This is a genomic window from Streptomyces sp. NPDC007971 (assembly GCF_042958635.1).
GTDB lineage: Bacteria > Actinomycetota > Actinomycetes > Streptomycetales > Streptomycetaceae > Streptomyces.
In genome coordinates, this window is record NZ_JBIBJK010000015.1 from 1 (window position 1) to 113056 (window position 113056).

The 113056-nt window shown below is 71.0% G+C and carries 97 protein-coding genes and 12 pseudogenes (1 of these 109 cut by a window edge); 55 read left to right on the plus strand and 54 right to left on the minus strand.

All coding sequences use genetic code 11. From position 1 onward, the window contains the following. Positions 1-136 precede the first annotated feature (136 nt). A complete protein-coding gene (locus tag ACFZCP_RS28885; RefSeq protein WP_391432196.1) occupies positions 137-631 on the plus strand; it encodes a winged helix-turn-helix domain-containing protein in 495 nt (164 codons plus the stop codon). A 99-nt stretch (positions 632-730) separates the two neighbouring features. Here ACFZCP_RS28885 and ACFZCP_RS28890 read toward each other — a convergent pair whose 3' ends face one another. Continuing rightward, positions 731-1288 carry a transposase gene (locus tag ACFZCP_RS28890; protein ID WP_391432200.1) on the minus strand — a complete coding sequence of 186 codons (558 nt, stop codon included), beginning with the start codon at positions 1286-1288 and terminating at the stop codon, positions 731-733. A 106-nt stretch (positions 1289-1394) separates the two neighbouring features. Further along, positions 1395-1847, minus strand: a pseudogene (locus ACFZCP_RS28895) (transposase); the annotation flags it as partial. A gap of 113 nt (positions 1848-1960) precedes the next feature. On the opposite strand from ACFZCP_RS28895, the gene ACFZCP_RS28900 reads away from it, so the two are divergent. After that, positions 1961-2410 carry a hypothetical protein gene (locus ACFZCP_RS28900; RefSeq protein ID WP_362685783.1) on the plus strand — a complete coding sequence of 150 codons (450 nt, stop codon included), beginning with the start codon at positions 1961-1963 and terminating at the stop codon, positions 2408-2410. Here ACFZCP_RS28900 and ACFZCP_RS28905 read toward each other — a convergent pair. Next, on the minus strand, positions 2358-3812 hold the full coding sequence (locus ACFZCP_RS28905; protein ID WP_391432204.1) for an ISL3 family transposase: 1455 nt from the start codon (positions 3810-3812) through the stop codon (positions 2358-2360). The two genes, ACFZCP_RS28900 and ACFZCP_RS28905, sit on opposite strands and share 53 nt — an antisense overlap. A 370-nt stretch (positions 3813-4182) precedes the next feature. On the opposite strand from ACFZCP_RS28905, the gene ACFZCP_RS28910 reads away from it, so the two are divergent. Then, complete coding sequence (locus ACFZCP_RS28910) at positions 4183-4575, plus strand: rodlin (RefSeq protein WP_391432207.1); 393 nt, start codon at positions 4183-4185, stop codon at positions 4573-4575. Between the two features lie 74 nt (positions 4576-4649). Beyond that, a pseudogene (locus ACFZCP_RS28915) lies at positions 4650-5231 on the plus strand (Tn3 family transposase); the annotation flags it as partial. Positions 5232-5370: 139 nt separating this feature from the next. Here ACFZCP_RS28915 and ACFZCP_RS28920 read toward each other — a convergent pair. The 3 genes from ACFZCP_RS28920 to ACFZCP_RS28930 form a co-directional block, all read right to left on the minus strand. Beyond that, positions 5371-5745 (minus strand): SgcJ/EcaC family oxidoreductase, encoded by a 375-nt coding sequence (locus ACFZCP_RS28920; RefSeq protein WP_362685792.1) that lies wholly within the window; start codon positions 5743-5745, stop codon positions 5371-5373. Between the two features lie 41 nt (positions 5746-5786). After that, positions 5787-6503 carry an SDR family oxidoreductase gene (locus ACFZCP_RS28925; RefSeq protein WP_391432212.1) on the minus strand — a complete coding sequence of 239 codons (717 nt, stop codon included), beginning with the start codon at positions 6501-6503 and terminating at the stop codon, positions 5787-5789. Between the two features lie 185 nt (positions 6504-6688). Continuing rightward, entirely contained in the window at positions 6689-7630 is a 942-nt protein-coding gene (locus ACFZCP_RS28930) for a LysR family transcriptional regulator (RefSeq protein WP_391432844.1), read from the minus strand. Positions 7631-7779: 149 nt separating this feature from the next. Between ACFZCP_RS28930 and ACFZCP_RS28935 the strand changes: the two genes are divergently transcribed. Together ACFZCP_RS28935 and ACFZCP_RS28940 are read left to right on the plus strand one after the other, a co-directional pair. Continuing rightward, positions 7780-8073 carry a muconolactone Delta-isomerase family protein gene (locus ACFZCP_RS28935; RefSeq protein ID WP_391432215.1) on the plus strand — a complete coding sequence of 98 codons (294 nt, stop codon included), beginning with the start codon at positions 7780-7782 and terminating at the stop codon, positions 8071-8073. A gap of 12 nt (positions 8074-8085) precedes the next feature. Further along, positions 8086-8334, plus strand: a pseudogene (locus ACFZCP_RS28940) (recombinase family protein); the annotation flags it as partial. A 51-nt stretch (positions 8335-8385) separates the two neighbouring features. Here ACFZCP_RS28940 and ACFZCP_RS28945 read toward each other — a convergent pair. The 4 genes from ACFZCP_RS28945 to ACFZCP_RS28960 all read right to left on the minus strand — a co-directional run bounded on the left by ACFZCP_RS28945 (position 8386) and on the right by ACFZCP_RS28960 (position 11200). Further along, positions 8386-8823: a 4-oxalocrotonate tautomerase family protein gene (locus ACFZCP_RS28945; protein WP_391432218.1), complete on the minus strand. Its 438-nt coding sequence runs from the start codon at positions 8821-8823 to the stop codon at positions 8386-8388. 62 nt (positions 8824-8885) lie between these two features. After that, positions 8886-9752, minus strand: a complete 867-nt coding sequence (locus ACFZCP_RS28950; RefSeq protein ID WP_391432221.1) for an NmrA family NAD(P)-binding protein — start codon at positions 9750-9752, stop codon at positions 8886-8888. A 57-nt stretch (positions 9753-9809) separates the two neighbouring features. Further along, entirely contained in the window at positions 9810-10538 is a 729-nt protein-coding gene (locus tag ACFZCP_RS28955; protein ID WP_391432224.1) for a glucose 1-dehydrogenase, read from the minus strand. A 125-nt stretch (positions 10539-10663) separates the two neighbouring features. Beyond that, on the minus strand, positions 10664-11200 hold the full coding sequence (locus ACFZCP_RS28960) for a hypothetical protein (RefSeq protein WP_391432227.1): 537 nt from the start codon (positions 11198-11200) through the stop codon (positions 10664-10666). A gap of 159 nt (positions 11201-11359) precedes the next feature. On the opposite strand from ACFZCP_RS28960, the gene ACFZCP_RS28965 reads away from it, so the two are divergent. Continuing rightward, the gene (locus ACFZCP_RS28965) at positions 11360-11962 is read left to right on the plus strand and encodes a TetR family transcriptional regulator (protein WP_391432230.1); all 603 of its coding nucleotides are present in this window, start codon (positions 11360-11362) and stop codon (positions 11960-11962) included. Between the two features lie 168 nt (positions 11963-12130). On the opposite strand, the gene ACFZCP_RS28970 is transcribed toward ACFZCP_RS28965, so the two are convergent. From ACFZCP_RS28970 to ACFZCP_RS28985, 4 genes are all read right to left on the minus strand, one after another. Further along, complete coding sequence (locus tag ACFZCP_RS28970; RefSeq protein WP_362685811.1) at positions 12131-12736, minus strand: TetR/AcrR family transcriptional regulator; 606 nt, start codon at positions 12734-12736, stop codon at positions 12131-12133. Positions 12737-12915: 179 nt separating this feature from the next. Then, entirely contained in the window at positions 12916-13770 is an 855-nt protein-coding gene (locus tag ACFZCP_RS28975) for an alpha/beta hydrolase (protein WP_362685814.1), read from the minus strand. A gap of 115 nt (positions 13771-13885) precedes the next feature. Then, on the minus strand, positions 13886-14632 hold the full coding sequence (locus ACFZCP_RS28980) for a glucose 1-dehydrogenase (RefSeq protein ID WP_362685817.1): 747 nt from the start codon (positions 14630-14632) through the stop codon (positions 13886-13888). A gap of 30 nt (positions 14633-14662) precedes the next feature. Further along, a complete protein-coding gene (locus tag ACFZCP_RS28985; protein WP_391432236.1) occupies positions 14663-15382 on the minus strand; it encodes an SDR family NAD(P)-dependent oxidoreductase in 720 nt (239 codons plus the stop codon). Between the two features lie 199 nt (positions 15383-15581). Here ACFZCP_RS28985 and ACFZCP_RS28990 point away from each other — a divergent pair, with 199 nt between their 5' ends. From ACFZCP_RS28990 to ACFZCP_RS29000, 3 genes are all read left to right on the plus strand, one after another. Continuing rightward, positions 15582-15935: a VOC family protein gene (locus ACFZCP_RS28990; RefSeq protein WP_391432239.1), complete on the plus strand. Its 354-nt coding sequence runs from the start codon at positions 15582-15584 to the stop codon at positions 15933-15935. Between the two features lie 250 nt (positions 15936-16185). Beyond that, positions 16186-16665, plus strand: a complete 480-nt coding sequence (locus ACFZCP_RS28995; RefSeq protein WP_391432242.1) for a hypothetical protein — start codon at positions 16186-16188, stop codon at positions 16663-16665. A 6-nt stretch (positions 16666-16671) separates the two neighbouring features. After that, positions 16672-17157, plus strand: a complete 486-nt coding sequence (locus ACFZCP_RS29000; RefSeq protein ID WP_391432245.1) for a hypothetical protein — start codon at positions 16672-16674, stop codon at positions 17155-17157. Between the two features lie 123 nt (positions 17158-17280). Here ACFZCP_RS29000 and ACFZCP_RS29005 read toward each other — a convergent pair whose 3' ends face one another. Beyond that, on the minus strand, positions 17281-17913 hold the full coding sequence (locus tag ACFZCP_RS29005) for a type III effector protein (RefSeq protein ID WP_391432248.1): 633 nt from the start codon (positions 17911-17913) through the stop codon (positions 17281-17283). A 128-nt stretch (positions 17914-18041) separates the two neighbouring features. Here ACFZCP_RS29005 and ACFZCP_RS29010 point away from each other — a divergent pair, with 128 nt between their 5' ends. From ACFZCP_RS29010 to ACFZCP_RS29020, 3 genes are all read left to right on the plus strand, one after another. After that, the gene (locus ACFZCP_RS29010) at positions 18042-18473 is read left to right on the plus strand and encodes an Hsp20 family protein (protein ID WP_391432251.1); all 432 of its coding nucleotides are present in this window, start codon (positions 18042-18044) and stop codon (positions 18471-18473) included. A 99-nt stretch (positions 18474-18572) separates the two neighbouring features. Continuing rightward, positions 18573-18968: a DUF2267 domain-containing protein gene (locus ACFZCP_RS29015; RefSeq protein ID WP_391432254.1), complete on the plus strand. Its 396-nt coding sequence runs from the start codon at positions 18573-18575 to the stop codon at positions 18966-18968. A gap of 55 nt (positions 18969-19023) precedes the next feature. Then, positions 19024-19461, plus strand: a complete 438-nt coding sequence (locus ACFZCP_RS29020; RefSeq protein ID WP_362685850.1) for a DUF2267 domain-containing protein — start codon at positions 19024-19026, stop codon at positions 19459-19461. Between the two features lie 243 nt (positions 19462-19704). Here ACFZCP_RS29020 and ACFZCP_RS29025 read toward each other — a convergent pair. Both ACFZCP_RS29025 and ACFZCP_RS29030 read right to left on the minus strand, forming a co-directional pair. Continuing rightward, a pseudogene (locus ACFZCP_RS29025) lies at positions 19705-20524 on the minus strand (IS5 family transposase). Between the two features lie 50 nt (positions 20525-20574). Continuing rightward, positions 20575-20755 (minus strand): annotated as a pseudogene (locus ACFZCP_RS29030) (transposase); the annotation flags it as partial. 2 nt (positions 20756-20757) lie between these two features. On the opposite strand from ACFZCP_RS29030, the pseudogene ACFZCP_RS29035 reads away from it, so the two are divergent. After that, positions 20758-21216 (plus strand): annotated as a pseudogene (locus ACFZCP_RS29035) (hypothetical protein); the annotation flags it as partial. 79 nt (positions 21217-21295) lie between these two features. On the opposite strand, the gene ACFZCP_RS29040 reads toward ACFZCP_RS29035, so the two are convergent. Together ACFZCP_RS29040 and ACFZCP_RS29045 are read right to left on the minus strand one after the other, a co-directional pair. Further along, positions 21296-21961: a hypothetical protein gene (locus ACFZCP_RS29040; RefSeq protein WP_391432257.1), complete on the minus strand. Its 666-nt coding sequence runs from the start codon at positions 21959-21961 to the stop codon at positions 21296-21298. A gap of 46 nt (positions 21962-22007) precedes the next feature. After that, a complete protein-coding gene (locus tag ACFZCP_RS29045) occupies positions 22008-22712 on the minus strand; it encodes a hypothetical protein (protein WP_362685856.1) in 705 nt (234 codons plus the stop codon). 305 nt (positions 22713-23017) lie between these two features. Between ACFZCP_RS29045 and ACFZCP_RS29050 the strand changes: the two genes are divergently transcribed. From ACFZCP_RS29050 to ACFZCP_RS29060, 3 genes are read left to right on the plus strand one after another with little or no spacing between them, the layout of a single operon-like run. Continuing rightward, positions 23018-25549 (plus strand): CHAT domain-containing protein, encoded by a 2532-nt coding sequence (locus ACFZCP_RS29050; protein WP_391432261.1) that lies wholly within the window; start codon positions 23018-23020, stop codon positions 25547-25549. A 23-nt stretch (positions 25550-25572) separates the two neighbouring features. Beyond that, positions 25573-25980: a hypothetical protein gene (locus ACFZCP_RS29055; RefSeq protein ID WP_362685862.1), complete on the plus strand. Its 408-nt coding sequence runs from the start codon at positions 25573-25575 to the stop codon at positions 25978-25980. Positions 25981-25992: 12 nt separating this feature from the next. Then, complete coding sequence (locus ACFZCP_RS29060) at positions 25993-26913, plus strand: hypothetical protein (protein WP_362685865.1); 921 nt, start codon at positions 25993-25995, stop codon at positions 26911-26913. A gap of 97 nt (positions 26914-27010) precedes the next feature. Here ACFZCP_RS29060 and ACFZCP_RS29065 read toward each other — a convergent pair whose 3' ends face one another. Continuing rightward, positions 27011-27457: a hypothetical protein gene (locus ACFZCP_RS29065; RefSeq protein ID WP_391432266.1), complete on the minus strand. Its 447-nt coding sequence runs from the start codon at positions 27455-27457 to the stop codon at positions 27011-27013. Continuing rightward, positions 27454-27753 (minus strand): hypothetical protein, encoded by a 300-nt coding sequence (locus ACFZCP_RS29070; RefSeq protein ID WP_391432269.1) that lies wholly within the window; start codon positions 27751-27753, stop codon positions 27454-27456. Before ACFZCP_RS29070 ends, ACFZCP_RS29065 begins: the two co-directional genes overlap by 4 nt. Positions 27754-27812: 59 nt before the next feature. Between ACFZCP_RS29070 and ACFZCP_RS29075 the strand changes: the two genes are divergently transcribed. Then, positions 27813-28520 carry a DUF4097 family beta strand repeat-containing protein gene (locus ACFZCP_RS29075; RefSeq protein WP_391432272.1) on the plus strand — a complete coding sequence of 236 codons (708 nt, stop codon included), beginning with the start codon at positions 27813-27815 and terminating at the stop codon, positions 28518-28520. A 249-nt stretch (positions 28521-28769) separates the two neighbouring features. Here ACFZCP_RS29075 and ACFZCP_RS29080 read toward each other — a convergent pair whose 3' ends face one another. After that, on the minus strand, positions 28770-30323 hold the full coding sequence (locus tag ACFZCP_RS29080; protein ID WP_391432276.1) for an alpha/beta fold hydrolase: 1554 nt from the start codon (positions 30321-30323) through the stop codon (positions 28770-28772). Positions 30324-30456: 133 nt separating this feature from the next. After that, on the minus strand, positions 30457-31041 hold the full coding sequence (locus tag ACFZCP_RS29085; protein ID WP_391432279.1) for a hypothetical protein: 585 nt from the start codon (positions 31039-31041) through the stop codon (positions 30457-30459). Positions 31042-31183: 142 nt separating this feature from the next. On the opposite strand from ACFZCP_RS29085, the gene ACFZCP_RS29090 reads away from it, so the two are divergent. The 3 genes from ACFZCP_RS29090 to ACFZCP_RS29100 are packed head-to-tail and all read left to right on the plus strand — an operon-like array spanning position 31184 to position 33325. After that, a complete protein-coding gene (locus ACFZCP_RS29090) occupies positions 31184-32257 on the plus strand; it encodes an IS630 family transposase (RefSeq protein ID WP_391432282.1) in 1074 nt (357 codons plus the stop codon). Then, positions 32247-32528 carry a plasmid pRiA4b ORF-3 family protein gene (locus ACFZCP_RS29095; protein ID WP_391432285.1) on the plus strand — a complete coding sequence of 94 codons (282 nt, stop codon included), beginning with the start codon at positions 32247-32249 and terminating at the stop codon, positions 32526-32528. Before ACFZCP_RS29090 ends, ACFZCP_RS29095 begins: the two co-directional genes overlap by 11 nt. Then, a complete protein-coding gene (locus ACFZCP_RS29100) occupies positions 32525-33325 on the plus strand; it encodes a class I SAM-dependent methyltransferase (protein WP_356273984.1) in 801 nt (266 codons plus the stop codon). Before ACFZCP_RS29095 ends, ACFZCP_RS29100 begins: the two co-directional genes overlap by 4 nt. A gap of 715 nt (positions 33326-34040) precedes the next feature. Here the strand turns inward: ACFZCP_RS29100 and ACFZCP_RS29105 are convergent. Next, positions 34041-34271 (minus strand): annotated as a pseudogene (locus ACFZCP_RS29105) (FUSC family protein); the annotation flags it as partial. 250 nt (positions 34272-34521) lie between these two features. Between ACFZCP_RS29105 and ACFZCP_RS29110 the strand changes: the two are divergent. The 3 genes from ACFZCP_RS29110 (at position 34522) to ACFZCP_RS29120 (ending at position 37437) form a co-directional block, all read left to right on the plus strand. Further along, positions 34522-34998: an Lrp/AsnC ligand binding domain-containing protein gene (locus ACFZCP_RS29110; protein WP_391432290.1), complete on the plus strand. Its 477-nt coding sequence runs from the start codon at positions 34522-34524 to the stop codon at positions 34996-34998. A gap of 20 nt (positions 34999-35018) precedes the next feature. Then, a complete protein-coding gene (locus ACFZCP_RS29115; protein ID WP_391432293.1) occupies positions 35019-35726 on the plus strand; it encodes an HAD-IA family hydrolase in 708 nt (235 codons plus the stop codon). Positions 35727-35934: 208 nt separating this feature from the next. Further along, complete coding sequence (locus tag ACFZCP_RS29120; protein ID WP_391432296.1) at positions 35935-37437, plus strand: MFS transporter; 1503 nt, start codon at positions 35935-35937, stop codon at positions 37435-37437. Between the two features lie 145 nt (positions 37438-37582). Here the strand turns inward: ACFZCP_RS29120 and ACFZCP_RS29125 are convergent, their stop codons facing one another. Next, positions 37583-38377 carry a LysR substrate-binding domain-containing protein gene (locus ACFZCP_RS29125; RefSeq protein WP_391432299.1) on the minus strand — a complete coding sequence of 265 codons (795 nt, stop codon included), beginning with the start codon at positions 38375-38377 and terminating at the stop codon, positions 37583-37585. 58 nt (positions 38378-38435) lie between these two features. Here ACFZCP_RS29125 and ACFZCP_RS29130 point away from each other — a divergent pair, with 58 nt between their 5' ends. Continuing rightward, positions 38436-38837 carry a DUF5997 family protein gene (locus tag ACFZCP_RS29130; RefSeq protein ID WP_391432302.1) on the plus strand — a complete coding sequence of 134 codons (402 nt, stop codon included), beginning with the start codon at positions 38436-38438 and terminating at the stop codon, positions 38835-38837. 134 nt (positions 38838-38971) lie between these two features. On the opposite strand, the pseudogene ACFZCP_RS29135 reads toward ACFZCP_RS29130, so the two are convergent. Both ACFZCP_RS29135 and ACFZCP_RS29140 read right to left on the minus strand, forming a co-directional pair. After that, positions 38972-39232, minus strand: a pseudogene (locus tag ACFZCP_RS29135) (peptidoglycan-binding protein); the annotation flags it as partial. Next, positions 39216-39696: pseudogene (locus ACFZCP_RS29140) on the minus strand (DUF6519 domain-containing protein); the annotation flags it as partial. The pseudogenes ACFZCP_RS29140 and ACFZCP_RS29135, both read right to left, overlap by 17 nt. 174 nt (positions 39697-39870) lie before the next feature. On the opposite strand from ACFZCP_RS29140, the gene ACFZCP_RS29145 reads away from it, so the two are divergent. The 6 genes from ACFZCP_RS29145 (at position 39871) to ACFZCP_RS29170 (ending at position 53498) form a co-directional block, all read left to right on the plus strand. Beyond that, a complete protein-coding gene (locus tag ACFZCP_RS29145; RefSeq protein ID WP_362685957.1) occupies positions 39871-40725 on the plus strand; it encodes a DUF4132 domain-containing protein in 855 nt (284 codons plus the stop codon). Then, positions 40722-45734, plus strand: coding sequence for a hypothetical protein (locus tag ACFZCP_RS29150; RefSeq protein WP_391432306.1), 5013 nt, complete (start codon positions 40722-40724; stop codon positions 45732-45734). The genes ACFZCP_RS29145 and ACFZCP_RS29150 overlap by 4 nt, the downstream gene beginning before the upstream one ends. 52 nt (positions 45735-45786) lie before the next feature. Then, positions 45787-46956, plus strand: a complete 1170-nt coding sequence (locus ACFZCP_RS29155) for an AAA family ATPase (protein ID WP_391432310.1) — start codon at positions 45787-45789, stop codon at positions 46954-46956. Between the two features lie 5 nt (positions 46957-46961). Continuing rightward, positions 46962-50867 (plus strand): DUF5682 family protein, encoded by a 3906-nt coding sequence (locus ACFZCP_RS29160; protein WP_391432313.1) that lies wholly within the window; start codon positions 46962-46964, stop codon positions 50865-50867. Beyond that, positions 50864-52732 (plus strand): hypothetical protein, encoded by a 1869-nt coding sequence (locus tag ACFZCP_RS29165; RefSeq protein WP_391432316.1) that lies wholly within the window; start codon positions 50864-50866, stop codon positions 52730-52732. Before ACFZCP_RS29160 ends, ACFZCP_RS29165 begins: the two co-directional genes overlap by 4 nt. A gap of 439 nt (positions 52733-53171) precedes the next feature. Then, entirely contained in the window at positions 53172-53498 is a 327-nt protein-coding gene (locus tag ACFZCP_RS29170; protein WP_391432319.1) for a hypothetical protein, read from the plus strand. Positions 53499-53543: 45 nt separating this feature from the next. On the opposite strand, the gene ACFZCP_RS29175 is transcribed toward ACFZCP_RS29170, so the two are convergent. From ACFZCP_RS29175 to ACFZCP_RS29195, 5 genes are all read right to left on the minus strand, one after another. Further along, positions 53544-54704, minus strand: a complete 1161-nt coding sequence (locus ACFZCP_RS29175; protein ID WP_391432847.1) for a substrate-binding domain-containing protein — start codon at positions 54702-54704, stop codon at positions 53544-53546. 124 nt (positions 54705-54828) lie between these two features. Then, positions 54829-55971, minus strand: a complete 1143-nt coding sequence (locus tag ACFZCP_RS29180; RefSeq protein WP_391432322.1) for an ABC transporter permease — start codon at positions 55969-55971, stop codon at positions 54829-54831. Continuing rightward, the gene (locus ACFZCP_RS29185; RefSeq protein ID WP_391432325.1) at positions 55968-57512 is read right to left on the minus strand and encodes an ATP-binding cassette domain-containing protein; all 1545 of its coding nucleotides are present in this window, start codon (positions 57510-57512) and stop codon (positions 55968-55970) included. The genes ACFZCP_RS29180 and ACFZCP_RS29185 overlap by 4 nt, the downstream gene beginning before the upstream one ends. 346 nt (positions 57513-57858) lie before the next feature. Continuing rightward, complete coding sequence (locus ACFZCP_RS29190) at positions 57859-60762, minus strand: SpoIIE family protein phosphatase (RefSeq protein WP_391432851.1); 2904 nt, start codon at positions 60760-60762, stop codon at positions 57859-57861. A 462-nt stretch (positions 60763-61224) separates the two neighbouring features. After that, positions 61225-62193: a cyclase family protein gene (locus ACFZCP_RS29195; RefSeq protein ID WP_391432328.1), complete on the minus strand. Its 969-nt coding sequence runs from the start codon at positions 62191-62193 to the stop codon at positions 61225-61227. 275 nt (positions 62194-62468) lie between these two features. Here ACFZCP_RS29195 and ACFZCP_RS29200 point away from each other — a divergent pair, with 275 nt between their 5' ends. Next, positions 62469-63686, plus strand: coding sequence for a cytochrome P450 (locus ACFZCP_RS29200; RefSeq protein WP_391432331.1), 1218 nt, complete (start codon positions 62469-62471; stop codon positions 63684-63686). 92 nt (positions 63687-63778) lie between these two features. Beyond that, complete coding sequence (locus ACFZCP_RS29205) at positions 63779-63994, plus strand: DUF4177 domain-containing protein (protein WP_116152660.1); 216 nt, start codon at positions 63779-63781, stop codon at positions 63992-63994. Positions 63995-64036: 42 nt separating this feature from the next. Here ACFZCP_RS29205 and ACFZCP_RS29210 read toward each other — a convergent pair whose 3' ends face one another. From ACFZCP_RS29210 to ACFZCP_RS29220, 3 genes are all read right to left on the minus strand, one after another. Then, the gene (locus ACFZCP_RS29210) at positions 64037-65533 is read right to left on the minus strand and encodes a DEAD/DEAH box helicase (protein ID WP_391432337.1); all 1497 of its coding nucleotides are present in this window, start codon (positions 65531-65533) and stop codon (positions 64037-64039) included. 172 nt (positions 65534-65705) lie between these two features. Next, positions 65706-65909 carry a cold-shock protein gene (locus ACFZCP_RS29215; protein ID WP_311699250.1) on the minus strand — a complete coding sequence of 68 codons (204 nt, stop codon included), beginning with the start codon at positions 65907-65909 and terminating at the stop codon, positions 65706-65708. Positions 65910-66396: 487 nt separating this feature from the next. After that, positions 66397-66735 (minus strand): hemerythrin domain-containing protein, encoded by a 339-nt coding sequence (locus ACFZCP_RS29220; RefSeq protein ID WP_391432341.1) that lies wholly within the window; start codon positions 66733-66735, stop codon positions 66397-66399. A 339-nt stretch (positions 66736-67074) separates the two neighbouring features. Here ACFZCP_RS29220 and ACFZCP_RS29225 point away from each other — a divergent pair, with 339 nt between their 5' ends. Together ACFZCP_RS29225 and ACFZCP_RS29230 are read left to right on the plus strand one after the other, a co-directional pair. Further along, positions 67075-67551: a hypothetical protein gene (locus ACFZCP_RS29225; RefSeq protein WP_391432344.1), complete on the plus strand. Its 477-nt coding sequence runs from the start codon at positions 67075-67077 to the stop codon at positions 67549-67551. A 659-nt stretch (positions 67552-68210) separates the two neighbouring features. Further along, complete coding sequence (locus ACFZCP_RS29230; RefSeq protein WP_391432347.1) at positions 68211-69395, plus strand: type III polyketide synthase; 1185 nt, start codon at positions 68211-68213, stop codon at positions 69393-69395. Between the two features lie 202 nt (positions 69396-69597). On the opposite strand, the gene ACFZCP_RS29235 is transcribed toward ACFZCP_RS29230, so the two are convergent. Beyond that, positions 69598-71775, minus strand: a complete 2178-nt coding sequence (locus ACFZCP_RS29235) for a SpoIIE family protein phosphatase (protein ID WP_391432351.1) — start codon at positions 71773-71775, stop codon at positions 69598-69600. Between the two features lie 821 nt (positions 71776-72596). Here ACFZCP_RS29235 and ACFZCP_RS29240 point away from each other — a divergent pair. From ACFZCP_RS29240 to ACFZCP_RS29260, 5 genes are all read left to right on the plus strand, one after another. Then, positions 72597-73745 (plus strand): hypothetical protein, encoded by a 1149-nt coding sequence (locus tag ACFZCP_RS29240; protein ID WP_391432353.1) that lies wholly within the window; start codon positions 72597-72599, stop codon positions 73743-73745. Between the two features lie 87 nt (positions 73746-73832). Continuing rightward, positions 73833-74393 (plus strand): nucleoside-triphosphatase, encoded by a 561-nt coding sequence (locus tag ACFZCP_RS29245; RefSeq protein ID WP_391432357.1) that lies wholly within the window; start codon positions 73833-73835, stop codon positions 74391-74393. A 572-nt stretch (positions 74394-74965) separates the two neighbouring features. Next, the gene (locus tag ACFZCP_RS29250; protein ID WP_391432360.1) at positions 74966-75835 is read left to right on the plus strand and encodes an arpA protein; all 870 of its coding nucleotides are present in this window, start codon (positions 74966-74968) and stop codon (positions 75833-75835) included. Between the two features lie 69 nt (positions 75836-75904). Next, the gene (locus ACFZCP_RS29255; protein ID WP_391432364.1) at positions 75905-76750 is read left to right on the plus strand and encodes a class I SAM-dependent methyltransferase; all 846 of its coding nucleotides are present in this window, start codon (positions 75905-75907) and stop codon (positions 76748-76750) included. Between the two features lie 59 nt (positions 76751-76809). Next, complete coding sequence (locus ACFZCP_RS29260; protein ID WP_391432367.1) at positions 76810-78576, plus strand: choline/carnitine O-acyltransferase; 1767 nt, start codon at positions 76810-76812, stop codon at positions 78574-78576. Between the two features lie 139 nt (positions 78577-78715). On the opposite strand, the gene ACFZCP_RS29265 is transcribed toward ACFZCP_RS29260, so the two are convergent. Further along, a complete protein-coding gene (locus ACFZCP_RS29265) occupies positions 78716-79288 on the minus strand; it encodes a TetR family transcriptional regulator (protein WP_391432370.1) in 573 nt (190 codons plus the stop codon). Between the two features lie 122 nt (positions 79289-79410). Between ACFZCP_RS29265 and ACFZCP_RS29270 the strand changes: the two genes are divergently transcribed. The 4 genes from ACFZCP_RS29270 (at position 79411) to ACFZCP_RS29285 (ending at position 84567) form a co-directional block, all read left to right on the plus strand. Continuing rightward, positions 79411-79851, plus strand: a complete 441-nt coding sequence (locus tag ACFZCP_RS29270; protein WP_391432373.1) for a nuclear transport factor 2 family protein — start codon at positions 79411-79413, stop codon at positions 79849-79851. Positions 79852-80403: 552 nt separating this feature from the next. Then, a complete protein-coding gene (locus tag ACFZCP_RS29275; RefSeq protein WP_391432376.1) occupies positions 80404-80784 on the plus strand; it encodes a hypothetical protein in 381 nt (126 codons plus the stop codon). Positions 80785-81001: 217 nt separating this feature from the next. After that, on the plus strand, positions 81002-82915 hold the full coding sequence (locus ACFZCP_RS29280) for a hypothetical protein (protein ID WP_391432379.1): 1914 nt from the start codon (positions 81002-81004) through the stop codon (positions 82913-82915). Between the two features lie 41 nt (positions 82916-82956). Beyond that, a complete protein-coding gene (locus tag ACFZCP_RS29285) occupies positions 82957-84567 on the plus strand; it encodes a tetratricopeptide repeat protein (protein ID WP_391432382.1) in 1611 nt (536 codons plus the stop codon). A gap of 80 nt (positions 84568-84647) precedes the next feature. On the opposite strand, the gene ACFZCP_RS29290 is transcribed toward ACFZCP_RS29285, so the two are convergent. Continuing rightward, positions 84648-85076, minus strand: a complete 429-nt coding sequence (locus ACFZCP_RS29290; protein WP_391432385.1) for a secondary thiamine-phosphate synthase enzyme YjbQ — start codon at positions 85074-85076, stop codon at positions 84648-84650. Positions 85077-85482: 406 nt separating this feature from the next. Between ACFZCP_RS29290 and ACFZCP_RS29295 the strand changes: the two genes are divergently transcribed. Further along, a complete protein-coding gene (locus tag ACFZCP_RS29295; protein ID WP_391432388.1) occupies positions 85483-86568 on the plus strand; it encodes an NAD(P)-binding domain-containing protein in 1086 nt (361 codons plus the stop codon). A gap of 195 nt (positions 86569-86763) precedes the next feature. On the opposite strand, the pseudogene mltG reads toward ACFZCP_RS29295, so the two are convergent. Both mltG and ACFZCP_RS29305 read right to left on the minus strand, forming a co-directional pair. Further along, a pseudogene (gene mltG / locus ACFZCP_RS29300) lies at positions 86764-87615 on the minus strand (endolytic transglycosylase MltG); the annotation flags it as partial. A gap of 69 nt (positions 87616-87684) precedes the next feature. Continuing rightward, the gene (locus ACFZCP_RS29305; protein WP_391432391.1) at positions 87685-89487 is read right to left on the minus strand and encodes an ABC transporter transmembrane domain-containing protein; all 1803 of its coding nucleotides are present in this window, start codon (positions 89485-89487) and stop codon (positions 87685-87687) included. A gap of 115 nt (positions 89488-89602) precedes the next feature. Here ACFZCP_RS29305 and ACFZCP_RS29310 point away from each other — a divergent pair, with 115 nt between their 5' ends. Continuing rightward, positions 89603-90052: a MarR family transcriptional regulator gene (locus tag ACFZCP_RS29310; RefSeq protein WP_362686055.1), complete on the plus strand. Its 450-nt coding sequence runs from the start codon at positions 89603-89605 to the stop codon at positions 90050-90052. A gap of 192 nt (positions 90053-90244) precedes the next feature. Here the strand turns inward: ACFZCP_RS29310 and ACFZCP_RS29315 are convergent, their stop codons facing one another. From ACFZCP_RS29315 to ACFZCP_RS29325, 3 genes are all read right to left on the minus strand, one after another. Further along, the gene (locus tag ACFZCP_RS29315; RefSeq protein WP_391432395.1) at positions 90245-91867 is read right to left on the minus strand and encodes a peptide-N4-asparagine amidase; all 1623 of its coding nucleotides are present in this window, start codon (positions 91865-91867) and stop codon (positions 90245-90247) included. A 58-nt stretch (positions 91868-91925) separates the two neighbouring features. Beyond that, a complete protein-coding gene (locus ACFZCP_RS29320) occupies positions 91926-92627 on the minus strand; it encodes a L,D-transpeptidase family protein (protein WP_391432854.1) in 702 nt (233 codons plus the stop codon). A gap of 266 nt (positions 92628-92893) precedes the next feature. After that, complete coding sequence (locus tag ACFZCP_RS29325) at positions 92894-93109, minus strand: hypothetical protein (protein WP_391432399.1); 216 nt, start codon at positions 93107-93109, stop codon at positions 92894-92896. On the opposite strand from ACFZCP_RS29325, the gene ACFZCP_RS29330 reads away from it, so the two are divergent. The 4 genes from ACFZCP_RS29330 (at position 93108) to ACFZCP_RS29345 (ending at position 98243) form a co-directional block, all read left to right on the plus strand. Beyond that, positions 93108-95099 carry an ABC transporter transmembrane domain-containing protein gene (locus ACFZCP_RS29330; RefSeq protein ID WP_391432401.1) on the plus strand — a complete coding sequence of 664 codons (1992 nt, stop codon included), beginning with the start codon at positions 93108-93110 and terminating at the stop codon, positions 95097-95099. The two genes, ACFZCP_RS29325 and ACFZCP_RS29330, sit on opposite strands and share 2 nt — an antisense overlap. Then, positions 95096-96877, plus strand: a complete 1782-nt coding sequence (locus ACFZCP_RS29335) for an ABC transporter transmembrane domain-containing protein (RefSeq protein ID WP_391432405.1) — start codon at positions 95096-95098, stop codon at positions 96875-96877. Before ACFZCP_RS29330 ends, ACFZCP_RS29335 begins: the two co-directional genes overlap by 4 nt. Positions 96878-97466: 589 nt before the next feature. Further along, positions 97467-97937 carry a DUF5709 domain-containing protein gene (locus ACFZCP_RS29340; protein ID WP_362686067.1) on the plus strand — a complete coding sequence of 157 codons (471 nt, stop codon included), beginning with the start codon at positions 97467-97469 and terminating at the stop codon, positions 97935-97937. Positions 97938-97979: 42 nt separating this feature from the next. Beyond that, the gene (locus ACFZCP_RS29345) at positions 97980-98243 is read left to right on the plus strand and encodes a type B 50S ribosomal protein L31 (protein WP_391432410.1); all 264 of its coding nucleotides are present in this window, start codon (positions 97980-97982) and stop codon (positions 98241-98243) included. Positions 98244-98257: 14 nt separating this feature from the next. Here the strand turns inward: ACFZCP_RS29345 and ACFZCP_RS29350 are convergent, their stop codons facing one another. Next, positions 98258-99052 carry a metal-dependent hydrolase gene (locus ACFZCP_RS29350; RefSeq protein WP_362686073.1) on the minus strand — a complete coding sequence of 265 codons (795 nt, stop codon included), beginning with the start codon at positions 99050-99052 and terminating at the stop codon, positions 98258-98260. Positions 99053-99197: 145 nt separating this feature from the next. On the opposite strand from ACFZCP_RS29350, the gene ACFZCP_RS29355 reads away from it, so the two are divergent. The 3 genes from ACFZCP_RS29355 to ACFZCP_RS29365 all read left to right on the plus strand — a co-directional run bounded on the left by ACFZCP_RS29355 (position 99198) and on the right by ACFZCP_RS29365 (position 104454). Next, on the plus strand, positions 99198-101711 hold the full coding sequence (locus ACFZCP_RS29355; RefSeq protein ID WP_391432414.1) for a DUF3516 domain-containing protein: 2514 nt from the start codon (positions 99198-99200) through the stop codon (positions 101709-101711). 19 nt (positions 101712-101730) lie between these two features. Continuing rightward, a complete protein-coding gene (locus ACFZCP_RS29360) occupies positions 101731-102600 on the plus strand; it encodes an acyl-CoA thioesterase domain-containing protein (RefSeq protein ID WP_391432417.1) in 870 nt (289 codons plus the stop codon). Between the two features lie 546 nt (positions 102601-103146). Next, positions 103147-104454, plus strand: coding sequence for an alpha/beta hydrolase family protein (locus tag ACFZCP_RS29365; RefSeq protein WP_391432420.1), 1308 nt, complete (start codon positions 103147-103149; stop codon positions 104452-104454). Positions 104455-104865: 411 nt separating this feature from the next. Here ACFZCP_RS29365 and ACFZCP_RS29370 read toward each other — a convergent pair whose 3' ends face one another. The 7 genes and pseudogenes from ACFZCP_RS29370 to ACFZCP_RS29400 all read right to left on the minus strand — a co-directional run. Beyond that, positions 104866-105615: a hypothetical protein gene (locus tag ACFZCP_RS29370; protein WP_391432423.1), complete on the minus strand. Its 750-nt coding sequence runs from the start codon at positions 105613-105615 to the stop codon at positions 104866-104868. A 100-nt stretch (positions 105616-105715) separates the two neighbouring features. Continuing rightward, positions 105716-106060, minus strand: a complete 345-nt coding sequence (locus tag ACFZCP_RS29375) for a hypothetical protein (RefSeq protein WP_391432426.1) — start codon at positions 106058-106060, stop codon at positions 105716-105718. Between the two features lie 339 nt (positions 106061-106399). After that, positions 106400-106801 carry a VOC family protein gene (locus tag ACFZCP_RS29380; protein ID WP_391432429.1) on the minus strand — a complete coding sequence of 134 codons (402 nt, stop codon included), beginning with the start codon at positions 106799-106801 and terminating at the stop codon, positions 106400-106402. Further along, the gene (locus ACFZCP_RS29385; RefSeq protein WP_391432432.1) at positions 106798-107319 is read right to left on the minus strand and encodes a cupin domain-containing protein; all 522 of its coding nucleotides are present in this window, start codon (positions 107317-107319) and stop codon (positions 106798-106800) included. Before ACFZCP_RS29385 ends, ACFZCP_RS29380 begins: the two co-directional genes overlap by 4 nt. A 48-nt stretch (positions 107320-107367) precedes the next feature. After that, a complete protein-coding gene (locus ACFZCP_RS29390; RefSeq protein WP_391432435.1) occupies positions 107368-108621 on the minus strand; it encodes an MFS transporter in 1254 nt (417 codons plus the stop codon). A 96-nt stretch (positions 108622-108717) separates the two neighbouring features. Then, positions 108718-109179, minus strand: a pseudogene (locus ACFZCP_RS29395) (malonic semialdehyde reductase); the annotation flags it as partial. 175 nt (positions 109180-109354) lie between these two features. Further along, positions 109355-109780, minus strand: a pseudogene (locus ACFZCP_RS29400) (FAD-dependent monooxygenase); the annotation flags it as partial. 153 nt (positions 109781-109933) lie between these two features. Here ACFZCP_RS29400 and ACFZCP_RS29405 point away from each other — a divergent pair. Continuing rightward, complete coding sequence (locus tag ACFZCP_RS29405) at positions 109934-110227, plus strand: TetR/AcrR family transcriptional regulator C-terminal domain-containing protein (protein WP_391432438.1); 294 nt, start codon at positions 109934-109936, stop codon at positions 110225-110227. Between the two features lie 191 nt (positions 110228-110418). Here the strand turns inward: ACFZCP_RS29405 and ACFZCP_RS29410 are convergent, their stop codons facing one another. After that, positions 110419-111411, minus strand: coding sequence for a DUF6397 family protein (locus ACFZCP_RS29410; RefSeq protein WP_391432441.1), 993 nt, complete (start codon positions 111409-111411; stop codon positions 110419-110421). 126 nt (positions 111412-111537) lie between these two features. Then, a complete protein-coding gene (locus ACFZCP_RS29415) occupies positions 111538-111951 on the minus strand; it encodes a roadblock/LC7 domain-containing protein (RefSeq protein ID WP_362686118.1) in 414 nt (137 codons plus the stop codon). 92 nt (positions 111952-112043) lie between these two features. Here ACFZCP_RS29415 and ACFZCP_RS29420 point away from each other — a divergent pair, with 92 nt between their 5' ends. Then, positions 112044-112472, plus strand: coding sequence for a TIGR03618 family F420-dependent PPOX class oxidoreductase (locus tag ACFZCP_RS29420; RefSeq protein ID WP_391432444.1), 429 nt, complete (start codon positions 112044-112046; stop codon positions 112470-112472). Positions 112473-112539: 67 nt separating this feature from the next. Here the strand turns inward: ACFZCP_RS29420 and ACFZCP_RS29425 are convergent, their stop codons facing one another. Continuing rightward, on the minus strand, positions 112540-113056 hold the 3' portion of the coding sequence (locus ACFZCP_RS29425) for an ATP/GTP-binding protein (RefSeq protein ID WP_391432447.1). Its footprint extends 86 nt past the window's final position; the window shows 517 of its 603 coding nt (coding positions 87-603); its start codon lies beyond the right edge, outside the window — the gene reads right to left on this strand; the stop codon is at positions 112540-112542.

The following is a 113056-nucleotide window of genomic DNA, read 5'->3' on the forward strand; positions in this document are numbered from 1 at the left end:
GCACAACCTCGCCCTCGCCGGATAGGCAAGCGGGCCGCACTGCGGCCAACCATGCCCGAGACGTCTCGGAGATCATTTACGGGACAACCCTTAGGGCGACGAACGGTGATCCAGCTGGTGGGTGTATCCCGGTGTGATGCGGTATCCCGATGGGGGCGGTCTGACCGCGAAGCAGCGGGCTCAGCGGGAACAAGTGCGGTTCTTGGCCGCCGAGTTATTCGTGCAGGGGGCGGCGCCGCCGCAAGTCGCCCGGCGGTTACAGGTCTCCCGCAAGTCCACGTATGCCTGGCACGCTCGCTGGCTGGAGGGCGGCATGGACGCCTTGCGGTCCAAGGGACCGTCGGGCAGGCCGTCACGGATGAAGCCCGACTGGCGGGTGTGGCTGGCCGCAGAGCTGGCGAAGGGGCCAGCCGCGCATGGCTGGGCGGAGGACCAGCGACGGACGCTTGCCCGCATCGCCAGGGTGATCGCGCGGCGTTTTCACGTGCGGTTCAGCCCGGCGCAGACCTGGCGCATCCTGCGCCAGATGGGCTGGACGGCGCAGGTCCCCGTGCGCCGGGCGGCCGAACGCGACGAGGACGCGGTGGCTACGTGGATCAAGGAGACGTGGCCGCGGGTGGAAAGACGGTGAGGAGCCAGGACGCATGGCTGTGCTTCGCGGACGAATCGGGACAGCAGCTGCGGCCGCCGAAGGCACCGACCTGGTCCCGACGCGGTCACACGACAGCCCCTATGAGCGGGGTCCTGACTGTAGCTGTCTGACCAGGTGGAAGACCTCCCGGGCCGCGTACCGTTTGAGGCAACGGACGATTTCGCGTCGGGTCTTGCCCTCCTTGATGCGTCGCTCGTAGTAGTCCTGGGCGCGCGGGTCGACCCGCAGGCGGGTGAACACGATGCGATGCAGCGCAGCATTGGCCTGCCGGTCGCCGCCGCGGTTGAGACGACGGTACTGCCGGCGTCCCGAGGAACGCTCGACCGGACTGACCCCGCACAAGGCAGCGAACGACGCCTCACTGCCCAGCCGTTCCGGGTTGTCCCCCACCGCGATCAGCAGAGCGACGGCCGTGTCAGGACCGATCCCCACCACCTCAAGCAGTTGCGGGGCATGACATTCCACGAGCCGGGCCAGACGAGCGTCCACATCCCGGATCTGCTCGGAGAGCTGGCCGATCCGGGATGCCAGCAGACCCAGCGTGATCCGAGTCGCCTGCAGCACTGACTCTTCGCTGACCTCCTCGCGACAGCTCACCCTCAGCGAACCGCGCACAGGTCCGGAAGAGTTCGGCATTGCCCAGTCCGGCCAGCTCTTCCCGCAAGGCGGGATCGGCAGTGATCAGGACGGGCTTGAGCTGATTGATGGCCTGCGTGCGGGCCTTGACGGCCGACACCTTCGTGAGTTTGTACATCCTGGCGATCTGCACCGGCCCGTGGCCCGCTTTGGCCCGGGCTCGGGCCCGCCCGCTCAATACGGCTCGCGCCGCGTTCTCGGCATCGAGCGGATCCGATTTGCCGCGCCGACGCCGATCTGCCCGGTCCATCCGATTCACGTCAAACACATCTATGCCCTGCGCCAGCAGATAGCGGGACAGGGACGCTCCGAAGGAGCCGGTGCCCTCCACCCCGGCCCGCTTCACGGCTCCCGACTTTCTGGCCCACTTCAGCAGATCGCAGTACCCGGCTGCGGTGGCCGGGAACGCGTCGGTGGCAAGCACAGTCCCCGTCACGGAGAGCACCGCAGCCACATGCGCATCCCGGTGCGTGTCCACTCCCAAAACCACCTCCCCCAAAGGACGGCGGCGACGGGCCCGCGGAGCAGGCGACGTACTCGGCACGGTCGAACTGGACATGCCCGGTCCGATGACGTTGATGAGGATCTGCGGAAACGGCTCTGTCCGCAGTTCCGTGAACAGGCGCAGTGGCCAGTGAGTGGTGTCCCTCACCGTGTCAGTAGGCTCGCGATGTGACGGATCACGGCATTGAGTTTCCGGTCTTCCGACTTCATGTCGTGCCAGCGGTCCTCGCCCTTGCGAGTCCCTCGTGGCAGCGCGATGTCTGGCTGCGGCAGGAGGAGTTCGAGGACCTGGACTACGTGGTCACCGTTCTGTTCGACGACTTCTGCAACGCAGACGATCCCGCGCCGTGGCTGGGCAAGAGCCTGCGGACGAAGGAGGAAGTCGCGCTCATGAAGGAGCTGGGCAAGGTCTACTCGACCGTGCAGGAAGAAGTAGGTCGTGGTGCCCCGGACGAGGTCTATCTAGACGCTCCAGCCTGGGGCACCGTGATCGCAGTCGCGGGCAGGTTGGCTCAGGTGATGGTCACCAATGACCTCCAGGCTGCGGCTCTCCTGCATGAACAGCTCAACCTTCCTCCCCACCGGAAGCCCGCTGAAGGGGCATCGACGGCTGAGTGAGGATGCGAGTGCGGAGGAGTCCGAACGAGGCTCGGCCATACATAGCCCTCTTGAGCGTTTTAACCCTATTTACGTGTCCCTCGACGACGCCGGAGCTCCAGGGCAGGGTGAGTCCGGCGGTGACGGGGTCGAGGTCCTGGCGGAGGAAGCCGGCGAAGCCCTTCATGGACTTCGGTGCGTCCTGGCCGGCCTGCCGGATCCACTCCAGCAGGAGGTATCCGTGCTGGTGGCGGACCAAGTCGGCGAACGCCCGAGCGAGGTCGCAGGCCCGGGTGATGTCCGGGCAGGCGAGACGGACCTGAAGGAGGCGCTCGTTTTGGCTGTCGGTGAGGGTCTCGCGGGGCCGCATGATCCAGGAGGTGATCTTGCGCGGGCTGGGGATGTCTGCCCGAACCGGTTCTGCGGTGCCCGCGCGAAGGGCGGCGAGGTGTTTGCGGACGACCTGGCGGCTGCCCCGGTAGCCGCGGGCCTGGATCTCCAGGAACAGCCGGGTGCCGCTGACCTGGCCTTGTGCCTCGGCGAAGCGGGCGTTGAGGTATGCCTTGAACGGCTCCAGGACACCGTTGGGGCGGCGTTCGCGAGCAGAGGCGAGCAGCTGGTCGAGGCTGGTGTCGCGGAAGCGACGGACGGTCTTGCGGTCGAGGTTCAGGCGTCGGGCGATCGCGCTGATCGTCCAGCGTTTCTCCAGCAGGCGGTGGATGTCCTCGTAGCGGTGGCGGGTGCGCTCGATGATCTGTGTGCGGGGCAGTTCCGTGGGCGGCAACAGCATCGGGGTCGCCTCGGGCACTTCGGCTACTTCGGCCGCCGACTCCTCCTCGGCTCGTTTGCGAAGGCAGTCGCGGTGCTGGTGGCAGGTCTTCTCCACCGCGGCGGACAGGTTCTGTAACAGGTGCCATCTATCGGCGACTTCGAGGGCGTTGGGGGCGGCTTCCCTGACCGCCTTGGTGTAGGCGGTCGCCCGGTCCCGGCAGATGATCTCCGCGCCGGGATGGTCCTTGAGCCAGGCCGCGAACGTCTCGGAGGTACGGTCGGGTAGTACGTCCACGACCCGGCCGGCCTCGACGTCGACCAGCACGGTGCCGTAGGTACAGCCTTTGCGGAAGGCGAACTCGTCCACCCCCAGCACTCGCGGGGCACCGTCCGGCACTGCCGGTGCCGTCAGCAGCCTGAACAGCCGCGTCCGGCCCGCGGTCAGCCGCAGGCGGCGGCACAGCCGTGCGGTGGGACGGCCGCCCAGCTCGATCGCGATCGACCGCAGCCAGCCCGCCAGCCCGGTGCTGGAACGGCGGTACCGCTCGGACAGACCCGGAACCTGCTCCACGAAGGTCGTGCGGGAACAGCTCCTGCGGTCGCAGAAGTACCGGCGCACCCGCAGCTGGACGACGACCCTGTGTGAGCCCAACGGCCGTTCATCCAAAACAATCGTCCGCCTCGGCCAAGCCGTAAGAGGGCTGTCGACGACGGCAATGTCGCCGTCGTCGACACACGCCTGCGTCCGCTGGCTTCGTTGATTTCCAGGAACAGCGTTTGTCGACGGTTTCCGGAGGCGGTTGGTGATCAACTGGCTCGTGAATGTCGAGGAGAAATGACGGCACTGACGTGGCCGGGTGTTGAGGAACATTGGCGCGAAGACCGGCGCCTGTGCGGCTCTGCTCGATGCGGCCCCGTCACCCACTCAGGCGAATCCCTCGCGAAGGCAGCACAACGCCTCACCTCCCGCGAAAAAATGATCAACGACATGCGGCGGTAGCCGTCCCTCAGAAGGAGCGATCATGATTCGCAAGGCCGCAGTATCCGCCTCCGTCGCCCTCGCCCTGCTTGCGGCCGCGCCGGCCGCTGCCTGGGCGGACCCGAGCGATGGCCCCCGCGGCAATGCCTCAAAGACCGGCTACGGCAACACCAAGACGGGCGGCCAGGAGAGCCCGCAGATGAGCTTCATCCAGGGCACGCTGAACAAGCCGTGTCTCGGGATCGGGAAGCTCGGCGTTCAGTCGGTCCTCGCCCTCATCAACGTCGGCGTGCAGGACGTCCCCATCCTCTCCTCGCAGCAACAGCAGCAGTGCACCGACAACAGCACCATCAACGACGGCGACGACCCTCTGTCACACATCCTGGACGAGATCCCGGTCCTCTCCGGCGACGGATCCGGGAACGGCGGCCTCTGAGGCTGGCCCGACCTTGGATCGGGGTGCCTCCCAAACCCACCGACAAGTGACGTCACTACTGCTCGATAAAGCCAAACACGGCGAAGCGGAAGACGGAGAAGGAGCGTTTGTCGACGCTGCCGCAGTTGGAGAAGGCTTCGCGCACGCTCGCGCGGGCGGCGAAGGTGCTGTTCGAGGAGCTGGAGCTGGTCGAGGAGCACGGTGCGGACCTGGACGTGGCCGCGTTGTGGGCGGCGGTGGAGGAAGTCACCCCGCGTGCCGCTGTGCTGACCGCTGCGGCCACGGTGGTGTCGCTGGTGCCCGAGGACGAGAACTCGGCCGAGATCGCCATGCGGGCAGCGCTCGCGAACCGGTACGCCACGGTCCGGCCGTTCCTGACGCTGCTGGGCGAGTCGAAGGCGCTGGACGCGGCGAGCGCCGGGAAGCGGGTGCTGGCCGGGGTGCGCGGTCTTCCGGCGCTGGCCCGGCGGAAGGTGGGCGTCAAGCTGCTGCTGCCGCGCGAGGTGGACGACAAGCTCGTGCCGCCGGCCTGGCGTAAGGCCGTCCACGCCAACCTCGACCTGCCGCAGGGCGTGGTGGACCGGGACGCGCACGTGGTGTGCGTGCTGGAGCAGCTGCACCGGGCCCTGAACAACCGCGACGTCTTCGCCTCGCCGGGCGGGGCCATGATGATCGCGGCGTGTTCGCTGGGCACGGACGTGGAGCGGGTACCGGCACTTGGGATGTCCATGGCGCCGTCGGGCACCTGTTCGGGTCCGACGGTCCAGGCGGAGCGCATGCGGCTGTGGGCGGTGGTCACGCCAGGTGGGACACCTGGTAGTGGGCGATGGCCCAGCCGCGGTCCGTCCGCTGGAGCAGGATGCCGAGGTTGACGGTGAGGGTGGGGCGGTCGGTGAAGGAGAAGTCGACGGTGAGGTAGCCGAGGATCAGGTTGTCGGCCGGGCGCCGGGCCTCCAGAACGCGGTAGTCGGCCCTCAGGCCGAGGGGCTGTGCGTCGTAGTAGGCGGCGATGCCGGGGCGGCCGACGGTGTAGGGGTGCAAGCCCTGGAAGACCGCGTCCTCGGTGAAGTGGGCGGCGACCTGGTCGGGCTGGTGCTGGTCGACGGCGTCCCTCCAGCCGTCGAGGACGCTGCGCAGGATCTTCTCGTCGTCCGTGGTGGTGTGGCGCATGGCGGTTCTCCCGGAGGTCGGGGGGGACGGGGTGGTCGTGTTCAGTGGCCGGCGCTCATGCCGCCGTCGACGTGGAGGATCTCGCCAGTGACGAAGGGCGCGTTCTCCAGGTAGAGGACGGCGTCGACGATGTCGGAGATCTCGCCCATGCGGCCGACGGGGTGCAGGCCGTCGAGGAACTGGTGGGTCTCGGGGGCGTGCATCGGGGTGCGGATGGTGCCGGGGGAGACGGCGTTGGCGCGGATGCGGCGGGTGGCGTACTCGATGGCGAGGGACTTGGTGGCGGACTGCAGGCCGCCCTTGGTCAGCGAGGCGAGTACGGAGGGGACGCGGGCGTCGGCGTTGTCGACGAGGCTCGTGGTGATGTTGACGATGTGCCCGCCACCCTGGGCTAGCATCTGGCCGACGGCGAGCTGGGTGAGGCGGAAGAACCCGGTCAGGTTCACGCCGAGCACGGCGGCGTAGTCCTCTTCGGTGTAGTCGGTGAACGGCTTGGCGACGAAGACGCCGGCGTTGTTGACCAGGGTGTCGATCCGGCCGAAGCGTTCGACGGCGGCAGAGACGAGGCGGTCGGCGGTGGCCGGGTCGGCGATGTCCCCGGGGACGGTCAGCAAGCCCGCGTCTTCGGCGGGGGCGATGGTGCGCGAGGTGGCGACGACGGCGTGGCCGAGCTTGCGGTAGGCGTCGACCAGAGCGGCGCCGATGCCCTGAGAGGCCCCGGTGATGACGGCAACCTTCTGCTGTGCGAGCATGTTCATGACACTTCTCCTGGGGTGCGGGCGAGCACGAGTACGTGCTCAGGGAGTGGATTCTTCGACCTCGGCTCCGGCCGCCGGTCGACTCCTCGACAGTAGGCAGCACGCCCGGCACCGGGCAATGCCGAACCGGCCCCGTCCCGGGACCGGGTTCCTCCCTGATGGAAGGCCCAGGCTTCCAGCGCTGGTCAGCCCCTCTGGCCGGGCTCCTGCTGGTATGGGTCGCCGGCCGGCAGCCAGACGTCGGGCCCGCGCAGTCCGAGATCGCCGACGCCGTCGCAGAGTGCGTCGACCACGGCGAGCACCCCGGGGCGCTCCTCGTCCGCGCGCCGAACCAGCGACCAGGTCCAGTACACCTGCGGTCCCGTCACCGGGCGGTGGACCAGGTCGGGAGGGACCACGGCGGTCTGGCCCTTCGGTGAGTTCAGGACCGGCCGGCCGAGGCGCCTGACGTGGTCGAAGAACGCGGGGCCGGTCACGCCGCCGTCCGAGATCCGCTCCGCCCGGGCACCTGTGTCCTGGGACAGCTCCTGCGCGTAGTCGTTCCACGACGACCAGGAAGTGGCGTCCCCGTCCAGCAACACGGCGGTGTCCTGGGCATGCACCGGACCTGTACCGGCCCCAGGCGATACGGCGTAGAGCCGGTCGGCACCGACCAGACGCGCCGTCAGCCCGAGTCGCTCCAGGTCCTCCTGGCGCACCCAGCACACCGCGAGGTCGAGGCTGCCGTCGGCGACCCGGGACGCCTGGGTGTGGGACGGCGCGACCCACGCGTCCACGTGGACCCTCGCCGCTCCCGCCGTACGGGCGGCGAGATCGGGTGGCAGCCAGTTGACGTAGCCCAGGCGCACCGGTTGCGAGCCGGCCAGCCGCCCCGCCCGGACCTTGAGGTCATCGGCCCGGTCCAGCAGGAACCGCACGTGCGGCAGCAGCGCCGTGCCCGCTGCGGTCAGCGCCACCGAACGCCGGTCGCGGTCGAACAGCACCACCCCCAGGTCCCGCTCCAGCGCCTTGATCTGCTGGGACAGCGACGGCCCGGCGATCAGCAGCCGGGCGGCCGCCCGGCCGAAGTTCAGTTCCTCGGCGACCGCGACGAAGTACCGCAACTGGCGAAGCTCCACGCCCCTGATGCTACGTCCGGTAGGAGGCTCCGCCTATCACCAAGGAGCGTACCGGTCGTAGCGCCGGCACCGGCACCGGCACACGATGAGGACATGGCGCAGCCCGCAGCCCGAACCCCTGTGGGGCCGCCGCAGACCTCCGATGAGAGCAGAAGCTCATGAACGAGTACCTGGTCGAGATCACCACCACCATTCCCGAGGGCACCACGCCCGAAGAAGTCGACCGCCGCCGCACCTCCGAGACCGCCCGCGCCCGCGAACTGGCCGCCGACGGCCACCTGGCACGCCTGTGGAGGCCAGTCGGCGAACTGCGCAGCATCGGCATCTGGCGTGCCACCGACGAGGACGAACTCCACGACAACGTTCTCGGAACCCTGCCGCTCCGCCCGTGGATGACCATCACGGTCACCGCACTCGAACCCCATCCCAACGACCCCGGCCCGATCTCCTGACCACCGGTCGGCACCGCCCGCCAGGACCTCGTCTTGGACGAGGCCGGGATCGAGGACCCGCTCGTCTTCGAGGAAGACCCCGGCACCTCCAGCCGCCTCCACCCGCTTCAGCGCCCGAAGTTCCGCGAACTGCTCACCTACGCGCGGCCCGGCGACACCATGCACATCTCCGAGATGTTCCGCCTCGTACGCGGCAACCAGCACATCCTCGACGTCCTCCACCGCGACCACCTGGCCCTGCGCATCCACGACGGCGCGTTTCCCCGCTGCCCGCAGCACGGGACCGGAACTGTTCCGTCCCAATGATCCGATTCAGCTGAGCTCTTCCAGAGCGCTGGTGTAGTCGCGTAGCCAGTCGGTGTGGCCGCCGATGCCCCAGTCGTCGCGGTCGAGTTCGTTGATCGTCACCCAGACTCGACGAAGGTTCTCGGGAGTGCGCTCGCTGTTCTCGATCCGCATGATGATCTCGGTGAAGTCGCGGATGATGCCCTGCTTGCCCAGGGCGTCGAGGCGTCCGCTCAGGATGCGCACCTCGATGAAGTAGAACGGCTTCTCGTGATCCGGGCTGCCGCCGATATAGTCGGCGTCGGCTGCGACCTCGTAGACCCAGCCCTTCATAATCTTGCGAGCCGCGGGCGCCTCGGGCACCTTTTCCCAGAACATGAGCGCGTCTGTCAGGCGGGCCATGGTCTCGTGGCGCTGCTCGGTGGTGAGTGCGCCTTCTCGCACGGTCATGTTGATGAAGGGCATGACAGCCTCCTCAGACGTCGTGCAGCGCCTTCAGCAGGCCCTGGTCGCGCCGGCGCCGGACGCTACTTTGTGAATTGGGTGGCGTTCTCGGTGAGGAACTCCTCGACGGTCCGCGGCTCGCGGCCGAGCAGTTCCTTCAAGGTGGTGGAGACCGCTTGGAGCGCGCCGGCTTCAGCGGCGGTGTCCAGGCTGACGAACAGCTCCGTGTACCACTTCGCGAGCCCGGCGCCGAGTAGTGCCGAGCGACGCTCGTCCGCCGACACCGGGACGTAGCGGATCTCGCGGCCGAGGATCTTGCTCAGTAGCGCCGCCGCCTCGGGGAAGGTGTACGCGTCGGGGCCCGACCAGTCGTGCGTCCTGCCGTGCAGCGTGGGGTCGCGGAGCACCAGGGCGGCCGCCTCGGAGACGTCGCGGATGTCGATGTAGGCCACCCGGCCGGTGGGTGCCGCGCCGACCCAGCCGTTGTGAGCCGCCACCGATTCGGCCGCGTAGAGAAGGTTGTCGGTGAAGCTGACTGGGCGCAGCAGCGTGTGGGAGAGTCCCGAGGCGGCGAGGTGGTCCTCGATCTCGGCGTGCTGCCGTCCCGGGAGCAAGGCCGAGTCGTGGCTGGCGGCGACGCTCGACAGCTTGACCACGTGCGGACGGTCCGCCTTGGCCGCGGCGTCAATGATTGCCTTCTCCAGACGCACCTGGTCAGGGTTGCCTCCGATGGTGAGGAAGGTGACGTCAACGCCGTTGAAAGCCTTGGCGAGAACGGCACCGTCGTCGAAGGCGCCGTCGACGATCTCAATGCCGTCGAGGTCCGAGAAGGCCGACTGGGCCTTCTCGCGGTTACGGACGAGAACGCGGACGTCTTCGCCAGCGGCCCGGAGGTGCCGCACGACGCCCGAACTGGTCCTGCCGGTCGCCGCGGTAACGAGGAAGGTCATGGGATCACCTGTCCGAGAGGAGAAGGGAACGGTCGGCACGGCGCCGCCGTTGCGGTATCAGATTTGCGCTCTGCCGCCATCGATGAACAGTTCGATTCCCGTGACGAAGCTGGAGTCATCTGACGCCAGGAAAAGCGCCGCCTTGGCAACTTCGTCGGGCTGTCCCATGCGGCCCATCGGAATAGTGGACGCAATCTTCGCGATGGCGTCCTGAGGTTGCATCGCAACAAGTGGCGTTTCGATCGGGCCAGGACTGAGGACGTTGGAGCGGATACGGCGATCCTTCAGTTCCACGGTCCATCCTCGAACGAAATTCCGGATGGCGGCCTTGCTTGCGCCGTAGACCGAGAATTCCGGGGTCCCCTTGACGCTCGCAACAGAGCCCGTGAGGATGACAGACGCGCCCTCGTTCAATAGCGGCAGAGCCTTTTGTACCGTGAAAAAGGCCCCCTTCACGTTGATGTTGAAAATCTTGTCGAAATGCGCTTCCGTGGCATCTTCCAGTGAAGCGAACTCACCTAGACCGGCATTGGCAAAGACGATATCGATTCGCCCCTTCGCCTTGACGGTCTCGTAGAGGCGATCCAGGTCGGCCAGTTCGGCGACGTCACCCTGAACGCCGGATACGGTGCCTCCGATCTCCTTCACAGCGTCATCGAGTTGTTTCTGGCGGCGGCCAGTGATGAAGACATAGGCACCCTCTTCGACGAAGAGCTTTGCTGTGGCCAGCCCGATCCCCTCGGTGCCGCCGGTGATGACCGCTACTTTTCCCTGCAACTTGCCCATGGTCACTACTCCCGATAGTGGTACATGCAGTTGATCGGAGGGCTCGGTTTATCCCGGACGCCGCACATCTCAGTTCCGGAGAGTTCAGCTGGAGCCGCTGCAGCCGCGCCCAATGGCGAATCGAATCACCAAGCCGAGATTCCGCGCCAAGTCCTGGAACCCGTAAGGTCCAGCCTGTCGGCGGCTATCTGGCGGCCAGGAACTCCCAGGGAAATGGCCGGATTGCCGGCTGCCGGGCTGCGTCCGTGCGGCGTTACTGGCCGGAGGTCGGGCGGGAACCGGTCGCCGGACATCAGCAGGCCGCTGAGGGACTCGGCGCCGGGCGCCTCGTCCTGCAGGACGTCCCGGTGCTCGGCGAGTTTGCCGTTCTCGATGCGCACAACGTAGGCCGCCACCGAAGCGGCGGGGCTGCCGGTGCCGGCGAAGCGGCCGCAGAGCACGACGTGGTCGCGATCGGCGAGTACGAGTTCATGCTCGTAGCGCAGCATGTCGGACAGGGATCGGATCAGGTCAAGCGGGCCCGCACGCCCTGGTGCGATGTGCGCGCCGTGCTGGGCGTAGCGCTCGGGCCAGAAGTCTCCGGCGGCGGCACGGTCGCGCTCGCTGAACAGCGTGTCGAATGCCTTCAGTGCCAGCGTCTTGTTCTGTTCGCATGCAGTCATGCCGGCCTCCACTGGGTAACCGATGCGCCCCCGCCACCATCACAATGTCGGTCAACATTGTTCTACGCCCGTCGTGGCGCCCTGTCAATGACGACCGACATTGAGATCTTCGGCCCGGCTCGCTAGAGTCCCCTCAAGAGCTGGACTTGGGGGAAGACAGTGGGTGTCTCGAAGCAGAAGGCAGCGGAGAACCGAGAAGCGATCATCGCCGCCGCGGACTCCCTGTTCCGTGAGCGCGGCGTCGACGCCGTCGGCCTCGTTGAGCTGATGGCCGCGGCCGGATTGACGCGCGGCGGCTTCTACAACCACTTCGCCTCGAAGGACGCGCTCGTCGCCGCGGTCGTCACCAAGGCCATGGCGGACGGTTTCGGTAACCTCGACGAAGCCATCACGGCATCCCAGGCTCGCGGCAGCGACCCGCTCGCAGAACAAATCGACTGGTACCTGTCACCCGAACACCGCGCCGACATCGAGCACGGCTGCCCGAACACGGGCTTCGCCGGCGACGTCCGCCGACTGGACCCGGCCGGCCGCGCTCGCTACGCGCAGGGCCTGGCGGCGAACCTCGACCGCTTCGCACAGATCGTCCAAGCACCCGGACTCGAGGAAGGCGAGCGGCGAGCGCGGGCCATCGCACTGTTCAGCGAGATGGCCGGGGCCCTGCTTCTGTCACGCGCCGTCGCCGACGCCGACCCCGCCCTTGCCGACGAAATCCTCGACAGCGCGCGCACCGACCTGCACAACCGCACCAGTACCGCGTAAGGCCGCGATAGGTGGTCTTCTCGCGGTGTTTCATCCGTGAATGGGCGATGGGTGCGGACGTCAGGATCCGTCGGTGCTTCCACCGCCCAGCGTTTCGAGGCCGGAGTGAATTCCCTCGGGCGCCTCGGTTGAGCTGGTCCTCTGCGGGGGCTTCGGCGTCTCACCGGATTACTGCCCGGCGTCGACCAGTTCCTTGTCCTTGACTGCAGCGTCGAACAGCGCTGCGGCTGCCGCGCGGGCGGTCGTCGCCGCGGACGGGTCGCGGTCCATCCGCGCCGAGACGCCCGCGCCGTCGTACAGAAGGTGCAGCTGCCGCGCCAGGCCCTCGGCGTCGGTGACGCCGGCCTCCCGCGCCAGATCCGTGAACATGGTCCGCACCCACAGCCGGTAGCGGTCCGCAGCGCACTCGACGGGGCTGCCGTGCCGCGCCTCCGCACTGGCCGTCATGTGCGCACAGCCGTTGAAGTCGGGTTCGGTGAACAGCTGGCCTTGTGCGTCGAAGACTCCGAGCAGGCGCTCACGTGGCGTCCGGAATCGGGTCAGGGCGCGTTCGACCTGGTCACGGGTGTTGGCGTGGCGGGCGTCGAGGTATGCCTGGACCAGTTCCTCTTTGCTGCCGAACAGGTTGTAGAGGGATGCCTTGGCCACGCCGGCCCTCTGTACGATGCGGTCGATGCCGACGCTCTGCACGCCCTCGCTGTAGAACAGCTCGTCGGCGGCGGCCAGCAGACGTTCACGCACGGACGGCTTCGAGGCGTTGGCCTTGGTGGGCATGGTGACTTCCTTCTTCCAGACTGGCGGTCCAGTCTACGGCTCGGCGCGGGGCTCATTCGGCTCCTACCCCGTGCAACAAGGCCAGACAGACCTGTCTTCCCTCGCTGACGAGCAGAGGCGGTCACCGTGCTCCGGCGACCGCCTCTGCTCTGCGGGGCCGTCTACCTGGCCGCCATGTCCTAGCGGTCGAGGAAGAGCTTGGTGTGGGTGACGAACCGCTCGGGGTACTGGAAGTGGGCGCCGTGGTTGGCATCCGGGTAGATGATCAGCTCGGCGTCCGGGAGGAACTGCTGGAGGATGTACGAGTTGATCGTCGGGATGATGATGTCGTCGGTGCCGTTGACCACCAGGACCGGGATCCTGATGTTCTTCAGGACCGAATACGCGGGGTCCTTCGTGGCGCCGTAGGTGTGGATGGCGGTGCCCTGGCCGGCGTAGACCTGCTCGCCGAACGGGGAGGCGTCGCGGTCCTTGCGGGCCACGATCCGCTCGACGTATGCGCGGCCCAGCTTCTGGCTGGTCTCGGTCGGCGCGAAGAGGACCGGGAGCCACATGTCTTCCTGCCGGGGCAGCTTGACGGTGAACAGTGCGGCGGTCTCCGCCGGCGTCTCACCAATGCCCACGCCGCCGCGCGGGCCGGTGCCGACCAGCACGAGCTTGCGGGCCAGGTCGGGGCGCTGGATGGCGACCTGCTGGGCGACCAGGCCGCCCATGGAGTGGCCGACCAGGTCCACGCTCGTCAGCCCGAGGGCGCCGATGAAGCTGCCCGCGTCGGTGGCCATCTGCTCGATGGTGTCCGGGACGACGCCGCTGGTGGAGGCCACTCCGGTGTTGTTGAACAGGATGACCTCGCGGTCGGCGGCGAATCCGTCGCTGATCGCCGGGTCGTGGTCGTCGAGGTTGCCGATGAAGTGCTGGAAGAACACGACCGGTGTCCGGCCGGCGGCTGTGTTGCCGAAGCGCCGGTAGGCGAAACGGATGCCGCCGGCCTCGACGAACTGGGTCGGGGCGGTGTCGTGGGTGTGATCGGGCACGGTGGCCCTTCTCCTAGGATCAGCGTGTGGGGGGAGGTGGGTGGGCCGGGCGGCGGTTTCGGCGGCCGCACGTCGGCCGTCCGGGTGCACAGGGAAGCTCTGCACCCGGAGCTGATCAGTTGGCGGTGTGGCCGCCGTCGACGTTGAGGATGTGGCCGGTGATGTACGACGCGTCGTCCGACGCGATGAACACGATCGCGGCGGCAAGCTCCTCAGGGAGCCCGAGGCGATCGAGCGGAACCTCGCTCACCAGGGCCGCCTTGTTCTGCGGTGTGCCGGTGAAGCGGGTCAGCATGCCGGTGTCCGTGGGGCCGGGGGCCACGCCGTTGACGCGGATTCCCGAGGCTGCGACCTCCAGGGCCACCGACTTGGTGATGCCTTCGACGGCGTGCTTGCTGCCGACGTAGACGGAGGCCCCGGCCGCGCCCTCGTGCCCGTAGGTCGAGGAGATGTTGACGATGCTGCCGCTGCCCTGTCCCTGCATGACGCGGACCTGGTGCTTCATGCTCAGGAGCACGCCCAGGACGTTCGTGTCGAACGTCGCGTTGTACGTTTCCGCGCTCTGGTCGGTGATCGGGCTGGGCCGGCCTTCGGTGCCGGCGTTGTTCACCGCGACATCCAGACGGCCGAACCGGGTCACGGTCTCGTCGACCATGGTGCGCACGTCGTCCTCGTTGCGGACGTCGGCGTTGATGAACTCGGCCCACGAGCCGAGCGCGCGCAATTCCTCGACCAGGGCCTTGCCGGCCTCATCGCGGCGTCCGGTGACGACCACGTTCGCGCCCTGCTTGGCGAAGGCGACGGCGGCGGCGCGGCCGATGCCGGTGAGGGCACCGGTGATCAATACGACGGGGTTGTCCATTGCTTTGCTCGGTTTCTGTAGCGGTGGGGGTCAGACGGCGGTGCGTCCGCCATCGACGGGGATGACGACGCCGGTGATGTAGCCGGCGGCCGGCGAGGCCAGGAACGCGATGACGTCTCCGATCTCCTCGGCCTCTGCCGTGCGGGCCAGGAGCGTGGTCTTGCCCAGGGCCGTGAGGTTCTCCCTGGAGGAGCCGCCGGTGTAGACCGGTCCGGGGGCGACGGTGATGACCCGCACACCCCGCGGGCTGTACTCGGCGGCCCAGGAACGGGTCAGCGAAGTGAGCGCGGCCTTGGTGGCGCTGTAGGCGGCACCGCCCGGCAGGCCGACCTGCCCGGCCATGCTGCCCAGGTTGATCACGACGCCGTCGCCGCGCTCGGCCATCGCCGGTGCGATGGCGGCCGTGAGGTAGTAGGCGCTGCGCACGTTGGCGTCGAACAGCGCGTCGTAGGTGTCGGGCTCCAGGTCGGCGGTGGGGCCGAACCAGGAGAACCCGGCGTTGTTGACGAGAACGTCGATGTCCCCGGCCGTGACCGCAAGCTGCCTGACGTCACCGACATCGGCGAGGTCGGCGGCGAGGAACTCGGCGCTGCCGCCTGCGCTCTCGATCTCCTTGACCACTGCGGCTCCGCGCTCGGCGTCGCGTCCGTGGATCAGGACCTTGAATCCGTCCCGAGCGAGCTTCAGCGCTGCGGCCCGGCCGATGCCAGACGTCGCGCCGGTCACCAGGGCTGTCTGCGTCTCGGACATGATCGCAACTCCTCTAGCTTTAGTTAGACCGGTCTGTCTTCCTTCGCCATCCAGCTAAACAGGTCAGTCTGGTCTCGTCAACTCGACCAGGCTGTTCAGGAATTTTATCTGCGGTTTGACACCTCCGGAAGGCGCTCCTACGGTTGCAGCACTCAGTGAACAGACTGGTCTAATCACTTTTCAGTGCAGGGAGCAGTGCATGAGTAGCACCTTCTTCGGCGCGTCGTTCGACGCCACCGACGCCGTACGCGCGGCACAGTTCTGGGCCGCGGTTCTGGACCGCACAGTCGCCGACGGGGCAGATGAGCACGACGCCGTGGTGGAAGCCGGTGATCCCGGCAGCGGACCACGACTGGCCTTCCACAAGGTGCCGGAGGCCAAGAGCGTCAAGAACCGGTTCCACCCGGATCTGATCACCGGGGACTACGAGGGCGAGAGCGAGCGTCTGCTCGCTCTCGGGGCTACCAAGCTCCACGAAGTCGTGCGCGGCGGCGCCCGGTGGACCACGTTCGCCGACATCGAGGGCAACGAGTTCGACCTCATCTCCGGCTAGACCACCCACCACCAGGAATTGAGGAGAAGACCATGACGACGACATGGGAACCCGAGATCCCCGGTCCCAACCATCCGATCACCATCAAGCCCACCGGCGTGCGGGTCGTGGCACGCGCGGTGGCGAGCCGGACCGGCCACCACGGCCACTCGGGGAGCTGTCGTCCGCGCCGATCGACCATATCGTCGCGCTCGCAGCCGGGGAGTTCACCGACGTCAGCCGCAACGCCCCGGCGTACTACAAGTACGGCATGCGCCGCCTGCCGCAGCAGCTGGCCGCCGCTACGGGGCAGATCTGGCAGGAACGATGGGAGGCGGCCGGCCTGAACCAGCCCGGCCGGGCCGTCGCCGACCTCGCAGACGGCGACCCCAAGTGGCGCAGTCGGCTCGCCCGGGCTGCCGGGATCGCCCTCGCCATGCGGATGATCCAGCCGACCGAGGACGCCTTCCGGGCGACCAACCCTCCCCAGTACACCGAGAAGTTCCTGGCCCTCAGCCGTGATCCGCTCCTGGAGGAGTTCCGCTCTCGGCTGCAACGGCGCCCCGTCAGCGCCGACGGGCGCAAGAGCGCGATCCGGCATCTGTGCCGGGCCCTGACCGTCTACGGGATTGCTCTGGCCGACCTGACCCCGGGCGCGCTCGTGCACTACGCCAATGCCCATCCCGGATGCGGGATCGCCGCCGCCTGGCCGCTGTTGCGCGACATGGGCGTCCTGCCTGCCGGGGTCTAGCAGACCTTGCGGGACGCCAGGATCCGGCGGCCGCCAGTCGTCGACGACCTGGTCGACCGCCACCAGCTGCGCAACCGCGAGATCCGCGACCTGCTGGTCGACCACATCCGCCGCCGCGCCGTCGGGGTCGACCACGGCACGCTGGACAACCTGGTCCGCAACCTGGTCCGGTACTTCTGGAAGATCGTCGAAGAGATCAAGCCGGACCAGGCCGACTTGGGGCTGAGCGAAGAGATCGTCCAAACCTTGAAAGAACGGCTGCTCGTCCGCCAGGACGGCAAGCCCCGTCAACGCATCGACGGCCCGTTCCTTGCCGTCCGCGCCTTCTACCTGGACGACCTGCAGACCTGGTTCGCGGCCGAGCCCGAACGCTCGGGCCGCTGGGTGGCTCCCTGCCCGATCCGGGACGCCGATCTGCGCTGGTTCCACATCCGCCGGCGCCGCCTGCAGGAGCGGTGCGCGGTGAGGTGGAAGGGCTCGACCTCACCCTGAGGTTCCTGGCCAGCAAGCGCGCCCAGGCCCACCGGGCCGCCGCGACGGCCAGTGTGGACCTGGGCATGCCACCACGGCCCGGGGCGCGAGCAGGGACGGAACAGAGCACCGGAACGGGTGGGCTCAGGGGTGTGTGAGGGTGTCGAGTTGTGCAGCGAGGTCGGGGTGTGTGGTGGCCAGGTGGGGGCGGGTGGCGTTGAGGGGGCGGATGAGCTCGGCGGGATCGTCGTAGGCAAGGGCCGCGTGGAGCTGGCTGAGCGGGAGGCGGGCCGTGGTGGGCAGGTCGGTGAGGGCGGCGATCTGGCCGGCGATGCGGCGCAGGTCGGCAGCGTTGCGGCGGGCCCAGTTGGCGTTGGTGCGTTCAGCGGCGCGGCGTTCGCGGGTGGCCTGGACGCGTTGTTCGCCAGTGGTTCCGGCGGGACCGGGGCGGCCGCGCAGGTAGCGGCGTTCGGCGGCCTGGCGGCTGGCGACGCCGAGGGGCTGGGCGAGGTCGGCCCAGCTGGCCCCCGCGCCACGGGCGGTTTCGATCAGGCCGGTCTCCCATCCGGCGAGCTGCTCGCGCACCTGCCGCAGCAGCATGAGGGAGGCCAGCGCCTGCTCCGGCCCGGGACCAGGTGCATCCGGGGTGTCCGGGGACTCTCGCTTGGCGTCGCGCAGGGCGTCGTCTATGGCGCGCAGGGCCGCCGCGGCGGCGAGGAACGACGCCGGGCTGTGGGCATTCGTGCTGGTCGTGGTCGGCTGGTCGGCTGCGGTCACGGACACCTCCCTCTTGTTGTCATCACGTAGACGACACCGTGTTTGTCATCCATTGGATGACATGTTACAACGGTGTCAGTGAGGCGCATTGGCAGCAACTGCCTGAACCTGCTGGAGGTGTTTTCACGATGTTGATGCGCACTGACCCCTTCCGTGAGCTGGACCGGCTGGCGCAGCAGCTGATGGCCCCAGGCACCTGGTCCCGCCCGTCGGCGATGCCGATGGACGCCTACCGCGAGGGCGACGAGTATGTGGTGGCCTTCGACCTTCCGGGCGTCACCGCGGACGCGATCGACATCGACGTCGAGCGGAACATGCTCACCGTCAAGGCCGAGCGGCGGCCGGTGGCGAAGACCGACGGCGTGCAGATGGAGCTGTCCGAGCGGCCGCTGGGTGTCTTCTCCCGCCAGATCGTGCTCGCCGACACCCTCGACACCGAGCACATCCAGGCCGACTACGACGCGGGCGTGCTCACTCTGCGCATCCCGATCGCCGAGCGCGCCAAGCCCCGCAAGATCTCCATCGGCGTCGGATCCGGCCGCAAGGAGATCTCCGGCTGACACCGGCCGGACGTGTGCGGAGGGCGGGCACCTGATCTCCCCCTCACCCCGCTCTCCGCACCCCTGTGGGCAGTCCGATGAAGAAGGGGGGCAGCCGAGATGACTCTGCGACGCGAAGCGTTCCTCGGCCACGTGAAGGAACGCGGCGAGTACGACTCTGCGGAGGAAGCCGAGCGTGCGGCCCGTGTGGTACTTGCCCTCCTCGGCGCGCACCTGGTCGGCGACGTCCGCGCCCAGCTCGCGGCGTGCCTGCCGGAGGCGTTCGCCCTGATCCTGCTCAACCCGCTGCAGAGCGCCGAGCCGCTGCCCCCGGAGCGGTTCCTCCGCGCAACCGCCGCATGGATCGAAGGCGCCACCGAGCAGACCGCAGCCTGGGACGTCAGTGCCGTGCTGTCGACCGTCGCCGACGCCGCCGGCGAAGACCTGCTGGGCCAGATCCTGCTCCAGCTCCCCATCGGCTACGACCTGCTCTTCGGCCGCCCCCAGCCCACCTGACCATCCCGTCCCCGGTGCCCGAACACCGGCCACAGCAAGAAAGGCAACCACCCCCGTGATCTCCGACCGGCACGCACCGTCCCAGCAGCCGTACGGGACGGCATACGAGCAGATGCTGGAGAAGGTCCGCTACGAGGGCGCCTACCCCACCCTCGAGAGAGCCGACGAAGCCGTCCGCCTGGTTCTTGCCGGACTGGGGCGCCATCTGACCGGCGACGAACGCGTCGACCTGGCCGGCTGCCTGCCCTTGGAAGCCGCACGCGTACTGACCGCGCAGATCCCCGACCGCCAGCCGCTGACCGGCTGGTCCTTCGTCAAGGACCTCGCCGCCCGCACCGGCGCCTCCCTGGCCACCACCCGCTGGGACACCGGCTCCGTCTTCTCCGCCGTCGCCGCATACGCCGGCCCCGACCTGATCACCCGCATCCTCCACCAGCTCCCCACCGGCTACGCCCTGCTGTTCGGCCGCGCCGAACTCGCCACGGCCGCGTAGACGACGACGTGCGTACGGGCGGGCGCGACGACCACCGCGTCACTGTCCGCCCTGCGCCCCCGAGGCGTCGCCTTCCTGGCCGGGGCCCCGGCCCCAGGGGCTCTTTGACGCATATCTGGGTTACACACCCACCACGTCCGTCGTGGCGGGATACTCATCCCAGGTCCGGCCATCGAGCAGGCGGTCGCCAGCTTTTGGGGTCAGCCCACCGACCTGCTTGAAGAACAGTACTCAGACCGAGTCCTATGTGGTGAGGCGGATGTAGCGCTTGTAGCAGCAGAGTGCGGCTGCGAGCCCTGGAAAGCCCAGGCAGTTGCGAGGGTTTCCCTCGTAGCGGGGGCTGAGCCGCCGGTAGCCGGACAGCCACGGCATGGTGCGCTCGATCACCCAACGGTGACGCCCCAGACGCTCGCTGGATTCGATGCCCTTGCGGGCGATGCGTACGCCGATCCGCTTGCCGCGAACCCATCTACGCAGGTCGGGCTGGTACTACGCTTTGTCGGCGTGGAGCTTGCGGGGCTTGTAATGTCGGCCCCGATCGGGGTCGTGTCCCGATCGGAGCCCGGCGATCATGGGCTTCAGTCCTTGGCTGTCGTGGGTGTTGCCACTTGAGATGCCGACCACGAGAGGCAGTCCCGACCGGTCGGACATGACATGCATCTTGGAACCCGGCCTAGCGCGGTCCACGGGACTCGGACCTGTGTGTTCGCCCCTTTTTTTTCGCGCGCACGTGCGCTGTGTCGAGGACGACGCGGGTGACGTCGATGAGGCCGGCGTGGTCAAGCCGGTGCAAGGCGGCCTCGTGGAGCCGGCCCCAGACACCAGCCCTGGACCAGATCAGAAGACGGCGGTGGGCGGTCGACTTCGAGATGCCGAAGCAGGGCGGCAAAGCCCGCCAGGCGCAGCCACGGACCAACACGTAGATGATGGCCGCGAACAGCGTCTCATCAAGCGTGTCCTGAGTTCCGCCCCCCTGTGGCCGCACCTTCGATGGCGGCATCAACGGCTCCGCGATCTCCCACAGCCCGTCCGGAACAATCCAACTCCACTCACCCCGCCCCATAACCGACTCAACGAGCCAGCACCACATAGGACACGGTGTTAGAGATCACCTCATTTGGCGAGTCTGCGGTAGCAGATGAGGGTGCAGGCGATGCTGGTTGAAGGCGAGGAAATGGCTGGCTTTGCGCTCGTAGCGCCGGTGTAGGCGCCGGCAGCCAGCGAGCCAGGCCATGGTGCGTTCGATGGTCCAACGGTGGTGGCCCAGCCGGTACGAAGTCTCGATGCCTTTTCGTCGGCGCCCTGCTGGCCCCGCCCGAGCGCCCTCCGCTGCCGGACTTCCCGGGCCCCTCCGCCCAGCTCGACGAGCTGCGCGCCGACTTCGCCCGGCTTCGCGACTACCTCGCGAACGTCGAGCTGCCGCCCGCGGCCTCCGGCCGCCTCACCGAGCTGACCGACCTACTGACAGCGCTCCTCGATCCCGGCTGGGTCGCCGAGGTCGTCGCCCAGGACCCGGAGGGCGTGCACGCGCTGTCCCGGGCCGTACGGTAGGACGTCCCCGAGGCGGTCGACAGGTTCGTACGGACCCCGTGGTGGACCCGCCTGGCTCCGGGCACGGAACCGTCCGAGCGCCACCCGGTGCGCCGGCTCGCCCTGCTCCAGAAGGAGCTGGGCCGCCTGTCGGCCGCCCTCCACGGCACCGAGGCGCGTCGGCAGGAGTCGCACACGCGGTACCTGGAGGACCGGTCCGGCTGAGACACAGGGACCGAGGTCCGGTCGCCAGTCCCCCTTTCGGTCCGGGGTCGGCGGGTGCGGAGGGACCGCGGTCGGCTGTTCAGGAGCCCTCTTCCCGCAGTCGTCTGATTTCTTCAGCCACTTCCGCCGACAGGAGATCGCTGCGCAGAGTGGCTATCTGCATGCGGTCGTCCTTGGCCACCTGTGCGGCCCGGGCATCGGCTCTCGCCTTGGCCGACTCCACCCACTCGGTGAGGTCCGTGCGGACTGTTTCCTCGAACTTTCTCATCCGGTCCGCGCTCTCCGCCATGGCGAGCTTTCTCTCGGCCGCCTGAAATCCCCGTTGCAGCGACTCCAATTCCCGCCGGATATCCGTAGAGAGATCGGTGACGAAGGTTTTGTATGCCTCTGCTTCCTCGAGCACCTCTTCCGCTTTCCGAAGTTCGCCTTTCAGGGCCTCTATGTCCTCGCGAAGATGCAAAGCCCTTCTCACGGCGGCCTCCGCACGGACCGCTCCGCCGGGGAGTTCCTTCTCCTGTTTGACTGCGAGGGAGGCGAGCCCGGTCAGCTTGCGTTGCTCGCGAGTGGCCCTCTCGATTTTCTGCCTGATGTCGTTGCACTCTACGAGCGCATCCAGAAGATACTCATCGGCCTGAGCGTGCCAGTGCTTCAAGTGCTCCACGACCGGCTGTTTCGCCGGTGCGCCGCCCCGGTCGGCCGTGTCCAGCGTGCGCAGAAGACGAATGATCTGATCAGCTGCAGCCACCGCATCTGTCAAACGGACCGGCAGCCTGCCACCTTGTTCCCTCATATCAGAATCCCGGGTTCTCCCACATGCGCTTGAGTAATTGCTGGATGGCCTCGGCGAGACTGAGCAGTTCCTGGCCGACGGTGTCCACGGGGGCGGGGTCCGAGTCGCCGACGGCCATCGCGAGGCCGAGGCTGTGGTGCAGTGCGTACGCCGCGTCGCGCAACTGGCAGAGGCGCTGACCGTGTTTCTCGAGGATGGCGCGGGGCTCGTCCGGGAGTTGGGCCCAACCGGGGTAGCCGTAGTGCATCGCCAGTGACGTCATCCTCACCGCCACCTCTCCGATCACCGCCCGGCTGCTCTCGACGCTCGCGTCGACCTTCTCGACGAACATGGCGGGTACGCCCGCCCGCTCCGCTACTCTGGCGCTGCGGGCAAGGGCAGTAATCCACTCGGCCGCCTGTGTCAGCGGAAGCCGGACAGGCCAGTTGGGTAACTGCTCGATGGCGGGGCCGAGTCCTGCCGGGTCGCCCCCTTCGGTCAGGCGTACTAATTCCGCGCCCACCCAGCTAGGGTCCGTCCGGCGCGCGAGTCGCTGAGCCTCTTCCGCGGCGACTTCCCTGTCCCGGGTCTTCTTTTTCCCCTCCTCGACCATCCACCAGATGATGAGCCCAATGATGATCAGGACCACCAATCCCATGAAGCCCCCCGGCAGCCCTCGATCGCGCGTGTGCGCACATAGTGCCAGGCATTCCTTCTCGCCGTCCATACAGTGCACGGCTTTTATCGCGCGCCCTGTACACCCTCGTCTTCCCACGGAACAATGCAGCCCGTCCGGCGGCAGCGGGAAGACCCCGGGAACGTCGGGCATCATGACAGCAGCGGACTGTCGTCCCTGAAACACAAGGGGAAGATGTGACACCAGGTCCTGCAGGGCCGAAATTATGGAGAGAATTCCTGAGAACTGGGGACCCCGCTGTCTTCGACCCGCTGATTTCCCGAACCTGGAAAACGGCGCGCGCCGGCGGAGTGCTGAGTGAGGATGAGCTCCGCGACCAGACGGTCCTTGGCCAGATGCTCACCGAGCGCTATCGCGAAACCGGCAATCTCGATGCGCTCACCGCTGCCATCGACATCTTCGACGCCATGGACGCGGCGACCGGCAGTTACCCCCTCCGCCCCGTCCTCCGGCAGGAACAGGCCGTACGGCTGCGTCATCGCGCGACGACCAGCGGCCAGAACCCGGATCTCGAACGCGCCATCTCGCTACTTGAGCACCTGCTCGAGGACGAGGCCGAGGGCACGTACATGTGGATGGTGCCCGCGTCGACGCTGGCCGTCTGCCTGGGCCAGCGCTTCCGGCGTCTGGGCTACATCGAGGACCTCGACCGGGCCATCGACCTGCACCAGAAAGTCCTGCGCGTACGACACTCGGACGCGATCGACGTCGCGGGCCACATGCTCAACCTGGGCACCAGTCTGCTCGCCCGGTGGCTGCTGCACCATCACCGGCAGGACCTCGACGATGCCATCGGTCTGCTGAGCACCGCCCTTCGGCAGTACTGCGGGCCACCTTCGGAGCTGCCCGGCTTCCTGGCCGATCTCGCGACCGCGCTCAGCTACCGAGCCGGGCTTCAGGACGGCGGCGAAGAGGACGCGCAGGCCGCCGAGCAGCTCTTCGCCGCCGCGTTGTCCGCCTGCTCCCGCGGCAGTTCGATCGAAGCCCTCGCGATCGCGGGGCTCTCGGAGATGATCGCGAGGCGCGCACGGAGCCGGACCGAGGCCCACGACATCGACGCCGACATCCGGCACATCTCCTCGCTGCACACCGCGGCCCGTCGCCACGTCAAGATCGCCGCGGATGTAAGTGCCCGTCTGGCCGAGGCGAAGGTCGCCCGTCACCGGTTGACGCGACGTACGGCGGACCTGGCCGACGCCGCTCGGGCCTATCGGCACTGCGTGGAGACGGACGCCGGAGATCCGGTCCGCCTGCTCACCACCGCGACCGACTGGGCGGAATGGGCGGAGTCCAGCGAGGCATGGGACAGCGCGGCGGAGGCCTTCGGCCATGTACTGACCGCCATCCGGGCCCTGGTGGCTCTGCAATACCGCCGCGCCGACAAAGAGACATGGATCGCCCGCGCGCCCTACCTCGCCGACCAGGCGGCCTACGCGTTCGCCTCCGTGGAGGCGAACGACCTGGAGGCGGCCGTCCGCGCGGCCGAGGAGGGCAGGGCACTGCTGATGCGTGAGGCGCTCCGCGAGAGGACGGAACCGGAGGCCTTGCGTCTGGCCGGGTACGAGAATCTCGCCGCTCTCCTCGAGCGCACGGAAAGACGTCTGACCCTGGCCCGCGCGTCCGGGTCGGCCGAGCAGCTGGCCGAGGCCGTGAGCGCTCATCGCGCCGCTCTCTCTGAAGCCCGCGCGACGGGTGCGTGCCAACCCGTAGCAGATCCTGTCGGGATCGGGGAGATCCGGGCTGCCGCGACGTGCAGCGGTACCGCTCTTGTGTACCTGCTGTCCGCACGAGGGGGCGGTATGGCACTGGTGGTGCCACCGGACGACGTCACGATCCACGAGGTGAGACTCCCCGAGGCCCGTCTCGACGAGGTGCGCCGTCGTGCGGAACACCACTTGCAGGGCTACGAGGCGTACAAACGCGACCGGTCCGCCGAAGCGGCCTGGTTGCGCGCCCTCGAAGAGCTCGGCGAGTGGTGCTGGACGGCGGTCATCGGCCCTGTCACGGAGGTGCTGCCGAAGGGCAGCCCACTGACACTGCTGCCGGGCGGTCCGCTGCGCTTCCTCCCCCTCCACATGGCACACACTCCCAAGGACGACCACGGCCGCAGCACCTACGCGGGGGACGACCGGTTGATCTGCTTCGCCCCGGGTGCCGCCGCACTGCTCGCCTCGGAGGAACCGGTGTCCCTGACATCGGTGACCCTGGTGTGTGCTCCGGGGACGCGGGCGCCTCTGCGCTACGCCCCGCTGGAGACGGACGAGGTGCACAAGCGCCACCCCCACGCCACGCGGCTCGACGGTGCGCGGGCCGGCACCGCGGAGACCCTGGCTCATCTCGCGCGTACGAGCCTCGTTCACCTGGCGTGCCACGCGACGGCGGATCTCCGCGAGCCGCTGAACGGCGGGCTGGAACTCACGGACGGCAGACTGAGGCTCCGGGACATTCTCCGGCAGCGCGGTGACGTCGGCGTCCTCGCCGTGCTGTCGGCGTGTGAGACGGCCATGACCGGTACGGCCCTGCCCAACGAGGCGATCGGCCTGCCGACTGGACTGCTCCAGGCGGGTTTCCGCGGGGTGATCGGCTCTCACTGGATCGTCGACGACATGAGCACCGCGCTGCTGATGGCCCGTTTCCACGATCTCCTGAACGAGGAGTGTCCTCACCCCGGTGAGGCCCTGCGCCAGGCCCAGCGGTGGCTTCGCGAGGCGACCAACGAGGAGATCAAGGCGACCTTTCCCGCATACCGGCGGGACACGACCACCATGTCGCCCTTGGCCCGCAGGCTCTGGAAGAAGGCACGCCCCTACTCCCATCCCTTCCACTGGTCATCGATGTCCTTCACCGGCTCCTGGCCGACGCGGTGAGGACGGCTACCGAGGAGGCACAGATGCCCATGGATCCGGCCCTGTTCGAGGCTGCCCGCGCGATTCGGCCCCATCTCCCGGATCTCCTGGGCGAGGACGCGGCCTCTTTCGACCGGCGGCTCGTCCAGCTGCTCGGCCGTGCGCAGGGCGGCGACGACGTGGACGAGGAGCTGGCCGACCTGCTCGCCGGCGCCCAGCCGGTGCTCGACTGGACGGCCCGGGTCCTGGAGGACGAGCACCACCGGCCCCCCGGGCTGCAAGGAGTTCACGGACGGCACGAGTACGCGGGTCCGCTCGGGAGTCACGGCGTCATCGACGCCGAGAAGTACATCTGCCCGGTGGACGGACTCTACGTGTGGTACCGGATGGGTCCCGGTGACCAGGTGCGGAAGTGCCCGGACCACCAGGGCGTCGACCTGGTCCCCGCATAGCGGGCGGGCGGCATGGTGGGAAAGTTCTGGGAAGCCGCGGGCAGCAAACTGGCCGAACGGTGGGCGGCGGTATCCGCCCCGGCACTGGTGTTCTGGCTGGGCGGAGTGCTGGCCTGGGCCCACAGCAGGGCCGGTCTGCGATCCCTCGACGCACCGGCCGCCCGGCTGGCCGACCTGTCCCTGCCCGTGCAGCTGGTGGCGCTGCTAACGGCGCTGACCGTCGTCGTGACGTCCGGCCTGCTCGTCCGGCGCTTGGCGGCGATGGCTCTGCGGGCCCTCTGCGCGGCTCACTGGCCGCGTCTCCTGAGGCCCGTCCGTGACCTTCTGGTGGAACGTCAGCGCCGCCGGCTGTCGGACGCACAGCAACGGTTCCAGCAGCTGAGCCCGGCGGTGCACGACGGTTCGGCGACCCCGGAACAGAACGCCGAACACGGTGCGCTCACCGCGCGCCTGCGTCGCTTTCCGAGTTCGGGTGACCCCTTGCCCACGCGGACCGGCAACATCCTCCGCGCGGCGGAGACCCGGCCCACGGACAAGTACGGGCTCGATGCCGTGGCGGTGTGGCCGCATCTGTGGCTGCTGCTGCCGGACACGCCACGGAAGGACATCGCCACCGCTCGGCTGTCGTTGGACGCTTCGACCGCGGCATGTGTGTGGGGACTGGCCTTCACGGCCTTCGCGCCCTGGACCCTGTGGGCCGTTCCCGTCGGACTCACCGTGGCCGTCGCCGCCCTCGCCGGCTGGGTCCCGGAGCGTGCGGAGACCTACGCGGACCTCGTCGAGGCGTCCTTCGACCTTCACCGGGGAGCCCTGTACGGACAGTTGCGCTGGCCCCTGCCCGGCAATCCGCAGGACGAACGCGTTCAGGGCCGCCGCGTCACCACCTACCTGGTGCGCGGTCTCAGCGGCAGCACCCCGCCCTTCACCCCGTGAGGGGCCGGGAACCGCACGCCATTGTTCCAGCAGCGCGTCGGCCACGGCCACCACCTCGGGGAACACGACCGCGTCCCGACCCACGATCCGCCACAAATTAACCTGCAGGATCTGGGAACCCTGCAGGCTCGGTTCGGCCGGCTCGTGGACGGAATGGCGTGACGTTGTCGAGTACCGGCTCGGCTTCCGTGGACGCTCCAACCGGTTGCGTGAGAACGGCGCTGGCCAGAGTCAGACGGGTCACCAGCTCACGGAGCTCTTCGATCTCGTCCTTCTGGTTCAGGATGGTCTTCCTGAGTTTGGCGACCGTCGCCCGGAGCTGCCTCTCGGACTCCGGGACGTGCTGGGTTTCGTTGCGCACACGCTCGTAGAACGCGTTCTTCAGGTCCGCGTGCCGCTTCTGAAGGGCCATGCGGTGGACACCGGATTCGGCGGCGAGGGCGACGACGGTGAGGCTGCCGTTGGAGGCGGTGGCCTGCCCGCCCAAGGGTCTGTCCATGGCCTCACGGATGCGGGTGCGTTCGTCCTGGTGCTGATGGTTCATGTCAGAGCCTCGGCAGTCTGGGCCGTGAAGTCGTGGGCGTCGGCGATGGCGCGTAGCTTGTCAGCGGTCAATCGGAGTCGCTTCCCGACCGGGCCAGGTGAGTGGGCGGCCAATTGCTCGATTTCGATGGCCCGCTTGCGTAGTTGGCGGGCGTGGGTGTCGGTGCGGACAGTGTTGCCGCAGCCTTGCTGACAGGCGTACTGCCGCGGCGCCGTCGTGCCCGCGTCGGGCTCGCAGAGCGCGTTGTCGCGCTTGAACGCGCAGATCAGGAACGCGTCCGGGTTGTCATAGAGCACAACGCCGTCCCGGACGGGGGACCTTCATGCGACGTCGGCAGACGCGTCTCCTTGCAGCAGTGGCTTTGGGCGCTCTCACCGCCGGAGGGCTCTCCGCGTGCTCGACCCTCGACCAGAAGAAGACCTTCGAGGACGATGCCAAGATGCCCCAGAAGTTCTCCTCGATCCGTCTCGACAGCGGGAACGGCGGGGTGAAGGTGGAAGCCTCGGCAGGTATTTCAACGACCTCCGTGCACCGCAAGGTCAACTACCGTGGTGACAAGCCGAGTGGCACCTCGTTCAGTGTCGAGAACGGCGTCCTGACGCTCTCCGGCTGCGGCAAGAACTGCGGCGTCGACTACGTCGTCAAGGTGCCCGCCGGTCTTGCGGTGACGGGAGGCACCTCCAACGGCAGTGTCACACTGACCGATGTCGGCATGGTCGACGTGCACACGAGCAACGGCGAGATCGCGGTGAACAAGACAACGGGCCCGGTGAAGCTGCGCACGTCCAACGGTGACGTGAACGTCAAGGACGCCCAGGGCGGCGACATCGACACGCAGACGTCGAACGGCGAGGTGACGATCCAGACGGCCACCCCACAGAACATCAGGGCCCGCACGACCAGCGGCAGCCTCACGGTCACGGCCCCGCCCGCCAACTACCAGATCTCGGCGAACGACTCCCACGGCGACAAAAAGGTGGCGTTCAAGAACGACCCGTCGGGCAAGTACCGCTTGGATCTGTCGACAACGAACGGGGACTTGACTGTGGAGTCGGCAGGCTAGTGACCTTCTTCAGAGAGGCCACTGATCACAGCCTTTCAACCGTCGCTCTTCCGTCCGCCCTTCCGGCAGCTTCATCTTCGGCTCGGGCGGCGAGGTACTCGGCCCAGTCACGTCTGGCGTAGGCGACCCAGCTGAGCGCGGTATGGCGGTGCATCCCGGTCACGTCGGCGAGGATCGGGCTGGTGCACACCCGGGGCCCCTGCGAGCGAACCGGTGTGCTGACGGCCGCCCGGCGGATCCGTACGAGCCTCAGGACATGCTGCCCCGGCACACCGTCCCCGGGGCCGGGGTGCGGCCCGTGCGGAGGTAGTGGTCGACCGTCTCCGTGACGCAGCGGTTCTGCGGGTATGTGCCGTGGCCCTCCTCCTCGGCCGTCAGGAGGACGCCGACGCCGTCGCCCAGGGCGCGGGCCATGTGGCGGGCGCCGGGGTAGGGGGTGATCGGGTCGCCGGTGCCGCCGACCACCAGGACGGGGGCCGCGCCGTCGGCGTTCACCTGGGGCGTGGCGCGCTCGCCGTCGAACGGCCAGTCGTAACAGAGGTAGACGCCGGTGGACCAGGCCGCGCCGAAGACCGGTGAGGCGGCTTTGATGCGGGCCTTGTCCCGGTCGAGGCGTTCGAAGCCGGGGCGCAGGCTTGAGTCCGCGCAGGTGATCGCGGTCTGGGCGACGCGGCTGTTGTCGCGCGGGGTCGCCGCGCGGTCGGCGGAGCCGATGTCGTCCGCGCCCTTGCTCAGCGGACGGCCGTCGTTGTGGTCGATCAGCGCGGTGAGGGCCTTGGCGAGCGGCGCCCAGCCGTCCGTGCCGAGGCGGAGATGCTCGCTGACGGCGTACGCGAGGTCGTCGGCGTCGAGGTTCCTTCCGGCGCCGGCCGGGGCGGGCTTCTTCTCCAGGCGGTCGGCCAGGCGCGCCATGCGTCGCGCGGCCTCCTCGGGCCCGTCGCCGGTCGGGCAGTGGCGGATACGGGCCGCGCAGTGCGCGGCGAACCGGTCGAACGCCGCCTGGATCGCCTTGACCTGCGACACCTTCTTTTCGTCGAGGTCCTCGGTCGGATCGACGGACGCTTCGAGGACGAGCCGTCCGACGTGCGACGGGTACAGGTGGGCGTAGACCGCGCCGAGCGCCGTTCCGTACGAGACGCCGAAGTAGTGCAGCCGCTCGTCGCCGAGGAGGTAGCGCATCAGGTCGAGGTCGCGCGCGGTGTGCGAGGTGCCGATGTACGGGAGGAGCGCCCCGGAGTGCTTGACGCAGGCGTCGGTGTCGTCGTAGCCGGTGTCGTCCGCGGTCTTCCCGCATCGCACGGGGATGGTCGCGCCGACGCCGCGCGGGTCGAAGGAGACCAGGTCGTAGCGGTCGAGGAGCGGCTTGTACTCGTTGAGGAATTCGGGCAGTCCGCTCACGCCGGACACGCCGGGGCCGCCGAAGTTGAGGACGAGCGAGCCGATGCGCCGGGCGTTCGGGCCGGTGGCCTTGCGGCGGATCAGGGCGACGTCGATCGTCCTGCCGTCCGGTTTCCGGTAGTCGAGGGGGGCCTTCATGGTGGCGCAGTCATAGCCCGTGCGCGCGGTGCGCGGCGAGGTGCAGTTGGACCAGTGCAGGTGCTGGCCGGTGGTGAGCGCGGTGGGCAGTCCGGAGGGCGGGTTGCTCGCGGTGAACTCCGTACGCGGCTCCGCATCTCGGCCGCGCGCGTCGTGCTGGAGCCAGGCGCTGACGGCCCCGATCGCGACGAGGACGACCACGGCGATGATGCGCGCGCCGACCGAGAGGCCCGGTCTGCGGCTTTGTATCGGATGTGCGTCACTCATCGAAATCCCCGCGCTCCCGCCCCTGGACGCCGGCCCCGTGCCCGCATGCCCGTATCCGTGATCGTCCGATCGTCGAATGAGTGCAGGGTACAAGCCGCCTCCGACAGCACGGCTCGCGAGAGTGCCCAGAAATTTAGACCGACCCGTGCTCCCGGCTGTCCTGACGGCCGAAGCGCTCCCTATCCCGCGCCACCCCTTCGGCACTCACCGATGACTGGATGGTGTACACATCTCCGATACGGTCGTCGCCGCGCCGACGCTGTCGCCATTCTTCGTGAGCCCGGAACACCATGACGGACACCTGTGAAGCAGGCTGCCAGTGCCGTGTGAAGGTCGGAGCATTCACGTCCGGGGCGTCTTCCAGGGGTACACCCTGCTTCCCCAGCAGCCGCTCCAGTTTGTCGAACCGGAGGTGGCGGTCGAAGCGCCCGTACCGGTCGTGAATTGCCCTGTTGACGATGCTGCCGCCCCAGTACGACAGATGATGCACCTGCAAGGTGAAGTGGTGCCCCTCCCAAGGATGGTCCGGTGTTTCCCGAATCCAGAAGAACTCAACCATTCCGTAGTCGCGCCACATACTGTGGTCGTCAAGGGAGTTTTCGGCGAAATCGGAACCCAGCATCGCGGTCACCCGGTCGGGACTGTCCGTCGGATTGGCACCGAGCACCGTTCCGGAGGCGACCACGTCCATGTAGAACGCAAGGGAATGCGGAGTCAACTGGTCTTCCTTGACGGGGCGCCGGGTATCAGAAGCGACGGCCTCAGCATATGCGACCGGGGACGCCACGAAGATCCGCCGGACAGGCCCTAGTGCTGCGCCGCGGAAGTTCCGCCGATGGCCATCGGCTCGTTGACCGGGCATGGTGCTTGACGCTGATGATCGGCGTGTGCTGGAGGCACGGGTACGGGCTGATACCACGCCGCAGCGCGATGCCCGCCGGGCTCACATAGTCCTGCTCGCGGCCGGTGGCTGTCCGGTCTGGCAGATAGCGGAGATCGTCCGGGTAGATGTCTCGACGGTGGTGCGATGGCGGGACCGGTTCGCCCGGGAGGGAATGGCCGGACTGAAAGACCGGCCCCGCTCGGGCCGGCCGCCGGTCTACGGGCCGCAGGTGAGGCTGCGGGTCGTGGCGGCGGCCACCAGCACGCCGCCGCACCCCTATGACGGCTGGTCGCATCGGCTGATCGCCGATCATCTGGCGGACACGGGCATCTCCGCCTCCCAGGTCGGACGCATCCTGGCCGAGCTGCAGCTCAAGCCGCACCGGGTCCGAGGCTGGCTGACCCGGCCCGCCGACCCGCAGTTCTTCGCCAAGGCGGCCGAGGTATGCGCCCTCCACCGCAACTACCCGCCGGGCTCAATGGTGCTGTCAGTGGACGAGAAGACCGCGATGGCCGCCCGCTCGCGCAAGCAGCCCGGCCGGCCGCCGGGCCCGGGGCGGGTGCGGCGGCGGAAGTTCGAGTACATCCGCCACGGCATCGTCTCGGTCACCGTCGCGCTGGACGTGCACACCGGTCAGGTGGTCATGGAGGAGCTGAAGCGCAACGACTCCGCGCACTTCATCCGGTTCCTGGCCCGGCTTCAGCGGTGCATTCCAACCGGGCTGACGATCCATCTGATCCTGGACAACGGCTCCTCGCACACTTCCAAGGCCACCCGGGCCTGGCTGAAGCGGCATCCGCGGATCGTGCCGCACTACACCCCCAAGCACGCCTCCTGGCTGAACCAGGTGGAGATCTTCTTCTCCCTGCTGGCCCGCGCCGTCCTGCGTCACGGCAACTTCTCCTCCCGCACCGACCTGCTTGAGAAGGTCAGCGACTTCGCCATCGTCCACAACGAGACGGCTTGTCCGTTCCGTTGGAACTACGACGGTCGACCCCGCCAGACCGGGGACGAGCCCGCCGCCGCGAAGGAAGAGTGCCATGCCCGCTGACTCCGTCCTGCAGATCAAGGTCACCCTGGCCGACATCCACCCGCCGATCTGGCGACGGCTGCAGGTCCCGGCCGACCTCAAACTCGCCCGTCTGCACCTGGCGATCCAGACCGCGATGGGCTGGGAGAACTACCACATGCACCTCTTCACCACCCCGGCTGGCGACTACGGGCTACGCGACAGCGAACCCGGTCACCGCGACGAGCGGAAGGACCCGCTGGATACGGTCGCTCCCACCGCCGACGACACGCAACTAGGGTACGGCGTATGAGCCAGACTCCCGTCGACCCCGTCGCGCACAACCGCCTCGCCTGGGACCGCGAGGTGGAGGAGGGCAACGAGTGGTCACGCCCGGTCGGCCCCGAGGTGATCGCGAAGGCGCGGGCCGGCCAGTGGTCCATCGTCCTGATCGGGTACGAGCCGGTCGACCCGACCTGGTTCCCGCCGGAGATCGCCGGTCGCGACGTGCTCTGCCTCGCCTCCGGCGGCGGGCAGCAGGGTCCGGTGCTGGCCGCGGCGGGCGCGCGGGTGACCGTCTTCGATAACTCGCCCCGCCAGCTGGCGCAGGACGAGATGGTCGCGGCGCGGGAGGGGCTCGACCTACGCACCGTGCTCGGCGACGCGCGCGACCTGAGCCCGTTCCCGGACGCCTCGTTCGACCTTGTCGTCCACCCGGTCTCCAACCTGTTCATCCCGGAGCTGGCACCGGTCTGGCGCGAGTGCCACCGCGTGCTGCGCCCCGGCGGGACGCTGCTGTCCGGCTTCCTCAACCCGGACGTCTACCTCTTCGACGCCGAGTCCTTGGAGGCGCGCGGCGAGCTGGTGGTGCGCCACCGCCTGCCCTACAGCGACCTCACCCACCTGGAGCCAGCCGAGCGGGAACGGCTGTGGGGCCTCGACGCGCCGGTGGAGTACAGCCACACGCTCACCGAGCAGCTCGGCGGGCAGATCGCGGCGGGCTTCGCCATCACCGGCTTCGCCGAGGCACCGCACCACTCGGAGGCCACCGCCGGCTGGCTCTCCGGCTACTTCGCCACGAAAGCGGTCAAGGCTGGCGCCGGTCACTGACCCTCCACCGGCCGGGCCAGGTCAGCAGTGAGGCCGGCGGGCGGCTGGGTCAGGTGGGCAACGACCCTGCTGATACACAAACCGGGAACACCCCGCCCTCGGCAACCCCGCGTCGCTTATCGTGCTGGCAACCGTGGGGCACCCGCACCACGCATGACCGCCTCGACATCGACGCCATCAACAAACACCTCACCGCCCGATAGCCATCGGCGGAACTTGTGCGGTGCAGCACTGGACAGAATCCCCGTCGGCCCAAGCCGCCAGAAGCGCCCCAGGTATCACCGGCGTGTCACCAACCCCGTAGACGCTCCGGGACCACAGGGAATCCACCTACGCAAACGACATCGTTTCGGGCCACGTGGACGCCAGAAGACGGTTCTGCCTACCTGTGCCATGTGGTATCGCACACGCAGGCGCCTCCCATAAGGCGTCGCCCTTCTCTCTCCCCCCGCACACACGAAACCACGAGACAGGAAAGATCCGGACCATACGCGGACCAACCGAGCTGCAAAGGCCACCTCTTACACCATCGCCGCAGCCGAGGGGCTCGAAAGCGCTGTACCACCAGCAGACCAAGAACCTGCTGGCGAGCCCAGAGTGCCCTTCCGTCAAAAATCTCTGATCATGACCGGCGCCCCCGGACAGGCGTGGACGCCCCGACGCTCGCGACCTGGGCTTCTCCTGGGCCAGCACGTCCTGCGCAACGGCACGAGAAGCCACCACTCGGCAACTGACGGCTCATCACAAAAGTCAGCCCGCGCACGGTGGCGTCGGCGACGGTGAACAGGGCGAGCAGCGCGGCGAGACCGCCGGTGACCGCAGCGGGGAGGGAGTGCCCCGCGAGCCCGCACACCACGACGGCGAGCCCGATGCCGAGGACGGCCCGCGCGGCGAAGCGCAGCCGCGCCCGCCCCGGGTCCGGCGCCACGAACACCCTCTTCAGCACCGCGTCCCCTCCCATGAGGAATCCTGCGAACGCCCGGAGGCCCCGCACACAAAAGGCGCCGCGGGGATCCGCAGCGCCATCGACGCGGCCAAGAGAGCATCACGAAGGTCGATGGCTCAAGTGATGCTCGAATCACTGGACCACTGGCCCATGAGGAGCCCTGCTCGCGCACTCGCCCGGCAGTCAACGACCCAGGTCGGGCGGTATGCCCGGCGGACGCTCCGCTGAGCCATTGGTACAGTCGTGCATCATGACCGTGGACGAGCTCGACACCCGCATCCTGCGACTGCTGCTGGAGCAGCCGCGCACCAGCGTGCGCGAGTACGCCCGCATCCTGGGCGTCGCCAGGGGCACGCTGCAGGCCCGTCTGGACCGCATGGAACGGGACGGCGTGATCACCGGCACGGGCCCCTCGCTCTCGCCGTCGGCGCTCGGCCACCCGGTGCTCGCGTTCGTGCACATCGAGGTCACCCAGGGCCATCTGGACGACGTCGGGGACGCGCTGGCCGCCGTGCCGGAGATCGTGGAGGCGTTCTCGATCACCGGCGGCGGGGACCTGCTGGCCCGGGTGGTGGGGCGGGACAACGCCCATCTGGAGGACGTGATCCAGAAGCTGATCAGCCTGCCGGGCGTGGTGCGCACCCGCACCGAGGTGGCCCTGCGCGAGCGGGTGCCGCACCGGCTGCTGCCCCTGGTCGAGTCGCTCGGGCGGGCGGCCCGCGCCTGACCCCGGGCATCCTGGACCGCATGAGCACGCTCGGCACCCTTGCGGTCATCTTCGATCTCGACGGAACGCTGGTGGACAGCGAGCCGAACTACTACGAGGCGAGCCGGCAGACCCTGGCCGAACACGGCGTCCCGGACTTCACCTGGGCGGAGCACGAGAACTACGTCGGGATCAGCACCCGGGAGACGGTCGAGATCTGGCGGGCGCGCTACCGCCTCGGCGCCCCCGTGGACGAACTGCTCGCCGTGACGAACCGGCGCTATCTGGAGCTGGCCCGCACCCGCACGCCCGCGTACCCGCAGATGCGGAAGTTCGTGGAGCTGCTGGCCGCCGACGGCGTCCCGCTGGCGGTGGCCTCCGGCTCGTCCCCCGAGGCCATCGACGCCATCCTCGCGGGGACCGGCCTGGACGCCTTGGTGCGCACCGCCGTCTCGGCCGACGAGGTGGCCCACGGCAAGCCGGCCCCCGACGTCTTCCTGGAGGCGGCCCGCAGGCTCGGCACGGACCCCGCCGACTGCGTGGTCCTGGAGGACGCGGCACCGGGCGCGGCCGCCGCACACGCGGCCGGAATGCGCTGCATCGCAATCCCCTACGTCGCCGCCCAGGCGGACGCGCCCGGGTTCGCCACGGCGGCACTACTGCTGAGGGGCGGCCAGGCGGAGTTCACGGCGCAGTCGGCGTACAGCTGGCTCATGGAGGGGCACCGTCGCGGGACGACGGACGGCTGAGCGTTCGCGTGCGGGCCACCGCGGACCCACGGGTGGCGCGGGCTCCTCGGGCGCCAGGAGCCGCAGGCGGTCCCTCGGGGCGGCACGAACGGCGTTGTCCACGGGCCGACCGGCCGCGCCGCGCGCAGAAGCACTCGGCGTACGGAAGCACTCGGCGTACGGAAGCGCTCGGCGTGCGGTGAGGCGGGGCGCTGCTTAGCGTGATCACATGACCACAGTCCAGGCCCGGCCCGCCCCCGACGTACGGCGGTGGAAGGCGCTCGCGGTCTGTCTGACGGCGGGTTTCATCTCGCTGCTCGACACCTCGATCGTGAATGTGGCGCTGCCCTCGATGGAGCACGGGCTGGGCGCCTCCGAGGCCGCCCAGTCATGGGTGGTGTCCGGGTACGCCCTCACCTTCGGCCTCGCCCTCGTCCCGGCCGGCCGGCTCGGCGACATGCGCGGGCGCCGCCAGGCCTTCCTGCTCGGGCTCGCCGTGTTCACGGTGGCCTCGGCCGCGTGCGGGCTCGCACCCACCGCCTCCTGGCTGGTGCTGTTCCGGCTGATCCAGGGCACCGCGGCGGGCATGGTCGCACCGCAGACCTCGGGGCTCATCCAGCAGATGTTCCAGGGCGCCGAGCGGGCCAAGGCCTTCGGCCTGCTCGGCAGTGTCATCGGGGTCTCGACGGCGGTGGGCCCGCTGGCGGGCGGTGTGCTGATCGACGCCGTCGGCACCGACGACGGCTGGCGCTGGGTGTTCTTCGTCAATCTGCCCATCGGGGTGGCCACCCTCGTCGCCGGGCTGCGGCTGCTGCCCCGCTTCCCGGCGTCCTCGGCACGGCGGGAGGAGTTCGACCTGTTCGGCGTGCTGCTCCTCGGCTCGGCCGTCACCGCGCTGATGCTGCCCCTGGTACAGGAGCAGCAGTGGACCGGGCAGCTGAAATGGGGGCTGATGCCGGTGGCCGCGCTGCTGCTGGCCGCGTTCTGGGCGTGGGAGCGGCGCCAGGGGCGGTGCGGGCGGGCGCCACTGGTCGACCTGGGTCTGTTCTCGCTGCGGTCCTTCACGCTCGGCGCCCTGATCAGCCTGACCTACTTCGCCGGCTTCACCACCGTCTTCTTCGTCTACACGCTGTTCCTGCAGAACACGGTCGGCTACAGCGCGCTGACGGCAGGGCTGACGGTCCTGCCCTTCGCGGCCGCCTCGGCGGTCGGCGCCGCCATCGGGGGCCGGCTGGTCGTCCGGTACGGCCGCAAGCTCGTCGTCATGGGGCTGAGCGGGGTGGCCCTGGGGCTGCTCGGGACGGTCGTGGCGGTCCGGCTCGTGCCCCTGGAGTACGTCGGGTGGGCCACGGCGCTGCCGATGGTCGTCGGGGGGATCGGCTCCGGCATCACGGTCTCCCCCAACACGACCCTCACCCTGACCCGCGTTCCGGTGCGCCGTGCCGGTGCCGCGGGCGGAGTGCTGCAGACGGGCCAGCGCATCGGCTCGGCGGCCGGGATCGCCGTGGTGGGCGCGGTGTACTTCGCGCATCAGGCCGGCCACGAGCGCTCCGTCACGGCGATTCAGCTGGGGCTGCTCACCGCCGTCGGGATCATCCTGATCGCGCTGGTGCTGGCGGTGGCGGACCTGCGGGAGCGCCAGGTGCATCCGGAGACGGAGGCCGCCGGGGGGACGCTCCGACGGGGTTCGCAGGAGGGCGGAACGGAGGAAAAGGTCCGGCAGGGATCCTGAGGGAGCCGGCCGGATCACAGCCGCCGTTCCCCAGGGGGCATGACCGCAGATGCCATGGCCGGGAGAGGCCGAGAAAGGTCATGACCGCAGCGGCCGCTGCCGAGCGGCCATGACCGCAACCGCCACTGCCACTGCCACTGCCGGGTCAGGACTTGCGGCGCGGCTTGCCCCGCTTGGCCGGCTTGGCGCCGCCGCCCGAGCCGGCGCGGCCGCGCGAGGTACGACTCGCGGGCTTGCCACCGGTCGGCTTCGCGGCCGCCTGCTTCTGCCGGGCGCCGCCCTGCTTCTGCGGACGCTTCTGCTCGGCCTCGGCCTCGGCCTTCGCCGCCGTACGGCCCCGCGTGCTGTTGACCGTGCGGCCCCGGACGATGCCGATGAAGTCCTCCACCAGGTCGGTGGTGGCCTCCTCGGGCCAGGACAGGGCGATGCTCGACCGGGGGGCGTCGGCGACCGGGCGGTAGGTGAGGTCCCGGCGGTGGTAGAGGCGGGCCAGGGACTGCGGCACGATCAGCAGGCCGACGCCCGACGCCACCAGTTCGAGGGCGTCCGGCGTGGTCGCGGGGCGCTCGAAGGCGGGCTCGCCGGGCGGGCTGTCCCAGTCGAAGACGTCGTCCAGGGGGTGGAAGAGCACCTCGTCGGCGAGGTCGGCCAGGGTCACCTCGTCCGCCGCGGTGATCAGGTGGTCCTTGGGAACGACGACCACCGTGGTCTCGGTGTAGAGGGGGATCGCGCTGAAGAACGTCCGGTCGACCGGCAGCCGTACGAGCCCCGCGTCGGCCTCTCCCGCGCGCAGCATCTCCGGTACGTCGCCCGCGGGCACCTGGAGGAGGGTGAGCGGGATGTCGGGCAGACGCTCGTTCCAGATCCGCGCCCACTTGGCGGGCGTCGCACCGGGGACGTACGCGAGCCGGAACGACGGTGTTTCCTGCGAGCCTGTCACGGGGCCAGGTTACCGGCCGTGGTCGGCCGCCCGGCACGCGGCCGATACCCTTGACCTCATGAGTTCGCAGCAGAGCCCCCAGACGATGAAGCCCGCTACCGCGGCGAAGAAGCTGGGTGTGTACCTCCCCGCCACCCCCGCCGAGTTCCAGGAGGGTGTGGTGTCGCGCGCCGAGCTGGGCGAGTTGCAGGCCAATCCGCCCGAGTGGCTGCGCGAGCTGCGAGCGAACGGCCCCCACCCGCGTCCGGTGGTCGCCGCGAAGCTCGGCGTGTCCATCGCCGGTCTCGCGCGCGGCGGGGTCACCGAGCCGCTGACCTCCGAGCAGATCGAGGCGCTCAAGCAGGAGCAGCCCGAGTGGCTGGAGAAGGAGCGCGCCACCCAGGCCGAGGTCCGCAAGGAAACCGTCCGGATCAAGAAGCTGCACAAGGAGCGGCAGGAGAGGGGCGCCGAGGGGCGCTGACGCCCCCTGGCTCTTCTGCGGCCCTTCCCCCTTCGCCTTTCCTGTGCGGACGCCCTCCCGGCTCGGCCGGCCGGGTCTCTCCCGGCTCGGCCGCCCGGCTGTCTCTTGGTTCGGCCGGCCGGGGCTCTTCCGGTTCAGCCGTCCGACGGCACCTTCAGCCGGTCCCAGCTGATCTTGCCGGGGATGCCGTCCGCGTCCTTGCCCTTGAAGCCGAGCTTGTGCTGCCGGGCGGCGTAGGATCTGCGGTCGGCCTCGGTCCACTCGGGGCTCGGCCCCTCCTCGTAGTGCCCGCATCCCTCGGCGACCAGCCGACGGCCCATGGCGGTGACGAGCGGCGACTTCTGTCCGATGTGGAAGAAGCCGCTGCCCGGGAACGGGCCGGCCGATGCCGGCGGGGGCCCCGAGCAGCGGGCGACGCGCGGCGTCGGTGGGCCATTCGACGCTTCCGGTGGCGGTGCGGGCGGGGATCAGCCAGGGGTCGCCGGTGCGGTAGGAGCCGCCCTTGGCGAAGTACACCTCGACGCCGTCCTCCAGCGGCAGCCACTCCCCCCTCGACGACGGGGACCGCGCCGCCCTTCAGCGCCGTCGTACGGCCCTTCTGCCTCGGCCCCTCGTGGTGGTCCCAGCGGCGTGGGAAGGGGTGCAGGTGCGGCAGCCGTCCCACGTGCGGGTCAGGCTCGGCGGACAGGCGCACCCGGCGGCCGGGCAGGTCCAGTTCCTCGACCCGCAGCAGGGGCAGGGCCTCCAGGCGGGAGGCGTAGGCCGTGTCGGTGAACTCGACGTGGTCGCCGACCTCCGGGTCGAGCTTGGCGTCCAGGCCCAGGGTCGCCAACTGCACCCAGGCGCCGTCCAGTTCGTCTCCCGTTGCGCCGCCCGCGCGGCTCCCGTGGGGTCCACGGGCCCTTCGCGCCGTGTCCACAACCCGGCGTGGCCGGTTTTGCCGGGATGCCGCCCGCCGGGTGCCGAACGGCGTTGTCAGTGGCCTCCCCTAGAGTTCCCGTCACTTGATCAGTGCACATGCGGGGAGGCATGCATGGGGTGGGTTGCGGCCGGCGAGTACGAGGTCGCCCTCGATGGCGGAAAAGTGGTGTGCCGCAACGCGGCCGGGCGGCGGCTGAAGTCCGTGCCCGCCAAGCTCGCCGACGATCCGGCGGTCATGGGCCTCAGGCAGCTCGCCGAATGGCTGGAGCGGCACGAGCGGCAGTGCCTGGCCGATGCGGAGCGGTGGATGGTCCGCTCGCTGCCGGTGCCGCTCGCCGTCGTCACCCGGGTCTGGCCGGACCCCGCCTGGCGGGCCGCACTGCGCGACCTCGTCGTCACCGGCGCCGACGGACAGGTCGCCGGCTTCCTGCGGGACGCCGACCCCGAGCGCGGTCTCGGCCTCGTCGACCTCGACGGCGACACCGTCCGTATCGCCCCGGACCTCGTCCGCATCCCGCACCCCGTCCTCCTCGACGACCTGGAGGAACTGCGGGAGTTCGCCGTCGAGCTGGGCGTCGAGCAGCGCGCCCAGCAGCTCTTCCGCGAGGTGTGGCACCGCCCGGCCGCCCTCGACGCCGAGTCCGGCCAGGTGGAGGAGTACGCGGGCGGCTCGTACAAGGAACTGCGGTTCCTGCACGGCCGGGCGGCCCAGCTCGGCTACCGGGTGCGCGGCGGACACGCCGTGTGCTCCGTCCTGGAGGACGGGCGCGGCATCGAGGCCCGCGTCTGGGTCGGCGACTACGACAGCTGGGAGGAGACCGAGACCGGCCCGCTGGTGTGGGCCGATCCCGCCGGACGCGTGCTGAAGCTCGGTCAGGTGGGGCCGGTCGCCTGGTCGGAGGGCATGCGCATGGCGGCCGCGCTGTACGCCGGGCGGGACATCCAGGACGAGGAGCAGGCGGCATGACAGTCATCACCGGGTACGACGAGACCACCGCGGCCGCGCTGCTGGACGCCGGCGCCGTACTGCCCCCGGGCAGCACCGCGCGCGAGGACGCCGACAGCCTCACCGTCCGCACCTACACCCATCCCGCCCTGGACGACCGGCAGGTGGTCCGCCTGGTGCCGGGCACCCTCGGCGAGGCCGAGGACCTGGCGCTGGAGTTCCTGGGCCTGGCCCGCGAACCGCGCACCCCCGAGGTCGGACAGGTCCGCAAGGAGACCCTGGGCTTCCCGGCCTGGGCGCTGGTGAACGACCCGGCCAACGGACACCACGCACTCGCCCTGGTCAAGGACGTCGAGCGGCTCGCCCGGCAGGCCAAGTCCCGTCCCGGCCACGCCAAGGAGGGCTTCGAGTCGCTCGGCGAACGGCTCGGGCGGGCCGTGCCGCACTTCCTGCCCACCTTCTACGAGCAGGCCGCACGGGTCTTCCTGCAGCACGAGAACACCACGTACGCCGCCGCCTTCTTCGGCAAGGCCCGTGAGGCCGAGCGAGTGCACGCGCTGACCGTGGACGAGGAGCGGCAGCGGGCGGTGTTCCTGGAGTTCGCCTTCGCCGGGGCGCTGACCGTCAAGGCCCTCAAGGAGCATGTGAAGGACCTCGCCCGGCGCCTCGACCCGGCCGCCGCCTGGGCCCAGTTCCGGCAGCTGACGGTCGAGCGCTGCGCGGCCGGCATGCCGCCGTACGCCTCGCTGCCGCAGGACGCGCGCGGTCTGATCAAGGCGGCGGGCCTGGAGCGGGTCACCGAGGAGTGCGCCCTGGTCGCCGACCTGATCGCCTCCCCCGCCGCCGTCCGCGCGCCCGCCTCCTTCTGGAACTCCTACCGCACCGTCCTTCCCGTCCTCGCCGAACGCCGGCCGGCGGTGCGTGCCCGTCTGCTGGAGATCATGCCGGCGGGGCTCGGGCGCGAGGTCGAGGACGACGAGTTCTGGCTGGCGCTCCTCGCGGAGTGCGGGGCCGAGCGGCTGCTGACCGACGCGGCCGCGGCCACGGAGAACGGCGTCGATCCCGCCGACTGGCTGAGCCGCTGGGCCGCCTTCCGCAAGCACGGCGGGTCCATAGCGCGCCGCTCGCCCGGCACCCTGGCGCTCCTGGAGCGGATGGCCCCGCACCTGCGCGCCGCGGGGCGGCCCGTGGACCTGTTCACCGGCCGCTGGCACTCCGGCGCCGACCTGGACCTGCTGGACCTGTGCGTGACGCAGGACGTCCCGCTCACGGTGCCGGGCCCCGACGGGGGCATGAACGTGTTCCTGCCGCTCACCGCCTGGCTGAAGGACACCCGGGAAGGCCGCCGGGACCTGGTGGCCGTCGGCGCCGAACCGCGCCTGCGGCGCCTGCTGCACCAGGCGGTCGACGCGGTCGGCAAGGACGCGCAGAGCCGCGAGCTGCTGCAGACCGTCGCCGCCCACCCCGTGCTCTCGGTCGTGCTGCACGAGTGGCTGGACGAGGCCGCCCTGGACTACACGCGCGCCACGGGCCTGCCGGCCGCCCGTGCCGCGCTGGACCGGCTGCGGCCCTTCCGGCCGGTCGCCCGCGAGGTCAACGCGGACGCCGTCGCCCGGGTCGCCGGTCACCAGGTCGCGCCGCTGCTCGGCCGCACCCTGCGCGCCGGGATCCTGGACGAGCTGGGCTGGCCCGCCCTCGACGAGGCGCTGGACCTCCTCGACGCCGGGACCAGGAAGGCCAAGGGCGAGGACGACACGCTGACGGTCCACGAGGCCTGGCCCGCGCTGATCCTGGCGCGCGGGCACAAGGCGGTCGTGGTCGGCCCCGAGCAGGTGCTCCTCGACCACGACCTGCGGCTGCCCCACGAGCTGGACCGCTGGCAGCGCCCCCGGTTCCGCTACACGGACGGGGAGCTGCTGGTCATGTGGCGCAAGGACGCCAAGCAGTACGGCTACTGGACGGCCCGGCCCGCCGAGGTCTTCGAGCTCGGCGGCGAGCAGCTGTCCTCGTACTGGTCCGGGAACGAGGTCGACACCCCTTCGATCCCGCTGTCCGGCGGCGGACGCGCCACCGGTGGCCGCACCCTGCACGCCGGGGACACGGTCCTGCCGCCCAGCCGTGACGTGATCGGCGACGGCACCACGCTGTGGCGCCGGGGCAAACAGGGTGCGCAGACGGTGTGGCTGGAGTACGACCCAGCCACCGGCACGCACGGCCGCGCCTCCCTGCCCGCTCTGCTGCGCTCCGGCATCCGCGAGGACGCCTCGCTGCTGCCGCGCTCGTGCGAGGTGCTGCCGCTGCAACCGGGCCTGGAGAACAGCCCGTTCGGCACCGACGGCACGGTGCTGGGCCGCTGGGTGCGCCGGGAGGGCACGGGCGACGAGGCCCGTCGGGTCGCCGGGACACCGGACGGGCGCACGGTCTCCGTGGCCGCGAACGCCGGCCGGGCCGGCGTGGTGCCGCTCGGGGCGCTGCGGCTGCCCGGGGGCGCCGAGCCGGTCGTCGTGCAGACGCACCGCCAGGTGAGCCTGTTCGCCGCCGAGGACACGTCGCCGGGCGGGGAACTGGGCTCGGTGACGCCGGTCGACGACCGCGGCAGCCATTTCGCCGCCGGAACACGTCTGGTGCCGCCCGTCGCCTTCTGGCACGCGCTGCGCCCGCGCGACGAGCAGGGCTCGGCCGTGCTGCGCGCCCTGACCGACGAGCAGGCCGCCGAGGTGCTGCGGGCCACGGCGCTGGCCCTGCAACAACGGCAGCAGGCACTGGCCGACGCCGGCCCGGACGAGGCCGCCAAGTCCGCCGTGCCGTCCGCCTACCACGTCACCCTCGGCGCCGTCGCGCCCGCCCTGTCGGGCTGCACCGACGCCAGGCTGCTCACCGGTGCCGCCTCGCTGGTGCGCGTGGCGCTGCGCATCGCCGAGTCGGCCGCGGCCTTCGCGGCTCCTCCCCAGGAACGGCCGCGCGACCTTCGCGGGACGCAGGAGATGTTCGCCGACTACCGCCCCCGGCACGGCGACGAGCGCACCCTGCACGACGCGCTGGCCGGGATCGTCGGCCTCAACGGCTGGTGGTACCAGGAGCGGTGGAGCGCGCTGCGCCAGATCCGGGCGGTCAACCACGTGCTCGCGGGCAGGCCGGCCGAGGGCAGGCGACTGCCCGGCCCGGAGCGCATCGGCACCCTGGACGACGGCTGGCTCAGCGACGAACACACCGTCCCCGGGATCGGGATGGTGTGGCCTCCGGTGCTGGGCGTCCTGCGGGCCCTCGCCCTGCGGGCCGCCTCGCCCGCCCTGTCCGACGCCGGGCGGCAGCCGCTGCTCCTGCTGCTGGAGGCCGTCGCCGAAGGTCCGCTCCCCGCGACCGACGGCACCCTGCGCGAGATCGTGCTGGTCGAACCGCACGACAAGCAGGAGCGGACCGGCCAGGTCCTGCGCCGCGACGGCCGTACGGTGGTGATCCTCGGCTGCCAGAGCATCGACGGCGAGCGGGACCGTGTGCGCTGGCTGGCGCTGGACCACGACCCGTCCGGCGCCTTCGGCGCGATCGCCCACTTCGTGCTGGAGAGCGAGGTCAGGCACACCCCGGCCATCTCCGCCGACGACCTCACCACCGTCCTGCGGCTGGTCCGGGACAAGGGCGCCGCCCCCTGGCGGGCCGAGGCGGTCGAAGCGCTGGTGAAGGCCACCCACGGCGGGCTGGGCCCGCTCCAGGCCACCGCCCTGTCGGCCGGCCTGCCGCCGTCGCCCGACGCCGAGGGACTGGCCGTCCTCGGACTCAAGCCCCGGCAGCACGAGTTCGCCGTCGCCAGGGTGAACAACCTGGGACCCGACGAGCGGACCGCCCTCCTGGGCGCCCTGCTGCCCGCGGACCCCGCCGACCTGTGGACCACCGGACCGGACACCGAAGCCGCCGGGCGGGTGTGGGCCGAGCGGCTCGGCTCGCTCGTCCGCGTGTCCGAGGACCTCAGCGCCGATCTCGCGGGCCTGGGCGCCGGATACGCCGAGGAGGTGCTCAACCCCGGCCGCACCCCGTGGCTGGCCCGCACCACGGTCCTGCGGCCCGACCCGGAGGGCAACCTGGTCTGGGCGGACCCCTCGGCGGTGCCCGGCCGGCACGACCTGTGGTCCGCCGTCAACGCCCTGGCCGCGCTGGCCTACGTGCTGCCGTACGGCCATCCGCTGCGCGCGGCCCTGCCCGAGGGGCTCGCCGCGCTGCGCCGTCGCATGGCCGATCCGGAGCTGCTGCTCGACCTGGACGTCGAGTGGACGGAGAAGGGCAGCTCGACCGCCGTCGAACTGCGCAAGGCCTACGGTCTCCCGGCGACCGGCGGCTGCGACGCGCACGGTCTGACGCGGGCCGGCGAGGCGATCGTGCTGCGCCCCTGGTACCGCGACACGGAGACGGTCCTCATCCGACCCGCCGCGCTCAGCGGGCCCGACGACGCCGTGTTCGGGCTGCTCGAAGGCCTGGTCGGCGACGCGCGCGCCCGCGGTCTGCGGATGCTGCGCACGCTCCTCGGCGAGGAGTTGGCCCGGGCCGTCGAGGCCGGCCTCGGCACCGAGGTCCCCTCGGGACACGCTCAGGACCCGGCCGTCAGCACTCCCGCCCTCGTCGCCGAGGTCGCCGCGGCGCAGGGACTGAGCCCGGACGCGGCGGTCCTCTACCTCCAGCTGCTGGCGCTGCCCGATCCGACGGACCGCAACTGCGCGCGCTGGACCGGCTGGAAGCCCGCCCGGATGAAGAAGGCACGGGCGGAGCTGGCCGCGACCGACCTGGTCGTCGAGGCCAAGCGGGCGCGCGCCGGGCGGACTCTGTTCCTGCCCTGCGGCTGGCGCGACCTCAAGTCGCCCGCACTGCCGGTGGAGGTGTGGAAGGAGGGCCTGTACCCCGTCCCGGACCGGCTGCGCGCCCTGCCCCTGCTCGCGGTGCCGGAGCTGTTCGCGCGCGCCTGGGACCGCGTCCGTGCCGCAGACGCCCCGGCGTACGAGGAGCTGACCACACGGGCCACGCGCAAGGGGCGGCGCCGATGACCCTGCGCCCACCGATCACCACCGCTCGTACCACCCCGAAGGGCACCCGCCGATGACCACCGTCCTCGTTCCCGACACGACCCGTCAGATCGTCCCGCCCGAGGACCTCCACGCCACCGAGCTCGCCTTCCTCGCCGCGTACGACACCGGGCCGCGTCCTCCCGCGTGGCGGCTCACGCCCCGGGCCGTCGTCACGTTCGTCATGGGCAGCGGCGGGCAGGCGCTGCGGCTGCCCGAGGACGCCGAGGTGCCGGACGGGGTGCCGCGGCGCCTGGTGGTGGAGGGGAAGTTCGTCGGCGACCGGGCGCTGGTGGAGCGATGTGTCGTCACGCTCGCCGGTGAGCGGGGTCTGCTGCTCGTCGGCGAGCCCGGCACCGCCAAGTCCCTGCTGTCCGAGCTGCTGTCGGCCGCCGTGTGCGGGACCAGCGCCCTCGTCGTGCAGGGCACCGCCGGCACGACCGAGGACCAGCTCAAGTACGGCTGGAACTACGCCCTGCTGCTCGCGCAGGGGCCCAGCCGCCGGGCACTGGTTCCCTCACCGGTGATGACCGCGATGGCCCGGGGGGCGATCGCCCGGGTCGAGGAGGTCACCCGCTGCCTGCCCGAGGTGCAGGACGCCCTGGTGTCACTGCTGTCGGAGCGGCGCATATCGGTGCCCGAACTGGCGGGCGGCGAGGACGCGTTGGCCCATGCGGCACCCGGGTTCAACCTCATCGCGACCGCCAACCTGCGGGACAGGGGCGTCTCGGAGATGTCCGCCGCGCTCAAGCGCCGCTTCAACTTCGAGACCGTGGGCCCCATCGGGGACCTCGACGCCGAGGCCGCACTGGTGCGCCGGCAGGCCAGGGCGTCGGTGGAGCGGGCCGGGGCGCCCTTCCAGGTCGACGACGCCGTGCTGGAGGCTCTGGTCACGGCGTTCCGGGACCTGCGCGAGGGGCGGTCGGCGGAGGGCTGGGAGGTGGAGCGGCCGTCCACCGTGATGAGCACCGCTGAGGCCGTGTCGGTCGCCGGCGCACTGGGCCTGGCCGCGGCGTACTTCCCCGGTGACCGCGACGTCCTCGGCCTGCTCCCCGGCCATCTCCTCGGTGTCGTGCGCAAGGACGACCCGGCCGACGCGGCCCGGCTGCGCGGCTACTGGGACGGTCCCGTCCGGCGCCGCGCAGAGCAGGGCTCCGCCACCTGGCGGACCCTGTGGGACCTGCGCACGGTCCTGGAGGGCTGACGGCCGTGCCCCACGTTTCTCCCGAGGCGGCCGCCCTGGCCCTCACCGACCCGGCGGCGCCCTACCTCATCGGCGTACGGCACCACGCGCCGTCGCTGGCCGCCGCCGTACCGGCGCTGCTGGATGCGGCGAAGCCGGACGTCCTGCTCGTCGAGCTGCCCGCCGAGCTGCAGGACTGGGTGCCCTGGCTCGCCCACGAGGAGACCCGGGCGCCGGTCGCCCTCGCCGCCGCACCCGGCGACGGGGGCGGCGGCCCCGCGTTCTACCCCTTCGCCGACTTCTCACCGGAACTGGCGGCGGTGCGGTGGGCGGCACGGCACGACGTACCGGTCATCGCCTGCGACCTGCCGCTCGCCGACCGGGCATGGAGCGGGGGGAGCCTCGCCGACGCCTCCGGCACGGGTGCGGAGACAAGTACGGGTGCGGGGGCAAGTACGGGTGCGGGGGCAAGTACGGGTGCGGAGGCGATGACGGATACAGACGGGGAGGACACTGCGGAGCCGGGCGGACGAGCGCCGGAGGGCGCACCTGCCTCCAGCGCTTCGGAACGCGCAACCGGGCAGGGCGGACAGACACCCACCGGCACGCCCGGCACCGGCCCTGCACACCGAGCTTCACCAACCTCACCCGCGCAGGCCGGTGCGTCCGGTACCAGTCCAGGGCGTGGCTGCTCGCCGGAGGAGGGGAGCATCGCGAGGGCGGCAGAGGATGGTTCCGCTGCCGCCGGGCTCGCGGCCGCGCTCCGCTCCCGCCTCACCGGGCGCCCCGGTGACGACCTCTGGGACCGGCTGGTGGAGGCCACCGCCCCCGGTTCGTCGCCGGAGGCCCTGCGGCGGGCGGCACTGCTGACGGGGTGGGCGCTGCGTGAGGACGCGGTGGCCTCGGGCGGGGTGCCGGAGCTGGATCTGCGCCGGGAGCGGTGGATGCGCGCGTGCCTGGCCGCGGCCACGGCCGACGGCCGGCGTGCGGCCGTGGTGGTGGGCGCCTTCCACGCTCCGGCGCTGCTGGCGCCGGCCGACGGCGAGGACGGCCGGCCGGTCCCTGCGGCCTCGGTGTGGACCACCTCGCTCATCCCCTACACCTATGCCCTGCTCGACGAGCGGTCCGGATATCCCGCCGGAATCCGGGACCCCGAGTGGCAGCACAGCGTGCTGGAGGCGGCCGGTGACCCCGCGGCGCTGGAGGAGGCGCTGACCGGGGCGGCCGTCCGGGTGTGTGGCGAACTGCGAGCGCTCGGACATCCGTCGGGGCCGGCCGACGCACGGGAGATCGTGCGGCTCGCCGGTGACCTGGCCCGGCTGCGGGGGCTGCCGGCGGCGGGCCGGGGCGAACTGGTCGAGGCCGTGCAGACCGTACTCGCCCAGGGCGAGCCGTACGGGCGGGGCCGGGCGGTCGCACGGGCGATGGAGAAGGTGCTCGTCGGCAGCCGCGCGGGCCTTCCGGCGCCCGGCGCGCCGCGCAGCGGGCTCGTTCCCGCGGTCGAGGCGGAGGTCGCCGCGCTGGGCCTGCCCGGCCCGGCGGACTCGGGGCCGGGTGCCGCCCGCGATCTGCGCCTGGACCCGCTCCGCTCCGGCCTGGACCGCCGCCGCGAACTCCTGCTGCGCCGCCTGACGGTGTGCGCGGTGCCCTACGCGGAGCCCAAAGAGGTCATCGGCGCGGGCGGCACCGAGGCGCTGACCTCCCGCTGGGAGGTGCGCTGGACGCCGGCCACGGCCGCCGTGCTGACGGCCGCCGGGGTCCGTGGGGTCACCCCTGCCCAGGCGGCCGAGGGACTGCTGCGCGAGCGCCGTCGCACCGAGCGCGACGAGGGCGGGCCCACCGCGGCGCAGGCCCTGCTCGGCCTGGAGCAGGCGGCGCAGTGCGGGCTTGCGGTGCTCGCGGACGAGCGTCTCGCGGACGTCGCCGAAGTGCTGCCCGACTCCGCCACCCTGCCCGAACTCCTCGCGGGGCTGGCCCTGTTGGACCGCCTGTGCGCCGGGCACGTGGCCGGACTGCCCGCCGACGATGGCCGTACGGCACGGGCGGCGGCCGTGGCCGAGCTGCTGACCGCCGCCGCTGTGCGCCAGGTCGACGGCCTCACCGGTTCCGAGGACCCGGCCGACGCCCACGCCCTGCTGGAACTGGCCCACCGGGCCGACCTGTTGGGGGGAATCCGGCTCACCGACGCGCTCGCCCGGCTGGCCGCCGAGGGGTCGCCGTTGATGCGTGGCGCCGCGGGAGCGGTCCGTGTGCTGCTCGGGCACGAGGATCCGCACGGCTTCGGTGACCGGGTGGCGTCCTGGGTCGACGGGGCCGGCGATCCCGAGACCCGCTCGGCGCTCACGGCGCGGCTCACCGGACTGCTCACCGCCGCGGGGCAGTTGCTGGAGTCGGCGGTGCCCGCGCTGGAGCCGCTCCTTGGCCGGGTCGTACACCTGGCCGACCAGGACTTCCTGGACCGGCTGCCCGCGCTGCGGGGCGGTTTCGACACGCTCAGCCCGGCCGCGCGTGACCGGCTGCTGTCCGCCGTCGAGGAACGGCTGGGTGTACGTCATCTGGCCGACACCGGCGACGTCGACCCGCGTGCACTGGCCGTGCGGACCCGGGCCGACCTCGCGGCGCGCGAGGCGCTGGACGCCTGGGGGCTCCTCCCTCCGCCCCGGCGGCCCCCGGCGCCCTCCGCAGCCGACGGCCCCGACGCCACCACCACAGCCCCCACCGCCAGCGGCTCCGACTCGGGCTCCAGCTCGGGCTCCGGCCCCGGCTCCAGCGCCAGCGCCGACTCCGACTCCAGCTCCGACTCCGACTCCGACTCCGGTGGGAGCCTTCGGCTCGGACCGGCCGACCGCTGGCGCCTCGTACTGGGCCGTCGCACCGACCAACTGCCCACGTCCGCCCGTGCCCTGGCGACGGCGCTGGACGAGCTGTACGGCTCCGGGCGCGGCGAGGGCAGCCGGGGTGGCACCGGTCCGGGGGGCGGCGGCGGACGGGAGGCGCCGTATCCCGGGGTGCGGGAGTGGTCCGAGGAACTGACGGCCCTGTTCGGGCCCGGCATCCGAGAGGAGGTCTTGGCGGCGGCCGCCGCGGCGGGCCGGGCGGACGTGTATGCGGAACTCGACCCGGACTCCGTACGGCCCTCCGTCGACCTGCTGCGTTCGGTGCTGCGGCACGCCGGCGGCCTGCCGGAGGCCCGGCTGGCCACACTGCGTCCGCTGGTCCGGCGTCTGGTCGACGCCCTGGCCCGGCAGCTGGCCACGCGGCTGCGGCCGGCCCTGCACGGCACCGCGCTGCCGCGTCCCAGCCGCCGCCCGGGCGGCGGCCTCGATCTGCCGCGCACGCTGCGGGCCAACCTGGCGACCGCACGCCACGCGCCGGACGGCACGGTCCAGGTCGTTCCCGAGCGCCCCGTCTTCCGCACCCGGGCCCGCAAGGCCGCCGACTGGCGGCTGATCCTGGTCACCGACGTGTCGGGGTCCATGGAGGCGTCCACCGTGTGGGCGGCGATCACGGCCTCCGTACTGGCCGGGGTGCCCACCCTGTCCACGCACTTCCTGGCCTTCTCGACCGAGGTCATCGACCTGACCGACCACGTGGAGGACCCACTGTCGCTGCTGCTGGAGGTCAGCGTGGGCGGCGGCACCCACATCGCGGCCGGACTGCGGCACGCCCGGGAACTGGTCACCGTGCCCTCGCGCACCCTGGTCGTGGTCGTCAGCGACTTCGAGGAGGGCTACCCGCTCGGCGGACTGCTCGCCGAGGTCCGTTCGCTGGTCGGGGCCGGCTGCCAGGTCCTCGGGTGCGCGAGCCTCGACGACTCCGGCCGGCCCCGGTACTCCACCGGGGTCGCGAGCCGGCTGGTCGCCGCGGGGATGCCGGTCGCGGCCCTCAGCCCGCTCGAACTCGCCCGCTGGGTAGGGGAGAAGATCGCATGAGCAAGGATCTCGGACCGACGGCTCTGCCCCCGGTCGCGCCGTCGGTGACGGCAGAACTCGTCGCTGCCCTCTCGCCGCGGCTGCGCAAACGGCTCGACGCGGGCATCGCCAAGCTGGCGGACCGTCCGATCGTCCGCGACGACGACATCGTGCGCATCGCCGTCGACGACGCCACCGACATCGAACTGCACGCCCCCGGCGGCACGGTGACCCGTCCCGACGACATCCGTTGCGGCTGCCTGCTGGCCCCGGACTGCCTGCACCGCGCCGCAGCGGCCTCCGCCGCACCGATCGCGGAGCCGGCCCCGGAACCGCCCACGGAATCGCGGGCGGAGTCGCGGGCGGAGGCGGCCACGGAATCGGCCACCGCGGCCCGGTCCGAGGAACCGGACACCGGCGCGGGCCCGGATGCGGGCTCAGGTGCAGAGCCAGGTGCAGGCCCAGGCGCGGCCCCTGACGCGGGCCCGGGTGCGGGGGCCCGGGCGGACGCGGACCAGCAGCCCGAGCGGGCCGCTCCCGAGCAGTGTGCCGCCGCCCGTGCCCTGTACACCGCCGCGACCGCCGTACTCGAAGCCGGTACGGACGGTTCCGGGGCGGTGCTCCAGGCAGAGCTGCTGCGTGCCGCGCACACCGCGCGGCTCGCCGGGCTCCCCCGGGCCGCCGCGACGGCCGTCTCCGTGGTCACCGCGGTGCGCGCGGCCCGTTCGTCCGACCCCGCCCACCGCCTGGCCGACCTCGTGGGCACGCTTCGCGACGCCCTGTCGGCGGCCCATCGCATCCCGCACGCCGCAGGCCCCGAACTGACCGAGCTGCGCGGCACGGTACGGCAGCCGTACCGCCCGGACGGCTCGTTGCGGCTGTACGGCCTCTTCACCGAGCCGGTGCTCACGGCGACCGGTTTCGCGGGCGCGGTCACCTGGACCGCCGATGCCGAGGGCCGCCTGTACCAGGTCTCGGACGTGGCTCCGGGCGGCGCCGGGCGGGCGGTGGGCGCGGCCGACCGGGCCGTACGCGTCGGGGACACGGCGCTGACCCACCGCGAGCTGTCCCGGGCCGGGCTCGCGGTGTCGGGGGCCACGGTCTCCCCGGCGGGGCGGCTCGGCGCGGGCGCGGGGGTACGGGCGGTCCGGGCGTCCGGTGCCGACTGGCGGGCCGCGCCGTTGGACCGGCTGTGGACGCCGACGGCCGCCGAGCAGGTCTCCCGTGCCCTGGACGGTGGGTCCGACCTGCTCTTCCTGGAGGTCACCCTCGTCGGCACGGTCCGCGAGGCCGCGGGCGACTGCCTCCTCGCCGACTGCGACGGCGTCACCCTGCGGCTGGCCGCCGCCCACGACCATCCGGCGCTCCCCCACCGCGACAACCTCCGTCTGCTGGCCGCCGCGCGGGGCAGCCGGCTCCGGATCGTCGCCCGGCTCACCCCGGCCCCGCACCCACGGGCCCTGCTGCTGGCGACCGAGCACCCCGCCGTCCCCGGCACCCGGGTCGACGCCGGTCTGGACCGGCTGCTCCACGCCGACCTGCCCGCGCCCGCCTCCCCCGCGCCCGCGCCCGCCGTCCCCACACCCGAGGAGTCACCCGTGCACCTGCTGCGGCGCCGGGTGCAGCAGGCGGCCTCGGGCGGCAGGCTCGTGCTGTCCTTCCCGGGGAGCACGGCCGCCGACGTCCGGCGGCTGAACAGCCACGGCCTGGCGACGGCGGGCGACCTGCTGGATGAACTGCACGCGGCCGCGGCGGAGCGCTCACGCGATGTCTTCGGCCGTCTGCTCCCGGCGGACCCGGACCGGTTCGCCCGGGCCTGGCTGGCCGCGGCCCGCTACACCGACGAGGTGGACCGCGCGCTGTGTGCCGCGGCCTGGAGCGCCTGAGGGATTCGGGCCCCGGGGGGCGGGGACGAGGGGTTGGCGCGCGAGGGATTCGGGCCCGAGGGATTCGGGCCCGAGGGATTCGGGCCCGAGGGATTCGGGCCGAGAGGTTCGGTTCGGGCCTGAGGGGGTCGGGGACGCGGGGTTCGGGTCCGAGGGGTTCCGGGACGCGGGGTTCCGGGACGCGGGGTTCCGGGACGCGGGGTTCCGGGACGCGGGGTTCCGGGACGCGGGGTTCCGGGACGCGGGGTTCCGGGACGCGGGGCCGCAATCCAAAAGGGCGCCACCGGCGTACTCAGAGGGACAGCCGCGGCCACGGGTGTACGCCCCGGACGGCCGGTCCGGAGCCTGCGACTGCGCCACCGCTCCCTTTGCGGCCGCGGCTGTCCCTCTCGCGGCGCCGCGCGGTGCGCGGGAGGAGGGAAGGAGAGGTGCATCCACCATGCGAGCACAACGCGCGACGCGTCTCGCCGCGGCGTCCGCGGTCGGCATTCTGATGGCCGGCGGCGCCGCGATCGGCACGGCGGGCCCGGCCGCAGCGGCAGCCCCCGCCGTACACACCCATGTCGCCACCGACATGTGCGGCAACTGGGGCCAGAACTGCTTCAACGGCCGCGGGTTCCGTTTCGACCACGGCTTCCGGTTCGACCACGGCTTCCGGTTCAACCACGGGTTCCGGTTCGACAACCGGTTCCGGTTCGACAACCGGTTCGGCTTCGACCACCAGGGCTTCTTCAACCCAGGAGGTGCCGTGATCATCGTTCTCTAGCGGTTCCCCGGACATCGCACCGGCCGGTGCCGGACGGCGGCGCTGTCACCTTCCCCAGATCCGGCGGTATCCCTCCTGGTAGCCCGACGGGTCCCAGGTCGTGGCGCCGTGGCTGTTGTTGGCCGTGGTGACGTGGATGGGTGCCACATATCCGCTGGCGGGGCGGCCGGAGAAGGCGCGGTTGAACTCGTCGACGATCTGCCAGCCCTGCAGGGACAGCGGCTCGGGCACGGTGGCCGCCTGGTACTGCCGGTTGTCGATGCGCTCGAAGGCAGAGGGGTCGCCGTCCCCTGCGCCGATGTTGTACGGCGGCCCGGAGCCCTCCCGGCCCGCGGCGCGGAAGGCCGGGGCGGCATCGGCGAAGTACAGGTCGTTGATGGCGACGGAATACGTCCACCGGCGGGAGAAGCGGGACAGGAGTGAGGAGATCTCCTGAGGTGTGCGGGTGCTCGCGTCCGGGATCGGGATGTTCTCGTACGCCAGCAGCCGCACGCCCCGACAGGTGGCGAGTTCCTTCCTGATCAGGTCGGACTTCTTCCTGGCGAAGGGGATCGAGGCGTCGGTGAACAGGACGACCCCGGCTCTGCCGTTCGATCTCGCGATGACCCATTGCGCGCTGACCGCGGCCACGTCCCCGACCTCGGTGGTGACGTTGGTGAAGAGCTCGGGTCGCCGGCTGGGACCGGGAGAGGCGACCGCATGCCAGCCGATGAGCGGGATATGTGCCGCGTGGGCCCGCGCGGCCTGCTGGGACGTCGCCCCGGCGTCGAAGCCGCCGATGACGATGCCCGAGGGCTTGAGCGCCACGGCCTGGCTCATCGCCGCCTGGGCGCCCGCGGGGGTACCGCCGCCGTCGATCACCCGGACGCGCCAGCCGATGACCCGTGCGGCCTCCTGTACGCCGTCGGCGGCGCCGGCGACGCCGGGATTGGTCATGGTCTGGGCGACGTAGACGATGGTCTTCCGGCTCACCGCCCTGGGGCCGGTGGTGGGCCCGTTCCACGGGATGTCGGTCCGCTCCGCGCTGTCGACGGCGGCCTCGGCCCTGGCATGGGCCTCGGGGCAGCCGCTGGGTCCCGAGGGGGAGGCCTCCGGGCCGTTCGACAGACCACGCTCACAGCCTGCGAGGACGGCTGCCGCGACCAGCAGGGCGGTGGCGGTCGACCGGGGCCCGAGGGCGCCGGGAGCGGCTTTGCGGATGCGGATGCGGTTGCGGTTGCGGTTGCGGTTGCGGTTGCGGTTGCGGTTGCGGTGCACAACGGCTCCTCTCCTGGCTGGGGGCGGGCGGGAGGATGCGCCCCGGGCTCGGTGGTGAGGCACACGGCGTGGGTCATGGAGTGCGGCCGGCCGGGCCTCCGTCCGGGGAGGACGGTGGCCGGGGCGACGCGGCGGGTGCGTCGCCGGCCGCGACGGCGCCGGTGCGCAGGCGCCGGCGGGCGGAGTAGCCCGCCAGGCCGACGGCGAGGAGCAGGGTGGCGCCGTAGAACAGCGGGACCGTCCAGAAGGCGGCCCCCATCTGGGTAATGCCGGTGAGGCCGACGGCGAGGACGGCGACGGCGACGAGGGTGCCCATGGCGTTGGGGCGGCCGGGTTTGATCGCGGTCGAGCCGAGGAGGGCACCGGCGAAGGCGGGCAGCAGGTAGTCGAGTCCGACGCTCGGATTGCCGATCTGCTGCTGGGCCGCGAGCAGCACTCCGGCGAAGCCGACGATCAGCCCCGACACGGCGAAGGCGTAGACGGTGTATCGGCGGGTCGGGATGCCGACGAGGTCGGCGGCGCGCGGGTTCGACCCGATGACGTACAGGTACCGGCCGAGCGGCAGCCGCTCCAGGAGCAGCCAGAGGGCGGCCGCGAGCACGAGCACGTACCAGGCGGGAACCGGAAGGCCGAGGAACCTGGAGTCGTAGAGATCGGTGAAGGCGGCGGGCAGGCCGTGGGGGCCGGGGACGATCCGGCTGCCACCGGTGATCCAGCCGCTCACGGCGTAGAGCATGCTGCCGGTCCCTAGCGTGGCGATGAAGGAGTCGATCCGGCCGAACTCGACGATCACGCCGTTGAGTACGCCCATGACGCCCCCGCCGGCGATCACGACGAGGCAGGCGAACGGCCAGGGCCACCCGTCGTCCACGAGGAGCTTCATCACCATGACGTGCGCCAGGCCGAGGCCGTAGCCGAGGGAGAGGTCGAACGCGCCGGTCACGATGGGCACCATGGCGGCCAGTGCGAGGACGGCCGGGATCGACTGGGTGAACAGGACCGAGTCGACGGTGTCCACGGTGGGAAAGGTGCGCGGCAGGGTGACGGAGAAGACGAGGAGGAGCAGGGCGGTGAGGGCCGGCAGGCCGTAGGCGCCGACGAGGTGCCCGGCCGCGCCGCGTGGCCGGGCCGGGCCCGGGGGCCCCGTCCGTCGGCCGGGTCTGCGCAGCGGTCCCCGGCGCCGGGGGCGAGGCCGGGGCGGGGGCGAGGCGGTCACGGGCTCGTCGCGGTTCCGTCGGCAGGCATGGCCGAGGCCGCCCGGGTGAGCCCCGCCGCCGTGAGAGCCGGACCGCTCAGCTCGGTGGCCACGGTTCCGCGGACGAGGACCAGGGCGCGCCGGCACACCCGCGCGACCTCCTCGAAGTCGGTGGAGACGAGGAGAACCGCGAGGCCGTCGGCAAGCGCCTGGTCGAGCAGGCGGTGGATCGCGGCCTTGGCCCCGACGTCCACGCTCGCCGTCGGTTCCTCCAGGATCAGCAGGCGCAGGTCCGTCCTCAGCCACCGGCCGATCATGACCTTCTGCTGGTTTCCGCCGGACAGGGTCGCGATGGGGGCTTCGCTGTCGCGGGGACGCACCGAGAACCGTTCGATGAGGGTGTCGGCCTCGGCGCGTTCGCGGCGGGGAACGATCCTGCGCAGTGCGGGCAGTCCTGCGGCGCGGGGGTTGGCCAGCAGGTTCTCCCGTACGGTCAGCTCGGGCAGGCAGCCTTCCAGCTGCCGGTCGCCGGGCACGAGGGCGACACCGAGCGCGACGGCGTCGGCGACCGTGCGGGGGCGGTAGGGGCGGCCTGCGAGAAGGGCCCGGCCGCCGAGGAGGGGCCCGGAGCCCGCGAGGGCCCGGCCCAGGTCCGTGTGTCCGGCTCCTGGGAGCCCGACCAGGCCCAGGGCTTCCCCGGCCCTCAGTTCCAGGGTGACCGGTCCCGCCCCGGCGGTCCGTACCCCGTCCAGGGTCAGGACGGCCGGGCCGCCGGACGGGGCCGCGGCCCGGTGGGGGCCGGCCGGCTCCTCGCCGGTGATGTCGTGCACCAGGCGGGCCGGGCCGTGGGCCGCCAGCGCGCCGTGGCTGACCAGGCGGCCGTCGCGCAGGACGGCGAAGGTGTCGGCGACCTCGTACACCTCGTCCAGGCGGTGGCTGACGTAGAGGATGCCGTGCCCCCGGTCGCGCAGGGCGTGCAGGACGCGGAACAGCCGGGCGCAGTCGGCCGCGGGGAGGCGGGCGGTCGGCTCGTCGAGGACGATGAGCCGCGCCCGCGAGGCGAGGGCCCGGGCGATGCCGACGAGGGAACGTTCGGCCGGTCCGAGATGGGCGACCGGTGTGTCGGGGTCGAGATCCGCGGCGAGGGTCCCCAGAGCCTCGGTACAGCGCTCACGGGTGCGCCGCCAGGAGATCAGTCCGGCGCGGCGCTCGTACCCGGTGCTCAGCGCGATGTTCTCGGCGACCGTCATCCACTCGACGAGACCGAGATCCTGGTGGATGAAGGACATGCGGGCCGAAGCGGCACGACTGCCGAGCGGGTGGCCGTCCACCGTGGTGTGTCCCGAGTCGGCGTGGTGGACGCCGGCGAGCACCTTGATGAGGGTGGACTTGCCTGCTCCGTTGGGGCCGAGGAGGGCGAGGACGCTGCCGGCACGGACGTCGAGGTCGACCCCGTCCAGCGCGAGGGTCCCGCCGAACCGCTTGCCGAGCCCGCGGATGCGGACCAGGGGTTCTGCCGCGGAGGGCGGGACCGGAGCAGAGGTGTCGTGAGCGTCGTGCACGGACACCTCCGGGGGTCGGACTGGCTGGTTCTTCCCGACTGGCTTCAGCGATACTAGCGGGCGATATCGCATCATTTCGGGCATATCGCCGCCCAGTGTGGATCCAACGGACCACTCGCCGCGGGTCCGACGGATCGACCGCCTCGGACCCACCGGATCGACCGCCTCGCGGCAACGGATCAACCACCGTCGGACCGATGAATCAAGCCCCGCGGGCACCGGATCAACCGCCGTGGGACCGGTGTATCAACCTGCCGTGGACAACGGATCAACCGCCGCCGGGCCGATGGATCGAGCTTCATGGGCAACGGATCACTCGCCGTGGGCGGATGGGACGACGGTCCGTTCAGACGCCGGCGAGCCCGCATTCGGCCCAGATGACCTTGCCCTGCGGCTTGTACCGGGTGCCCCAGCTCTGTGCCAGCTGTGCCACGAGGAACAGGCCGCGCCCTCCCTCGTCGGTGCTGGCCGCCCGGCGCAGGTGCGGGGCGGTGTTGCTGGTGTCGGAGACCTCGCAGATCAGCGTCCGGTCGTGCAGGAGCCGCACCCGGACGGGCCCGGCGCCGTGCCGGATGGCGTTGGTGACCAGCTCGCTGAGCATCAGCTCCGCGGCGAACGCCGCCTCGTCGAGTCCCCACTCGGCCAGCTGGCGCAGGGCGGCGGCGCGCACGTCACTGACCAGGGCCGGGTCGGCGGCCAGCTCCCAGGTGGCGATCCGGCTGGGGTCGAGGGCGTGGGTGCGGGCGACGAGCAGGGCGATGTCGTCACAGGGATGGGCCGGCGCCACGGTGTCCAGCACCACCTGGCAGGTCTCCTCGGGCGCACGCTCGGGGTGGGCCAGGACGTCGCGCAGCTGGTCGAGCACCAGGTCGACGTCGCGGCTCCGGTCCTCGATGAGTCCGTCGGTGTAGAGGACCAGCTGACTTCCCTCGGGAAGGTGGATCTCCGCCGCCTCGAACGGCAGGCCCCCCAGGCCGAGGGGCGGTCCCGCGGGCAGCTCGGGGAAGGACACGACGCCGTCCGGGTGGACCAGCGCGGGCGGTGGGTGGCCCGCACGGGCCATGGTGCACTGCTGCGTGGTCGGGTCGTAGATGGCGTACAGGCAGGTCGCGCCGATGATGCCGACACCGTCGGCCGCGGGCTCCTCCCGGTCCAGGCGGCCCACGAGATTGTCGAGCTGGATGAGGACCTCGTCCGGAGGGAAGTCGAGTTCGGCGAAACTGCGAGCCGCGGTGCGCAGCCGGCCCATCGTGGCGGCGGAGAGGATGCCGTGGCCGACGACATCGCCGACGAAGAGGCCCACGCGGGCGCCGGACAGGGGGATGACGTCGTACCAGTCGCCCCCGACGTCGGACTCGGCCGGCAGGTAGCGGTGGGCGACCTCCACGGCGTCCTGGTCGGGCAGACCGTGCGGGAGCAGGCTGCGCTGCAGGGCCAGGACCATGGTGCGCTCACGGGTGTAGCGCCGGGCGTTGTCGATGGACAGTGCGGCGCGGGCGGCGAACTCCTGGGCCAGCGAGCGGTCGTCGTCCCCGAAGGGGGCGGGGTTCTGCGCCTGCGCGCGATAGAAGGCGACGACACCGAGGACGACGCCCCGGGCGACGAGCGGCACCGCGATGAGCGAGTGGACGTGCGTCAGCAGCTGCTCGGTGTGCTCGGGATCGTACGCGAGCCAGCCGGCGGCGAGCTTCAGGTCGGGCTCCAGCACGGCCTGACCGCTGGTCAGACATCTCAGGTGGGGCGTGCTCGGGCCGTAGTCGGCCCGCTTGCCGACGGGCAGGAAAGGACAGTCGTCGCGGATGCCGTGCACCACCGCGCGGCGCAGGTCACCGCGGGGATCGGTGGACTCCTCGCCGTGCAGTACGGCCTCGGGCAGGTCGATGGTGACGAAGTCGGCCAGCCGCGGCACCGCTGTCTCGGCGAGCTCCTGCGCGGTGCGGCGCACGTCCAGGGTGGTACCGATGCGGGTGCTGGCCTCGGACAGCAGCTCCAGGCGGCGGCGAGCGGCCAGGGCGTACGTCCCGACGCTCGGCTCCCCCACCATCAGGAGCCCTCGCGTGAGGGACGGGGAGTCGAGGTGATCGCCCGTCGCGCCGTCGCCGCCGTCGGGCGCCGCGCCCTCGCGGCCCGCGGCGACCCGTCCGAATACGGCGTCGGGACGGTGCCCGGACAGGCGCCCGGGCAGGTGGCCGGAGATCGAGGGGCGATGCAGCCGCCAGGGCGCCGCGACGCCGGAACGGTCCACCGGCCGCATGGAGGCGGGGACGGCGGCAGGCTCGGCGGAAAGGCCGGGCGGCTCGTCCATGCGGTGCGGCAGGACGAAGGGCTCGTCCGGTGCGTGGCCGTGCAGAACGGCCTCGATGGCGATGCCTTCCACTCCGGAGGCACTCGTCATCGGACGGCTCAGGAGCGTGACCTGCCGTCCGGCGTGCAGGGGTACGTCGACGGCTGCCCGCTGCGCGCCGGAGATCAGTTCGGCGGCCCTCTCCAGGAGGATCTCCCGGTCACGGGGGTGCAGCTCGACAGCGAGTTCGTCCAGCCCGATACCGCGGTCGGGGGCCGCGGCACCGTCGGCCAGGTAGGCCCGCAGCAGCGCGCGCTCACGGGCGGAACTCTGCCCGAGGAGCCGCCGCTCGATGACCCGGGCCGCATTGCGTATCACGGCGGCCAGCGCGGGGTCGTCGGCACTGCGCGGATAGCCGAGGCACAGGACGCCCTCGATACGGCCACTGAGCGGGTCGCGCACGGGAAGGGCGCGGCAGGCGCTGCCCTGGGAGCGCTCGGCGAAGTGTTCGGCGCCGTAGACCCGGATGAGCCGGCGCTCCGCCAGGGCGAGGCCGATGCCGTTGGTGCCGGCGACCTGCTCGGCGAACACGAACCCCGGCACGCTCTGGATCGCAGGGAGAGTTCTGGCCAGCGACGTCTCGCCGAAACGACGCAGCAGAACCGTCCCGTTCGCGTCGGCGACCGAGATGTTCATGGCAGTGCCGGCGAACCTGGACTGCAGCCGGTCGAGCACCGGCACTGCAGCGCGGATGATCGGGTCGTCCGGGTCGATGTCCTCCCGGAAGGGAAGCTCGGCCTGGTCCGGCGACAGCCCGAGGGACCTGCAGCGCTGCCAGGAACTCAGGATCGGCTTGCGCACGCCCGCCGCAACCGGCTCCCCCTGGAGGAACCGCTCACGGAAACGAGTGGGCCCGGAGCCGCCTGTCGCCTGCCCGGCCGGTATCGGTTCACCGCCGGAACGCATCACGCTCCGCCTCACTTCCGCCCTAGATAATCCACATGTGGTAAATATCCGGCATTGACGAGGATACGGACATTGCGTACGTGAGTCACGATTTCACCAAGCGCTTACCGAGGAGAGCCAGGCAGGGCAGCACGCCGCACCACTCGACCGACTCGGAGGGAGGGCTCGGGGGCGGCACGGCGGAAGGGTTGGGGCAGCAGGTGCGAGGGCCCGGACAGCGGGTGCGAGGGCCCGGACAGCGGGTGCGAGGGCCCGGAACGGCACTTCGGACGGCCGAGAAGCCTCGGGACGGCAGGTACGGAGGCCAGGGGCGGCACCTCGGCCGGCCGAAAGGCCCGGGACACCACGCGCGAAGGCCCGGGACGGCACCTCGGACGGTCGGGAGGCTCGGGGCGGCACGTCGGGACGGTCGGTGCAGCGCGGGGGGCCCTTCCGACGGTCGATGGAGCACGGGGCGGCTCCTCAGAGGACCGCGACCGGATTGACGGGCGAACCCGTCCCGCCCGGGACGTTCAGCGGCGCCACGACGAGCAGGAAGTCGTACCGCCCCGCCTCGGCGGTCGCGGCGGAGAGGGCCTCCAGGTCGAGGTTGTCCAGCAGGGGCACCCCCATGGCGGCCACGGCCAGGGCGTGGACCGGCGAGTGCACTCCCTCGACCGGTGAGGGCCGTACATCGTTGTCGCCGTCCGAGCCGAGCAGCGCGATGCCGCGCTCGGCCAGCAAGGGCACGGCATCCACGTGGAGGCCCGCGCTCGCCGCGTCGGCGTCCCAGGCGCCGAGTTCCTCTCGGCGGCGGACGCGCCCGGTGCGCAGCAGTACCGCGTCGCCCTCGCCGATCGTCACCTGGAGCGCCTCCTCCGCGGCCACGATGTCCCGGGCGTGCACCGCTTGCCCCGGCTCCAGCCAGCCGGTGCCGAGGACCGCCGGGAGGTCGAGCAGCACACCCGTGGCGACCAGGGGCCCGAGTGCCGAGACCGCGCCGAAACGGGCGCCTGCGGCATCGACGGCCTCGTGCGCCGGCCGGCCGTCGTAGAGCTGCCCGCGGTAGGCGATGTGGCACAGCGCGTCGAGATGGGTGAGCGCCTTGCCGTGGTAGTCGGCGGCGATGAAGTCCTTGTGCGTGGAGGGTTCCGGGGCCTCCACGTCCCCGAGGTCGGTCATGTGGTGCAGGGCGGGCCTGCGGTTGTCCGGGCCGGGCCTGGTGTCCCAGGGAAGCGACAGCGGGACGACCGTCCCGGACCGCACGGTGGCCGTGGCCCGCCGCACGAGGTCCGCGGTCACCCGGTTCCAGGCACCGCGGTCGGCCGACGCCCAGCGGCCCCACGTGCGAACCGACTGGAACGTGGCGTCGAACTCCCGGCGGGAGACGGCGGGGCCGTTGCCGGTACCGGCCGGTCCAGGACCCGGAACGTCCATCGAACTGGAGGCCATCTGCACTCACCGTTCCCTGCAGCGGAAGAGCGGCGTCACCGTGATCCGAAATCCAGCTTGGCACATTCCCCACACGGCCCGTCCGGCACCCGACACACGAACCGACGAGCCGACAAGCCGACCGACGATCCACCCCAGGCCCGGCCACTGGTCGCTCGCGGAGGCACCCCTCGGCCAACGGGCATCAGAAACTGGAACCACGAACGGGAAACAGGAACGGGAAACAGGAACGGGAACAATCGGAACCGGGGGGTCGTGAACTGGGGGAAGCTTCCATGGTGACAGCGCACCCGTTTCCGCTCGGCTCCGCGACCACGCTCACGGAGCTGGAGGTCGACCCCCACCCCCGGCTGGCCCTGCTGCGCGCCCACGAACCGGTGTCATGGCTCCCCGTGCTGGGCGGCTGGCTGGTGACCCGACGCGATCTCGCACTGCGCGTGATGCGCGACGCGGCGACCTTCACGGTGGACGACCCCCGCTTCTCCACCGCCCAGGTCGTCGGTCCGAGCATGCTCTCCGTGGAGGGCGCCGAGCACAGGCGGCACCGCGCCCCCTTCGCCGACCCGTTCCGCGCGCAGGACGTGCACGACCGGTTCACCGGGTTCGTGGAACGGGAAGCCACCCGGCTCGTGGAAGGCATCCGGCCGCGTGGCAGCGCCGAACTGCGCCGGGAGGTGGCCGGGCCTCTGGCCGTCGCCGTCGTTGCCGAGTCGCTGGGCCTGGTCGGCGCGGACGCCGGCGCGGTGCTGTCCTGGTACGACGCCATGGTGGGCGCGGTCTCCGACATCACCGCCGGGCTGCCGGCGAACCCCGCCGGGGCAGCGGCGTTCGACCAGCTGCGAGGAAGCGTCGAGGCGACGGTCGCGGCAGGGGGCGAGGCGACGGTCGCAGCAGGAGGCGAGGCGTCGCTGCTGGTCACGGCGGCCGAGAGCAAGCGCCTGACACTGCCGGACGTGGTCGCCAACGCCGCTGTGCTGATGTTCGGCGGCATCGAGACCACCGAGGGCATGATCACCAACGCCGTACTGCACCTGCTCGCGAACCCTGGCCAACTCGCCCTCGTGCGCGCCGATCCGGACCTGGTCGACGCGGCGATCGAGGAATCGCTCCGGCTGGAACCCGCCGCGGCGGTCGTGGACCGCTACGCAACCGCCGACGTGACGATCGGCGGGGCCGACGTGCGGCGCGGTGATCTGGTCGTCGTCTCACTCGCCGGCGCGAACCGCGACCCCGAGACCTTCCAGGACCCCGACGGCTTCGACCTGCGGCGGAGCAACTCCCGCCTCCAGCTGGCCTTCGCGCACGGCCCGCATTTCTGTCTGGGCGCCCACCTTGCCCGTCTGGAAACCCGCGCCTGCCTCCGCGCGCTCCTCGACCGTCTTCCCGGCCTGCGGCTCGACCCGGCCTCGCCCACCGCACCCAGAGGGCTGGTCTTCCGGAAACCCCCGGCTCTGCGCGTCCGCTGGGACCAGCCTTCGCACTCCCCCCGATGACCTGACCCCCACCCCGCCGCACGGGGCAACGGAGAACGGTGATTGGCTGTCCCGGTTCCGTCAGCCAGTCCAACCACGGGAAGGCCCCACCCATGAGCAACCCCTACGCCCTGGAATACAAGGTCGTCACCTTCCGCGAGTCACTGATCGGAGACGCACTGGACAGCGACAAGCTGGAGAAGGTGCTGAACAAGCACGCCGAGGACGGCTGGGCCCTCAAGGCGATCACGGCCGCCGACGTCAAGGGCCGCATAGGTCCCGGCGCGGTCGAGGGCCTGCTGCTCACCCTGGAGCGTCCGCGCCGCTGACGGCTGCCGTTCCTGCGCGGCACGGTGAACGACGGGCTCCGCCTACGCGCCCCGACGGACCCGGGCCGCCTTGCGGGCCTCGGCGATCTGGCGGGCCTCGGCGGACCGGCGAGACCCGCCACCGCCCCCGCCACCGCCGCCGGCCCGGCCCGGGCGCGTGCCCAGACCCCGGAAAGGGGCACCGCCGCGCTTGGGGCGCTCCACGACCGGCTCGCTGCCGTCGACAGGGACACCGGAGGGAGCCTGGGCGCCGGTGATGCGGCTCAGCTCGGCCTCACCGGAGCGGACCTGGGTGGTCTGCGGCCTGATGCCTGCGTCGGACAGGAGACGGGCCATGTCCCGGCGCTGGCCGGGGAGGACCAGCGTGACGACACTGCCGGACTCACCGGCGCGGGCCGTTCGGCCGCCGCGGTGCAGGTAGTCCTTGTGGTCGTTGGGCGGGTCGACGTTGACGACGAGATCGAGGTCGTCGACGTGAATACCCCGAGCAGCGACGTTGGTGGCCACCAGTGCCGTGACGTCGCCGGCCTTGAACTGTGCCAGGGTGCGGGTGCGCTGGGGCTGCGACTTGCCACCATGCAGCGCCGCGGCCCTGACGCCGCTGCTCAGCAGATGCCTGGTGAACCGGTCCACGGCGTGCTTGGTGTCCAGGAACATGATCACGCGCCCGTCGCGGGCAGCGATTTCGGTGGCGGTGGCGTACTTGTCGGCGTCGTGCACCTGCAGCACGTGGTGCTCCATCGTGGTGACCGCGCCCGCCGACGGATCGACCGAATGGACGACCGGGTCATGGAGGTAACGACGGACCAGGAGGTCGATGTTGCGGTCCAGCGTGGCCGAGAACAGCATGCGCTGACCGTCGGGACGTACCTGGTCCAGCAGTTCGGTGACCTGCGGCATGAAGCCCATGTCCGCCATCTGGTCGGCCTCGTCCAGGACGGTGATGTTCACCCGGTCCAGGCGGCAGTCCTTGCGCTCGACGAGATCCGCGAGGCGGCCGGGTGTCGCGACGACCACCTCGGCCCCGGCACGCAGCGCGCCGGCCTGCCTGCCGATCGACATGCCGCCGACCACAGTGGCCAGCCGCAGCTTCAGCAACCGGGCGTACGGGGTGAGCACATCGGTGACCTGCTGGGCCAGCTCGCGCGTCGGGACGAGGACCAGGGCCAGCGGCTTCCGCGCCTCGGCACGCTTCCCGCTGGTGCGCACGAGGAGCGCCAGGCCGAAGGCGAGCGTCTTGCCCGATCCGGTGCGTCCGCGGCCCAGGACGTCGCGCCCTGCGAGCGAGTTCGGCAGCGTGGCGGCCTGGATCGGGAACGGCTCGGTCAGGCCGAGGCTGGTGAGCATCTCCAGCACCTCGACGGGCATGTCCAGTTCACCGAAGGTCGCGACCGCAGGCAGGGCCGGGGTGACGGTGACGGGCAGCGCGAACTCCCCCTGCGGTGCGGAGAGACGGCGCCCGGTGTCGCCCGGACCGGCTCCGCGGCGACCCTGGCTCTGTGGACGGAAACGGTCGTTCGTGCGAGCTGAACGGCTCATGGAGAACCTTCCTCGGCAAGGCACGCATCGAGGAATTCCCGACAGGAACGAGCCGGACGAATTGCAAGAACGAGCCGAATGTGAGACTAAAAGAATTCCACCAGAATGCAGAAAGCAAATATCTGGGGCCCCATCGCAGGACGGGGCCCCAGATATCTCATACGCTTCGACGTCAGGCGGGAGTGATGTTCTCCGCCTGCGGGCCCTTCTGGCCCTGCGTGATGTCGAAGTTCACCTTCTGGCCCTCCTGGAGCTCACGGTAGCCCTGGGTGGCGATGTTCGAGTAGTGGGCGAAGACGTCCGGGCCGCCGCCGTCCTGCTCGATGAAGCCGAAGCCCTTTTCCGCGTTGAACCACTTGACGGTGCCAGTAGCCATGTCACATCTCCTCGGGGACAGTGCCCGCGGGTCCACACCGTGTGAACCCCTGCGTTGCCACGATGAACCCCGTCCGGATTAGCACCGGAGATACAAAAATGCCCCACGACATACAGTCGCCGAGGCACTTGAAGTTTCGGGAACCACAACTGCAACTAGCAGTAAGTTTAGCACGATACACGCATCGGCACTAGCTTCACCCTCAGTGCATGTCCCCGGCCTCACGGGAACACCGGCGCGCCACGCCGACCCGCGTCGACTCCAATAGCTGCAAAAAGCCTGTGGCGGCGCGAATCCCTGTCGGGCCGCACGCGGATTCCCGCCCGCATGCGGCGCCCTGCCCCTACGGGCCAGGGGCGCCGGGCCTGCGCCGAGCGAGCGGGTGCCACTCCCGCCTCCCCTCGGCTGGGGCAGGCCGCTCGATCCGGTCGGTGCAGCCGCGGCTACCGGGCCCAGGGTGCGACCTTGGCAGAAGCGTCGCCGACGGCTACCGGTGGTGCCTGCGCAGTGCCTCGGCCAGCTCGTCACGGTCCTCGGGCAGGGCCTGTGCCTGCCACCGGTCCATGAGCCCCTGGACCTCGGCGATCCCCTCCGTAGCTCGCAGTGCTGCGCCTCCATCGCCAGGACCTGCTCGGCATCGAGGTTCGGGGGGCAGCAACACCGGCCACAGCATCTCGTCCTCGCCGGTGTGGTGGGCGTCCAGGCCGACGACGCACAGCCGCCAGTGCTCGGCGAGGATCCGGGCGTGGGCGGTGTCGGCGGGACGCACGTCCTGGACGAGTTCGGCCGGCAGGTGCGACTCGCGGCGGAACACCTGGTGGATCATCGCCAACTCGCGGGTGCATGGAGTGGACGGTGGAGCCGGACGTGTTGCTCGACGCCATGGAACCGAGTCTTCGCAGCCCAGTTGCAGGGCACTTGCAGCCGACTTGCCCCGCCCTGCCCTTGCATGGCCGGGCAAGAAGCCCACGCCGGGGTGCGGCACCAAGTCCTTGCACCACGGCCTCCAGGCGCGCAGGGCACCTGGTGTCCGGACGACCATGCGTGCAGGGAGCACTGAGCCGACGCAGCCTCAGATTGTCGAACGGGACGGTCCAGCACGGCTGCGACGCCGTGATCACACCAGCCAGAGCGAGATCTCCTCGACGACCGGCGTCATGGGACGATGATCGTCATGTCAGGTCAGGTCTGGGTGTCACTCATATCGTTGGGCGGCGTCGTCCTCGGCGGCATGCTGTCCTACCTCGTCCAGCACAGGACTCAACTGTCGGCGGAACGTGCTGAACGGCAACGGCAGCAGATCGCGTTGTCGGAAACCCGGCGCGCTGAACGGCTGGCGCTGCTGGAGCGGTTCATCGAGGTGTCGGCAGAGGCGGAACGCTGCGCGTACACCCGGCCTTCCGAGTGGGAGGAGACCGACGCCTGGTACCTCACGACCCGGGACGTGATGTACCGCTTCTGGGTCGCGGACCGGCTCATCCGCGTCCAGTTCCCCCCGCCCCTGCATGACACGGCACACGCACACTTCCTCGACCTCAACCGAACCGTGTGGGAAGGCTTGCCCGACGGCGAGAGCGTGCGCGACTACCTGGAGGGCAACCGGTCGGCGTTTCTCGACACGGCCCGTGCGGTCATGGGGTAGCCGACCGCAGAGCTCCGGGGATCTCTTGCGGGACAGCCCTTGGGCGTCGGCCAGGCGAGGTGGGCAAGGCGCAGGCCGCCCAGCACCTCGGCGACGGCACCGTGAGATCGCCGACATCACGTGCCTCCGGGAGAGGCTGCGGATGGAGCGGCCGAGGCTGACCGGCCCGGCGCCCTGGTGACGGCCGCGTGCACCGAAGGCGAGATCCACCGCCTCGGGCTCGCATTCGATGGCGTGTCGCGTCGGACAGCGTGCCGATCGCGGCGCACCGCCTCGCGCTCACGCTCACGCTCACGCTCACGCTCACGCTCACGCTCACGAAGAGTCTCCGTGGTCGAGTCGGTCCATGCCGCCAGGGGGTGTCGCCCGGCTCCGGCGGTAGCACCCGGGAAGCCTCCTGACTGACGGTAGGTCAGGCAGGACCGGCGGATCCGCTCGGAGAGCCCCTGTTTCAGCGGTGTGGGCCGTGTCACGCCCCCCAAAGGCTGCCTAAGTTGTCTTCATCACAGCGGAAATGTCCGTTTAGCGTCCATCCTCGAACCGGATACCGACTCCCTAAGTGGGGCCTATCAGCTGCTTCTTGGGCATCTGGTTCCAAAGTGACCCATGACACAGCACTCATGGCATTTCTGCTTTTTCCCCTGGAAAGGTGCACCATTATGGCCGCTTACCTCTGTCCTCCTGCCGTGATACACGGCGAGCACACCGTGGAGACCAGCCAGATCGTGGCGGAGGTGCGCGAGCGGCACCCGCACGCGGCGTGGGCGCCTCGGATCGACGGCATCGCGGCCAGTACGGGCATCGGGACCCGTGGGTGGATGCTGCCGCTGGAGACCGCCGTCGCGCCGGGCAAGAGCAGCGGCCTGGGGGCTGTCGGCGTCGGACCGGCCCAAGAGGCGCTGGCGCGCGACGGGTTCACCCAGCAGGACGTGGACCGTGTGACAGCCGCCCTCGAAGCGATACCCACGCCGCAGACCGTCCAGGAGCGCACGGCTCCGGCCTGGGAGGCCGTGCAGTCCTACGGGGAGCGTGCGGCGCGCGGGGCCCTGCAGATCGCCGGGCTGGACGCAGCGGACGTCGACTGCCTGATCACCAGCCACTCCACCACTCCGGCGCTGCCGGGTCTGGACGTCTCCCTGGCCAACAAGCTTCAGTTGCGCAACGACGTGATGCTGCTGCCGGCCACCCAGTGGGCCTGCATCGCGGGGACCCGCTCCCTGGCGCTGGCGGCGGAGCTCGTGGCCGCGGACCCCGACCGGGTGGTGCTGGTCGTGATATCGGAGGCGCTGAGCACGACCTACCAGCCCGCGGACGACACCCTTGAGTCCCTGATCGTCCGGTTGCTGTTCGCGGACACCGCGGTCGCCACGGTGGTCACGGGCCGCCCGAGGCGCGAGTCGGTGCTGCGGCTGGACTCCGCCTGGCACCACACCCTGCCCGGCACCCAGGACCTGCACCGCCTGGACACGCGGTCGGACGGCACCCACTTCGTGATGGACCGGCGCGGGCCGCGCGCCGTCCAGGAGACGGTCACCGCGATGTGGGAGTGGCTGCGCGTCCGGTTCCAGGACGACCCCGACTCCTGGCACCCCGACGTGCTGCTCGCGCACCCCGGCGGGACCCGGGTGCTGGAGTACATGGAGCAGACGATGCCCGACGCGTGGCCGTCGGGGCTGCTGGACTACAGCCGGGACAGCTACACCAGCGGCAACCGCGGAGGCGCCGCCGTGTTCGACATCATGCGGCGGGCCCACGACGCCGGGCAGAAGCCGGGCAGTCGCGCCGTCCTGTACGCGGCGGCACCGGGCCTCACCGCCACCGCCCTGGAGGGGGAGTGGCTGTAGGGCGAGCCTGAGCCACCCCTACCGGCGAACGCGCCGCCCGCATCGCCGGTCACGACACCGGTACTCGACACCGGTACCGCTGAGGGCGACGCCCGTACCGTCGGTGGCACCGCCCGTACCGTCGGTGGCGCCGGCCGGCAGACGGGCACGCCTCCCGCGCCCTCGTCGCGCTCTCGCACGCCGGCCGCTCCACCGCCCCCCTTCAGCCGCCCCGCCTCTCGACTTCCGCCCAGACCACCTTGCCGGTGTCCGTCCACCGCACCCCCCACCGGGTGGTGAGCCTGTGCACGACGTACAGGCCACGACCGCCGTCGTCCAGGAGGCCGCCGCGGCTCAGACGTGGCCTGCCGTTGCCCGTGTCCCCCACCTCGCACAGCAGGCCGTGGCCGGCCCGGATCAGCCGTACCGTGACAGGGCCGGTGGCGAAGCGCACCGCGTTCGTGACCAGCTCGCTGATCAGCAGCAGCACGTTGTCCAGGGTGTCGTCCCTGGTGTGCCATCGCCGCAGCAATGCGCTGACCTGTGCGCGGGCACGGGCGGGCGCGTCGTCGCGGGCGGGCAGCCGCCAGGTCGCGGTGTCCCCCTTGCGGTAGCCGATCATGCGCGCGAGCAGCAGGGTCACGTCGTCGCGCTGGCGCGGGGGCGCCAGCGCGGACACGACGCGCCGTGCGGCCTGCTGCAGGGGGTCCCAGGGGTGCACCGAGGACACGGCGTCCGACAGCCTGCCGATGCCCTCGTCGATCGACAGGGCCGGATCCTCCACCAGGCCGTCGGTGTAGAGGGCGAGCAGGGAGCCCGGAGGTACGCCGAACGTGTGCACGTCAAATGGCTCCCGGAGTGCGAACTCGGCGCCCAGACCGGGATGAGGGCGGACCGGGAGCGGGCCCGCGTGCCCGTCCGGGGACACCAGGACCGGCGGGAGGTGACCGGCGCTGGACAGCGCCACGTGATGACTGACCGGGTCGTAGAGGACGATGCAGCAGGTCGACCCGAGGGCGCTGTAGCCGGCCGCCAGCCCGGACTCCGCGTCGTCGAGAAGCGACACGGTCTCGTCCAGGTGCTCCAGCACCTCGTCGGGCGCCAGCCCCGCGGACAGCAGGGCGCGGGCCTCCATGCTCAGCTGGCCCATGGTCGCCGCGGCTCCCAGGCCGTGCCCGACGACGTCACCGACCACCAGCGCGGTACGGCCGTCCGGCAGCGGAAAGCTGTTCACCCAGTCGCCGCCGACGCCCGCGCTGTCGGGGGTGGCGGGCTGGTAGATGCTGGCGATCTCGATGGTGTCGCCGCCGGTCCGGGGCAGCAGCCGGCGCTGCAACGCCAGTACCTGGGTGTGCTCGCGCTGGTGCTGACGGGCCAGGTCGACGTGATGGACGGTCCTGGCCACCAATTCCTGCAGGTCGAAGAGCTCGCTGTCGCGGAAAGGGAGGTCCGCCCGGCGCCAGACCTCCGCCACGCCCAGTACGACGGGCGGCGGGCCGTCCAGGACCAGCGGTATGCAGGCCACGCCCGCCGACCGGTCACCGGGCACCAGGGCACGCATCACTCGCGGACCGCCGAGCACCCGTTCGACCGCCTCCCGGTCGGGTATGACGATGGCCTGCGGGGCATCGTCCCTCCGTACCGCCTGCGCCAGCAGGCGGCTCGCGTCGCTGGGGAGATCGTCGCCCGGAGTCACGTAGCCCTCGGGCCACGCGCGGTCCGGCACCAGGGCCGCCCGCCGTAGCCGGATGCGCCCCTGCTCCCGCCCAGCGACTCCCTCGCCCGTCCACACGGCGAAATCCAGGTCGACGGCGGCCACGTCTCCCCAGGCCAGCAGGGACTCCGCCAGCGATTGCGCGGTCTCGCCGATGTCCAGCGAGGTGCCGATCGCGGTCTCGGCGGCGTACAGGTGCAGCCGCCTGGCCATGGCGATCACGGAGACGGTCAGGCCTTCCTGAGGCGCCGCGGCGGGCAGGATGCTCAGCGAGACCACCAGCTCCGACCCGTCGCCACGCCGCAGGCGCTGGATCCGGGCGACGTGCGCCTCACCGGTTTCCAGGACCTGGCGCAGGCGACGGGTGACCGTCGGTACGTCCCCGGGCGGCAGGAGATCGACGAAAGGGCGCCCGACGACCGCGTCCAGACCCGCGAACACGGGGGCGTCCAGATTGCAGCGGCTGATCCTCAGGTCCCGGTCCAGGTTGACCGCGCCGAGAATCTGATCCTGACCGCCGCCTGGCGCCTTGTCGGCTACGCGCCGACCGGCGGTGCGGTCGCCCTCCTCGTCGGCAGGACCGGCGTCCGATGCCGCTGCCGCTCCGCCGCCCGGGATGTAGCGCCCCAGGGCGCTGCTGACCAGGTCGAACGGCGAAGAGGACGATGGGGAGGGTGTGGAGTCCATGCGGCTCTCTCAGCAATCCCCGGCGCAGCGCCGGGGCCGTACTCGGACCCGTCCGACGGGGCCCGAGATCCCTGACGACACACCTCATTGAATAACACCGGGAGTCGCTTCGCCCACATCGGCGGATCACGCGGTGAACGCGGACAGTGAGGAACGCAGCGGCCGGCGGGGCCGAGATCACCGTGCCGGGGCCGTCGCCCGCCAGGACGCGACGACCGCCGCAGGACCACTGGACTCCGGCGCCGCCCGCTCCGGTGAGGCCCGGGCACGTCCCGCCGAGCCGGGCGATCGGGGTCAGTACGTGCTGACCCACGCCGACGCAGCTCCCGGGCCCCCCGGAACACGCAGAACACGCAGAACACACCGGACGCGCGCGCAAGGGGATGTGATCTCGATGACGCATCAGGTGGAGCGCGTGGCGATCCCGCGACCAGGCCGACAAGCCGTCTGACCCGTGGTTTTGCTGACGCCGCATCACGCAGCTACCGGGACGGTCGCCCTCGTCCCCTCGATTCCGTCACGCACCACACGACGTTCGACGTCCCTGACCAGCGACCGACCGACAAAAGCTGCTCCTCGGGCGGCGGGAGAGTCACCCCAGGAAGCTCAACCGGGACCCGACGGTCCGGGTTGTCGGCGTTCGTGTCCGCCGACCTTGGCGGTGCCGGACGGCCTGGTCGCCGCCACCATGCACACGATGGGCCGGCTGCTGCCGGCCGACGCCTGACCACCCGCGTTCCGCACCGCTCTGCGCTCGTCGAGCTCCATCGCCCCCGGGGCGCGCATCATCAAGGAGGGGAGACCATCGACGAGGAGTGGCGATGAGGTTGTCGTTCCTTGAACCCCTCTACGCGGAGCCGGGCCCGTTCGCCTCCGTGTACCTGAACACCTCCCGAAACGTCGAGCATCCCGACCGGGCGATCGCGCTGCGCTGGGGGCGGCTGCGCGAGAGCCTGTCCCGTCAGGGCTCGGACCGGGCGCTGCTGAACGTACTGGAGGAGGTGGTCGGCGCCGACACAGAGGTGCCGGGGGTGCACGGTCAGGCCATCTTCGCCGCCCACGGCACGCTCGTCCTGGACGGGGAACTACCCAGGCCGCCCGAGCACGACTCCGCGCGCTACAGCACCCTGCCGGACGCGATGCCCCTGGTCGCCCAGCACCTTCCGGAGATCCCCTACATGGCCGTAGTCGTTCACTACGGCGGCCTTCCGACCGCCGGGACCCACGGCTGGGTGACGGTGGAGGCGGAGGCCGGCACCTGGCCCGTGTCGACTGTCACCCCGGGTGAGCGGCTGCACCGCAGAGTCGCGGTGGCGGCCTGGCACCGTACCTCCGTCCGGCTCGGTCACCGACTGGACGAATGGGCGCGGCGCGCCCATGCCGATGCCGTCGTCGTGGGCGGTGACGAGTGGGCGTGCAACGTACTGATCCGCCGCCTGCCGCACGCCCTGCGGGACAAGGTCGTACGCGTGGGCGGCCGGACCCCCACCGACACCGGACGCGCCCTGTTGGAGCCGCAGCTCGACGGCGTCTTCCGCGGCCGCATGGCCGCGCACGACCGGGAACTCGTGGACATCTTCATCGGCCGGCGTGCTCTGGAGGGACCCGTGGCGGAGGGGCTGGCCGCCACCGTCGCCGCCCTCCAGCGTGGCCAGGTCGCGGCACTGCTGCTGAACCGGCCGCCAGGGTCTTCGCTGCGGCTCTGGGCGGGCTCCCAGCCCACTCAGCTCGCCCTGACCGAGGCGGAGCTGATGTCCTTCGGCGTCCGGGCCCCCCGCGAGGAACGCGCCGACGAGGCCCTCGTCCGGGCCCTCGTCGGCACCGGTGCCGAGCTGGTCGTCGTGCCGGAGAGCGAGCTGAGGCTGTACGAGGGCGTGGGCGCCCTGCTGCGGTACGCCGACCCGGAGACCCCCGTCCTGACGCCGACCCGGGGACCCCGTCCTGACGCCGACCCGGGGACCCCGTCCTGACGCCGACCCGGGGACCCTGTCTGACGCCGACGCGCTGCGCCTCCCCGATCACGGGGCGCCTCGGGAAGCGGGGGGGAAGATGGCAGTGTGCCGACAAGGATCCTGCTCGAGGGCCGCCCCGGCGCGGGCAAGACGACCGCCCTGCGTCGGCTGGCCGCGCTGCTGCCCACCCACGCGGCCACCGGCTTCACCACGGAGGAGATCCGGCAATCCGGCGCCCGCGCCGGTTTCGCCCTGGAGACCCTGGCAGGCCGGCGGGAAGTGCTCGCCCATGTCGACCTGCCCGGTCCGCCACGGGTAGGGAAATACGGCGTCGACCCGGGCGTCATGGAACGACTGGCGCTGCCGTCGCTCGGGCCGGCAGCAACCGGGGAGGCAACAGGGCGGCTGGTACTCATCGACGAGCTGGGGCGGATGGAACTGGCGTGCACGGCGTTCCGGCACGCGGTCGACGCGCTGTTCGTCGCAGAGGTCGACGTCGTCGCCACGGTCCACACGCACCGCGATCCGTTCACCGACGCCCTCAAGCGGCGCGCCGACATCGAGGTCATCCAGCTCACTGCGGCAAACCGGGACGTCCTGCCCGGGGAGCTCGCGGCCCGGCTGCAGCAGCCCCGGACGCACGGAAGGCCGCCCCCTCACGGATGAGAGACCTACCTCCGACCTGCTGAAAGCGGAGTCGGGACGCCAGGATGTGTCGACCGCCCGGCCCGGGATCACCCAGCAACCAGTCGAACTTGTGCTGGGGCAAGCCCGTCTCTACCAGCATCCGGTTGCACAGGCCGACCACGTACGCCTCATCACTGTCGTCTCCCGTTCCCATGGCGGCGCATCATGCCGACCCCGGCCGGGTACGTTCCGGCCCCGGCTGCTGCCCTCGTCCGTCCGCCGCACCGGCACGCTGGACGACATGGTGATCCCACTGACCGCGAAGAGCCCGACCGGCCGCTGCGGCTCCTGCGCGACAGTCGGCCCGTGCCGAACCCGCGAAGGCCTGCTGGAACGCGCAGTCGGGCAGTGTGACGCGTCGCATACAGACAACACTGCACCACTGTGGGAACTTCAAGTGCCCTTCCTGTCAGCCGAGTTACTGAAAAGTCGAGAGCGAGGTCCGGCCGACCGCACGGATCGCGCCACTCGTCCCCTGTGTGCGTAAGAGGCGGAACCGCGGGCCGGCGGGGAACCGGCGAGAGGGGCGGCCCGCCTGTGGAGAGGATCGAATGCGCTCTTTCGAAGCCCTGACGCTTGATCAGGTAGTCGACACGGCTCGCTATCCCCTGTCGGAACTCGCGAGCGCCCGGGGACAGGCCGTGGTTTCCCGTGCCCGGCACGACCTGTCGACTCTCGGATGCACCGTGCTGCCGGACTTCATTCGCCCGTCGCTGCGCGATGTGCTGCGGCAGGAGTGCTCGGCCATCGCCCCCCGGGCGCACCACGACACCGAGACGGTGAACGTCTACAACATCGCAGTGGACTCGGCACTGCCGGAGGACCATCCGGGCCAAAAGACCTTCGAGCGGGGTAACGCGTTCGTCGCACGGGACCGCATTCCCTCGGACTCCCTCATCAGCCGGCTCTACTCCGACATGGCGTTCCGGCACTTCATCGCCCGCTGCTTCGAACTGCCGGAGCTGCACGAACTGGCGGACCCGCTCTCCGGGCTGGTTCTCAACGTCATCGCGCCGGGCATGGAGCACCCCTGGCACTTCGACACCAACGAGTTCACCGTGAGCATGCTCACCCAGCAAGCGCAGGCCGGCGGCGTCTTCGAGTACTGCCCGAACATCCGGACCGCGCAGGACGAGAATTTCGACGACGTCCGGGACGTGGTGGAGGGCCGGGGCGAGCGGTTGACCCGGAGCCTCCCCCTGCACCCTGGTGACCTTCAGTTGTTCAAAGGCCGCTACTCGCTGCACCGGGTGAGCCCGGTGCGCGGCGAGGTCGCGCGCCACTCCGCGATTTTCGCCTACAGCGAGCGCCCCGGCGTCATCGGAAGCGTGGAACGGACCCGGCAGCTCTTCGGCCGGGTACTGCCCGAGCACCTGGCGGCCGAGGGCCGGGCGGTCCGCGGCGACCGGCTCCTGGACTAGCGGGCGGCGAGAACGCGTAGTCGCCATAGGCCGTTTCCCCCTGCGCGATCCCACGGAGGAGTAAGCCCTGTGCGTTTCGACGTGACCGGAAAAGTCTCACTCGACCACATCTACGACCAGCCCGATCCGCGAACCTATTTCAGAGTGCTGCGCCCGCTCGACTACTGCGTTCCACAGCAGGCCAAGCCCTACTTCGCCAAGATCATCACGGAGTACCGGGAGTCCCGGCACGTCGCGGTACCGAAGGTGCTGGACATCGGCTGCTCGTACGGAATCAACGCCGCCCTGCTGAAGTACGACGCGACCATGGACGAGCTGTACGCGCGCTACGGCGACGAGGAGCGTGCGGGTGAGAGCCGCGAGGCTCTGCTGGCCCGCGACCGGGAGCTGGCTCGGTCGCGCCAACCCCCGCAGGCGATCCGCTTCGTCGGCCTCGACGCCTCCGGCAGCGCGCTGTCCTACGGTCTTGAGGCCGGGTTCCTCGACGACGCGGTGCAAGCCGACCTGGAGGAGCACGAGCCCACACCGCGACAGCGCGCCCAGCTCTCGGGTACGGACCTGGTGATCTCGACGGGCTGCGTCGGCTACGTCACCGAGCGGACGCTCACGCGAGTCGTCCGGGCCCAGGGCATCCGCCGGCCCTGGATGGCGCACTTCGTGCTGCGGATGTTCCCGTTCGACTCCGTCGAACGAGCATTGGCGAGTCTGGGCTACCGGACCATACGCGTCGACGAGGTGTTCAGACAGCGGCGGTTCGCCTCCCCGCAGGAGCAGGCGCTCGTGCTCGACAACATGTCGGCCGCAGGGGTGGATGCACAGGGCCTGGAGACGGAAGGCTGGCTGTACGCACAGCTCTATCTTTCCCGGCCGCACGACATCACAGGTCCCAACGATCCGAAGCGAGAACAGAGTTGAAGATCAGTCAGGATGCGTCAGGGAATGCCACCTTCGCCCAGGAGGACAGCCTCCCCCGCGTGCCGCTGCCTACGCTGGAGGCGAGCTGCGAAAGGTTTCTCGCCTGGTGTACGCCGCTGCTGACCGCCGACGAGCGGTCGGCGACCGAGGCGGAGGTGACCGCCTTCCTCCGACCCGACGGCCCCGGCCGGGTGCTGCATGCTGCGCTGGAGGAATACGACGCCACGGAGGGTGTGCACAGCTGGCTCGACACCTTCTGGCCCTACCGGTACCTGGGCCGCCGGGACCGGATCGCCCTCAACGCCAACTTCTTCTTCCTGTTCCAGGACTCCGACCAGGCGCAGGTGGAACGGGCGGCCGGGCTCGTCGCCGGGGCCCTCAACTACAAGCGGCAGCTCGATCAGGGACTGATTCCACCGGCGGTGCAGCGCGGAGCGCCCCAGTCGATGGTGCAGAACAGGTTTCTGTTCTCCACCACACGTATCCCCGGCGCGCAGCAGGACACCGTCCGCGCCCCCTACACCGAGGAGTGGCCGGGCCCGTCCGAGGCCCGGCACATCGTGGTGTTCTTCCGGGGCGGCATGTTCCGGCTGGACGTGCTGGGGCCGGACGGCGTCCCGCACGGCCTGGATGACATCGAGGCGGGACTGCGCGCCGTGATGAAGGCCGGCGCCGACCCGGCCGGCGCGGACACCTCGGTGGGCCACCTCACCACCATGGCCCGCGCGGAGTGGGCGGCCGCCCGGGAGGCCCTTGTCGCCTGCCACCCCCGCAACGCCGACGCCCTTGACGATGTCGAGACCGCGCTGTTCTGCGTCGCTCTGGAGGACTTCGCCCCCGCCGACACCCAGGACGCCTGTGACCAACTGCTGTACGGCGACCGCGGCAACCGCTGGTTCGACAAGGCCGTGTCCTTCGTCGTCTTCGCCAATGGACGGGCGGGCATCAACGTCGAGCACTGCGAGTTGGACGGGACCACGATCCTCAACTTCACCGACGCCGTGCTCAATACCCCGGCCGAGGAGCAGTCCCGGCAGTCCGGAGCCCGCTCCCAGGGGCTGCCGGCGCTGGAGCCCATCGTGTTCGAACTGGACGACGCGCTGCGGGCCCAGGTGCGCTCCGCCGCCGACGCGTTCGCGGCGTACGGGGAGAACACCGCGACCAGAACGTTGTCGTTCGCGGACTTCGGCAGCAGCGCGGCCAAGGCGTTGGGGGTCTCGCCGGACGCGTTCGTCCAGGCCGCCTACCAGCTCGCCCACCAGCGCGCCAAGGGGCACCTGGGCGCCACGTACGAGTCGATCGCCACCCGGCAGTACCGGCACGGGCGGACCGAGGCGATGCGCGTCGTCACCACCGAGATGGTGGCTTTCGTGGCGGCGATGGAGGACCCGGCAGCGGACGCGGACGCCCGGCGCGCCGCGTTCCGGGCGGCCACCGAGGCCCATGTGGCGCGCGCGAAGGCGTGCCAGGCCGGGCAGGTGCCGGAGCAGCACCTGTGGGAGCTGGAGCTGATCCAGCGCCGGCGCGGGGCCGAGCTCGGGGTGACCGAGCAGCCCGCGCTGTACCGGACGCCGGGCTGGTTGACCATGCGGGACGACTACCTGAGCACGAGCTCCGCGCCGTCCGTCAATATCCAGTACTTCGGCTTCGGGTCGACCAGCAGCCAGTGCATCGGTGTCGCCTATGTGCTGCTTCCCGAGCGGTTCAACCTCTACCTGAGCACGCCGATGGCGGTCGCTGCGCAGATGCGGACGTTCGCCGACCGGCTCCGGGAGGCGATGGACGAACTCCGGGAGCTGCTGGCGTCCGAGCGGCCCGAGGACTGAACGGAGCCCGCCGCCGGACCGGAACTCCCGGCCGGGGACACCGGTCCGGCGGCACGGGCGAGTGCCGCCGATGCTCGCGACGGCGGGCTGACCCGCGCTCCGACGCACAAGGCCCGGGGGATGCCAACACGCCGCCGGTTCAGCGCGGCCGCAGTCCGTCGAAGACGACATCGAAGATCCGCTGCCGGGCCGCAGGATCGGCCCCGAGGTGCTCCATCGCCGCGCCGGTGCCCACCATCAGGGCGATCAGCTCCGGCAGGCCCAGCTCCGGGCGGACCGCCCCGGCCTGCTGGGCCCCGGCCAGCAGCCCGGCCAGCCGTGCCCGGATCACCTCGCTGGATTCCTGCAGGGCCGCGTGCGCGTCCACCCCGGCAGCGGCGAGCGCCCGGGCGAACTCGTTCTTGCCCTCGGACTGGTCGATCACCAGGCGGAAGCAGCGAAAGAACGCCTCTGCAGGCTCGGACTCGGCAGCCAGCTGCGTGGTCCGCACGGCGATCGCCTCCAGCCTGCGCACCATCACCGCCTCCAGCAGCGCCTCCTTGGTCGGGAAGTGCCGGAAGAGCGTGCCGACCCCGACCCCGGCGGCCCGGGCGATCTCCTCGGTCGGCACGCCGACGCCACGGGTGGCGAACACCTCCGTGGCCACGTCCAGCAGCTTGGCCCGGTTACGGGCCGCGTCCGCCCGCAGCGGGCGTTCCTGAGCACCGCTCACCTCTCCCACCCTTCCCCGCCGATGGCAGAGCTGCCCCTGGACAACCGGAGTCGCCAGTCCGTATCGTTTGAAACCGGAGTCGCTAGTCCGATTCTAGCGGCGAATCCGACCGGGGGTTGATCATGTCTGAAACGCTGTCACCGCGCGAGGTCTTCCAGAAGCTGCTCAAGGGCATCACCGCGGGGCGGTTCTCGCAGCTGGCCGAGCTCTACGCCGAGGAAGCCGTGGTGGAGACGGTCTTCCAGCCGGTCGGGCCGCGCCGGTTCGAGGGCCGGGCCACGCTCATGGAGCGGTTCGCGGAGGTCTCCGCAAACTCGCCCGTGGAGCTGACCGCGACGGATGTGGTGATCCGGGAGACCGACGACCCGGAGGTGATCGTCGCCGAATGGACCTACCAGGTGCACCACCGGGCGACCGAGCGGAACTTCGAGGTCGCCAACATCCAGGTGCTGCGGGTCCGGGACGGCCTGATCGTCAGCAGCAGGGATTTCCACGACCACCTGGCCCTCATCGTGGCCGACGGCGGCCTGCCGCAATTGGTGGCGGCACTCGAGGGCAAGTAGCGCGAGTTCGAGGCTGCGGGCCGGGACTCCCCCAGGGTCTCGGCCTGCGGCACGTTCCACCGACAGCCTTCTCGGTCGGACTCGCTGTGAAGACAGCCGCTCTGTCCCCGCCGTGCCGACAAGAGACTTCCGGGGCAGCGATCATGGCCGGTCAGCGACCGCATCCGCCGTCCTGACTGCATGGTGCAGCGATGTACAGGGCCGTTCGAAGTCGCAGCCTGCCGGTCGAGGGCGGACAGGCGGATGTACGCGAAGCCACGGGCCAGGTCGGTGTCCTGCAACGAGACGTACATGCCCTGGGCGTGGAACGGTGCCGCACCACTCGGGGGGCTTGTTCGGCGCGCGTCTGCCTCGGGTTCGCCGGCGTCGTGTGCGTCTCGGCCGACTCCGGCCCCAGCCGACCGTCACAGGTGGCCCCTGAATCGAGCGTGCCGGACACGGTGGAGTCGCACAGAGTTCCTCGCGGCACTTCCCGCCTTCCTGGCCCCAGTCGCCGGGGGGCGTTCGTATCATCGAAAGAAACCGACGTGCCTCGTCTCGTGGGGGGGTTGTATGACTGGGGTGGAGCTGGTGTTGGCGGCCTTGGCCGCCGGCGCGTCCGCGGGTGTCACGGAGACGGCCGGCAGCGCGATCCGCGATGCATACGCGGGACTGCGCGAGTCGGTCCGCCGCCGTTTGGCCGAACGTGGTGAGTCGGCTGTGCGGATCCTGAGCGCGAGCGAGGCTGCGCCGGGGGCGTGGGAGGCCAGGCTGGGCGAGGAGCTTACTGCTGCCGGTGTCGACCGCGACGAGGAGGTCGTGGCAGCTGCGAGGGCGCTGCTGGCGCAGTTGGGACTTCTGTGCCAAGAGGGCAGTGGCTACTCGGTCGACGCCCGGGAAGCCAAGGGCGTTCAGGTCGGAAATCAGAACCACCAGACGAACACGTTCAACTGACGGACCTCTCGATGGGCCGTGGCAGCCAAGCCGGTGGACCAGAGTGCACGGTCCCCGCCGGTACCAGACAGGTCTGCGCAGGAGCAAGGGAGTGTGCAGGTCGGTGACCATCCCAACCAAGGACTCCACTGCCTCTCCTGACGAACCAGAGCCGGCGCATCGTCCGAAGACGGACGCTGCGCCAACCGCACCCGACGGCATTGCTGCCCAGGGTGCGATGGGCATGCAGGTCGGCGACCACAACACACAGGTCAACCAGTTCTACCTTCCCCCGCCCCGTTACTGCCTCGATCCGATCGAGGCGACGGCGGCACCTGTCGATCCCCTGTGGCTGAGTGGGGCCCCGAGCCGGCTCCTGGACGCCCGCGCCGAAGTCGTACCCTTCACCGGTCGAGAGGCGGAGCTGCGCGAACTGGTGCAATGGCGGGACGGACCAGCACGATTCCTCTCGGTTCGGTTGTTACACGGGGCGGGTGGCCAGGGCAAGACCCGCCTGGCCCATCACTTCGCGGCCCAGAGCGCCAAGATGGGCTGGCGGGTGCTGAGCGCACGCCTGCACCCGGTTCCGCGCGACACGACCGCGCCTGATACAGCCTCCCGTGGCACTCTGCCCGGCCTTGCGCCGGACGACCGCGCCGAAGGAGTGGGGGTCCTCCTCGTCGTCGACTACGCCGACCGGTGGCCGCACTCGCAGCTGGTTCAGTTCTTCGCCGACCTGCGGGACACCGCCTGTACCCGGGTACTGCTCATCGGACGCAGCGTGCAGTGGTGGCCGGCCGTCCGCGGCGAGCTCGCCGAGATGCACGCCGAAGCAGGCGAACAACGGCTCACCAGCCTTGGCGCCACGGCCGCCGACCGGCAACGGTTCTTCGACGTTGCGCGCGACCGATTCGCCGAACTGCTCTGCAGGACCCCCCCGAGCTCGGCCACCGCACCTGCCGCAGCGACCGACTCCGGCTCCTGTCCCGCCTATGCGGTGGCGCCGGCCGCGCTGAGGGATCCGGACGACTCCACCTACGACACCGTGCTGACCGTGCACATGGCGGCCTTGGTCGCGGTGTACGCCGGGTCCGGCAGCGCCTCCCTGCCGGACCGGCCCGAGGCACTCGCCGCGTACCTCCTGGACCGTGAACACATGACCTGGCGGCGTCTGTTCGACGCTGGGCTGCCCTTCCGGACATGCCCGCGCGAACTCGCCCGAGTGGTGTTCGTCGCCACGCTCACCGGAGCGCAGCCCCGACGAACCGGCGTGGCCGCGCTGAGGGGCGCCGGCCTCGAGTCCGTCCAGCAGCTGCTCGACGACCAACGGATCTGCTATCCGCCACTCGACGCCGGCAGCGTTCTCGAGCCGCTCTACCCGGACCGGCTCGCCGAGGATTTCCTTGCGCTCAGCCTGCCCGGACATGACGTCGAAGGATACGACCCCGATCCGTGGGCGCTCGACGCCCTCACCGACCTGCTGGCCCGCGACCCGGAGGGCACGGCCCCGGCCCACACCCCGCGTTCGGTGACCTTTCTGGCCGCGGCCGCGCTCCGGTGGCCGCACACGGCGGCCGTGGTCAACACGCTGCTGCGGGACGATCCAGGCCTGGCCGTCGACGCCGGGGGCGGCGGACTGAACGCGGTTGCCGAAATGCCGGCCCTCGCCCATGACGTCCTGGAAGCTGTCGTGGAGCGGTTTCCCGACCACGCGAACGCCGACCTGGACGCGGCCATGGCAAGCGCGATCGAACTCCGCACCCGCAATCGCCTCGACGCGGCGAAGGACGAGCCGTCCCGACTGATCCAGCTCCTGCACCCCGACATCCCGTACCGACTCATCAACGCCGGCCGCTTCGCCGACGCGGTCAACACACTGAACGAGAGCATCCCCTGGTGGCGTCGGCTCGCCCGGAGCGGCGAGGTCGAGAACGCGTGCGGCCTTGCCAACGCGTTGAGCATGCTGAGCACCGCGCTGCTCTCGAGCGGCCGGAGGGCGGGAGCGATCGAAGCAGGGCGCGAGAGCGTCGAGATCTACCGCCGAACGGACGTGGATACGAACGGCCTCGGTGCGGCACTCGCCACCTACAGCAACGCGCTGCTCGAGTCGGGTCGGCCGGCGGAGCACTCGAAGCGGCCACCGAGGCGGTGAAGTTGTACCGGCCCGGGGCGCCTAAGGACGACGAAGCCAACGTGGTCCTGGCGATCGCGCTGCACAACCAGAGCCTCGCGCTGGCCGGAGGCGATCAGGCAGGAGCGGCTCTGAAGGCCATCGAGACCGCCCTCGCCCTGTGGGCTCGGCTTGCCGCCGCCCGGCCGGCCACCTGGGAGCCGGGACACGCGACGGCCCTGAACGCCGCCGCGCAACTCTGGGCCGACACGGGGGAACGGCAGCGCGCGCTCGACGCGTGCCAGGCGTCCGTCGCCATCTACCGTCGGATGGCCAACGCCAACCCCGCTGCACACCAGCCGGCGCTCGCCGGTGCGTTGGCCAACCTCGTACGTGATCTCGTCGCCGTCGGACGGGACACCGAGGCGCTGGACGCAGGCCGTGAAGCGGTGGAGCTGCGGCGCGTTCTGGCAGCTCGAGACGGACTCGCACACAAGCCGGCACTCGCGACCGCTCTGCTCAATCTGAGCAGTCGCCTCGGGCATCTGCATCGCTGGGACGACGCGCTGGACGCGGACCGGGAGGCCATGGCCATCCTGGAACAGTTCTGCGCCACCGAAGCCGACAGCCATGAGGCCGAACTGGCCAGGGCACTGACCAAGCTGAGCGAACATCTCCGGCGCGCCGGCCGGTCGGCCGAAGCTGTCCAGCACATCAGCCGGGCGACCGAGATCCGGCGGCGTCTCGCAGCCTCCGGAAACAGCGGGCGTCGGGCAGCCCTGGCACACAGCCTGGAGCAGCTCGCCTGCATCTACGCAGACACCGGCAGGGTCGACGAAGGGGTCGTCGCGGCCACCGAGGCGGTCGAGGGCTTTCGGGCGCTCGCGGGCGCGGATCCGAGTACACGCGGCCCGGTGCCTTCCGACGCAATCCGACAGAGTTCAGATCTCGCCAGTGCCTGCATGTCGCTCTCCCGGTGCTTGACGGCGGCACATCGGCCCGCTCAGGCGCTCCATGCGTGCGAGCAGTCCGTACACCTCCTTCTCGGCCTCGCGCGCACCGATCCGCCACGCTTCGAGCCTTCTCTCGCCGACGCGTTCGGCAATCTCGCGGGTGCCCTCCACACCGTCGGACGCCATGGCGAAGCCGCCGGGACGGCGCAGAACGCCGTCCTCATCTTCCGTCGGCTGGCCGCCGGGAACCCAGCCAGATACAACCGGAAGCTTGCCATGGCGCATCGCCATCTCGCCGCCGTGTTGTCCGAGCCCGTGAACCTTCACCACATGGCAAGCGCCTGCGCGGAGGCGGTCAAGGACCTGCGGCGGCTCAACGAGACCGACGCCGCATTCGCACCGGACCTGGTAACGGCGCTGGGCAAGCTGGGTGTCGCGTTGGCAGGCGCTGAAAGCTGGCCCGAGGTGCTGGAGACCGCTGACGAGGCGGTGACTCTGAGCAGGCAACTCGCAGCCGCCGATCCGGTCGTGCACGAACCGCAGACGGCGCGACTGCTCTACGCCGTCGCGCGCATGCTGTTCGGCGGAGGTGTCGCAACGGCCTGGGCTGCCAAGGTGGCTCATGAGTCGCTGGTGGTCTACCAGCGTCTTGTCGAGCGCGACCGCGTGACGTTCGAAGCCGAGCACCGGGAGGCTACGGCGGTGGTCAGCAGGCTGGTGAAGGACCGTGACGTGCCGTAGATCTACTCATGGGACAGGCAGTGAAGATCATCAGCCCGCCCTGCCCGTCTCTCGCCCACACGCGACCATCCTTCGACCGATCAAACTCCACCCAGGAAGCTCAATCGCACCCGGCGGTCTGGATTATCCCGATTCGTGTCCACGAGGCACACCGACTGCCAGGTGCCCAGTTCCAGGCGTCCGCCGATGACCGGCAGGGTCGCGTGCGGCGGGACGAACGCCGGGAGGACGTGGTCGCGGCCGTGTCCAGGGCTGCCGTGCCGGTGCTGCCAGCGGTCGTCGGCGGGGAGCAGGGTGTGCAGGGCGGCGAGGAGGTCGTCGTCGCTGCCCGAGCCCGTCTCGATGACGGCGATACCGGCGGTCGCGTGGGGCACGAAGATGTTCAGCAGACCGTCGCGGCCTGCCGCGGCCTCGCTCAGGAACTGCTCGCAGTCGGAGGTCAGATCGACGACCCGCTCCCGGGAACCGGTGGCGACATGCAGCATCCGCGTGGTGAAGGCATCTGACATGCTCCCATCCTGGCCCATACGCCGGGTCTCACGCGTCCCGCCGCGACGGATCGCCGGCACGAGGGGTCCACAGGGCGTCCATGGGGCGAGAGGTCGTTGACCGTGGCGCCCATCTGGTCACTTTCGGCCGCATGTTGCATTCCGCCCTGCTCACCACCCGCGGTCGTATCGGCCTGCCGCGGGTGGCCATTGCCGTCCGTCACCGCGGCAGCAGCAGATCGCCGGCACCTTCACCTCTCGAGATCATCCCCAGGTGTGCTGCGGCGCCTTCGTGGACACGCGGTTCAACCGCGGCCTGCCACTGCCGACGACTTCCGCCAAGGGCTGAGGGCGGGTACCGGACCGCGTCGGCCGCGGGTGTCGAACGGCCGGGAAGATCGGTGACCCGAGCGCTGTTGGCAGGGGCGTGAACGAAACACGCGAGGTCGAGGTAGTCGTCACAGGCGCTGGACAGGCCGGACTGTCCAGCGCCTATCACCTGCGGCGCACCGGCTTCGAGCCGGACCGCGACTTCGTGGTCCTCGACCACTCCCCCGGGCCGGGCGGCGCGTGGCAGTTCCGCTGGCCGTCGTTGACGTACGGCAAGGTGCACGGGATGCACTCGCTGCCCGGCATGGAGCTGACGGACGCGGACCCGGCACAGCCCTCGGCGGACGTCGTCCGGACGTACTTCGACCGATACGAGCGCGCCTTCGACCTGCGGGTACGGCGCCCCGTCGACGTGACGGCCGTGCGGGAGGGCGAGGGCGGGCGGCTGCTGGTGGAGACTTCGGAAGGCACCTGGTCGACTCGTGCGCTGATCAACGCCACGGGCACCTGGGACAGGCCGTTCTGGCCCCGCTATCCCGGCCAGGAGACGTTCCGGGGGCGGCAGCTGCACACCGCGCAGTACGCCGGGCCCGAGGAGTTCGCCGGACAGCGGGTCGTGGTCGTGGGCGGTGGCGCGTCCGGTACCCAGCACCTGCTGGAGATCGCCCCGTACGCAGCCGCCATCACCTGGGTGACCCGGCGGCCCCCGGTCTTCCGCGAGGGTCCGTTCAGTGAGGACGTCGGCCGGGCGGCCGTGGCGCTGGTGGAGGATCGGGTGCGGCAGGGTCTGCCGCCGAGGAGCGTGGTCTCCGTCACCGGGCTTCCGCTCAATGACGCGATCCGGCAGGGCCTGGCCGACGGCGTCCTGGACCGGCAGCCGATGTTCGACCGCATCACCCCGGACGGGGTGGAGTGGGACGACGGACCGCACCCTCGGCACGCCCCTGCCGACGTCATCCTCTGGGCCACCGGCTTCCGGGCCGCGCTCGACCATCTGAGGCCGCTGCGACTGCGCGAGCCGGGCGGCGGGATCCGGGTCGAAGGGACCCGCACGGTCGCCGACCCGCGTGTCCACCTCGTCGGCTACGGGCCCTCGGCCAGCACCATCGGCGCCAACCGCGCCGGGCGCGCGGCCGTGCGGGACATCAGACGGCTGCTGGCCGAGGAGCCGCTCGCCGCCTGAGATCCCGCCGGCTCAACGGGACGGCTACATGCCGTCGGTCTGTTCCGTCCCCGCAGTCTGCTCCGTCCCCGGGGTCTCCTGTGCGTCCGGACTCTGCTGAGCCCCTGGGGTCTCCTGCGCGTCCGGAGACTGCTCCGTGCCTGCACTCTGCTGCTCGCCGGGGCTCTGCTCCACACCAGGAGACTGCTGCGCGCTCAGGCCGGGGCTCTGGGACTGTCCCTTGCTCTGCCGACCGGCGTTGAACTGGGCCACGTTGCGCAGGTGCTCGGAGTAGTCGGCGGTGAAGCGGGTGTCGCCGGGCTTGACCGTGACGAAGTAGAGCCAGTTGCCGGGCGGCGGGGTGATCGCTGCACGCATGGCGTCCGGGCCGGGATTGTCGATCGGCGTGGGCGGCAGGCCCATGCGCTGGTAGGAGTTGTAGGGGCTCTGCAGGTGGGTGTCGTCGACGCTGGTGTGGACGGTGTTGCGCTTCAGCGCGTAGTTGATGGTGGAGTCCATCTGCAGGGGCATGCCCCGCTGCAGCCGGTTGAAGATGACCCGCGCGACCTTTCCCATGTCGGCCTTGGTGGCGGCCTCGGCCTGGACGATGCTGGCGATGGTGACGGTCTGATAGACGTTCATCGCGTTGCGCTGCGCCCCGGCCGCCACCGGTGGTCTGCCGAAACTCCCGTCGGCCGTGTCGACCATCAACTTCAGCACTGACTCGGGGGTGGCGCCCTTCTTGATGGGATAGGTCGCCGGGAAGAGGTAGCCTTCCGGGTTGCCCCCGGCCTCGCTCGGCAGCTTGAGGGCAGCCTTGCCGAGGGATTTCCGGGTACTGCCCGGGGGCAGCTTGAGCGCCTTGTCGACGGCCGCGTAGACCTGGCTGGCGCGCCAGCCCTCCGGGATGACGAGCATGGTGGGCTTCGTTTTCCTGTCACCGCCTGTCAGCTTCAGCAGTGGCACCACCACGGCGGTGCCGGCCAGGGCGGCGCCGAGCACCAGGAGGACGAGCTTGCCCCGGCGCGTCAGTCGCATCGTGCTCCGTCGCGGAGTGTTCATCTGCATGCGGGAACGGTAATACGCAAATCACCATAAACCCGACATATCTTCAGCCTGTCGGCCAGGGGTACCGTGTCAGCCCGTCGGTTCCAGCTGCGCGTCGCGGCGGACCAGGGCCGCGTATCGCCCGTCCAGCTCCAGCAGTTCCTCGTGACTGCCCCGTTCGGCGGCCCGGCCGGCGTCCAGAACGACGATCTGGTCGGCACCACGAATGGTGGACAGCCGATGCGCGATGGTCAGGGTCGTCCGGTTGGCCGACAGAGCGTCGATGGCGTCCTGCACCGCGGCTTCGGTGCGGTTGTCCAGGGCACTGGTCGCCTCGTCGAGAATGAGGACCGGCGGATCACGCAGGATGGTGCGGGCTATCGCCAGGCGCTGCTTCTCGCCGCCCGAGAAGCGGTGCCCGCGCTCGCCGACGACGGTGTCGTAGCCGTCGGGCAGCCCGGCTATGTGGTCGTGGATCTGGGCGGCCCGGGCCGCTGCGTGCAGTTCCTCGTCGGTGGCGTCCGGCCTGGCGAATCGGAGGTTGTCGGCGACAGAGGCGTGGAAGAGGTACGTCTCCTGCGAGACGACGCCGACCGCGCGGGCGAGGGTGTCGAAGTCGAGGTCGCGCACATCGACGCCGTCGATGGTGACGCGACCGCCCGTGACGTCGTAGAGGCGGGGCACCAGATAGCCGAGCGTGGACTTGCCGGCGCCGGTCGGGCCGACGACCGCGAGGCTGCCGCCTGCCGGGACGGTGACGTCGATGCCGTCGAGGACCGGCCCGCCCTTGTCGTCGTAGCGGAACTCGACGTCCTCGAAGCGGACCTCGCCCTTGATCTGGTCGAGGTGGACCGGCTGCTCGCGCTCGGTGATGTCGATGGGCAGGTCCAGGTACTCGAAGATGCGCTGGAAGAGCGCGAGCGAGGTCTGGATCTGGACGCCTGTCGCCAGCAGGCTCACCGCCGGGCGGAACAGGCCCTGCTGGAGCGAGACGAAGGCGACGATGGTGCCGAGCGAGACCTGCGGACCGCCGAACTGGAGGGCGAGTCCCGCGGTCCAGTAGATGACGGCGGGCATCGCGGCCATGACGATGGTGATCACGGCCATGCGCCAGCGACCGGCCATGTTCGACTTCACTTCGAGGTCGACCAGTTGCTCGGACTCCTGCGCGAAGGACGCCGTGAGCGAGTCGGAGCGGCCCATGGTGCGGCCGAGCAGGATGCCGCTGACGGACAGCGACTCGGTGACCGTGGCGGCCATCGCGGCCATCTGCTTCTGCCGCTGGGTGGTGATCTTCTTTCTCTCGTTGCCGACACGGCGGCTGATCCACACGAAGACGGGGAGCAGGAGCAGCGAGACGATCGTCAGACGCCAGTCCAGGGCGATCATCGCGACGATCGTGGCGACGACGCTGGTCACGTTGGAGACGAGGGAGGTGGCGGTGGAGGTGACGGTGGCCTGCATGCCGCCGATGTCGTTGGCGATGCGGGACTGCACCTCACCGGTGCGTGTGCGGGTGAAGAAGGCGAGCGACATGCGCTGCAGGCGACCGTAGACGGCGGTGCGCAGATCGTGCATCACGCGCTGGCCGACGGTGGTCGAGATCAGCGTCTGGAGCACGCCGAAGACGCTGGAGAGGACCGCGCTGAGGATCATGCCGAGCGCGAGCAGGCTCAGCAGTCCGGTGCGGCGGTCGGGGATCGCGACGTCGAGGATCTCCTTGAGGAGGAACGGCGTGGCCACCGAGACCAGCGACGAGGCGCCGACAAGAAGGCCGACGATCGCGAGCCGTCCGCGGTAGGGACGGAAGAGTTTCAGGATGCGGCGCACCTGCCGGGGCTGCCCTTCGGCGTCGGCAGGCGGGGTCCAGGAGGGTTCACGGTCGGGATGCATGGGCTCCTACGGAGATGAACGGGCGCCGGCACGGAGAGCGGCCGACGATGGCCTACGGATCTTAGCTCATTGTTACCTATACTCACAATGAGCGGCATCCTGATATTGTTCCCGCATGACCACCCCAGATCCCGACGGCCTGCTCGCCGAGCAGTTGCTGCGGCTCACCCGCCGGGTGCACCGCATCCAGAAGCGCCACCTGGATCGGCGTGACCTGGGCGTCACACCGGCCCAGTCCCGGCTGCTGCGCACGCTCGCGCACTACGGCTCGCCGCCGCGCATGGCCGACCTCGCCGAGCGCCTGGAGGTGGTGCCACGCGCCGTGACGACGCTGGTCGACGGGCTGGAGGCGAGCGGCAAGGTGCGCCGGGCCGCAGATCCGGCGAACCGCCGGGTGACCCGGATCGAGCTGACGGACGAGGGCCGGGCGACCCTGCGCGAGCTGCGCGGCGCGCGCCGCTCGGCGGCCGAGGAGATCCTCGCCCCGCTGACCGAGAAGGAGCGCGAGGTGCTCGGCGTACTGCTGGACACGCTGATCGACGGGGAGACGGCCAAGCCCTGCTGAACGGCCACGGCTCCCGTCGAACAGTCACGTCCGGCTCTCCGGGCCCCTCCTGCCGAACAGCCGCGGCTCTCACCGAAGGGCCCATACGTTCACGGCAGCCACCAAAATGGCGTCGGCCCCCGCTCCGCACTGTCCGGAGCGGGGGCCGCGTGCGGTCGTAGCCGACACGCCCAGGACTCAAGGCCCAAGGAGTCAGCAGCGGCTGCGGTCCTCCGTCAGCTCCCCTTGGGCGGTCGCCAGGGAGCGGTCGTAGCAGCCGTCCGATCCGTATCGGCGATAGCGCTCGCTCGACGTGCCGACCGCGTGCCGCCGGTCGCGCGGCACGTTGATCGTGTACGCGGCGTCACCGCTGTAGGTGTCGTCGGACCGTGTCCAGGCGGTGCGCCGGCCGCCCTGTCGCTCCTCGACCGTCGCACGGTCGCCGAGGGCCAGCACGGTGCGCAGCCGGCCGTCCGCACCGAGGGTCGTGGCGCCGTTCATCGTGTACGTCCGGTGCGTGTGCGCCGTCCGTGCGGGCCCCTGGCCCCGGACCCCGACCGTCTCGTCGTCCGTCCAGGTCGCGTCCAGCCCGTCCGTGTTCTCACCGTCGGTCCAGCGGTGGGCGGAGGTGTTCGCGAGCGTGCGGGTGACGGTGGTGTCCACACGGCCGTGCGAGGTGTTCACGTATCCGGAGACCGTGAGCCGGTGGCCCGCCTCGGTGTCGACGCGGTTCTCGGATCCGGGCGTGTAGGTGGAGGAGTCCGCGAGGTCGGTCGCCCTGTCCGTGGTGAGCCCGCCGGTGACGTGGGCGCGGTGGGCGTCCTGCCAGACCAGGACGTTCACGGGGGTGCTCCAGCCGGACTGTCCCGTGGGCACGCCCACGACCGAGACCTCGACGCGGTGCGGGCGGCCGTCGTTCAGGAGCCCGGCGAAGGGCGTGAGGTCGTACTCGATCGGCCTGACGTCGAAGGCGTGCGGAGCCGGGACGACGTACCAGAGGAACGGGTTGGACCAGCCGCCGGTCCACACGTTCGGGAACGGCGCGGCGATGCCGGCCAGGTGCCCGTCGACCTTGATCTGCACCTCGCGGTACGGCCCGTGGTCGGCCTTGCAGGAGTACGACGCCGGGTCGGCCACGGTCAGGTACCAGAACTCCTCGCAGCCGCCGCCGGATCCGGTGGCGTACACCTCGGCGACGATGCGCTCGCTGTTGCGCGGGGTGGTGAGGGTCGAACCGTCGGGCGGGCCGGCGAGGGTGAGGACGCGATCGGGGGCGGGGGCCTCGGGTCGGCCGGCGTAGAAGGTGAGGGTCACCTTGACGTCGATGACCCCGGTGTAGGTGTCGTCCACGACGTTTCCGATGAGCATCTCGACGTCCTGCGGGCCGCGGAAGGTGTCGCTGTAGCGGGTGACGTCCTTCTCCGCATGCCATTCGATGCCGTCCGGGGACGGCTCGGGCGTCGAGGTGCGCAGGATCTCGACCCCGCCCACGTGCAGATAGCCGAGGCGGTCGTACTGACGGCCCTTCACCTTGCCGTCGAGGCGCAGCACGACCTTGCTCCAGCGGTCGCCGCAGCCCTTCGGTGGCGTGTACGCGCCCCGGTAGGGAGTGAAGTCGCGGAACCGGGCCTCGGCGAGGGTGACCCGGCAGGACGTGGTGTGCGGCCGGTCGACGGGCGGGGCGGCGGTCACCGGGTCGTGCCAGTCGGTGCCGAACTCGGCCGGAACGCCTCCGGTGCGGGCCGCGGGCTGAGCGGCAGCGGCCCCGGTGCCGAAGAACGTGCTCGCCAGGAGGGCCGCTCCGGCGAGCATGGACATGACTAACCGTCTTCTCATGGCCGGTGTTCTACGGGGAGTCGGGCCTGCCCCGCAATGAGGCGTCCCGCCATCCGTGCTAGCTCATCAGGTCCGCCCGGTCTCCCATCACCACCACGGGATGCCGGTCCGGGTCGAGGCTGCGCAGCAGATACTCCATGGCCGCCCGGGACATACTGACGCAGCCCGACGTGCCGCTGCCGTGGTCCATATGCAGCCAGATGCTTCCGCCCTTCGCCTCGCCCTCGGGGCGTGTCGGATCGTTCGGCGGGGAGCCCTTGACCCGGTTGTAGTCGATGGCGATGACGTAGTCGAAGTCGTGCCAGTGCGACTTGGCCCATGAACGCGGGGCGGCGAAGGAGGGGGTCTGTGTGTACGGCAGCCGGGCGCCCGGATCCCTGAGTACGCCACCCGCGTCGCTGAGGGTGAACACGCCCACGGGGCTGCGCCGGTCGCCTTCGCGGTGATCGGTGGTCCAGCCCTTCTTGCCGTTGTGCGCGGGCCAACTGCGCATCCGCTGCCACACCGCGCCGCGCTTGGCGTAGAGCACGACCGTGGAGTCCGCCGAGTCCTTGTCGTCGCCGTAGACGGCCACCACCTGACGGGAGTCGGCCGGAATGCGCCGCTGCAGGCGCGCGCCCACGTTCTGGATGCCGTGCGGCACATGGCCGGCCGTGCCTGACCGCCCGGCCCGTCCGCCGGGTGCGGGGCTGCCGTGGCCGCGTCCGGCCGCGCCGCACGCAGACAGGGCCGCCAGGAAGGTCCCGAAAGCCGCCACCATGACCGTTGCACGCCGCACGCCGTCTATCCGCACGCGACCATGGTCGCATCGCGTACCGGCCGGCTGTGCGCCCTCCCGGCCATTGTCCAGGCCCGGACCACAGGACTTGCGGCCACGGGTCACCCCGAGCGACGGCTCCTGGCCGGAACCGGGCGGATTTCGGAGGCCGCCGGGGAAAACCGGTTGAAATTCGGCACTCCACGACGCGACCCTGTCACGGCTTGTCACCGCCGCCTCCACCCCGCCACGAGCCGCTCCCCCTGGCCTCACCTTCCGTTCCACTCCCTTCCCTTCCGCTCTCTTCCCCTCCGCTTCATCCGCGCCTCCTCCTTTCCGCTCCTCCTCTTTTCCGCTGCTCCTCCTTTCCGCACCATTCGCTCCTCTTCCTTTCCGCTCCGTCCGCTCCTCCTCCCTTCTCCGCCCTTCTCCGCCCTTCTCCTCCACTCCCCTCCCCTCCCTGACACGAGCCACTGGGACGTCATGCAGATCCAAGACCTTCCGTATCCCGACCCCGGCGTACCTGACGCACGCTCGGGCCCTCGCTTCCTGTGGTGGCTCTGGCGCAACCAGACGGGCGGCCAGCTCAAGTCACTGGCCTGGGGCATGCTGCACTTCGTCTCGGTCTCCGTCCTCCCCTTCTGCGTCGGGCTCGCCGTCCAGGCCGTCATCGACCACTCCGACACCCGGCTCGCCCTGACGGGTGGTCTGATGGCGCTGTGCGCCACCGGGATCGCCGTCGGCGACACCTTCCTGCACCGCACGGCCGTCACCAACTGGATCACCGCCGCCGCCCGGGTCCAGCAGTTGCTGGCACGGCAGGCGGCCCAGCTGGGGTCCGCGCTGACCCGGCGGGTCGCCGCCGGTGAGGTGGTGGCCGTCTCCACCGGCGACGTGGAGAAGATCGGCTGGTTCGTCGAGGCCGTCTCCCGGTTCACCGCGGCCGCGTTGACGGTCGTCGTGGTCTGCGTCGGCCTGGTCGTCTACCAGCCCGCTCTGGGCGTGGTCGTCGCCGTCGGCGTGCCGGTCGTGGCGCTCGCGGTGCTGCCGCTGCTTCCCCGGGCCACGCGCCGGGCCGACATCCAGCGCGAGAAGGCGGGCCGGGCCACCGAGCTGGCCTCGGACACCGTCGCCGGGCTGCGCGTGCTGCGCGGCATCGGCGGCGAGGAACTGTTCCTCGACCGCTACCGCGGCGCCTCGCAGGACGTGCGGAAGGCGGCCGTGCGCAGCGCCCGGATGTGGTCGCTGATCTCCGCGATCCAGGTGCTGCTGCCCGGGCTGCTGCTGATCGCGGTCGTCTGGCACGGCATCCATCTGGCCCGCCAGGGCCGGATCACGATCGGTGAACTGGTCACCGTCTACAGCGCGGTCATGGTCCTCAACTACCCGCTGCGGCACTTCGAGGAGATCGCCATGGCGTACTCCTTCTCGCGCCCGTCGGCCAAACGCGCTGCGCGCGTGCTGTCGCTGCAGCGGACCACGGACGTCGCAGGGGCACGCCAGGCGCAGGTGCCGAGCGGCGACCTGTACGACCCCGCCACCGGTCTGCTCGCGCCCGCCGACCAGCTCACCGCGGTGGTGTGCGGCGACCCGGACGCCGCCGGACGGCTCGCGGAGCGACTGGGCGGCCACCCCTCCGAGCCGGGCCCCTCCGTGCTGCTCGACGGGGTACCGCTCGACGACCTCCCTCTCGACAGTGCCCGCACCGCCGTCCTGGTCCAGGACAAGGACCCGGTGCTGCTGTCCGGCTCACTGCGCGACCTGCTCGACGTGCCTTCCTCCGGCACGGTGGGCGCCGAGGACGCGCTGGCGGCCGCACAGTGCCAGGACGTCCTGGAGGCACTGGTGCAGGGGTCCCTGGATGCCGCCGACCCACTGGACGCCCGTATCACCGAGCGCGGCCGCTCGCTGTCGGGCGGCCAGCGCCAGCGGCTCGCACTGGCCCGGTCCCTCGTCACCGACCCGGAGGTGCTGGTCCTGGACGAGCCCACTTCCGCGGTCGACTCGCACACCGAGGCCCGGATCGCGGACGGACTGCGCCGGCTGCGCTCGGGCCGGACGACCGTGGTGTTCACGTCGTCGCCCCTGCTGCTGGACCGTGCGGACCGGGTCGTGCTGGTCCATGAGGGCGAGGTCGCCGCGGTCGGCGTACACCGTGAGCTGGTCGAATCCGAGCCGCGGTACCGGGCCGTGGTGACGCGGGAGACCGAGGACGAGCCGGCCCCTGCAGGCCCCGGACGCAAACCGGTCCCGGCAGGCCCGGGGGACAAGCCGGCCACGGCCGCCCACGGGGACAAGCCGGTTCCGGAGGGCCACAGGGACATGCCGGTTGCCGAGAGCACCGGGGACAAGACGGTCCTGGAGAGCCACGGGGACAAGACGGTCCCGGCAGGCCCGCAGGGCGAGGACATGGCTGACAGGAACACCCTGCTGGGCGTTCTCGAAGAGCTGGAAGAGATCGAGGAGAGCGCATGATCGGCGTTGCGCCGCCGGCGTACGACCCGGCGGCCCCGACGACCACCACCACCCTGCCCGTCGGCGCAGCCGCGACGGTGCGCGCCTACGTGGCCGAGCTGTTCCGCCGGCACCGCCGGGCCTTTCTGTTCCTCGTCGCCGTCAACACGGTGGCGGTGGTCGCCTCGATGGTGGGCCCGTACCTGCTCGGCGGCCTCGTCGAGCGCGTGTCGGACCGGGCACGGGACCTCCACCTGGGGCTGACCGCCGCACTGTTCGTGGTCGCGCTGCTCGTGCAGGCCGTGTTCGTGCGGCAGGTGCGGCTGCGGGGCGCGATGCTCGGGGAGCGGATGCTGGCCGACCTGCGCGAGGACTTCCTCGTCCGCTCGGTGGGGCTGCCGCCGGGCGTGCTGGAGAGGGCGGGCACCGGCGATCTGCTCTCCCGCATCACCACGGACATCGACCGCCTCGCCAATGCCATGCGGGAGGCCGTGCCGCAGCTGGCGATCGGTGTGGTGTGGGCGCTTCTGCTGCTCGGCGGGCTCGTCGTGACCGCGCCGCCGCTGGCGGCCGCCGTCCTGCTCGCGGTGCCCGTGCTGGCGCTCGGGTGCCGCTGGTACTTCAGACGGGCGCCGGCCGGCTACCGCTCCGAGGCCGCCGGTTACGCCGCCGTCGCCGCCGCGCTCGCCGAGACCGTGGACGCGGGACACACCATCGAGGCCCACCGGCTCGGCGACCGGCGCATCGCCCTGTCGGAGCAGCGGATCAAGGAGTGGACCGCATGGGAGCGCTACACCCTCTGGCTGCGGTCCGTGCTCTTCCCGGTCATCAACGCGGTCCACGTCCTGGTGCTCGGATCGGTCCTCATGATCGGCGGCACCTTCGTGCTGCAGGGCTGGATCGACGTGGGCCAGCTGACCACGGGTGCACTGGTCGCGCAGATGCTCGTCGACCCGGTGAACCTGATCCTTCGCTGGTACGACGAGGTACAGGTCGCCCAGGTGTCGCTGGCCCGCCTGGTCGGCGTCCGGGACATCGAGCCGGACGCCGGGGACGCCTCGCTGGCCCCGGGCGGACGGGACGTGCACGCCGAGAGCGTGCACTTCGGCTACCGCGAGGGCGTCGACGTGCTCCGCAAGGTGTCCCTGCAGGTCGCGCCGGGCACCCGGATGGCCCTGGTCGGCCCTTCCGGCGCCGGAAAGTCCACGCTGGGCAGGCTACTCGCCGGGATCTACGCGCCCCGGGACGGCCGCATCACCCTGGGCGGCGCGGAACTGTCCCGGATGCCGGCGGAACGCGTCCGCTCGCACGTCGCCCTGGTCAACCAGGAACACCACGTCTTCGTCGGCTCCCTTCGCGACAACCTCCTGCTGGCCCGCACCGACGCCACCGACGCCGAACTGTGGGCGGCCCTCGGCGCCGTCGACGCGGACGGCTGGGGACGGGGGCTGGACGACGGCCTGGAGACCGAGGTCGGCTCAGGCGGGGTGGCGCTGACGCCGGCACAGGCCCAGCAGATCGCACTGGCCCGGCTGGTGCTGGCCGACCCGCACACGCTGGTCCTGGACGAGGCGACCTCGCTGCTCGACCCGCGCGCGGCCCGTCACCTGGAACGCTCCCTGGCCCGCGTCCTCGACGGCCGCACGGTGGTCGCCATCGCCCACCGTCTGCACACCGCCCACGACGCCGACGTGATCGCCGTCGTGGAAAACGGCCGCATCAGCGAGCTGGGGAGCCACGACGAGCTGGTCGCGGCGCAGGGAGCGTACGCGGCGCTGTGGCGGTCGTGGCACGGGTGAGCCGGCGCCCCGGCCACTCCCAGCGGCTCCCGGCCACTCCCGGCCACTCCCGGCCAGAGTGTCGGCGGCTCCTGGCGGATCCCGGCCACAGTGCTGGCGGCTCCCGGCCGATCCCGGCCAGGGTGTTGCCCGCTCCCGGCGACTCCCGGCCGGAGTGTCGGCAGCTCCCGGCGCCTGCAGCCAGGGTGCCGGTCAGGGGGTCGGCGCTGCCCCGTGGTGCCTGACCTGGTGGGCCCTGCCATCGGGTGCGGCCGGTGACTGCCGGTTCCGGCGGGCGGCGGGTCCCCGCCCGCCTCGGCCGCTCGCAGGGACGATCCGGGACGGGAGTCCGCGGGCCCACCCGGTCGGAGGAGTGGGCCGGGCCCCGTCGCCGGGCCCCGGGCGTGCCCGCGCGGGGCTGCCGGGCCCACAGCCTTGCCCCGTGCCGTTGCGCGGTGGCGAACAGGGGTGGAAGGCTGGATACCGGCACCGGTTCGGGGAGCGCCGGGGAACCCGCCGGTTCCCGTCGCGTGGCACCCGTGCCGAGCGTGCCGACGGCGCGCTGCCCCTCGCGGGGGCACGAGGCCGTCCTCACCACCTGGAGGTACCCGTGGACACCGCCGACGGATGGGGGGACGACGTCTACCAGCCCGACGCCTCGGATGTCAGGGAGGACTCGGGCGTGCTCGACGTCGAGGACACACTGGACTTCGACGGCGTCGACGACCCCCTCGACCGGGGCTGGTCCCCTCCCGAGCGGCCGTGGGCGGTGGAGCACACCGGCGTGACGGCGAGCGAACGCCTGACCGGGGAGACACTGGACCAGCGGCTCGCCGAAGAGCTGCCCGATGCCCTGGCGCCGGACGGCGACGGCATCGGCGACTGCGACGGCACCGACGGGGAAATCCTGGACAACGAGGTCGGCCATCTGCGCTCCGGCCGCCTGGTCGCGCCGGACGAGGGCGCGCACGAGGACGAGGAGAGCGCCCTGGTCGCCACCGACGTCGGCATCGACGGCGCCGCGGCGTCCGCCGAGGAGGCCGCGATGCACATCGTGGACGAGGACTCCCTGTCCGGCTGATCCGCACGCACCCTGCCCGACCGCCCCGCTCGAGGAGCCGCCATGCAGCAGGACAAGCAGCCCGACTACCACCCCGTGGTCTTCCGCGACCGCGCCGCCGGATACGCCTTCCTCACCCGGTCCACCGCCGGCAGTGATCAGACCATCGAGTGGGACGACGGCCGGACCTACCCGGTGATCGACGTGGAGATCTCCTCCGAGAGCCACCCCTTCTACACGGGCAAGGCCCGCACGGTCGACACCGAGGGCCGCATCGCACGGTTCGAGCGCCGGTACGGCGGAGCGGAGCAGGACGAGGCCACCTGAGCCGGAGCGCCGCGTCAGATCACATTGAGGGCCGCCGCGCAGCCCACTCCCCCGAGCAGCATGAACACGGGCATCAGCACCTTCAGCTCGACCCAGCTGCCCGCCCGGAACCGCATCGCCTTCGGCGGGCCCAGCGGGTACCAGCGCTTGCGGCCGAGCGGGATGGGCCACAGGATCGGGCATCCGGAGACGGTCAGCGCGTCCCCGATGTCGTGCACCAGCGCACCCAGCACGACCGGCAGCCCCAGCCACAGGTACTCCTGGCCCGGCGCGGTGAACAGCCAGTCCGAACCGTTGCCCGGCTTGTCCAGGATGCCCGCGAGGATCCACGCACTGGTCGCCGCCAGCAGCCAGACCAGGACATCGGCGCTGGAGCCGCGCGTCGCCCGCCACAGCAGGCCCTCGATGGCCAGCACCACGTGCGCGAACAGGATCGCCAGCACCGCCCAGCGGCCCCCGGTGATCGCCGCCGCCGAACAACCGCCACCGATCATGACCGCCCACAACCAGGTGTGCGTCAGCGTGCGGTGCCCCCCGGAACGGCGCGGGTCCCCCGCCTTCCTCGTCGACTTGTAGACGGCGTACGACAGCTTGTCGACGATCTCGCAGAGCCAGTGCGACAACGGCCCGAAGGCGCGCGAGATGGTCGCCGCCTTGTGGTCGAGGTCCGGGGCGAGTGCGGCGCCCGCGCAGATCAGCGCGCCGACGAGCAGGACCGGCCAGGGCATCGGGTGCCCGGCCGCGGCGGCGGCCGCTCCGACGCCGAGCCAGGCCGCGGCCCCCGACAGTGAGTGTGCTGGTCCCATCATGGCCGCTTCCCGCCCCATTCCTCGTGTGCCGCTGTCCAGTTGACACGGTGCACTGACGCGCCGTCGGCGACACAGCGTAGCGGTCGCGATCTTCGCACCTGCAGCCGATTCCCCCCTGGAGGACAAGGGCAGGCAAGATGGGGGCGTGACCCTCATCGATCAGCTGCCGCCGACCGCCGACCCCGACGCCCTCTACGAAGCCTTCGAGTCGTGGGCACAGGAGCGCGGCCTCACCCTCTACCCCCATCAGGAGGAGGCGCTGATCGAGGTGGTCTCCGGGGCGAACGTGATCGTCTCGACGCCCACCGGCTCCGGCAAGAGCATGGTCGCCGCGGGTGCGCACTTCGCCGCGCTGGCCCGGGACGAGGTCACGTTCTACACGGCACCGATCAAGGCGCTGGTGTCGGAGAAGTTCTTCGAGCTGTGCAAGATCTTCGGCACCGAGAACGTCGGCATGCTCACCGGCGACGCCTCCGTGAACGCCGACGCACCCGTGATCTGCTGCACGGCCGAGGTTCTGGCCTCGATCGCGCTGCGAGACGGCAAGCACGCGGACGTCGGCCAGGTCGTGATGGACGAGTTCCACTTCTACGCGGAGGGCGATCGCGGCTGGGCCTGGCAGATCCCGCTGCTGGAACTCCCCCAGGCGCAGTTCATCCTGATGTCGGCCACTTTGGGGGACGTGTCCTTCTTCGAGAAGGACCTCACCCGCCGCACCGGCCGCCCCACCTCGGTCGTCCGCTCGGCGACCCGACCGGTGCCTCTCTCCTACGAGTACCAGCTCACCCCGCTCACCGAGACGCTCACCGACCTGCTGCAGAGCAGGCAGGCCCCCGTCTACATCGTGCACTTCACACAGGCGCAGGCCGTGGAGCGGGCACAGGCGCTGATGAGCATCAACATGTGCTCGCGCGAGGAGAAGGACCAGATCGCCGAACTGATCGGGAACTTCCGCTTCACCACCAAGTTCGGCCGGAACCTCTCCCGTTACGTCCGCCACGGCATCGGCGTGCACCACGCCGGCATGCTGCCCAAGTACCGGCGTCTGGTGGAGAAGCTCGCCCAGGCCGGTCTGCTGAAGGTCATCTGCGGCACCGACACGCTCGGCGTGGGCGTCAACGTCCCCATCCGGACCGTGCTGTTCACCGCACTGACGAAGTACGACGGCAGCCGGGTGCGCACGCTGCGGGCCCGCGAGTTCCACCAGATCGCGGGCCGGGCCGGCCGGGCCGGCTTCGACACGGCGGGCCTGGTGGTCGCGCAGGCACCCGAGCACGTCATCGAGAACGAGAAGGCCCTCGCGAAGGCGGGTGACGATCCGAAGAAGCGCCGCAAGGTGGTGCGCAAGAAGGCGCCCGAGGGGTTCGTCGGCTGGACGGAGAACACCTTCGAGAAGCTGATCGCCTCCGACCCCGAGCCGCTGACCTCGCGGTTCCGGGTGACGCACACGATGCTGCTGTCCGTGATCGCCCGTCCCGGCAACGCCTTCGAGGCGATGCGGCACCTCCTGGAGGACAACCACGAGCCGCGCAGGCAGCAGCTCAGGCACATCCGGCGGGCGATCGCCATCTACCGCTCGCTGCTGGACGGCGGGATCGTGGAGAAGCTCGACGAGCCGGACGCAGAGGGCCGTATCGTCCGGCTGACGGTCGACCTCCAGCAGGACTTCGCGCTCAACCAGCCGCTGTCCACGTTCGCGCTCGCCTCGTTCGAACTGCTCGACCCCGAGTCGCCGTCCTACGCGCTCGACATGGTGTCCGTGGTCGAGTCCACGCTGGACGACCCGCGGCAGATCCTCGTCGCCCAGCAGAACAAGGCGCGCGGCGAGGCCGTGGCCGCGATGAAGGCGGACGGCGTCGAGTACGAGGAGCGCATGGAGCGCCTCCAGGACGTCACGTACCCCAAGCCGCTCGAAGAGCTGCTCTTCCACGCGTACAACACCTACCGCAAGAGCCACCCGTGGGTCGGTGACCACCCGCTGTCGCCCAAGTCCGTCATCCGTGACATGTACGAACGGGCGATGTCCTTCACGGAGCTGGTGTCCTTCTACGAGCTGGCCCGCACCGAGGGCATCGTGCTGCGCTACCTCGCCAGCGCCTACAAGACCCTCGACCACACCATCCCGGACGACCTGAAGTCCGAGGACCTGCAGGATCTGATCGAGTGGCTCGGCGAGATGGTGCGCCAGGTGGACTCCAGCCTGCTGGACGAGTGGGAGCAGCTGGCCAACCCGGAGGAGATGACCGCCGAGGAGGCACGGGAGAAGGCAGACGAGGTCAAGCCCGTCACCACCAATGCCCGCGCCTTCCGGGTGCTGGTCCGCAACGCCCTCTTCCGCCGGGTGGAGCTGGCCGCACTCGACCAGGTGGAGGAACTCGGCGAGATGGACGCCGACTCCGGCTGGGACGCCGACGCATGGGGCGAGGCGATGGACAAGTACTGGGACGAGTACGACGACCTCGGCACCGGCCCCGATGCCCGCGGCCCCAAGCTGCTGGTGATCAAGGAGGAGCCGGAGAACGGTCTGTGGCGGGTCCGTCAGATCTTCGACGACCCGAGCGACGACCACGACTGGGGCATCAGCGCCGAGATCGATCTGACGGCCTCCGACGCCGAGGGCCGTGCCGTCGTACGCGTCACCGATGTCGGCCAGCTGTGAACACAGGAGAATCCCACCGATGACGAACCCGGCCGAGAGACTGGTCGACCTTCTCGACCTGGAGCGGATCGAGGTCAACATCTTCCGCGGCCGAAGCCCGCAGGAGTCTCTGCAACGGGTCTTCGGCGGCCAGGTGGCGGGCCAGGCCCTGGTCGCCGCCGGCCGCACCACGGACGGCGAACGCCCCGTGCACTCGCTGCACGCGTACTTCCTGCGCCCGGGCCGGCCGGGCGTGCCCATTGTGTACCAGGTCGAACGGGTCCGTGACGGGCGGTCGTTCACCACACGCCGGGTCACGGCCGTGCAGCAGGGCCGCACGATCTTCAATCTGACCGCCTCCTTTCACAAGCCCGAGGAAGGACCGTTCGAGCACCAGCTGCCGCCGGCCCGGGAGGTGCCGCACCCGGAGTCCCTGCCGACGGTGGCCGAGGAGATCCGCAAGCACCTGGGCGCTCTGCCGGAGCAGTGGGAGCGGATGGCACGCCGCCAGCCCTTCGACATCCGTTACGTCGACCGGCTGCGCTGGAACGCCGAGGAGATACAGGGCGCCGAACCGCGCAGCGCCGTGTGGATGCGCGCGGTCGGTGCGCTCGGGGACGACCCGCTGGTCCACACGTGCGCCCTGACGTACGCCAGTGACATGACCCTCCTCGACGCGGTCCGCATCCCTGTCGAACCCCTTTGGGGCCCGCGGAACTTCGACCTCGCCTCGCTGGACCACGCCATGTGGTTCCACCGCCCGTTCCGCGCGGACGAGTGGTTCCTGTACGACCAGGAGTCACCGGTCGCGGTGGGCGGCCGCGGTCTGGCCAGGGGCCGCATCTACAACCTCGAAGGGCAACTGATCGTGTCCGTGGTACAGGAGGGACTCTTCCGCAAGCTGGGCTGACCTGCGGTTTCACCAGCGTCCTCATCGCCCCTGCGAGGGGTCACAACCACACGTCAGCCGGCCAGTGCCCCCTGCCCGGCACGCAAAGTGGCCTGCCCGCACCCGATCGAGAGATCTGCAGGCCGCCCAGGACGCACGAGGGCATCACCGACCACCTCCCACCCAAAACCTGCGGCGAACAGAACACGACCGAGTTGCACCTGCGAGGGGACCCCCTCGCACCGCCCCGATCCACGCGCAGGTCACGCGCCCGTTCGGAGAGGCTACTCACGCCGGCAAGAAAGCCCGCTGCTCGGCGAGCCCACGGGCTGGCGTTCCGCGCTTCTCGCGGCGGGGGGGGGCGGCAGGCAGAACCATCTACTCGGTGATCGCACCTGCTCGCATGATGCAACTGCTCGTCCCGCCCGCCGCCGCGGTGAACGCCAGGGGCTCAAAATCCGTAGGCCACTGCGGCGGTACGACGTACGACAGTCGATCGCCAGTTCTTCGATCGCCGACCGACAAAGGGGTCCCATGAAACACCGCCGCCCGCGCCACCGTCGCAGAGTGATCGCCAGAGCGGTCGGTACGGCGGGTGTGCTGGCCGTCGCCCTGGGTGCGGGGATGACGCCGGCGATGGCCGCCGGGAAGACGTCCAACAAGCCCACCGCCACCGGGGCCTCGCCCGACCAGGACGACACGCCCTGGGCGCCCCAGAACGACGAGGCGCCGCCACAGCACAAGGCCGTCCGTCCGGCAGTCGTCACACCCCGCGCGGCCACGTCCGCTCTCCAGCTCAGTCTGCCCGCGCCGACCGGGCGCCACGGCGTAGGCACGTTCAGCCTGCACCTCGTCGACAAAACCCGCCCGGACCCGTACGTGCCCGGCAACAAGCCGCGCGAGCTGATGGTGTCGTTCTGGTACCCGGCCGCCTCGACCCGCGGTCACTACGCGGCGCCGTGGATGCCGTCAGCCTCCGGCGCCCACTTCCTCGCCTCCCAGGGCCTGACGCCACAACAGGTGACGTTGCCGAAGACCGCAGGCCATGTCCTCGCCCCGGTCGCCACCAAGCTCGGCAAACTGCCCGTCCTCCTGTACTCCAGCGGGCTGCACTCGGACCGCGCCAGGGGCACCGTGCTCGCCGAGGACCTCGCCAGCCGCGGCTACCTCGTCGTCACCGTCGACCACACCCACGACGCCAACGAGGTGCAGTTCCCCGGGGGACGAGTCGAGGTCAACACCATGCCGGCCGGCGCGCACTCGGCCGACACGCTCAACGTGCGCGCCGCCGACATCCACTTCGTCATCAACCAGCTCGCCACGATCGCCAAGGGCGGCAACCCGGACGTCGACCACGCCAGGCTCCCCACCGGTCTGTCGCACCACGTGGACATGTCCCGCATCGGGATGTTCGGCGCTTCGCTGGGCGGCGCGGCGGTCGACACCGCCATGCAGCTCGACCACCGCATCGCCGCCGGCGCCAACCTGGACGGCCAGTTCTTCGGCTCGGCGCCGAGCAAGAACCTTGACCGCCCCTTCCTGCTCTTCAGCTCCGGCACCCACAACCGCAACAACGACAAGTCGTGGCGCACGCTGTGGTCGCATCTGAAGGGACACCGGATCGACATCCAGCTCCACGGCTCGGCGCACGTGTCGTTCGTCGACGACGAGGCGATGGCGCCCCAGGAGGCGAGCCTGCTCGGGCTCTCCCCGGCCCAGCTCCAGCAGGTGTACGGCACGATCGACCCCAACCGCGCGATCGAGATCCAGCGCGTCTACCTCGCCGCCTTCTTCGACCAGGAACTGCGCCACCAGCACGGCACCCTGCTCGACGGGCCTGACAAGAAATACCCGGAGATCTCCTTCGTCCGCTGACCGAGGCATCCGAAGCGCCTGCATGTGAGGCCCGCCCCTCGGACTCAGGTGGAAAACGGCACCAGCGGCGACGAAGTGGGCCGGGCGGCCCTTCCTGCAAAGGGCCGCCCGGCTGTTCAGCGAGTGGGCCAGGACGCCAGCCGCCGTCCGCCACAGAGACGAGTCTTCGGCTTCTGTCACGGGCGCTCCGCCCTATGCAGCCGGTCCTCCCCACGCGCTCCCCAGCGACGCAGATACGTGGCCCGGTCCGCCGCAACACCGCCGATCGCAGCACTGGCCCGGATGGCCGGCATCGACATCCGCTTCCCGCGCCGTGCCCTGGACCCGGCTCCTCCCGGTCGGCCCGCTGGCCGTGACTGCCGTGGAGGCTGCCCGGCTCCTGACCCTTGGTGCTCGGGTCGCTCTGTGTCTTCAACAACTGGTCGTTGATGGTGTACGTGTAGGTCGTGGTGTACTCGACGGCAGCGGCGCCTCGGATGTCCGCAGAGTGAGGGTGGTGCCGGTCGGCTTGCCGAAGGTGGTGTAGCCGGTGGTCGCCACCGTGTAGCCGTCGGCCGTGCCCTGGACGTAGCGGGTGGAGGAGGTCGGCAGACCGATCCGCAGGGTGTCGTAGGTCCAGGACGCGAACTCGAAGTTGTCCTTCGACGTGTCCTTGCCGGTGCGCTTGCGCCCCAAGAGATCGTAGGTGTAGTCGAGTTCGACGTGCTTGACGTCAGTGGTGGAGGTTAGGTCGCCTGCGTCGTCGTACCCGTAACGGCTGCCGCCCGCGTCCGGGTCCGTCTGGGACTTCTTCCGGCCGAGCAGGTCGTGGACGGAAGTCCACACCCTCTTGTCCGGGCCGGTGACTCGGTTCTGTTGCCCGGCAAGGTTGTATCCGTATGGAGTGGCCGAGGTGGTGCCGCCCGTTGCACTGAAGCCGGTGGCCGCGGAGCCGGAGGGTGGGCAGGGCGGTGCACTGATCCAGTTCAGTGGTCTGACCGCGGGCGTCGACGGCCGTGGTGGTGGCCACGCCGCCCTTCGGGTGGGGAGGAGGACGGTGGTCTTGTCTCCGGTGCGGGCGGTGGTCGTGGTCCAGGTCTTCTTGCCGTCGTGTCCCCCGGTGGCCAGGTCGGCTCGGCCCTGCCCGTCGTAGTCGGTGACGGTCGTGTCCGGGATGGACACCTGTGAGACGGATAACCGATCTTGGGCAGAGCCGGACTCTGCTGGCCGTCACCGTCGTAGGCGAAACCGTTGGTGTCGTAGGACGTGCGGATGTCGGAGATCAGTGTGCCGCCGGGAGTCGCCCCGGCTGTCGGGCAGTCCTGGGCTGTGGTGATCGTCTCACCGGCAGCACCAGGGTTTGCGTGCTGCCGGTGAGGTAGCGGTTGTAGGTGCATTTGGCGACGTTGTCGCTGTCGGCGGTCTCACCCCGGTCGTCGACCTGGATCGGCATGCCGGCCGTCGGTTCGCCCGGCGTGCGGTTGTAGAAGGTGTCCGTCTCGGTCCTGCGCCGGCCGTACGAGACCGCCTCCCGGCTCAACGACTTGGCGGTACGCACCATCTGCGCCGTCAGGTCCGGCAGACCGCCGCGCGACCGCAAGGCTGTGGGGCCGATGACCGTCGGCACCGTGACTTCCGCCCTGCTCAGGCGTCCGGTTGCGCCGGCATAGGTGTTGGTCTCGAATGCCTTCCCCGCCTACCTCCGCCTACCAGACCTGGCAACGCGGCACGGGTCACGCCCGAATGACTGTATACGCCTCCGACGGACGGGGCATCCCTACCCATCACTCCTACCAGTAAAGGGCGTTGCAGAAGGCTGTGATCAAGCAGCCTGATGCGGGCTGTTGGCCTGGGCGATCATGCGGCGAGGGCGAGGTTGTGCAGGCGGGCCGCAGCCTCGACGGCGTGGTGGAGGCCGTCCTGATCCAGGCGCGCGAGTCCGCCGTGCCGCTGCGAGGCCGCGGGTTCAGCTGGTCCAGGTGCGTGAGCACAGGACGAGCAGGTACCCGTCGGGGTCGGCGACGGTCACGCCGTACCTGTCCCAGTAGGGGTTGTGCGCGGGAACCCTGGTGCCCCCGTTGGCCTCCAGGCGGTCGACCAGGGCCTGGTCGACCGGGGCGCCGAGGTACACGACGAACAGGTCGTCCACTGTCGGGGTGGGCTCGAGCGGCCGTTCGGGGTCATGCGTGAGTTCGAAGTGCCAGGCGGCGCCCGGCGGGCCGACCATCAGGAGGTCGTGCTCACCCGCGACACGCTCGGTGGAGCGCCACAGGACGTCCAGGCCGAGACCGTCTACGGAGAAGCGCTCGGCGGCTGCGAGGTCCCGTGAGGGCCGGGCCACCCGGATCCGGGCCGTGGAGTCGATCACGCGGAACGCTCCAGGGCGGCGCGCCAGACCGGGCTGTCGACGTAGTGGTTGTCGAAGCGTTCCGAGGACTCGGCGATCTCCTTCGGGTCTGCCTCGCCGCGCATCACCCGGCCGAGCAGGCGCAGGTAGTCGAATCGGCCCATACCGGGGGTGAAGACGAACAGGACATCCGCTTCGCAGCCCGGGGCGGCCGCGAAGGCGTGCGGGGTGTGGGGCGGTACGGCGAGGAAGTCGCCTGCCTTGAGGACGGTGACTTCCTCGCCCACCAGGACCTGCAGGGCTCCGCTGATGACGAAGAAGAGTTCCGAGGCCCGGGTGTGGAAGTGGGCAGGCGCCCCCATCGCGCCCTTGGCGAAGGTGGATCGGTAGCTCGTGCAGCCGCCCGCGGTGCCGTCCGAGTCGGCCAGCAGGGTCATCACGCTGCTCGGGTCGGCACAGGTCTCGGCATCTGCATGGCGGGTCAGCACCGCCTCGAGCGGGGTCGTGGTCGTGGGCGTGGTGGGCGTTTCCTCGTTCATGATGGTGCTCCTGGGTGTGAGGGTGCGATGGGACTGGGGTGAGGCGTTTCAGCCGCCCAGCGTGATCAGGGCTGCGATCGCCGGGCCGAAGGCGCCGCCCAGCTGGTAGCAGAGGTTGAACAGGCCGATCGCTGTGGGGCGCTGAGTGGTCGGCGCGGCCTGGGTGGCGTACACCGCGAGCGTGGCCTGGCCTGCGCTCGTCGTGAAGACGGCCAGCGTCGCGACCAGCAGGAGCAGCGGCGCCCAGGGGGTCAGCACGGCGGTGAGCGGGGCCAGCGCTCCCACCGTGAGCAGGATCGTCAGGACCCGCGGGCGGCCGAGCCGGGCTGACGCCGCGGCCAACACCATGGAGAGCACGGAGCCCGCGAGGAGGGCGACCAGTTGGCCGGTGCCGATCGTGGAGGTCGACCAGTCGGTACGCTCGCGCAGCAGCTGCGGGATGGTGAAGAGCAGCGTGAAATACGAGGTCGCGAAGGTGCAGGCGAGCAGGGCGGAGAGGGCGAAGGCCCGGGTGCGCAGCAGCGTTGCGGGGACGAAGCCCGTGGGGTTGGACCGGATGTGCAGGGCCAGTAGCGCGGCCGTCAGCAGCGAGGCGGCCACTGCCGGGAGCGGATGGCGCGGGACGAGTACCAGGGCCGTCGCCGTCAGGACCAGCAGGGCGGCGCCCCGGCCGTCGAAGGGGGTGGTCTGCTTGGGTGCGGACAGGTCGGCGCGGCGCATGACCGCCGGCAGGGCCAGGAGGGCGACCACCCCGACAGCGAGGGACACCCGCCAGGAGGCCGTGCCCGCGATCGTCGAGCCGATCAGCGGTCCGACCGCGCCCAGCGTCCCGAAGCCCGCGGTGATCACCCCCATTCGGCGGACCGAGCCCGCCAGGCTCATCGCCGCGGTGACCAGGCCCGCGCCGCCCACCGCCTGGGCCGCCCGGCCTGCCATGGCCAGCGGCAGCCAGGGCGCCATGGCGACGACCGCGGTGCCGGCCACGATCAGGGCCGCGCTCAGCCGGAGCGTGTTGCCCAGGCCGCGGCGGCGCAACAGGCCCGCCATCAGCGGGGTGCCGACGGCCATGGCCCAGGCGAAGACCGTCACGAGCCAGGTCGCCGTGGCCGTACGGATGCCGAGCGAGCCGGCCATGTCGGGCAGGATCAGGACCGGGCTGTTGGCGCTCGCGGCGACCGGGGCGGCCAGCAACGCCAGCCAGGCGGAAGGGACATGGCGCGTCGGTGTGGCGGGCGTGGTGGCGGTGGCGGTGGCCGGCGCCTGCGCGGCGGGGCGGGGGCCAGGGCGGGCAAGCAGAGACATGGCAGGCTCCGGAAGGTGAGGGGGTCGGCGTGGAGGGCTCAGGGACGTCAGGAAGGCAGTTCAGGCAGGCCAAGCAGCTCACGCAGCTCTGGCGGCTCAGACCGTGGTGACGACCTCGTGGTAGGCGAGCCGCGGCGAGCGCGGGAACCAGGCGTCCGCTCCGGGGCGGCCGATGTTCACGACCATCAGAGGCGTGTGGTCGTCGTCCAGGAACTCCTTCTGCACACCCGGGAAGTCGAAGCCGGTCATCGGCCCCGCGGCCAGCCCCGCCGCCCGCACGCCGAGGATGAAGTACGCCGCCTGGAGTGCTGCGTTGAGCAGTGCGGACTCCTCGCGGACCGGGCGGTCGGCGAAGAAGAGGTCCTTGGCCTGGGGGAAGTGCGGGAGCAGCGCGGGGAGCTCCTCATGGAACTCGTTGTCGGCGGCGAGGACCGCGACCAGCGGCGCGGCTGCAGTCTTGCGCCGGTTCCCCTCGTCCATGAGGTCCACGAGCCGCTTGCGGGCCTCGTCGGAGCGGACCAGGACCACCCGCAGCGGCGACTGGTTGTAGGCGGTCGGGGCCTGCAGTGCGGTAGGCGTGCCCGGTGTGGTCGAGCCCGAGGTGGTTGGGGGCGGTGAAGATCGCGCAGTGTACGCCCAGGTGCCTGACGAACTGTTCCTCCGGGCCGAACGCCAGACGGCGGGTGTGGGAGTGGAGCCCGTCCGCGCCGATCACCAGGTCGAAGCGGCGCGGCGCGCCGTGTTCGAAGGACACGGTCACGCCGTGGGCGTCCTCGGTGAGCGAGGTGATGGAGTCGCCGAAGACGTACTCGGTGTGCTGCCTGGTGGCGTCGTACAGGATCCGGGCCAGGTCGCCCCGGAGGATCTCGATGTCCCCGGCGAACATGTCCGCGGGCAGCTCGGCCTGCCGCTTGCCCGCGTTGTTGACGTAGGACATCGAGCCCATGCCCGTCCGGACGCGCTCGAGGTCGGCCAGGATGCCCATGCGGCGCAGGACCGTCAGGTGGGCCTCGCCGCGGAAGTCGACGGCGTAGCCGCCGTCGCGGAGCGCGGGGGCGCGCTCCACGACGGTGGCCTCAAAGCCGTGCCGATGGAGCCAGTAGGCGAGCGCGGGGCCGGCGACGGAGGCGCCGGAGATCAGTACCTTGCGGTTCGTCATGCCTCAGACTTTCTACGGGAGCGCTCACCGCGGGCTCACCGTGCGCTCACCGCGCTCGCCCGCACCGCGGAGGAACGACCGCGCTCACCGGTGCGCGGCCACGGCCTCAAGGACGGACTCCACGGCCTTCTCTAGCAGCTGGCGCTCTTCAGAGTGGTGACACGGGACGCCCAGCGCTTCCCCGAACTCGGCGGCTGTTACCAACAAGAGATCCTCGGAGACCGCATGGCCCTGTTCACCCGGCACCTGTCCCACTGGCCGACGGACCTGCGCGCCAAGATCAGCGACCCCACCCGGGCCGCGCACGTCTTCTCCGCCCTGCTCCAGGCGGAGATCGTGGACACCGCCCTGCTCAATGGACCGGCCCCCGCTCCTGACGCCCTCCGCGCCCGCTCCCAGGAAGCCGCGAACGACCTGCTTGCCCTCGCCGAGGCTGGACGGCTGTAATCGACGTTCGCCCTCGGACGTCAGCGCTCACTTGCTGCAAGACGGGTCCGCGGCGCTCAACGAGGGGTGCAGCAGGTGGCGCTCCCCTCTTTTTCCGGCTCGGACCGCTGCGTGGCGCCGGGCGGCCACCCAGTCCGAGGGACCGAGTGTGCACATGGTGTCGAGTAAGCGATGCGGGTCCCTGGAGCGCGCTAGAGGTCTGCGGGCCGGGACCTTCTGCCGCGCAGCCAGGCGCGCAGTCCGCGGGGCGGCCGCGGCGTACCCTGCTCGGCCCCGTGCCCCCGAGGGGGACGGGGCGAGACCGGCCGCGGCGCGGCTCCGGCGTGTCGTACGGCCGTCGGCGACATGCGGTGGGCGTGGTGCTGGGCCGGGCGCGGGACGGAGGCAGCGTGCCGTGGGCCCGGGCGCGGGGCGGGCGCGTGGTGGCGTGCCTCCTGGACCGCGTGGGCCAGTTCGCTGCGCAGCCAGTCGGCCTCGTCGGCGTCGAGTGCCGTCATGAGGTGCTCGGCCAGGTGTGCGGACGGCGATCCCGGGGCGCTCGTGCCGGGCGGACCCGGCCGGAAGCGGTTCAGCCGAGCACGCTCGTAGGGGTCCTTGACGATGTCCGCGACCTCCACGGGTGCGAGAAAGGCGGCCACTGCCCCGGCCCGTGCCCATGGCTCCTCGGCCTCGCGCAGCAGGAATCCCAGGTGCCGGCCACGCCAGTTGCGGGCCCTCAGGTCCACTCCGGCCGCCAGCTGCCCCCTCAGGCTCTCGGGCGTGCGCCCCTTGAGCAGGTGTGCGTTCTCGGCGTCGGCAGCGAATTGCCGTAGCTCCTCGGCCAGGTAGAGCCAGACCACCGCCCGGTAGCGATTCAGGTGGAAACGCACCGGCACCAGCAGGCTCAGTCGCGCGAGCCGGGTGAACCTGCCCGCCGGGATGTCCATGAGCGCGGCGCCCTCCGCCGTACCCACGATCTGCACGCGCTCGCGGAGCGTTTCGGGAAAGCCGTCCTGGGCGCGCAACCGGTCGATCTCGGTTCGCTCGATCCGGCGACCTCCACCTCCGCCCTCGTCGGGCACGGTGCGGATACGGCCGAGGTGGACGGCGAGGGCGAACTCGCTGCGCCTGAGGCGCAGTTCACGAGCAGCGCGGCTCGGTGCGCAGGCGTCGCGGCGGGATGGGACGAAGGTGTTTCCCGACATGGTCGTACTCCCCCGTGGAGTCGGTGGCTCATCCGGCCTACGGCGGCCGTGCACACACCGTAGCCGCTGCGGCACATGTCGTGGCGAGCCTGTGGACAACTCCGTGGGGCGGAGCGAAGGCGCAGGTCAGAAGTCTGTCGTGGGAGCGCGTTCGGGTTGCCGGGCGTCCACGCCGAGGTGTTCGCCGACCCGGTTGACGAGCAGGGTCATCTCGTAGGCGATCTGACCGATGTCGGCCTCTGCGCCGCTGAGCACGCACAGACAGCTGCCGGTGCCGGCGGCCGTGACGAACAGGACGGCGTCGTCGTACTCGATCATGGTCTGGCGTACCCTGCCCGCGCCGAAGTGGCGTCCTGACCCCTTGGCCAGGCTGTGCAGCCCCGACGCGACGGCGGCCAGATGCTCGGCGTCCTCGCGGCGAAGCCCTGTGCTCGCTCCGGTGACCAGGCCGTCGTTGGACAGGATCAGCGCGTGCCGTACGTGGTCCACCCGCTCGGTCAGATCGTCCAGGAGCCAGCCGAGTCCCTGGTTGTGCACCATGTTCCGTCTCCCCGTGTGACGGCTCCTCCTGGCTGGAGGAACTGTCCGCCAGCCTTCCCCACGACCGGCGTGCGGGCAAGCAGGATGGGCGTATGGCACAGAATATGACCGATGAGGAATGGCGGGCGTTCGTCTCGTACGGCACCCGAACCGGCAAGTTGTCCACCGTCAACGCCGATGGCAGCCCCCATGTGGCCCCGATCTGGTTCCTGCTGGACGGGGACGACGTGGTCTTCAACACCGGTGCGACGACGGTGAAAGGGCGCAATCTCGCCCGTGACGGACGGATCGCCCTGTGTGTGGACGACGAGCGGCCGCCGTTCCACTTCGTGGTGCTGCACGGGCGCGCCCGGCTGTCGGAGGAACTGGACGAGGTGCGCCTTTGGGCCACCCGCATCGCCGCCCGGTACATGGGCGAGGAGCGCGCCGAGGAGTACGGCGCCCGCAACGGCGTCCCGGGCGAGCTGCTGGTCCAGGTCGCCGTGGACAAGGTGGTGGCGCTGAAGGACCTGACCGGCTGAGGCTCAGCCGACCGCGTCGGGAAACCCGGCGGTGCTCAACCGACCGCGTCGAGGAGCCGGGCGGTGCTCAACCGACCGAGTCGAGGAGCCGGGCGGTGTGCATCCGCCCGGCGTACTCGACGAGGCGGATCAGCACCTCCTTGCCGGAGTCCCGGTCGCGCGCGTCGCACAGGACCACGGGCGTTCCCCGGTCCAGGTCGAGGGCCCTGGCGACGTCGTGGGCGCCGTGGGCGCGGGACCCGGCGAAGCAGTTGACGGCCACCACGAACGGGATGCGTCGGTGCTCGAAGTAGTCGACCGCCGGAAAGCAGTCCTCCAGCCGGCGGGTGTCGGCGAGGACCACGGCACCGAGGGCTCCCTGGGAGAGTTCGTCCCACAGGAACCAGAAGCGGTCCTGTCCCGGCGTGCCGAACAGGTACAGGGAGAGGCCCGAGCGGATGGTGATGCGCCCGAAGTCCATGGCGACGGTCGTGGTGACCTTCCTGTCCACGCCGTCGGTGTCGTCGACCAGCTGACCAGCCTCGCTGAGCAGTTCCTCGGTGCGCAGCGGCCGGATCTCGCTGACGGCCCCGACCAGGGTCGTC

Excerpts from the sequence above, each read along its gene's own strand:
- ACFZCP_RS28885 (WP_391432196.1), top strand. The coding sequence starts at position 137 with ATGCGGTATCCCGATGGGGGCGGTCTGACCGCGAAGCAGCGGGCTCAG.
- ACFZCP_RS28890 (WP_391432200.1), bottom strand. The coding sequence starts at position 1,288 with ATGCCGAACTCTTCCGGACCTGTGCGCGGTTCGCTGAGGGTGAGCTGT.
- ACFZCP_RS28910 (WP_391432207.1), top strand. The coding sequence starts at position 4,183 with ATGATTCGCAAGGCCGCAGTATCCGCCTCCGTCGCCCTCGCCCTGCTT.
- ACFZCP_RS28920 (WP_362685792.1), bottom strand. The coding sequence starts at position 5,745 with ATGCGCCACACCACCACGGACGACGAGAAGATCCTGCGCAGCGTCCTC.
- ACFZCP_RS28925 (WP_391432212.1), bottom strand. The coding sequence starts at position 6,503 with ATGAACATGCTCGCACAGCAGAAGGTTGCCGTCATCACCGGGGCCTCT.
- ACFZCP_RS28935 (WP_391432215.1), top strand. The coding sequence starts at position 7,780 with ATGAACGAGTACCTGGTCGAGATCACCACCACCATTCCCGAGGGCACC.
- ACFZCP_RS28945 (WP_391432218.1), bottom strand. The coding sequence starts at position 8,823 with ATGCCCTTCATCAACATGACCGTGCGAGAAGGCGCACTCACCACCGAG.
- ACFZCP_RS28950 (WP_391432221.1), bottom strand. The coding sequence starts at position 9,752 with ATGACCTTCCTCGTTACCGCGGCGACCGGCAGGACCAGTTCGGGCGTC.
- ACFZCP_RS28955 (WP_391432224.1), bottom strand. The coding sequence starts at position 10,538 with ATGGGCAAGTTGCAGGGAAAAGTAGCGGTCATCACCGGCGGCACCGAG.
- ACFZCP_RS28960 (WP_391432227.1), bottom strand. The coding sequence starts at position 11,200 with ATGACTGCATGCGAACAGAACAAGACGCTGGCACTGAAGGCATTCGAC.
- ACFZCP_RS28970 (WP_362685811.1), bottom strand. The coding sequence starts at position 12,736 with ATGCCCACCAAGGCCAACGCCTCGAAGCCGTCCGTGCGTGAACGTCTG.
- ACFZCP_RS28980 (WP_362685817.1), bottom strand. The coding sequence starts at position 14,632 with ATGGACAACCCCGTCGTATTGATCACCGGTGCCCTCACCGGCATCGGC.
- ACFZCP_RS28985 (WP_391432236.1), bottom strand. The coding sequence starts at position 15,382 with ATGTCCGAGACGCAGACAGCCCTGGTGACCGGCGCGACGTCTGGCATC.
- ACFZCP_RS28990 (WP_391432239.1), top strand. The coding sequence starts at position 15,582 with ATGAGTAGCACCTTCTTCGGCGCGTCGTTCGACGCCACCGACGCCGTA.
- ACFZCP_RS28995 (WP_391432242.1), top strand. The coding sequence starts at position 16,186 with ATGCGCCGCCTGCCGCAGCAGCTGGCCGCCGCTACGGGGCAGATCTGG.
- ACFZCP_RS29010 (WP_391432251.1), top strand. The coding sequence starts at position 18,042 with ATGTTGATGCGCACTGACCCCTTCCGTGAGCTGGACCGGCTGGCGCAG.
- ACFZCP_RS29015 (WP_391432254.1), top strand. The coding sequence starts at position 18,573 with ATGACTCTGCGACGCGAAGCGTTCCTCGGCCACGTGAAGGAACGCGGC.
- ACFZCP_RS29045 (WP_362685856.1), bottom strand. The coding sequence starts at position 22,712 with ATGGACGGCGAGAAGGAATGCCTGGCACTATGTGCGCACACGCGCGAT.
- ACFZCP_RS29050 (WP_391432261.1), top strand. The coding sequence starts at position 23,018 with ATGCTCACCGAGCGCTATCGCGAAACCGGCAATCTCGATGCGCTCACC.
- ACFZCP_RS29055 (WP_362685862.1), top strand. The coding sequence starts at position 25,573 with ATGCCCATGGATCCGGCCCTGTTCGAGGCTGCCCGCGCGATTCGGCCC.
- ACFZCP_RS29060 (WP_362685865.1), top strand. The coding sequence starts at position 25,993 with ATGGTGGGAAAGTTCTGGGAAGCCGCGGGCAGCAAACTGGCCGAACGG.
- ACFZCP_RS29065 (WP_391432266.1), bottom strand. The coding sequence starts at position 27,457 with ATGAACCATCAGCACCAGGACGAACGCACCCGCATCCGTGAGGCCATG.
- ACFZCP_RS29080 (WP_391432276.1), bottom strand. The coding sequence starts at position 30,323 with ATGAGTGACGCACATCCGATACAAAGCCGCAGACCGGGCCTCTCGGTC.
- ACFZCP_RS29090 (WP_391432282.1), top strand. The coding sequence starts at position 31,184 with ATGGTGCTTGACGCTGATGATCGGCGTGTGCTGGAGGCACGGGTACGG.
- ACFZCP_RS29095 (WP_391432285.1), top strand. The coding sequence starts at position 32,247 with ATGCCCGCTGACTCCGTCCTGCAGATCAAGGTCACCCTGGCCGACATC.
- ACFZCP_RS29100 (WP_356273984.1), top strand. The coding sequence starts at position 32,525 with ATGAGCCAGACTCCCGTCGACCCCGTCGCGCACAACCGCCTCGCCTGG.
- ACFZCP_RS29110 (WP_391432290.1), top strand. The coding sequence starts at position 34,522 with ATGACCGTGGACGAGCTCGACACCCGCATCCTGCGACTGCTGCTGGAG.
- ACFZCP_RS29115 (WP_391432293.1), top strand. The coding sequence starts at position 35,019 with ATGAGCACGCTCGGCACCCTTGCGGTCATCTTCGATCTCGACGGAACG.
- ACFZCP_RS29120 (WP_391432296.1), top strand. The coding sequence starts at position 35,935 with ATGACCACAGTCCAGGCCCGGCCCGCCCCCGACGTACGGCGGTGGAAG.
- ACFZCP_RS29130 (WP_391432302.1), top strand. The coding sequence starts at position 38,436 with ATGAGTTCGCAGCAGAGCCCCCAGACGATGAAGCCCGCTACCGCGGCG.
- ACFZCP_RS29145 (WP_362685957.1), top strand. The coding sequence starts at position 39,871 with ATGGGGTGGGTTGCGGCCGGCGAGTACGAGGTCGCCCTCGATGGCGGA.
- ACFZCP_RS29150 (WP_391432306.1), top strand. The coding sequence starts at position 40,722 with ATGACAGTCATCACCGGGTACGACGAGACCACCGCGGCCGCGCTGCTG.
- ACFZCP_RS29155 (WP_391432310.1), top strand. The coding sequence starts at position 45,787 with ATGACCACCGTCCTCGTTCCCGACACGACCCGTCAGATCGTCCCGCCC.
- ACFZCP_RS29165 (WP_391432316.1), top strand. The coding sequence starts at position 50,864 with ATGAGCAAGGATCTCGGACCGACGGCTCTGCCCCCGGTCGCGCCGTCG.
- ACFZCP_RS29170 (WP_391432319.1), top strand. The coding sequence starts at position 53,172 with ATGCGAGCACAACGCGCGACGCGTCTCGCCGCGGCGTCCGCGGTCGGC.
- ACFZCP_RS29190 (WP_391432851.1), bottom strand. The coding sequence starts at position 60,762 with ATGCGTTCCGGCGGTGAACCGATACCGGCCGGGCAGGCGACAGGCGGC.
- ACFZCP_RS29195 (WP_391432328.1), bottom strand. The coding sequence starts at position 62,193 with ATGGCCTCCAGTTCGATGGACGTTCCGGGTCCTGGACCGGCCGGTACC.
- ACFZCP_RS29200 (WP_391432331.1), top strand. The coding sequence starts at position 62,469 with ATGGTGACAGCGCACCCGTTTCCGCTCGGCTCCGCGACCACGCTCACG.
- ACFZCP_RS29205 (WP_116152660.1), top strand. The coding sequence starts at position 63,779 with ATGAGCAACCCCTACGCCCTGGAATACAAGGTCGTCACCTTCCGCGAG.
- ACFZCP_RS29210 (WP_391432337.1), bottom strand. The coding sequence starts at position 65,533 with ATGAGCCGTTCAGCTCGCACGAACGACCGTTTCCGTCCACAGAGCCAG.
- ACFZCP_RS29215 (WP_311699250.1), bottom strand. The coding sequence starts at position 65,909 with ATGGCTACTGGCACCGTCAAGTGGTTCAACGCGGAAAAGGGCTTCGGC.
- ACFZCP_RS29220 (WP_391432341.1), bottom strand. The coding sequence starts at position 66,735 with ATGATCCACCAGGTGTTCCGCCGCGAGTCGCACCTGCCGGCCGAACTC.
- ACFZCP_RS29225 (WP_391432344.1), top strand. The coding sequence starts at position 67,075 with ATGATCGTCATGTCAGGTCAGGTCTGGGTGTCACTCATATCGTTGGGC.
- ACFZCP_RS29230 (WP_391432347.1), top strand. The coding sequence starts at position 68,211 with ATGGCCGCTTACCTCTGTCCTCCTGCCGTGATACACGGCGAGCACACC.
- ACFZCP_RS29235 (WP_391432351.1), bottom strand. The coding sequence starts at position 71,775 with ATGGACTCCACACCCTCCCCATCGTCCTCTTCGCCGTTCGACCTGGTC.
- ACFZCP_RS29240 (WP_391432353.1), top strand. The coding sequence starts at position 72,597 with ATGAGGTTGTCGTTCCTTGAACCCCTCTACGCGGAGCCGGGCCCGTTC.
- ACFZCP_RS29250 (WP_391432360.1), top strand. The coding sequence starts at position 74,966 with ATGCGCTCTTTCGAAGCCCTGACGCTTGATCAGGTAGTCGACACGGCT.
- ACFZCP_RS29270 (WP_391432373.1), top strand. The coding sequence starts at position 79,411 with ATGTCTGAAACGCTGTCACCGCGCGAGGTCTTCCAGAAGCTGCTCAAG.
- ACFZCP_RS29275 (WP_391432376.1), top strand. The coding sequence starts at position 80,404 with ATGACTGGGGTGGAGCTGGTGTTGGCGGCCTTGGCCGCCGGCGCGTCC.
- ACFZCP_RS29280 (WP_391432379.1), top strand. The coding sequence starts at position 81,002 with ATGGGCATGCAGGTCGGCGACCACAACACACAGGTCAACCAGTTCTAC.
- ACFZCP_RS29290 (WP_391432385.1), bottom strand. The coding sequence starts at position 85,076 with ATGTCAGATGCCTTCACCACGCGGATGCTGCATGTCGCCACCGGTTCC.
- ACFZCP_RS29305 (WP_391432391.1), bottom strand. The coding sequence starts at position 89,487 with ATGCATCCCGACCGTGAACCCTCCTGGACCCCGCCTGCCGACGCCGAA.
- ACFZCP_RS29310 (WP_362686055.1), top strand. The coding sequence starts at position 89,603 with ATGACCACCCCAGATCCCGACGGCCTGCTCGCCGAGCAGTTGCTGCGG.
- ACFZCP_RS29315 (WP_391432395.1), bottom strand. The coding sequence starts at position 91,867 with ATGAGAAGACGGTTAGTCATGTCCATGCTCGCCGGAGCGGCCCTCCTG.
- ACFZCP_RS29320 (WP_391432854.1), bottom strand. The coding sequence starts at position 92,627 with ATGGTGGCGGCTTTCGGGACCTTCCTGGCGGCCCTGTCTGCGTGCGGC.
- ACFZCP_RS29330 (WP_391432401.1), top strand. The coding sequence starts at position 93,108 with ATGCAGATCCAAGACCTTCCGTATCCCGACCCCGGCGTACCTGACGCA.
- ACFZCP_RS29325 (WP_391432399.1), bottom strand. The coding sequence starts at position 93,109 with ATGACGTCCCAGTGGCTCGTGTCAGGGAGGGGAGGGGAGTGGAGGAGA.
- ACFZCP_RS29335 (WP_391432405.1), top strand. The coding sequence starts at position 95,096 with ATGATCGGCGTTGCGCCGCCGGCGTACGACCCGGCGGCCCCGACGACC.
- ACFZCP_RS29345 (WP_391432410.1), top strand. The coding sequence starts at position 97,980 with ATGCAGCAGGACAAGCAGCCCGACTACCACCCCGTGGTCTTCCGCGAC.
- ACFZCP_RS29350 (WP_362686073.1), bottom strand. The coding sequence starts at position 99,052 with ATGATGGGACCAGCACACTCACTGTCGGGGGCCGCGGCCTGGCTCGGC.
- ACFZCP_RS29360 (WP_391432417.1), top strand. The coding sequence starts at position 101,731 with ATGACGAACCCGGCCGAGAGACTGGTCGACCTTCTCGACCTGGAGCGG.
- ACFZCP_RS29385 (WP_391432432.1), bottom strand. The coding sequence starts at position 107,319 with ATGAACGAGGAAACGCCCACCACGCCCACGACCACGACCCCGCTCGAG.
- ACFZCP_RS29390 (WP_391432435.1), bottom strand. The coding sequence starts at position 108,621 with ATGTCTCTGCTTGCCCGCCCTGGCCCCCGCCCCGCCGCGCAGGCGCCG.
- ACFZCP_RS29410 (WP_391432441.1), bottom strand. The coding sequence starts at position 111,411 with ATGTCGGGAAACACCTTCGTCCCATCCCGCCGCGACGCCTGCGCACCG.
- ACFZCP_RS29415 (WP_362686118.1), bottom strand. The coding sequence starts at position 111,951 with ATGGTGCACAACCAGGGACTCGGCTGGCTCCTGGACGATCTGACCGAG.
- ACFZCP_RS29420 (WP_391432444.1), top strand. The coding sequence starts at position 112,044 with ATGGCACAGAATATGACCGATGAGGAATGGCGGGCGTTCGTCTCGTAC.